Source organism: Borborobacter arsenicus (assembly GCF_003934165.1).
Lineage (GTDB): Bacteria > Pseudomonadota > Alphaproteobacteria > Rhizobiales > Rhizobiaceae > Pseudaminobacter > Pseudaminobacter arsenicus.
On sequence record NZ_ML133510.1, the window covers coordinates 112,483 to 222,400 of the forward strand.

General features: G+C 61.8%; 116 protein-coding genes, 2 tRNA genes, 2 pseudogenes and 1 riboswitch (2 of these 121 running past the window's edge). Of the genes and pseudogenes, 65 read left to right on the forward strand and 55 right to left on the reverse strand.

What is annotated here, in order from left to right; translation table 11 throughout:
* Nucleotides 1-147: the 5' portion of a hypothetical protein gene (locus tag EET67_RS04180; RefSeq protein ID WP_128624963.1), read on the reverse strand. The gene continues 102 nt to the left of window position 1, outside the view; only the first 147 of its 249 coding nucleotides appear in the window; it begins with the start codon at nt 145-147; the stop codon falls past the left edge of the window.
* 309 nt (nt 148-456) lie between these two features.
* Between EET67_RS04180 and EET67_RS04185 the strand changes: the two genes are divergently transcribed.
* The 7 genes from EET67_RS04185 (at nt 457) to phoB (ending at nt 10,764) form a co-directional block, all read left to right on the forward strand.
* Nucleotides 457-4,206: a response regulator gene (locus EET67_RS04185; RefSeq protein ID WP_425359501.1), complete on the forward strand. Its 3,750-nt coding sequence runs from the start codon at nt 457-459 to the stop codon at nt 4,204-4,206.
* Between the two features lie 307 nt (nt 4,207-4,513).
* The gene (locus EET67_RS04190) at nt 4,514-5,551 is read left to right on the forward strand and encodes a PstS family phosphate ABC transporter substrate-binding protein (protein WP_128624964.1); all 1,038 of its coding nucleotides are present in this window, start codon (nt 4,514-4,516) and stop codon (nt 5,549-5,551) included.
* A gap of 117 nt (nt 5,552-5,668) precedes the next feature.
* A complete protein-coding gene (gene pstC / locus EET67_RS04195; RefSeq protein ID WP_128624965.1) occupies nt 5,669-7,138 on the forward strand; it encodes a phosphate ABC transporter permease subunit PstC in 1,470 nt (489 codons plus the stop codon).
* Nucleotides 7,135-8,457, forward strand: a complete 1,323-nt coding sequence (gene pstA, locus EET67_RS04200; RefSeq protein ID WP_128624966.1) for a phosphate ABC transporter permease PstA — start codon at nt 7,135-7,137, stop codon at nt 8,455-8,457. Before pstC ends, pstA begins: the two co-directional genes overlap by 4 nt.
* A 38-nt stretch (nt 8,458-8,495) precedes the next feature.
* Entirely contained in the window at nt 8,496-9,287 is a 792-nt protein-coding gene (gene pstB, locus EET67_RS04205) for a phosphate ABC transporter ATP-binding protein PstB (protein WP_425359504.1), read from the forward strand.
* Nucleotides 9,288-9,346: 59 nt separating this feature from the next.
* Nucleotides 9,347-10,051, forward strand: coding sequence for a phosphate signaling complex protein PhoU (gene phoU / locus EET67_RS04210; protein ID WP_128624968.1), 705 nt, complete (start codon nt 9,347-9,349; stop codon nt 10,049-10,051).
* A gap of 23 nt (nt 10,052-10,074) precedes the next feature.
* Entirely contained in the window at nt 10,075-10,764 is a 690-nt protein-coding gene (gene phoB / locus EET67_RS04215) for a phosphate regulon transcriptional regulator PhoB (protein WP_128624969.1), read from the forward strand.
* A 6-nt stretch (nt 10,765-10,770) separates the two neighbouring features.
* On the opposite strand, the pseudogene EET67_RS26570 reads toward phoB, so the two are convergent.
* Nucleotides 10,771-11,984: pseudogene (locus EET67_RS26570) on the reverse strand (ROK family transcriptional regulator).
* A 171-nt stretch (nt 11,985-12,155) separates the two neighbouring features.
* Here EET67_RS26570 and xylF point away from each other — a divergent pair.
* From xylF to EET67_RS04240, 4 genes are all read left to right on the forward strand, one after another.
* Nucleotides 12,156-13,199, forward strand: a complete 1,044-nt coding sequence (gene xylF, locus EET67_RS04225; protein ID WP_128624970.1) for a D-xylose ABC transporter substrate-binding protein — start codon at nt 12,156-12,158, stop codon at nt 13,197-13,199.
* 190 nt (nt 13,200-13,389) lie between these two features.
* Nucleotides 13,390-14,709, forward strand: coding sequence for a sugar ABC transporter permease (locus EET67_RS04230; RefSeq protein ID WP_128624971.1), 1,320 nt, complete (start codon nt 13,390-13,392; stop codon nt 14,707-14,709).
* A gap of 14 nt (nt 14,710-14,723) precedes the next feature.
* Complete coding sequence (locus EET67_RS04235; RefSeq protein WP_128624972.1) at nt 14,724-15,512, forward strand: ATP-binding cassette domain-containing protein; 789 nt, start codon at nt 14,724-14,726, stop codon at nt 15,510-15,512.
* 84 nt (nt 15,513-15,596) lie between these two features.
* Complete coding sequence (locus tag EET67_RS04240) at nt 15,597-17,264, forward strand: CHASE domain-containing protein (protein WP_128624973.1); 1,668 nt, start codon at nt 15,597-15,599, stop codon at nt 17,262-17,264.
* A 179-nt stretch (nt 17,265-17,443) separates the two neighbouring features.
* Here EET67_RS04240 and EET67_RS26575 read toward each other — a convergent pair.
* The 5 genes and pseudogenes from EET67_RS26575 to EET67_RS04265 form a co-directional block, all read right to left on the reverse strand.
* Nucleotides 17,444-17,494: pseudogene (locus EET67_RS26575) on the reverse strand (hypothetical protein); the annotation flags it as partial.
* Nucleotides 17,491-17,817: a hypothetical protein gene (locus EET67_RS04250; RefSeq protein WP_128624974.1), complete on the reverse strand. Its 327-nt coding sequence runs from the start codon at nt 17,815-17,817 to the stop codon at nt 17,491-17,493. The pseudogene EET67_RS26575 and the gene EET67_RS04250, both read right to left, overlap by 4 nt.
* Nucleotides 17,818-17,911: 94 nt before the next feature.
* Nucleotides 17,912-18,943: a sensor histidine kinase gene (locus tag EET67_RS04255; RefSeq protein WP_128624975.1), complete on the reverse strand. Its 1,032-nt coding sequence runs from the start codon at nt 18,941-18,943 to the stop codon at nt 17,912-17,914.
* 161 nt (nt 18,944-19,104) lie between these two features.
* Nucleotides 19,105-19,269: a DUF1328 domain-containing protein gene (locus tag EET67_RS04260; protein WP_108606680.1), complete on the reverse strand. Its 165-nt coding sequence runs from the start codon at nt 19,267-19,269 to the stop codon at nt 19,105-19,107.
* A gap of 139 nt (nt 19,270-19,408) precedes the next feature.
* On the reverse strand, nt 19,409-20,203 hold the full coding sequence (locus tag EET67_RS04265) for a response regulator (protein ID WP_128624976.1): 795 nt from the start codon (nt 20,201-20,203) through the stop codon (nt 19,409-19,411).
* Nucleotides 20,204-20,417: 214 nt separating this feature from the next.
* Between EET67_RS04265 and EET67_RS04270 the strand changes: the two genes are divergently transcribed.
* The gene (locus EET67_RS04270; RefSeq protein ID WP_128624977.1) at nt 20,418-20,615 is read left to right on the forward strand and encodes a NepR family anti-sigma factor; all 198 of its coding nucleotides are present in this window, start codon (nt 20,418-20,420) and stop codon (nt 20,613-20,615) included.
* 5 nt (nt 20,616-20,620) lie between these two features.
* Nucleotides 20,621-21,169: an RNA polymerase sigma factor gene (locus tag EET67_RS04275; protein ID WP_128624978.1), complete on the forward strand. Its 549-nt coding sequence runs from the start codon at nt 20,621-20,623 to the stop codon at nt 21,167-21,169.
* Here the strand turns inward: EET67_RS04275 and EET67_RS04280 are convergent.
* The gene (locus tag EET67_RS04280) at nt 21,155-21,544 is read right to left on the reverse strand and encodes a response regulator (RefSeq protein ID WP_245450723.1); all 390 of its coding nucleotides are present in this window, start codon (nt 21,542-21,544) and stop codon (nt 21,155-21,157) included. The genes EET67_RS04275 and EET67_RS04280 overlap by 15 nt on opposite strands.
* A gap of 141 nt (nt 21,545-21,685) precedes the next feature.
* Here EET67_RS04280 and EET67_RS04285 point away from each other — a divergent pair, with 141 nt between their 5' ends.
* The 5 genes from EET67_RS04285 to EET67_RS04305 all read left to right on the forward strand — a co-directional run bounded on the left by EET67_RS04285 (nt 21,686) and on the right by EET67_RS04305 (nt 25,030).
* Complete coding sequence (locus EET67_RS04285; protein WP_128624979.1) at nt 21,686-22,447, forward strand: Crp/Fnr family transcriptional regulator; 762 nt, start codon at nt 21,686-21,688, stop codon at nt 22,445-22,447.
* A gap of 196 nt (nt 22,448-22,643) precedes the next feature.
* Nucleotides 22,644-22,988, forward strand: a complete 345-nt coding sequence (locus EET67_RS04290; protein WP_128624980.1) for an ElaB/YgaM/YqjD family protein — start codon at nt 22,644-22,646, stop codon at nt 22,986-22,988.
* A 29-nt stretch (nt 22,989-23,017) separates the two neighbouring features.
* Nucleotides 23,018-23,473, forward strand: coding sequence for a hypothetical protein (locus EET67_RS04295; RefSeq protein WP_128624981.1), 456 nt, complete (start codon nt 23,018-23,020; stop codon nt 23,471-23,473).
* Between the two features lie 101 nt (nt 23,474-23,574).
* Entirely contained in the window at nt 23,575-23,754 is a 180-nt protein-coding gene (locus tag EET67_RS04300) for a hypothetical protein (protein ID WP_128624982.1), read from the forward strand.
* 250 nt (nt 23,755-24,004) lie between these two features.
* Nucleotides 24,005-25,030, forward strand: a complete 1,026-nt coding sequence (locus tag EET67_RS04305; protein WP_128624983.1) for a PRC-barrel domain-containing protein — start codon at nt 24,005-24,007, stop codon at nt 25,028-25,030.
* An 89-nt stretch (nt 25,031-25,119) separates the two neighbouring features.
* Here the strand turns inward: EET67_RS04305 and EET67_RS04310 are convergent, their stop codons facing one another.
* Both EET67_RS04310 and EET67_RS04315 read right to left on the reverse strand, forming a co-directional pair.
* On the reverse strand, nt 25,120-26,229 hold the full coding sequence (locus EET67_RS04310) for a CobW family GTP-binding protein (protein WP_128624984.1): 1,110 nt from the start codon (nt 26,227-26,229) through the stop codon (nt 25,120-25,122).
* Nucleotides 26,230-26,237: 8 nt separating this feature from the next.
* On the reverse strand, nt 26,238-27,383 hold the full coding sequence (locus EET67_RS04315; RefSeq protein ID WP_128624985.1) for a D-alanyl-D-alanine carboxypeptidase family protein: 1,146 nt from the start codon (nt 27,381-27,383) through the stop codon (nt 26,238-26,240).
* A 201-nt stretch (nt 27,384-27,584) separates the two neighbouring features.
* Here EET67_RS04315 and EET67_RS04320 point away from each other — a divergent pair, with 201 nt between their 5' ends.
* Together EET67_RS04320 and EET67_RS04325 are read left to right on the forward strand one after the other, a co-directional pair.
* Nucleotides 27,585-28,748 carry a M20 aminoacylase family protein gene (locus EET67_RS04320; RefSeq protein WP_128624986.1) on the forward strand — a complete coding sequence of 388 codons (1,164 nt, stop codon included), beginning with the start codon at nt 27,585-27,587 and terminating at the stop codon, nt 28,746-28,748.
* A gap of 110 nt (nt 28,749-28,858) precedes the next feature.
* Nucleotides 28,859-28,935: transfer RNA gene (locus EET67_RS04325), tRNA-Arg, on the forward strand.
* A 12-nt stretch (nt 28,936-28,947) separates the two neighbouring features.
* On the opposite strand, the gene EET67_RS04330 is transcribed toward EET67_RS04325, so the two are convergent.
* Nucleotides 28,948-29,376, reverse strand: coding sequence for an Lrp/AsnC family transcriptional regulator (locus EET67_RS04330; protein ID WP_128624987.1), 429 nt, complete (start codon nt 29,374-29,376; stop codon nt 28,948-28,950).
* Nucleotides 29,377-29,498: 122 nt separating this feature from the next.
* On the opposite strand from EET67_RS04330, the gene EET67_RS04335 reads away from it, so the two are divergent.
* Complete coding sequence (locus EET67_RS04335; RefSeq protein ID WP_128624988.1) at nt 29,499-30,599, forward strand: saccharopine dehydrogenase family protein; 1,101 nt, start codon at nt 29,499-29,501, stop codon at nt 30,597-30,599.
* A gap of 43 nt (nt 30,600-30,642) precedes the next feature.
* Here the strand turns inward: EET67_RS04335 and EET67_RS04340 are convergent, their stop codons facing one another.
* The 5 genes from EET67_RS04340 to EET67_RS04360 form a co-directional block, all read right to left on the reverse strand.
* Nucleotides 30,643-31,665: an esterase-like activity of phytase family protein gene (locus EET67_RS04340; RefSeq protein WP_128624989.1), complete on the reverse strand. Its 1,023-nt coding sequence runs from the start codon at nt 31,663-31,665 to the stop codon at nt 30,643-30,645.
* A 26-nt stretch (nt 31,666-31,691) separates the two neighbouring features.
* Nucleotides 31,692-33,584: a cobaltochelatase subunit CobT gene (gene cobT, locus EET67_RS04345; protein ID WP_128624990.1), complete on the reverse strand. Its 1,893-nt coding sequence runs from the start codon at nt 33,582-33,584 to the stop codon at nt 31,692-31,694.
* Nucleotides 33,585-33,590: 6 nt separating this feature from the next.
* Nucleotides 33,591-34,577 (reverse strand): cobaltochelatase subunit CobS, encoded by a 987-nt coding sequence (cobS, locus tag EET67_RS04350; RefSeq protein ID WP_128624991.1) that lies wholly within the window; start codon nt 34,575-34,577, stop codon nt 33,591-33,593.
* A gap of 85 nt (nt 34,578-34,662) precedes the next feature.
* A complete protein-coding gene (locus tag EET67_RS04355) occupies nt 34,663-35,280 on the reverse strand; it encodes a J domain-containing protein (protein ID WP_128624992.1) in 618 nt (205 codons plus the stop codon).
* A gap of 213 nt (nt 35,281-35,493) precedes the next feature.
* Nucleotides 35,494-36,381, reverse strand: a complete 888-nt coding sequence (locus EET67_RS04360; RefSeq protein WP_128624993.1) for a LysR family transcriptional regulator — start codon at nt 36,379-36,381, stop codon at nt 35,494-35,496.
* A 238-nt stretch (nt 36,382-36,619) separates the two neighbouring features.
* Between EET67_RS04360 and EET67_RS04365 the strand changes: the two genes are divergently transcribed.
* Both EET67_RS04365 and EET67_RS04370 read left to right on the forward strand, forming a co-directional pair.
* Entirely contained in the window at nt 36,620-37,543 is a 924-nt protein-coding gene (locus EET67_RS04365) for a DMT family transporter (RefSeq protein WP_128624994.1), read from the forward strand.
* 70 nt (nt 37,544-37,613) lie between these two features.
* The gene (locus tag EET67_RS04370) at nt 37,614-38,525 is read left to right on the forward strand and encodes a lipid kinase (protein WP_128624995.1); all 912 of its coding nucleotides are present in this window, start codon (nt 37,614-37,616) and stop codon (nt 38,523-38,525) included.
* Between the two features lie 11 nt (nt 38,526-38,536).
* Here EET67_RS04370 and hpt read toward each other — a convergent pair whose 3' ends face one another.
* Nucleotides 38,537-39,079 (reverse strand): hypoxanthine phosphoribosyltransferase, encoded by a 543-nt coding sequence (gene hpt / locus EET67_RS04375; protein ID WP_128624996.1) that lies wholly within the window; start codon nt 39,077-39,079, stop codon nt 38,537-38,539.
* Between the two features lie 3 nt (nt 39,080-39,082).
* Nucleotides 39,083-39,727 (reverse strand): hypothetical protein, encoded by a 645-nt coding sequence (locus EET67_RS04380; protein WP_128624997.1) that lies wholly within the window; start codon nt 39,725-39,727, stop codon nt 39,083-39,085.
* Between the two features lie 187 nt (nt 39,728-39,914).
* Here EET67_RS04380 and ftsE point away from each other — a divergent pair, with 187 nt between their 5' ends.
* The 4 genes from ftsE to EET67_RS04400 all read left to right on the forward strand — a co-directional run bounded on the left by ftsE (nt 39,915) and on the right by EET67_RS04400 (nt 43,262).
* Nucleotides 39,915-40,574, forward strand: coding sequence for a cell division ATP-binding protein FtsE (gene ftsE / locus EET67_RS04385; protein ID WP_128624998.1), 660 nt, complete (start codon nt 39,915-39,917; stop codon nt 40,572-40,574).
* Nucleotides 40,567-41,562 carry a cell division protein FtsX gene (locus EET67_RS04390; protein ID WP_128624999.1) on the forward strand — a complete coding sequence of 332 codons (996 nt, stop codon included), beginning with the start codon at nt 40,567-40,569 and terminating at the stop codon, nt 41,560-41,562. The genes ftsE and EET67_RS04390 overlap by 8 nt, the downstream gene beginning before the upstream one ends.
* An 89-nt stretch (nt 41,563-41,651) precedes the next feature.
* Nucleotides 41,652-42,377, forward strand: a complete 726-nt coding sequence (locus EET67_RS04395; protein WP_128625000.1) for a YdcF family protein — start codon at nt 41,652-41,654, stop codon at nt 42,375-42,377.
* Between the two features lie 84 nt (nt 42,378-42,461).
* A complete protein-coding gene (locus EET67_RS04400; RefSeq protein WP_128625001.1) occupies nt 42,462-43,262 on the forward strand; it encodes a lysophospholipid acyltransferase family protein in 801 nt (266 codons plus the stop codon).
* Here EET67_RS04400 and EET67_RS04405 read toward each other — a convergent pair.
* Nucleotides 43,225-43,788 carry a gamma-glutamylcyclotransferase gene (locus EET67_RS04405; RefSeq protein WP_128625002.1) on the reverse strand — a complete coding sequence of 188 codons (564 nt, stop codon included), beginning with the start codon at nt 43,786-43,788 and terminating at the stop codon, nt 43,225-43,227. The genes EET67_RS04400 and EET67_RS04405 overlap by 38 nt on opposite strands.
* Before the next feature lie 180 nt (nt 43,789-43,968).
* Between EET67_RS04405 and EET67_RS04410 the strand changes: the two genes are divergently transcribed.
* Nucleotides 43,969-44,955, forward strand: a complete 987-nt coding sequence (locus EET67_RS04410) for a DUF2125 domain-containing protein (RefSeq protein WP_128625003.1) — start codon at nt 43,969-43,971, stop codon at nt 44,953-44,955.
* A 23-nt stretch (nt 44,956-44,978) separates the two neighbouring features.
* On the opposite strand, the gene EET67_RS04415 is transcribed toward EET67_RS04410, so the two are convergent.
* On the reverse strand, nt 44,979-45,917 hold the full coding sequence (locus EET67_RS04415) for a prephenate/arogenate dehydrogenase family protein (RefSeq protein ID WP_170313210.1): 939 nt from the start codon (nt 45,915-45,917) through the stop codon (nt 44,979-44,981).
* A 5-nt stretch (nt 45,918-45,922) separates the two neighbouring features.
* Nucleotides 45,923-47,032: a histidinol-phosphate transaminase gene (gene hisC, locus EET67_RS04420; RefSeq protein ID WP_128625004.1), complete on the reverse strand. Its 1,110-nt coding sequence runs from the start codon at nt 47,030-47,032 to the stop codon at nt 45,923-45,925.
* Nucleotides 47,033-47,152: 120 nt separating this feature from the next.
* Nucleotides 47,153-47,232: riboswitch (SAM riboswitch) on the forward strand.
* Nucleotides 47,233-47,306: 74 nt separating this feature from the next.
* On the opposite strand from hisC, the gene metA reads away from it, so the two are divergent.
* Nucleotides 47,307-48,245 (forward strand): homoserine O-acetyltransferase MetA, encoded by a 939-nt coding sequence (gene metA / locus EET67_RS04425; RefSeq protein ID WP_128625005.1) that lies wholly within the window; start codon nt 47,307-47,309, stop codon nt 48,243-48,245.
* Nucleotides 48,246-48,260: 15 nt separating this feature from the next.
* Here metA and EET67_RS04430 read toward each other — a convergent pair whose 3' ends face one another.
* The gene (locus tag EET67_RS04430) at nt 48,261-48,842 is read right to left on the reverse strand and encodes a TetR/AcrR family transcriptional regulator (RefSeq protein ID WP_128625101.1); all 582 of its coding nucleotides are present in this window, start codon (nt 48,840-48,842) and stop codon (nt 48,261-48,263) included.
* A gap of 128 nt (nt 48,843-48,970) precedes the next feature.
* Here EET67_RS04430 and EET67_RS04435 point away from each other — a divergent pair, with 128 nt between their 5' ends.
* Nucleotides 48,971-50,245: an MFS transporter gene (locus tag EET67_RS04435; protein WP_128625006.1), complete on the forward strand. Its 1,275-nt coding sequence runs from the start codon at nt 48,971-48,973 to the stop codon at nt 50,243-50,245.
* Nucleotides 50,246-50,255: 10 nt separating this feature from the next.
* Here EET67_RS04435 and EET67_RS04440 read toward each other — a convergent pair whose 3' ends face one another.
* A complete protein-coding gene (locus EET67_RS04440) occupies nt 50,256-50,990 on the reverse strand; it encodes a class I SAM-dependent methyltransferase (RefSeq protein ID WP_128625007.1) in 735 nt (244 codons plus the stop codon).
* Between the two features lie 130 nt (nt 50,991-51,120).
* On the opposite strand from EET67_RS04440, the gene gloB reads away from it, so the two are divergent.
* The gene (gene gloB, locus EET67_RS04445) at nt 51,121-51,888 is read left to right on the forward strand and encodes a hydroxyacylglutathione hydrolase (protein WP_128625008.1); all 768 of its coding nucleotides are present in this window, start codon (nt 51,121-51,123) and stop codon (nt 51,886-51,888) included.
* 15 nt (nt 51,889-51,903) lie between these two features.
* Here the strand turns inward: gloB and yddG are convergent, their stop codons facing one another.
* Together yddG and EET67_RS04455 are read right to left on the reverse strand one after the other, a co-directional pair.
* Nucleotides 51,904-52,794, reverse strand: coding sequence for an aromatic amino acid exporter YddG (gene yddG / locus EET67_RS04450; protein ID WP_128625009.1), 891 nt, complete (start codon nt 52,792-52,794; stop codon nt 51,904-51,906).
* Between the two features lie 29 nt (nt 52,795-52,823).
* Nucleotides 52,824-53,615 carry a DUF3108 domain-containing protein gene (locus EET67_RS04455; protein WP_128625010.1) on the reverse strand — a complete coding sequence of 264 codons (792 nt, stop codon included), beginning with the start codon at nt 53,613-53,615 and terminating at the stop codon, nt 52,824-52,826.
* Nucleotides 53,616-53,859: 244 nt separating this feature from the next.
* Here EET67_RS04455 and rpmB point away from each other — a divergent pair, with 244 nt between their 5' ends.
* The 3 genes from rpmB to EET67_RS04470 all read left to right on the forward strand — a co-directional run bounded on the left by rpmB (nt 53,860) and on the right by EET67_RS04470 (nt 55,497).
* Nucleotides 53,860-54,156: a 50S ribosomal protein L28 gene (gene rpmB / locus EET67_RS04460; RefSeq protein WP_128625011.1), complete on the forward strand. Its 297-nt coding sequence runs from the start codon at nt 53,860-53,862 to the stop codon at nt 54,154-54,156.
* A gap of 88 nt (nt 54,157-54,244) precedes the next feature.
* On the forward strand, nt 54,245-54,925 hold the full coding sequence (locus tag EET67_RS04465; RefSeq protein WP_128625012.1) for a queuosine precursor transporter: 681 nt from the start codon (nt 54,245-54,247) through the stop codon (nt 54,923-54,925).
* Nucleotides 54,925-55,497 (forward strand): DNA-3-methyladenine glycosylase, encoded by a 573-nt coding sequence (locus tag EET67_RS04470; protein WP_128625013.1) that lies wholly within the window; start codon nt 54,925-54,927, stop codon nt 55,495-55,497. The genes EET67_RS04465 and EET67_RS04470 overlap by 1 nt, the downstream gene beginning before the upstream one ends.
* 17 nt (nt 55,498-55,514) lie before the next feature.
* On the opposite strand, the gene EET67_RS04475 is transcribed toward EET67_RS04470, so the two are convergent.
* Both EET67_RS04475 and EET67_RS04480 read right to left on the reverse strand, forming a co-directional pair.
* Complete coding sequence (locus EET67_RS04475) at nt 55,515-55,814, reverse strand: GNAT family N-acetyltransferase (RefSeq protein ID WP_128625014.1); 300 nt, start codon at nt 55,812-55,814, stop codon at nt 55,515-55,517.
* A gap of 30 nt (nt 55,815-55,844) precedes the next feature.
* Complete coding sequence (locus tag EET67_RS04480) at nt 55,845-56,462, reverse strand: alpha/beta hydrolase (protein WP_128625015.1); 618 nt, start codon at nt 56,460-56,462, stop codon at nt 55,845-55,847.
* An 83-nt stretch (nt 56,463-56,545) separates the two neighbouring features.
* On the opposite strand from EET67_RS04480, the gene EET67_RS04485 reads away from it, so the two are divergent.
* The 4 genes from EET67_RS04485 to EET67_RS04500 all read left to right on the forward strand — a co-directional run bounded on the left by EET67_RS04485 (nt 56,546) and on the right by EET67_RS04500 (nt 58,506).
* A complete protein-coding gene (locus tag EET67_RS04485) occupies nt 56,546-56,848 on the forward strand; it encodes a BolA family protein (protein WP_128625016.1) in 303 nt (100 codons plus the stop codon).
* Between the two features lie 66 nt (nt 56,849-56,914).
* Complete coding sequence (locus tag EET67_RS04490; RefSeq protein WP_128625017.1) at nt 56,915-57,259, forward strand: ArsR/SmtB family transcription factor; 345 nt, start codon at nt 56,915-56,917, stop codon at nt 57,257-57,259.
* A gap of 3 nt (nt 57,260-57,262) precedes the next feature.
* Nucleotides 57,263-57,793, forward strand: coding sequence for an arsenate reductase ArsC (locus tag EET67_RS04495; protein WP_128625018.1), 531 nt, complete (start codon nt 57,263-57,265; stop codon nt 57,791-57,793).
* Nucleotides 57,790-58,506: an aquaporin gene (locus EET67_RS04500; RefSeq protein WP_128625019.1), complete on the forward strand. Its 717-nt coding sequence runs from the start codon at nt 57,790-57,792 to the stop codon at nt 58,504-58,506. Before EET67_RS04495 ends, EET67_RS04500 begins: the two co-directional genes overlap by 4 nt.
* Nucleotides 58,507-58,542: 36 nt before the next feature.
* On the opposite strand, the gene EET67_RS04505 is transcribed toward EET67_RS04500, so the two are convergent.
* From EET67_RS04505 to EET67_RS04515, 3 genes are read right to left on the reverse strand one after another with little or no spacing between them, the layout of a single operon-like run.
* Entirely contained in the window at nt 58,543-59,463 is a 921-nt protein-coding gene (locus EET67_RS04505) for a transporter associated domain-containing protein (RefSeq protein ID WP_128625020.1), read from the reverse strand.
* Nucleotides 59,460-60,581 (reverse strand): 3-dehydroquinate synthase, encoded by a 1,122-nt coding sequence (aroB, locus tag EET67_RS04510; protein WP_128625021.1) that lies wholly within the window; start codon nt 60,579-60,581, stop codon nt 59,460-59,462. The genes EET67_RS04505 and aroB overlap by 4 nt, the downstream gene beginning before the upstream one ends.
* Nucleotides 60,578-61,180: a shikimate kinase gene (locus EET67_RS04515; RefSeq protein WP_128625022.1), complete on the reverse strand. Its 603-nt coding sequence runs from the start codon at nt 61,178-61,180 to the stop codon at nt 60,578-60,580. The genes aroB and EET67_RS04515 overlap by 4 nt, the downstream gene beginning before the upstream one ends.
* Nucleotides 61,181-61,291: 111 nt before the next feature.
* Between EET67_RS04515 and EET67_RS04520 the strand changes: the two genes are divergently transcribed.
* The 5 genes from EET67_RS04520 (at nt 61,292) to EET67_RS04540 (ending at nt 65,199) form a co-directional block, all read left to right on the forward strand.
* On the forward strand, nt 61,292-61,441 hold the full coding sequence (locus EET67_RS04520; RefSeq protein ID WP_128625023.1) for a histidine kinase: 150 nt from the start codon (nt 61,292-61,294) through the stop codon (nt 61,439-61,441).
* A gap of 2 nt (nt 61,442-61,443) precedes the next feature.
* A complete protein-coding gene (locus EET67_RS04525) occupies nt 61,444-62,367 on the forward strand; it encodes a site-specific tyrosine recombinase XerD (RefSeq protein WP_128625024.1) in 924 nt (307 codons plus the stop codon).
* Between the two features lie 91 nt (nt 62,368-62,458).
* Nucleotides 62,459-63,409: an acetyl-CoA carboxylase carboxyltransferase subunit alpha gene (locus tag EET67_RS04530; RefSeq protein WP_128625025.1), complete on the forward strand. Its 951-nt coding sequence runs from the start codon at nt 62,459-62,461 to the stop codon at nt 63,407-63,409.
* Nucleotides 63,410-63,666: 257 nt separating this feature from the next.
* Nucleotides 63,667-64,956, forward strand: coding sequence for a L,D-transpeptidase family protein (locus EET67_RS04535; RefSeq protein WP_165899785.1), 1,290 nt, complete (start codon nt 63,667-63,669; stop codon nt 64,954-64,956).
* Nucleotides 64,957-64,965: 9 nt separating this feature from the next.
* Complete coding sequence (locus EET67_RS04540; RefSeq protein WP_128625027.1) at nt 64,966-65,199, forward strand: sulfurtransferase TusA family protein; 234 nt, start codon at nt 64,966-64,968, stop codon at nt 65,197-65,199.
* Between the two features lie 68 nt (nt 65,200-65,267).
* On the opposite strand, the gene EET67_RS04545 is transcribed toward EET67_RS04540, so the two are convergent.
* From EET67_RS04545 to argH, 4 genes are all read right to left on the reverse strand, one after another.
* A complete protein-coding gene (locus EET67_RS04545; protein ID WP_128625028.1) occupies nt 65,268-67,829 on the reverse strand; it encodes a TIGR02302 family protein in 2,562 nt (853 codons plus the stop codon).
* A gap of 96 nt (nt 67,830-67,925) precedes the next feature.
* A complete protein-coding gene (lysA, locus tag EET67_RS04550) occupies nt 67,926-69,191 on the reverse strand; it encodes a diaminopimelate decarboxylase (protein WP_128625029.1) in 1,266 nt (421 codons plus the stop codon).
* Nucleotides 69,192-69,239: 48 nt separating this feature from the next.
* Entirely contained in the window at nt 69,240-69,449 is a 210-nt protein-coding gene (locus EET67_RS04555; RefSeq protein ID WP_128625030.1) for a lipoprotein, read from the reverse strand.
* An 80-nt stretch (nt 69,450-69,529) separates the two neighbouring features.
* Nucleotides 69,530-70,930 (reverse strand): argininosuccinate lyase, encoded by a 1,401-nt coding sequence (gene argH, locus EET67_RS04560; RefSeq protein ID WP_128625031.1) that lies wholly within the window; start codon nt 70,928-70,930, stop codon nt 69,530-69,532.
* A 30-nt stretch (nt 70,931-70,960) separates the two neighbouring features.
* Between argH and tlpA the strand changes: the two genes are divergently transcribed.
* From tlpA to ugpC, 5 genes are all read left to right on the forward strand, one after another.
* Nucleotides 70,961-71,671 carry a thiol:disulfide interchange protein TlpA gene (tlpA, locus tag EET67_RS04565; protein WP_128625032.1) on the forward strand — a complete coding sequence of 237 codons (711 nt, stop codon included), beginning with the start codon at nt 70,961-70,963 and terminating at the stop codon, nt 71,669-71,671.
* A 166-nt stretch (nt 71,672-71,837) separates the two neighbouring features.
* Nucleotides 71,838-73,148, forward strand: a complete 1,311-nt coding sequence (gene ugpB, locus EET67_RS04570; RefSeq protein WP_128625033.1) for a sn-glycerol-3-phosphate ABC transporter substrate-binding protein UgpB — start codon at nt 71,838-71,840, stop codon at nt 73,146-73,148.
* A 49-nt stretch (nt 73,149-73,197) separates the two neighbouring features.
* The gene (gene ugpA / locus EET67_RS04575; protein WP_128625034.1) at nt 73,198-74,112 is read left to right on the forward strand and encodes a sn-glycerol-3-phosphate ABC transporter permease UgpA; all 915 of its coding nucleotides are present in this window, start codon (nt 73,198-73,200) and stop codon (nt 74,110-74,112) included.
* A gap of 218 nt (nt 74,113-74,330) precedes the next feature.
* Entirely contained in the window at nt 74,331-75,179 is an 849-nt protein-coding gene (ugpE, locus tag EET67_RS04580; protein ID WP_128625035.1) for a sn-glycerol-3-phosphate ABC transporter permease UgpE, read from the forward strand.
* 4 nt (nt 75,180-75,183) lie between these two features.
* Nucleotides 75,184-76,248 carry a sn-glycerol-3-phosphate ABC transporter ATP-binding protein UgpC gene (gene ugpC / locus EET67_RS04585; RefSeq protein ID WP_128625036.1) on the forward strand — a complete coding sequence of 355 codons (1,065 nt, stop codon included), beginning with the start codon at nt 75,184-75,186 and terminating at the stop codon, nt 76,246-76,248.
* Between the two features lie 3 nt (nt 76,249-76,251).
* On the opposite strand, the gene EET67_RS04590 is transcribed toward ugpC, so the two are convergent.
* Nucleotides 76,252-76,977, reverse strand: coding sequence for a winged helix-turn-helix transcriptional regulator (locus EET67_RS04590; protein WP_128625037.1), 726 nt, complete (start codon nt 76,975-76,977; stop codon nt 76,252-76,254).
* A gap of 58 nt (nt 76,978-77,035) precedes the next feature.
* Between EET67_RS04590 and EET67_RS04595 the strand changes: the two genes are divergently transcribed.
* Entirely contained in the window at nt 77,036-77,461 is a 426-nt protein-coding gene (locus EET67_RS04595) for a VOC family protein (RefSeq protein ID WP_128625038.1), read from the forward strand.
* A gap of 69 nt (nt 77,462-77,530) precedes the next feature.
* Here the strand turns inward: EET67_RS04595 and EET67_RS04600 are convergent, their stop codons facing one another.
* From EET67_RS04600 to EET67_RS04630, 7 genes are all read right to left on the reverse strand, one after another.
* Nucleotides 77,531-78,412, reverse strand: coding sequence for a 3-hydroxybutyryl-CoA dehydrogenase (locus EET67_RS04600; protein WP_128625039.1), 882 nt, complete (start codon nt 78,410-78,412; stop codon nt 77,531-77,533).
* 118 nt (nt 78,413-78,530) lie between these two features.
* A complete protein-coding gene (locus EET67_RS04605; RefSeq protein ID WP_128625040.1) occupies nt 78,531-79,460 on the reverse strand; it encodes an electron transfer flavoprotein subunit alpha/FixB family protein in 930 nt (309 codons plus the stop codon).
* 20 nt (nt 79,461-79,480) lie between these two features.
* A complete protein-coding gene (locus EET67_RS04610; RefSeq protein ID WP_128625041.1) occupies nt 79,481-80,230 on the reverse strand; it encodes an electron transfer flavoprotein subunit beta/FixA family protein in 750 nt (249 codons plus the stop codon).
* Between the two features lie 208 nt (nt 80,231-80,438).
* A complete protein-coding gene (locus tag EET67_RS04615; protein ID WP_128625042.1) occupies nt 80,439-81,209 on the reverse strand; it encodes a rhomboid family intramembrane serine protease in 771 nt (256 codons plus the stop codon).
* A 126-nt stretch (nt 81,210-81,335) separates the two neighbouring features.
* Complete coding sequence (locus EET67_RS04620) at nt 81,336-81,917, reverse strand: cob(I)yrinic acid a,c-diamide adenosyltransferase (protein ID WP_128625043.1); 582 nt, start codon at nt 81,915-81,917, stop codon at nt 81,336-81,338.
* 27 nt (nt 81,918-81,944) lie between these two features.
* Nucleotides 81,945-82,136 carry a twin transmembrane helix small protein gene (locus tag EET67_RS04625; protein ID WP_128625044.1) on the reverse strand — a complete coding sequence of 64 codons (192 nt, stop codon included), beginning with the start codon at nt 82,134-82,136 and terminating at the stop codon, nt 81,945-81,947.
* A gap of 21 nt (nt 82,137-82,157) precedes the next feature.
* The gene (locus EET67_RS04630) at nt 82,158-83,024 is read right to left on the reverse strand and encodes an SDR family oxidoreductase (RefSeq protein ID WP_128625045.1); all 867 of its coding nucleotides are present in this window, start codon (nt 83,022-83,024) and stop codon (nt 82,158-82,160) included.
* Nucleotides 83,025-83,092: 68 nt separating this feature from the next.
* Here EET67_RS04630 and EET67_RS04635 point away from each other — a divergent pair, with 68 nt between their 5' ends.
* Entirely contained in the window at nt 83,093-83,944 is an 852-nt protein-coding gene (locus tag EET67_RS04635; RefSeq protein WP_128625046.1) for a YihY/virulence factor BrkB family protein, read from the forward strand.
* Here the strand turns inward: EET67_RS04635 and EET67_RS04640 are convergent.
* Nucleotides 83,911-84,816 carry a DMT family transporter gene (locus tag EET67_RS04640; protein ID WP_245450725.1) on the reverse strand — a complete coding sequence of 302 codons (906 nt, stop codon included), beginning with the start codon at nt 84,814-84,816 and terminating at the stop codon, nt 83,911-83,913. The genes EET67_RS04635 and EET67_RS04640 overlap by 34 nt on opposite strands.
* Nucleotides 84,817-84,983: 167 nt before the next feature.
* Here EET67_RS04640 and EET67_RS04645 point away from each other — a divergent pair, with 167 nt between their 5' ends.
* Nucleotides 84,984-85,274, forward strand: coding sequence for a hypothetical protein (locus EET67_RS04645; RefSeq protein ID WP_128625048.1), 291 nt, complete (start codon nt 84,984-84,986; stop codon nt 85,272-85,274).
* 6 nt (nt 85,275-85,280) lie between these two features.
* On the opposite strand, the gene gluQRS is transcribed toward EET67_RS04645, so the two are convergent.
* Nucleotides 85,281-86,156 carry a tRNA glutamyl-Q(34) synthetase GluQRS gene (gluQRS, locus tag EET67_RS04650; RefSeq protein WP_128625049.1) on the reverse strand — a complete coding sequence of 292 codons (876 nt, stop codon included), beginning with the start codon at nt 86,154-86,156 and terminating at the stop codon, nt 85,281-85,283.
* A gap of 75 nt (nt 86,157-86,231) precedes the next feature.
* Between gluQRS and EET67_RS04655 the strand changes: the two genes are divergently transcribed.
* Together EET67_RS04655 and EET67_RS04660 are read left to right on the forward strand one after the other, a co-directional pair.
* A complete protein-coding gene (locus tag EET67_RS04655; protein WP_128625050.1) occupies nt 86,232-86,891 on the forward strand; it encodes a DNA-3-methyladenine glycosylase family protein in 660 nt (219 codons plus the stop codon).
* 115 nt (nt 86,892-87,006) lie between these two features.
* On the forward strand, nt 87,007-87,564 hold the full coding sequence (locus tag EET67_RS04660; protein ID WP_128625051.1) for an HNH endonuclease: 558 nt from the start codon (nt 87,007-87,009) through the stop codon (nt 87,562-87,564).
* Nucleotides 87,565-87,668: 104 nt separating this feature from the next.
* Here the strand turns inward: EET67_RS04660 and EET67_RS04665 are convergent, their stop codons facing one another.
* Together EET67_RS04665 and EET67_RS04670 are read right to left on the reverse strand one after the other, a co-directional pair.
* Nucleotides 87,669-88,184, reverse strand: a complete 516-nt coding sequence (locus tag EET67_RS04665; RefSeq protein WP_128625052.1) for a disulfide bond formation protein B — start codon at nt 88,182-88,184, stop codon at nt 87,669-87,671.
* A gap of 36 nt (nt 88,185-88,220) precedes the next feature.
* Complete coding sequence (locus EET67_RS04670; RefSeq protein ID WP_128625053.1) at nt 88,221-88,808, reverse strand: YqaA family protein; 588 nt, start codon at nt 88,806-88,808, stop codon at nt 88,221-88,223.
* A gap of 170 nt (nt 88,809-88,978) precedes the next feature.
* Here EET67_RS04670 and EET67_RS04675 point away from each other — a divergent pair.
* From EET67_RS04675 to EET67_RS04685, 3 genes are all read left to right on the forward strand, one after another.
* Nucleotides 88,979-89,063 (forward strand) — tRNA-Leu (locus EET67_RS04675).
* A gap of 388 nt (nt 89,064-89,451) precedes the next feature.
* Entirely contained in the window at nt 89,452-89,763 is a 312-nt protein-coding gene (locus EET67_RS04680) for a DUF6074 family protein (protein ID WP_128625054.1), read from the forward strand.
* A 21-nt stretch (nt 89,764-89,784) separates the two neighbouring features.
* Nucleotides 89,785-90,006 carry an alkylphosphonate utilization protein gene (locus tag EET67_RS04685; protein ID WP_128625055.1) on the forward strand — a complete coding sequence of 74 codons (222 nt, stop codon included), beginning with the start codon at nt 89,785-89,787 and terminating at the stop codon, nt 90,004-90,006.
* 27 nt (nt 90,007-90,033) lie between these two features.
* Here EET67_RS04685 and nadE read toward each other — a convergent pair whose 3' ends face one another.
* The 5 genes from nadE to EET67_RS04710 are packed head-to-tail and all read right to left on the reverse strand — an operon-like array spanning nt 90,034 to nt 95,951.
* On the reverse strand, nt 90,034-91,026 hold the full coding sequence (gene nadE / locus EET67_RS04690; protein ID WP_128625056.1) for an NAD(+) synthase: 993 nt from the start codon (nt 91,024-91,026) through the stop codon (nt 90,034-90,036).
* The gene (locus EET67_RS04695; RefSeq protein WP_128625057.1) at nt 91,023-92,573 is read right to left on the reverse strand and encodes a class I adenylate-forming enzyme family protein; all 1,551 of its coding nucleotides are present in this window, start codon (nt 92,571-92,573) and stop codon (nt 91,023-91,025) included. Before EET67_RS04695 ends, nadE begins: the two co-directional genes overlap by 4 nt.
* A 4-nt stretch (nt 92,574-92,577) precedes the next feature.
* Nucleotides 92,578-92,844, reverse strand: coding sequence for an acyl carrier protein (locus tag EET67_RS04700; RefSeq protein ID WP_128625058.1), 267 nt, complete (start codon nt 92,842-92,844; stop codon nt 92,578-92,580).
* Between the two features lie 15 nt (nt 92,845-92,859).
* Entirely contained in the window at nt 92,860-94,815 is a 1,956-nt protein-coding gene (asnB, locus tag EET67_RS04705) for an asparagine synthase (glutamine-hydrolyzing) (protein WP_128625059.1), read from the reverse strand.
* Nucleotides 94,816-94,838: 23 nt separating this feature from the next.
* Complete coding sequence (locus EET67_RS04710; protein ID WP_128625060.1) at nt 94,839-95,951, reverse strand: hypothetical protein; 1,113 nt, start codon at nt 95,949-95,951, stop codon at nt 94,839-94,841.
* Nucleotides 95,952-96,191: 240 nt separating this feature from the next.
* On the opposite strand from EET67_RS04710, the gene EET67_RS04715 reads away from it, so the two are divergent.
* On the forward strand, nt 96,192-96,602 hold the full coding sequence (locus EET67_RS04715; protein WP_128625061.1) for a low affinity iron permease family protein: 411 nt from the start codon (nt 96,192-96,194) through the stop codon (nt 96,600-96,602).
* Nucleotides 96,603-96,705: 103 nt separating this feature from the next.
* Nucleotides 96,706-98,340 carry an AMP-binding protein gene (locus tag EET67_RS04720; protein ID WP_128625062.1) on the forward strand — a complete coding sequence of 545 codons (1,635 nt, stop codon included), beginning with the start codon at nt 96,706-96,708 and terminating at the stop codon, nt 98,338-98,340.
* A 25-nt stretch (nt 98,341-98,365) separates the two neighbouring features.
* Here EET67_RS04720 and EET67_RS04725 read toward each other — a convergent pair whose 3' ends face one another.
* From EET67_RS04725 to secA, 3 genes are all read right to left on the reverse strand, one after another.
* Nucleotides 98,366-99,652, reverse strand: coding sequence for a GNAT family N-acetyltransferase (locus EET67_RS04725; RefSeq protein ID WP_128625063.1), 1,287 nt, complete (start codon nt 99,650-99,652; stop codon nt 98,366-98,368).
* Nucleotides 99,652-101,061: a lipopolysaccharide biosynthesis protein gene (locus EET67_RS04730; protein WP_128625064.1), complete on the reverse strand. Its 1,410-nt coding sequence runs from the start codon at nt 101,059-101,061 to the stop codon at nt 99,652-99,654. The genes EET67_RS04725 and EET67_RS04730 overlap by 1 nt, the downstream gene beginning before the upstream one ends.
* A gap of 129 nt (nt 101,062-101,190) precedes the next feature.
* Nucleotides 101,191-103,914 carry a preprotein translocase subunit SecA gene (gene secA, locus EET67_RS04735; RefSeq protein WP_128625102.1) on the reverse strand — a complete coding sequence of 908 codons (2,724 nt, stop codon included), beginning with the start codon at nt 103,912-103,914 and terminating at the stop codon, nt 101,191-101,193.
* Nucleotides 103,915-104,146: 232 nt separating this feature from the next.
* Here secA and EET67_RS04740 point away from each other — a divergent pair, with 232 nt between their 5' ends.
* From EET67_RS04740 to EET67_RS04765, 6 genes are all read left to right on the forward strand, one after another.
* On the forward strand, nt 104,147-105,049 hold the full coding sequence (locus EET67_RS04740; protein ID WP_128625065.1) for a peptidylprolyl isomerase: 903 nt from the start codon (nt 104,147-104,149) through the stop codon (nt 105,047-105,049).
* Between the two features lie 122 nt (nt 105,050-105,171).
* Nucleotides 105,172-106,413 (forward strand): bifunctional glutamate N-acetyltransferase/amino-acid acetyltransferase ArgJ, encoded by a 1,242-nt coding sequence (gene argJ / locus EET67_RS04745; protein ID WP_128625066.1) that lies wholly within the window; start codon nt 105,172-105,174, stop codon nt 106,411-106,413.
* Nucleotides 106,414-106,419: 6 nt separating this feature from the next.
* Nucleotides 106,420-107,193, forward strand: coding sequence for a GNAT family N-acetyltransferase (locus tag EET67_RS04750; protein WP_128625067.1), 774 nt, complete (start codon nt 106,420-106,422; stop codon nt 107,191-107,193).
* Between the two features lie 4 nt (nt 107,194-107,197).
* On the forward strand, nt 107,198-107,611 hold the full coding sequence (locus tag EET67_RS04755) for a (deoxy)nucleoside triphosphate pyrophosphohydrolase (RefSeq protein WP_425359505.1): 414 nt from the start codon (nt 107,198-107,200) through the stop codon (nt 107,609-107,611).
* Between the two features lie 102 nt (nt 107,612-107,713).
* The gene (locus EET67_RS04760) at nt 107,714-108,022 is read left to right on the forward strand and encodes a hypothetical protein (RefSeq protein ID WP_128625069.1); all 309 of its coding nucleotides are present in this window, start codon (nt 107,714-107,716) and stop codon (nt 108,020-108,022) included.
* Nucleotides 108,023-108,107: 85 nt separating this feature from the next.
* Nucleotides 108,108-108,287 (forward strand): Flp family type IVb pilin, encoded by a 180-nt coding sequence (locus tag EET67_RS04765; protein ID WP_128625070.1) that lies wholly within the window; start codon nt 108,108-108,110, stop codon nt 108,285-108,287.
* 24 nt (nt 108,288-108,311) lie between these two features.
* On the opposite strand, the gene EET67_RS04770 is transcribed toward EET67_RS04765, so the two are convergent.
* Nucleotides 108,312-109,181, reverse strand: a complete 870-nt coding sequence (locus tag EET67_RS04770) for a methyltransferase domain-containing protein (protein ID WP_128625071.1) — start codon at nt 109,179-109,181, stop codon at nt 108,312-108,314.
* 206 nt (nt 109,182-109,387) lie between these two features.
* Between EET67_RS04770 and EET67_RS04775 the strand changes: the two genes are divergently transcribed.
* Nucleotides 109,388-109,918 carry the 5' portion of a ComF family protein gene (locus EET67_RS04775; RefSeq protein ID WP_128625072.1) on the forward strand. Its footprint extends 255 nt past the window's final position, so 531 of the gene's 786 nt are visible here — the first part of the coding sequence; its start codon is at nt 109,388-109,390; its stop codon lies beyond the right edge, outside the window.

Below are 109,918 nucleotides of genomic sequence, written 5' to 3' on the forward strand. Positions count from 1 at the left end.
GTCCCACGTGCCGCCCAGCGCCTGCAGCATCTCGGCCGAGCGGTATTGCGCGATGGATTCGTTTTCCTGGCCGTCCATATCGGTCCAGTAGACCTGCACCTTGCTGCCGTTCTTTGGTGCGGTGGCGATCGGGCGGGGATTGGGCATGCAGGCGTCTCCGAAAGTGCGTCGGGCGGGACTGCCCGCTTCCTCCGCTAAACTAGACCATGATGCCGAAAAGTGTGAAACGGTTTTCGGACGACATCATGGTCTAACTAAATGATTTTGCCGCATGTGTGCGACGCCAAGTGAGTCCACTTGGCTGCAACATGCTTTAGCGGCGGGTTGGCAGATGGCAACCGTCTTCGCCTCCGGTCGCCAATTGTTAAGGTTAGTGAAACGTTAAATTTTGTCCGCCACAGTTGCGCGCGGAGGTGATGCGCTCGCATTCGGCCGGCGCATCCGGGGGCGCGAGAAATGAGAGATATGGAAGAAGCCGTGCTGCCACAGGAAACTGGGGCAGGGGCCAAGGAACGAGCATTCCTGGGCGGTGCCGACTGTTGCCCGCAGCGCGCCCTTTCCATGGATGAAATGCGCGATGTGCTCGATGCAGGCACGGACTGGCTTTGGGAGACCGACGCCGAGCTTCGATTCTCCTGGCTGTCGGCAAATTATCAGTCGATTTCCGGCATCGATCCGCAACAGGTGCTGGGCCGCTTCCGGTTCGATTTCCTGAAGCAGTCGGCCAGAGGCAGCGAACGCGCCACAGCTCATCTGGAAGATTTGCAGGCGCGCCGGCCCTTCCGCGATTTCGTCTATGAATTGAGCGGTGCGCGCGCCGATTGCCGCCTGGTTTCGATTTCCGGTTTTCCGCGCTTCGACCGGGATAGGGCGTTTCAAGGCTATCGCGGCGTCGCGCGCAACGTCACCGGCATCGCGTCGATACTGGCGGAAATGGTGACGCCACAGGCGCCCGGTGTCGCGACAAGTGTCGGCCAGCCGGTGTCGGACGTCGAGCGGCTTCTCGATTCCATGAAGATGGCGGTGGTGCTGCTTGATGCGGAGCTGAATGCCGAGATCGTCAACAAGGAGTTCTACAAGCTCTGGAAGGTGACGCCCCAGGACATCGGCGTCGGCTCGCCGTTCCGCGCGCTGATCGACATCAACCGCTACAACGGCATCTACAATGTCAGCGACGAGAAATGGGAAAGCTATGTCGCCGGGCGGCTGGCGGAAATCCGCGCCGGCGATGTGGCGCCGCGCGAGTTCAAGCGCGCTGATTGCTGCACCATGATCTATTCAGTGACCGCACTTTCGGGCGGCAAGCGGCTCGTCTGCTATTATGACATCACCGAGATGAAGCAGCGCGAGCAGCAGCTTGCCGAAACGCTTGAGAAGACCAAGCTTGCCGAAGCCGTGCTCAACAGCATCGAGGACCCGATCTTCGTCAAGGATGGCGACCTGAAATATGTCTTCGTCAATGAGGCGTTTTCCTCGCTCTACAACAGGAAACCGGCCGAAATATTAGGGCGATTGGATCGTGATTTCCTTTTGCAGGAGAAGGCGGCCAGATACGAAAGCGCCGAGCGGCAGGTGCTTGCCTCGGGACACCTCTATGAGACGGAAGAGAATATCCAGGTCGCAGGCCAGTCGAAGTCGCAGATCGTGCGCAAGACCCGCGTCAGCGTGACCGACGACAAGCATTATGTCGCCGGTTTCCTGCTCGACGTAACCGAGATCAAGACGCGCGAAAACGAGGCCGACCAGGCGCGCAGGCAATTGGCCAATGTGCTGGAATCGCTGCCGGCCGGCGTCATCATCTACGATCGTAACGATGAGTTCGTGCTGGCGAACCGCAAGCTGCAGGCCGCGCTGCCAGCGCTCGCGGGGGCCTGGGGGCCGGGCTGTACGCTTCGTGATGCCATGGAACTTGCCCATGCGGCCGGATATTTCCGTGAAAGCGGCGACCCGGAAATCGACAGGCTCTATGACAAGGACGGCCAGGGTTGGGTCGAAAGGTATCTGGAGCGTTACCATGTCAGCCATGCGGCTTCGGAACGCCAGCATGTGGACGGGCGGTGGTTCCAGGTGTTCGATTCCCGCATGGATGACGGCACCTATATCGGCGTGCGGGTCGATATCACCGAGTTGAAGGCGCGCGAAAAGGCGCTGCGCGACAGCATGCGGCAGATCGACCTCTTCCGCCATGTGCTCGATGAGTTGCCGGTTTCGACCTATGTCAAGAATGCCGATCTGGCGTTCGAATTCGTCAACAAGGCGTGGAGCGCGATAACCGGCATTTCGCAGCAGGCTGCGATCGGGCAGACGGATCTGGATTTCTTCGGCGAGGAAGGCGAGGGCTTTGCCGAACGCGACCGGGAAGTCCTGCGCAGCGGTGAGTTGAGCGAGACGGAAGAAACGCTGACACACGCCGATGGCACGGTGCGCCAGCTTTTCGCCAAGAAGAACCGCCTTGTCTCGATCGACGGCTCCGTGCATCTGATCGGGTCGAGCACCGATGTCACTGAACTGAAGCAGCGCGAGGCCGAGCTTCAGGAGGCGCAGCGCCAGGCCGTGCTTGCCGACCGGGCCAAGTCCGAATTCCTCGCCAATATGAGCCATGAAATCCGCACGCCGATGAATGGCGTGCTCGGCATGGCCGAACTTCTGGCCAAGTCCGATCTCGATCCGAAGCAGAAGACATTTACCGACATCATCGTGAAGTCGGGCAATGCCCTGCTGACGATCATCAACGATATCCTAGACTTCTCCAAGATCGATGCCGGCCAGCTCGTTCTCGACCCGGCACCGTTCAATCTTGCCGAGGCGGTTGAAGATGTCGCGACGCTGGTTTCGACCCGGGCCAAGGAAAAGGACCTCGAGCTGATCACCCGCGTTGCGCCCAATCTGCACGATCTTTTCGTTGGCGATGTCGGGCGCATCCGCCAGATCATCACCAATCTGGTCGGCAACGCCGTCAAATTCACCGATGCCGGGCATGTGCTCATCGATGTGGCGGGCGAGACGGTGGAGGGGATCGCCCATCTGCGCATCGCCGTTACCGACACCGGCATCGGCATTCCCGCCGACAAGCTGAAGATCGTCTTCGAGAAATTCAGCCAGGTGGATTCCTCGTCGACCCGGCGGCACGAGGGGACCGGACTTGGCCTGGCGATCACCTCGCGGCTGGTGAACCTGATGGGCGGCGAGATCGGCGTGGAAAGCACCGAGGGCAAGGGCTCGACTTTCTGGTTCACGCTGCCCTTGCCGAATGCAGGCCGGCCGGAGGGACGCAAGATGACGCCGATCGACGTGACGGGCGCGCGTGTACTGGTTGTCGATGACAATGCGGTCAACCGCTCGATCCTTATGGAGCAGATGGCGTCCTGGACTTTCGATGCTTGTGCGGCACAAAGCGGCCCCGAGGGGATCAAGGTGCTGGAAGCGGCCGCCGCCTATGGCATTCCGGTCGATTGCATCGTGCTCGACTATCAGATGCCGGGCATGACGGGGGCTGAAATGGCGCGGATCGTGCGAACCACCCCCGCACTTGCCGCAACGCCAATCGTCATGCTGACCTCTGTCGACCAGTCGCTTGCCAATGCCAGCTTCCGGGATCTGGCGATCGATGCGCAACTGATCAAGCCGGCGCGCTCATCGACCCTGCTCGAAGCGCTCGTCGCGGCGATCCAGCGCCGGCGCTCGCGGATAATTCCTGCCCCGGCATCCCAATGGCCGGTGCAGGAGGTGGCGGAAGGCGACCGCATTGCAGCGCCAGCCGCTGCGAGCCTCAGGACCCGCAGTCGGCCGGTTGCTTCTGCCGATCATCGGCTCGACATCCTCGTGGCGGAAGACAATGAGGTCAATCAACTGGTGTTCACCCAGATATTGGGTGAAACCGGCTACACTTTCGAAATCGCCGCCAATGGCCGCAAAGCGCTCGAAGCCTTCAGCGAAATGCGGCCGCGCATGATCCTGATGGATGTTTCGATGCCGGAGATGAACGGGCTGGAGGCAACGGCGCAGATCAGGGAGATGGAGGCTAAAACATCGACCCGCATTCCCATTATCGGCGTGACCGCGCATGCATTGAAGGGCGATCGCGAGCGCTGTCTGGAAGCCGGCATGGACGACTATCTTGCCAAGCCGATCAGCCCGAAAGCCTTGCTTGAAAAAGTCGAACGCTGGGTCGGTTCAGGCCGGGACGGCCAGCGCGAGGCTGGCTGACGGGGCCCAGTGTTGCGAATCCGAAATTCGCATCACTTTGGAGCGAGGTCGGGAGCGAATTTCGGGTTCAAAGCTACACTGGCAACTTATTGAATCTAGTGTGGTTTATGGATTTGAAGTTCCTGAACGCTGATGCCATGTAAATGACAGGAACTTCAAATCCACCACACTAGGCGGTTTCACATTTTTCCGGCATGACAGACATGACACGAAACTGTCATGCAGCTGTTACAATACGGCGTTAAGGCCACTCGCGACGCGGGAAAAACGCGTTGGACGGACCAGATTTCCGACAGGAGTAGGCCTTATGAACAAGATCATTCTCACGGCGTCGGCCGCGGCCATCGCGCTTGCCGCGTCGGCCGGCTATGCCGCAGCCCGCGACCAGATCCAGATCGCCGGTTCCTCGACCGTGCTTCCCTATGCCAAGATCGTCGCCGAGAATTTCGGCGAAGCATTCTCCGAGTTCAAGACGCCGGTGGTCGAATCCGGTGGCTCGTCGGGCGGCCTCAAGGAGTTCTGCAAAGGCGTGGGCGAAAGCACCATCGACATCGCCAATTCCTCGCGCCCGATCAAGGACTCCGAGGTCAAGGCCTGTGCCGATGCCGGCGTGACCGACATCCAGGAAGTGCGCATCGGCTATGACGGCATCGTATTCGCCACCGACATCAACGGCCCGGATTGGGCGCTGGCGCCGGAAGACCTCTATAAGGCGCTTGCAGCCCAGGTGATCGTGGACGGCAAGCTGGTGGCCAACACCGCCGCCAAGTGGAACGAAGTCAACCCGAACCTGCCCGACTGGGATATCGCCGCCTATATCCCCGGCGAAAAGCACGGCACGCGCGAAGTGTTCGAAGAAAAGCTGCTGGCCGAGGGCTGCAAGGCTACCGGCGCGCTCGACGCGATCAAGGCGACCGGCCTTGACGACAAGGCTGCCGCTGCCGCCTGCATCGCGGTGCGCAAGGACGGCAAGGCTGTCGACATCGACGGCGACTACACCGAGACCCTGGCCCGCATCGACTCCAACAAGACCGGCGTGGGCGTGTTCGGTCTCGCCTTCTACGAAAACAATGCCGACAAGCTGAAGGTCGCGACCGTCTCCGGCATCTCGCCGTCGACCGAGACTATCGCAGCTGGTGAGTATCCGGTCTCGCGTCCGCTGTTCTTCTATGTCAAGAAGGCGCATCTCGGCGTCGTTCCCGGCCTGAAGGAATATGTGGAATTCTTCCTTTCCGACGAAATGGTTGGCCCCGACGGCCCGCTGGCCGAATATGGTCTGGTTGCGGCCCCTGATGAAGAGCGCGACGCCCAGCGTGAAGCGTTCGACGCCGGCAAGACCATGTAATTATAGAAAATGGGCGCGGGCAGTCATTGCCTGCGCCCGTTTCCAGCCTGTCAGAACCGATCTGCCGCTAAGTCCAGGTTGAATTCTGATGCGGTGTGATCCAGGAAGTGCCGGCATATGAGCGCAGCTACCGTCCTTCTCATCGTCCTGGCCATCGGGGCCGCGGCCTTCGCTGTGGCCTATCGTCGTGCTGCTGGCCTGAGGCCGGAGGCCGGGCAGAAACTGCATTCGCGCGCCGGCTATCACGGCGCTTACGCGTTCGTCATGGCGGTCCTGCCGGCAATCCTGTTCCTGGCGCTGTGGAAGGCCGCAAGCCCGGCCTATGTGGAAAACGCCGTCTGGAACGATCTGCCGGAGCAGGTGCAAACTGCTCCTGACAGCAACAAATCGCTGCTCATGGGCATGGTGACCAGTATCGGCGATGGCGTGCGCCGCCTGAGCGATGCCGAGCTGGAACAGGCCAAGGCCGGCAGCGTCGATCTGCGTGAACTATTCGCTGCCAAGGGCGTTGCGCTCGCCTCCAGCGGCGAGCCCTACATGGTCCCCGCCGCTGTCGCCTATAACGAGATGACGGACGCTTCGGTCCGCTACTCCGGGATCGGCACCATTCTTCTGGCGCTTGCCGGCGCTGTCTACGGCCTCACCGGTATTTCCGTGCGCAGGCGCGCCCGTAACAATGTCGAGCGCATCATGCTGTGGGGGCTGATGGCGGCTTCCACCATCGCCATACTGACGACGATCGGCATCGTGCTGTCGATGTTGTTCCAGACGATTTCCTTCTTCCAATCCGTGCCACTGTCGAACTTCTTCTTTGGAACCGTCTGGGACCCGCGCTTCGCGGCGGCCGGTTCGGGCGGGACGACAGGGCAATTCGGGCTCATTCCGCTGCTTGCCGGCACGCTCTACATTGCGCTGGTGGCGATGCTGTTTGCGGTGCCGATCGGGCTGTTTGCCGCCATCTATATGGCCGAGTACGCTTCCAGGCGGGTGCGCTCGATCGTCAAGCCGGTGCTGGAAATCCTCGCCGGCATCCCCACCATCGTCTACGGTATCTTTGCCCTTGCGACCGTCGGTCCATTGCTGCGCGACCTCAGCGCGGCCCTTGCCGGCGGCCAGCCTTTCATCCTGGCGCAGAGCGTGCTGACCGCCGGCTTGGTCATGGGCATCATGCTCATCCCCTTCGTCTCCTCGCTGTCGGACGACATCATCACGGCGGTGCCGCGTGCCATGCATGACGGCTCGCTCGGGCTAGGTGCTACGCGGTCGGAGACGATGCGGCGGGTGATCCTACCAGCGGCGCTGCCCGGGATCGTCGGTGCGCTGCTGCTCACTGCATCGCGTGCCATCGGCGAGACCATGATCGTGGTGCTGGCGGCTGGCGTGGCTGCCAACCTCACCATCAATCCGGGCGAGGCGATGACCACGATCACCGTCAAGATCGTCAACCAGCTCACCGGCGACCTCGAATTCACCTCGCCGCAGACGCTGGTCGCCTTCGCGCTCGGTATCACGCTGTTTGCGATCACGCTCGCCATGAACGTGTTTGCCCTCTACATCGTCCGCAAATATCGGGAACAGTACGAATGACCGATCTGTCGCTCTCCGAGGGCAAGGTTGCCCCGCGCGCAAGACGCGATATCGGCCTGAGGCGGCGCTATGCGGCCGAAGCCCGCTTCCGCTTCTACGGGATATTCGCCATCGCGCTTGGCATTTTCTTCCTGCTGGCGCTGCTGTTTACCGTGTTCAAGGGCGGTTACACCGCGTTCTGGCAGACCTCCATCAACCTGCCGATCACCTTTGACGCCGAGACAATCGACCCAGACAACAAGCGGGCGACTGATCCCGGCAAGCTGCTCACCGCCAATTACACGGTGCTGGCGCGCAATGCGCTGGCCGAAAAGCTCGGCATCGATGTCGAGGACAAGGCCAATCGCGCCGACCTCAAGCTGGTGTCGGGCCTGATCTCTCAGGGCGTACGCACCCAGTTGCGTGACATCGTCGTGGCTGATCCGTCAGTGATCGGCACCACGCGCAATGTCTGGGTGCTCGCTGCGGCCGATGTCGATTCCGCCCATAAGGGCCAGATCGACCTGGCGGTGCCGGAGGCGCGGCGCAAGGTCAAGGATCAGCAGGTTGAGTGGATGAACAAGCTTTCGCAAGAGGGCATGATGGCCGAGCGCTTCAATAGCGGCCTGTTCACCTTCGGTGCGTCCAGCCGGCCGGAGACCTCCGGCATGGGCGTGGCTCTGATCGGCTCGCTCTACATGATGCTGATCGTTCTGGTGCTGTCGCTGCCCATCGGCGTCGCCGCCTCGATCTATCTTGAGGAATTTGCGCCGAAGAACCGGATGACCGACCTGATCGAGGTCAATATCAACAATCTGGCGGCCGTTCCCTCGATCGTGTTCGGTCTGCTCGGCCTTGCCGTCTTCATAAATTTCGCCGGGCTGCCGCGTTCGGCCTCTCTGGTCGGCGGCCTTGTGCTGACGCTGATGACGCTGCCCACCATCATCATCGCGACACGCGCGGCGCTGAAGGCGGTGCCGCCCTCGATCCGCTCGGCGGCACTGGGTGTCGGTGCATCCAGGATGCAGATGGTGTTCCATCATGTGCTGCCGCTGGCCGCCCCCGGTATCCTTACCGGCACCATTATCGGCCTGGCGCAGGCGCTCGGCGAAACGGCGCCGCTTCTCTTGATCGGCATGGTCGCCTTCGTCGCCAACTATCCGGCGACGCCCATGGATCCGGCGACCGCGCTGCCGGTGCAGATCTTCATGTGGGCCAATGAGGCGGAGCGTGCCTTCGTGGAACGCACATCGGGCGCTATCATCATCCTGCTCCTCTTCCTGGCAGCGATGAACCTTGCCGCCATCATTCTGCGCCGTCGGTTCGAACGCCGGTGGTAAAGGGGTATAAGGATATGAACATGCTGACGGATGTTGCGATGGAACAGAAACTCGCGCCGACGCAGGATCAACATATGATCAAGATCCAGGGCCAGGAAGTTTGCGTCCATTATGGCGAGAAGCAGGCGCTGTTTTCCGTCAATCTCGATGTCCGCGAAAATCAGGTGACGGCGCTGATCGGGCCCTCCGGCTGCGGCAAGTCCACCTTCCTGCGCTGCCTCAATCGCATGAACGACACCATCGACAGCGCGCGCGTCAGCGGCACGATCACGCTTGATGGCGAGAACATATACGACAAGGCGATCGACGTGGTGGAGCTCAGGGCGCGCGTCGGCATGGTCTTCCAGAAGCCCAATCCGTTTCCCAAATCGATCTATGAGAACGTCGCCTATGGACCGCGCATCCACGGGCTGGCGAAGAAGAAGGCCGATCTCGACGAGATCGTCGAGACCAGCCTGAAGAAGGCGGCGATCTGGAATGAGGTGAAGGACCGGCTGCACGAGGCCGGCACCGGCCTTTCCGGCGGCCAGCAGCAGCGCCTGTGTATCGCGCGCGCCATTGCGGTGTCGCCCGAGGTGATCCTGATGGACGAGCCCTGCTCGGCGCTCGACCCGATCGCCACCGCAAGGGTGGAGGAACTGATCGACGAGTTGCGCCAGAACTACACCATCGTCATCGTGACCCATTCCATGCAGCAGGCGGCGCGCGTGTCGCAGCGCACGGCAATGTTCCATCTCGGCTATCTGGTCGAGGAGGGCGACACCGACAAGATGTTCACCAACCCGGACGACAAGCGGACGCAGGATTACATCACCGGCCGGTTCGGCTGATTTCACAGCCTGCGCAGACGCATACGGCCGCTTCAAGAACGGATTGCGAGGACCCGACCATGGGCAATCATACCGTCACCTCATTCGATGAAGAACTGGGCGCCATCGACCGGTTGATCCGCGACATGGGCGATCTGGCCGAGACCATGGTCGATGCCTCGATAAGGGCACTGCTTGACTCGGATGCGGCACTTTCCCAGCGCACCATTTCCGACGATGCCATCATGGATGCAAGGCAGCGCGAGCTGGACGACCGGGCGATCACGCTGATCGCCAAGCGCCAGCCCATGGCGCAGGACCTGCGTGCGGTGGTCGGCGCCATCCGCATGGCCGGCGATCTGGAGCGCATCGGCGATCTCGCCAAGAACATCGCCAAGCGCGTCAATGCGGTCGGCGAAGCGCCGACGCCACGCAGCCTCTCGCACGGCATCGAGGCCATGTCGGGCCTGGTGCTGACGCAGATTCGCGGCGTGGTCGATAAATATGTGTCGCGCCAGGCCGGGGATCTCAAGGCGCTGCGCGCTGCCGACGAACAGATCGACATCCAGTATACCGCAGTGTTCCGGGAACTTCTGACCTACATGATGGAAGATCCGCGCAACATCACCGCCTGCACGCATCTTCTGTTCTGTGCCAAGAATCTGGAGCGCATCGGCGACCATGTCACCAATATTGCGGAAAACGCCTATTACGTGATGACGGGTGAGCAGCTGCCGCCGAACCGGCCGAAGCTCGACGAAACCTCAATGACGGCGCCGGCCTGAAGGCCGGGATTGGACGGCAAGGCATGATTTCACCCAAGATCATGGTGGTCGAGGACGAGGAGCCGCTGGGCGTCCTGCTTCGTTACAATCTGGAATCGGAAGGCTATCAGGTCGAGGTCGTCACGCGCGGCGACGAGGCCGAGATCAGGCTGCAGGAAAACGTACCCGACCTTTTGGTGCTGGACTGGATGCTGCCGGCCGTGTCGGGCATCGAACTGTGCCGCCGCCTGCGCATGCGCCCCGAGACGGAGCGTCTGCCGGTGATCATGCTGACGGCACGCGGCGAGGAGAGCGACCGTGTGCGCGGGCTTTCGACCGGCGCGGACGACTATCTGGTCAAGCCGTTTTCGACACCGGAATTCATGGCGCGGGTAAAGGCGCTCTTGCGCCGCGCCAAGCCGGAAGTGCTCTCCAGCGTGCTCAAGGTCGGTGATATCGTGCTCGACCGCGAGGCGCACCGCGTCTATCGCCGCAAGAGCGAGATCAAGCTGGGGCCGACGGAATTCCGTCTGCTCGAATTCATGATGCGCCATCCCGGACGCGTGTTTTCGCGCAGCCAGCTTCTCGACAATGTCTGGGGCGAGACGATCTATATCGACGAGCGCACCGTGGACGTGCATGTCGGGCGCCTGCGCAAGGCGGTCAACAATGGGCGCATGCCCGACGTCATCCGCACCATCCGCGGCTCGGGCTACGCCATCCGCGAAGATTAGACTTCCTCAGATCACGCCCGGCGCGAATATCTCCTGATCGAGATAGGTCAGCGCGCGCATGGTGCAGCCCTCGCGGATCAGCGGCAATTCGTTGGGTTCGATGTCGAAGGAGATCGCATTGCTGTGCTGGCCGCCGGCAGTGCGGCCGATCGCATTGCGCAGCGGCGGCTCGATGAGGTCGAAGGCCGCCGCACCGATACCGACAATGGCGACAGGCGCGGGATCGATCAGCGCAAACAGGCTGCCGAGGCCGAAGCCGATCGCTTCGCCGGCCTTGCGGAATGCATCGCGCTCGGGGCCGTCTCCGGCGCGGCCGCGATCGGCAAGCGCCTTCATGTCTTCATCGGTGATGTCGGCCAGTGGCGTCTCGTTCTCGCTTGCCTGGCGCGCATTGCGCCAGATGGCGTAGTTGCCGGCATAGGCCTCGATGCATCCGTGCTGGCCGCAGCGGCAGAGCGCGCCGTCTGGACGGTGGACCATATGGCCGAATTCGCAGCCTGACGATTGCGTGCCCGTAAACAATTCGCCCTTGAGCATCAGGCCCATGCCGATGCCGTGGGAGAGCAGAACGGCGATGAAATCGCTGCGGTAGCGTGCCGGGTCACGCCAGCGCAACGCGACGGCGATCATGTTGCAGTCATTGTCCAGCGTGACTGGAATGCCGGTCTCCTGCTCCAGATAATCGGCAAAACCGATATCGGCGTGGGGAGTGATCGGCGACCACAGCATCATGCGGGCGGCCGCATCCGTGGTGCCCTGCACGGCCATGCCGATCCGAAGCACGCGCACGCCGCTTTTCCTGCGAGCTCGATCTGGCGCTTCACCATGGCAACACATTCGCCGACCAGCTCAGTCCTTGAGGCAGCCAGCGTTCCGAGCTTCCGGCTCTCTTCCGAAACGATGTTCCCCGCATAGTCGATCACGGCTACGGAGAGGAAGTTGAGCGACAGCACCACGGCGACGATTTCGGCTGCGGTGGAGTTGAGGCCGAGCGCGACCTGTGGGCGGCCCCGCTTTTGCGACGCCGCTTCCGTCCGGCTTGTCTCGATCAATATGCCTTCCGCGATCAGATCGGCGCAAATGGCGGAAATCGTCGAGTGGCTGAGCCCGGTCGAAGCGGCAATCTCTGTGCGCGACGGCTGACAGGAGCGCCGCACCGCTGAAATGACCAAAGCGCGGTTGCGCTTGCGCAGATCGTCGTGACGGATCGCGACAGTCATGGTTTCCACTCCTTCACGCGGCATCCCATCCCGTGTTCGACGGGACCGGTCAACCGGGCACGGAAAATATTGACAGAAGTCCCGGCATCGGTCATTCTTTTTTTCGAGGCTCGAAAAAAAGCTTCCGTTAAGACTTTTAGTCAGCGCGCCCCGGGCGCCAGGGAGGAAATCATGAGGAAATTTGCTACCGCCATGCTGGCGGGCGTCGCAATATCTCTGACGCTCGCGAATGTCGCGCATGCGAAGGACAAGATCATCGGCGTTTCCTGGTCGAACTTCCAGGAGGAGCGCTGGAAAACTGACGAGGCGGCCATCAAGGCGGCGCTCGAGGCTTCCGGCGACAAGTATATTTCGGCGGATGCCCAATCGTCGGCCGCCAAGCAACTCACCGATGTGGAAAGCCTGATTGCGCAGGGCGCCAATGCACTGATTATCCTCGCCCAGGATTCGAGCGCCATTGCGCCAGCGGTAGAGAAGGCTGTCGCGGAAGGCATCCCGGTCGTCGGCTATGACCGTCTGATCGAAAACAAGGACGCCTTCTATCTGACCTTCGACAACAAGGAGGTCGGTCGCATGGAGGCCAAGGGCGTCTATGACGTGAAGCCGGAAGGCAATTATGTCTTCATCAAGGGCTCGGGCGCGGATCCGAATGCCGACTTCCTGTTCGCCGGCCAGATGGAAGTGCTGAAGGAGGCGGTCGATTCTGGTAAGATCAAGAATGTTGGCGAGGCCTATACGGATGGCTGGCTGCCGGCCAATGCCCAGAAGAACATGGAGCAGTTCCTGACCGCCAATGACAACAAGGTCGATGCGGTCGTGGCTTCCAATGACGGTACAGCGGGCGGGGCGATCGCCGCGCTCGATGCTCAGGGCCTCGCCGGTTCCGTCCCCGTTTCCGGCCAGGACGGCGACCACGCCGCGCTGAACCGCATCGCGCTTGGCACGCAGACGGTGTCGGTGTGGAAGGATTCACGCGAACTGGGCAAGGCGGCGGCGGAGATTGCCGTCCAGCTTGCCGAGGGTACGGCGCTCGATGCCATCCCTAATGTGGTGAAGTTCAATGGAGGCCCGGCCGGGGTCGAGATGAATTCGGTGCTGTTGAAGCCGGTTCCGATCACCAAGGACAACCTCAATATCGTCATTGATGCAGGCTGGGTATCCAAGGATGTGGTCTGCCAGGGTGTCGCGGCAGGTTCGGTCCCTGCCTGCAACTGAGACGGGTAGTCGAACGGCGTGCCGCGGGTCAAGCTGCGGCACGCCGCTTTCGCCCCCAGCCGGCGATATCTGTGGTCGTGTGCCTGATTTCTGCGCGGTTCGGAATCGAAACCGGTTTCCACCGATCCTGGAATTGCTCTAGGATGAGGCGACGCATCGGCACGGACCAGCAGCCCCCAGGGAGGAAGTCATGACCGAGGTGACATCGAACGCACCCTTGGAGGGGGCGCGGGCGTCCGAGCTTGGCCCAGTCGCCAGGTTCCTCAAGGCAACCGAACTGGACACCCGCATGTTGGGGATGGTCGGCGCGTTGCTGGTCATCTGGATGGGCTTCCACATATTGTCGAACGGGCTGTTCCTGACGCCGCGCAATCTGTGGAACCTGTCGGTGCAGTCGTCGTCGGTCGCGGTCATGGCAACCGGCATGGTGCTGGTCATCGTCACGCGCAATATCGATCTGTCTGTCGGCTCGCTGCTCGGCTTCGTCGGCATGATCATGGGTGTGACCCAGGCCATGTTCCTGCCGCGTGTCATCGGGCTTCCGCTTGGCGACCCGACGATCTGGATCATTGCGCTTGCGGCCGGGCTGGCGGTCGGGCTGGTCATCGGCGCCCTCCAAGGCTTCCTGATTGCCTATCTGGCGATCCCGTCCTTCATCGTCACGCTTGGCGGTCTCTTGGTGTGGCGCGGCGCGGCCTGGTGGGTCACCAGCGGCCAGACGGTGGCGCCGATGGACGCGACGTTCCGGTTGATGGGCGGCGGACCGGGAGGCTCGATCGGTGCAAGCTGGAGCTGGGTCGTGGGGCTCGTTGCCTGTGTGGCAGTCATATTGATGTTGATGTCAGGCCGTGCGCAGCGCAAGCGCTTCAAATTTCCGCTGCGGCCGGTATGGGCGGAGGTGTTCCTCGGCATTCTCGTTTCCAGCGTCATCCTCGGTGCGGTCTGGGTAGCGAATTCCTATCCATGGCCGGCCGGCACCGTGCGCCGATATGCCGAAGCCAACAACATCACCATTCCGGAAGGCGGGCTTTTCATCTCTCACGGCATTGCCGTTCCGGTGCTGATGGCGGTCGCCGCCGGCATCATCGTGACCTTCATCGCCACGCGGACCCGGTTCGGCCGCTATGTCTTTGCCATAGGCGGCAATCCGGAGGCAGCCGAGCTTGCCGGTATCAACACGCGCTGGGTGACGATGAAGGTGTTCATGCTGATGGGGCTGCTCGCCTCCTTTAGCGCGGCGATCTCCACGGCACGGCTGAACGCCTCGACCAATGCCCAGGGCACGCTGGACGAGCTTCTAGTGATTGCGGCGGCGGTGATCGGCGGAACTTCGCTCGCCGGCGGTGTCGGCACTGTTGCCGGAGCCATGCTCGGTGCCGTGCTGATGCAGTCGCTGCAATCGGGCATGGTGCTGCTCGGCGTCGACACGCCGCTGCAGAACATCGTGGTCGGCTTCGTGCTGGTCGTCGCGGTCTGGCTCGACACGCTCTATCGGCGCCGGGCCCAGTGAAAGGGGAACTTGCCATGGACCAGTCACCCGCTCCGCTCGTCGAAATGAGGAATATGTCGATTGCCTTCGGCGGCATCCGGGCCGTGGACGATGCCTCGGTCGATCTTCATGCCGGCGAGGTCGTTGCGCTGCTTGGCCACAATGGTGCGGGCAAGTCGACGCTGATCAAGATCCTGTCCGGTGCCTACAGGCGGGATGCCGGCACGATCTTCGTCAATGGCGAGGAGGCGCAGATCTCAAATCCGCGCGATGCCAAGAAATACGGTATCGAGACGATCTACCAGACGCTGGCGCTTGCCGACAATGTGGACGCGGCGGCCAACCTTTTCCTCGGCCGAGAGCTTCGTACCGCATGGGGGACGCTGGACGACGTCGCCATGGAGGCCGAGGCGCGCAAGGTGATGGGGCGGCTCAATCCACGCTTCCAGCGCTTCAAGGACCCTGTCGTCAGGCTTTCGGGCGGGCAACGCCAGTCCGTTGCGATTGCACGAGCCATTCTCTTCAACGCGCGTATCCTGATCATGGACGAGCCGACGGCAGCCCTTGGCCCGCAGGAGACCGCGCAGGTCGGCGAACTGGTCAAGCAGCTCAAGGCGGATGGCATAGGCATATTCCTGATCAGCCACGATATTCATGATGTATTCGACCTTGCCGACCGCGTCTGCGTCATGAAGAACGGGCAGGTCGTCGGCACTGCGCGCACGCAGGACGTGACCAAGGACGAAGTGCTGGGAATGATCATCCTCGGCAAGTGTCCGCCGGGCGCCATTCCCGGACCGGGAGCCATGACCATGGCAGCATGACACACTGCAACCTGTAATTGTCTTCCGGCTATTAGTGCCATATGGCCATTGCATTCGTTTCACTACCCGATAAGAAATGTCGGGATGAGAAACAAGCAGACCTGGTCCTTGAGGAAGTTCCTCTCCGTTGCGGTTTTTCTCGCAGTTGCTCTGGCGAGCATCGCAATGGCCGGCTTCGCCTATTTTGCAGCCCAGGAGGCGGCGCGTTTCAAGTTCGAGGCGACGGTGGACGATGCGATCAATCGCATCGAGGGGCGTCTGGACCTGCATCTTTCCCTGTTGCGCGCGACACAGGCCCTGTTCGATGCCCGTCAGGGAGAGGTTTCGCGCGCGGAATTCAAGTCCTTCTTTGATGCGCTCGATATAGAAAATAACTTCAAGGGCCTGCGCGGGGTCGGGTTTCTCGGGCTGGCAAAGCGCGGGGAAGAGGGCGCGGTCGAGCGCAAGATTGAGGCGATCCACGGCGTTGCGCGGCCCATCCATCCCGAATCCAGCGAGCCATGGCGGACACCGGTCATGCTCTATGAGCCGCTCGACCCGGCCGATCCTTCCGGCATCGGCTTCGACATGTTCACTGAGCCGGCACGCCGATCGGCGATCGAAATGGCATTGGAGAATAACGCCCCGCGTGCAACTTCCAGGATCATTCTTGGCGGGGAGGGTGCCAGCAACCAGCAGGTGCCGGGCTTCCTGGTGTTTGCCCGCGTCGGGAAAAAAGTGGGTGCGCCCGTCCAGCAAAGCGATCCCTATTCGAATGTGGTCGGCCTGGTCTATGTGGCCTTTCGCACCGGCGACCTGTTTCAGGCCGCGCTCGGATCGGCGCCGCGGCTGCCGGTGAATGCAGAGGTCTTCGACGGCACTGTGTCGGACGACAATCTGTTTTACCGGACCCCTGCAGCCCCCGATCCCAGCTATGGCGAGGACTTCCGCATAACCCGCAACATCGTTCTGGCCGGGCGGCCCTGGACCATCCGGTTCCGGCCGACCGAAGCCTTCTCCGAGCCGTCTTCGCCGACCATTCCGGTGATGCTGGGTCTGTTCGGCCTGTTGCTTGCAGGGGCTATTGCGCTGGTGGCCCGCTATCAGGAGCGGGCTTACACCGCCGTTTCACGGCTTCATGAAACCACCGAAAAGAGCCTCCTGGAAAAGGATCTGATGCTTCAGGAAATGAAGCATCGCATCAAGAACTCCATTACCAGGGTCCTTGCCATGGCACGCCAGACGGCGGCACACGCAAAGGACGTCGAGGAATTCTCCACCTCCTTTGCAGCTCGGCTTCAGGCGATGGCTGCGTCACAGGACATGCTGACGCGCTCGCGCTGGCAAAAGGCCGATCTCGGCGAATTGCTGCAGATCGAGCTCGGCCAGGTTTTCGGCAAGGAACTGTCCGACGACATGCTGTTAGGGCCGAGGGTGTTGCTTGATGAAACCGCCACCCAGGCCCTTGGCCTGACGTTTCACGAACTTGCAACCAACGCGCTGAAATATGGTGAGGCCGGAAACTCAGCGGCGGCGCTCAAGGTCAGATGGGAAGTGCGCGGCAAAAGAAGCGAGAAGCGCCTTTATCTGACCTGGACCGAGAGTGGCAACAAGGCGGTCGGGGCCCCGGAAAAGACCGGATTCGGGACCAAGCTGATCGACATGAACATCACCCGCGAACTCTACGGCACGATCAAACGCGACTATCGTGTTGAGGGGTTGGTCGTCAGGATCGAAATCCCCCTGAGCGCGATGGCACGAAAGAAAAAATAGAACAGCGCGGCAGAATGCGTTGTCTACATGCCTACAGTTCGACGATCGATTTGAACCCGCCATAGATCATGCGCTTGCAGTCGAAGGGCATGTCCGAGGCGCGTTGACGGGGATCGGCCATCACCTTCTCGTTTATTTTTGTTGCGGGCTTTGCGCGATTGATAGGCGCTCCAGGAGAAAATGACGGTTTCTCCCTCCTTCTGCTGGACTGCGCGCGGCGCCGACTTCATTCTTGGCCCAAAGGCTTTTTGGATGGCTGCACCGGATTGGAAGCCACGACGACTTCCGCCGGGCCGACCGAAGCATCAAGCGTGCCGTCGGGTCGGATATCCCATGTCAGCACGGCGTCTTCTTCTTCCATGGCGGGATCGACATAGACGCATTGCGCCACCACATGCGGCTTTCGGCCGGAAAATTCGCGAAGTGTGTCGGGAAGAACCGCATCACACTCCTCCATCGTCTCATATATCGGCACCGGGGCCGGCAGTTCATGGCACTCTTGAAAATCGCCGGAACATCCGATTATCAGCAGCAGAGCAGCAATGTGTTCCATGGGCGTGTCCTCCCGCCATGGAAACGAATTCCTGGGGCACAAAGTTCCCTGAATTTCCTCAGGCACCGCGTCAGGACAGAAGAAAAGGCCAGGTTCAGTCGATCTCGAAATTGCCGCTCGGAACGAGAAGGCGATACTGCAGCCGATTGCCTTCGATGCTGAGGCTCGAGGAGCCATTGAGCGATCGCGGAACGACGCGCTCCAATGCAACGCTGCCGAAGCGCCTTTCGCCGAACCCATCTATCGGCGTGCCGACCAATTCGGTCCATACGAGCGACAGCGTAGGTCGATCGGCAGAGTGGTTTTCCAATTGTGCCGCAACGGTGACCACCCCGCCCGGTCTGGCGAGGGCGCCGTAGCTGAGTGAATTTACCGCCAGTTCGTGCATGGCAAGGCCGATATGCAGGGCGGCATTGGGATTGAGATAGGGATTGACCCCTTCAAACAGCACGGAATTGCCGGTTTGGGCGCTGTAGCGCGCCACCTGGCCGACGACCAGCTCGTGCAGATCCGCCCCGCGCCAATTGGACGAGGTGACCAGGTCCTGCGAGGAGGCCAACGACTGCAGGCGCCCGTGGAAGCGTGAAAGGAAGTTGTCGATGGTCCCGGAATAGCGGCCGGTCTGCGTGGCAATGCTCTGGATGATGGCGAGCAGGTTCTTGGAGCGATGGCTGAGTTCGCGCAGCAACGTCTTCAGGGTCTGTTCGCGCCGCTTGCTTTCGGTTCTGTCCACCGCGGTGGTGACGATCCCTTGCACTGTGCCGTCGGGTCCCTGGTCAGCGTCGATCCACACATCGAACCACAGCGCTCCGCCACTATGGGGGATGCTGATCTCAATTCGCTCGGGATGAAGCGACGCCAGGACCCTGTCTTTGGCGCTCAGGGCAAGTTCCGCCTGTGCGGCGGGCAGGAAATCGCTGTCGGTCTTGCCGATGATCTCCTCGGCCGACCAGGTGGCCGGCATGTTTTCCGCCCACAGGACCCTAAGATCGAGGTCCTGATAGAGAACGGTTATTCCGGTGTTGCGCAGGGCATGGAGAAGGCTGCGCCCGCGATCATGTTCCACCTCCGGCGCGCCTGGGCGGGGGCTGGCGCCACCACGCTTCCTGCCTTTGGGGTCGTTCATCGCACCTGCTTTCCCAGCCGGTCCCCCGCGCAATCTTTCTTGGGCGGGCTACCGCAATATCAAGTCTTTCAAAACGTTCCGCCGGACAGCGCCTTTCGACACTGCCCGGCGGTCATGTGAAAGCCGCTTGAGGGGGACGGCTTTCAGCACGCGAATCGGGGTCATGCCCTTCGGAACAGGCCGGCGATCAGCGAGATCACCAGGAAAGCCAGGAAAACGAAGAACAGAATCTGCGCGATGCCAGCCGAAGTGCCGGCGATGCCGCCAAAACCCAGCGCGCCGGCAATGATGGCAACGACAAGGAATACAAGAGCCCAGTAAAGCATGATCAATCTCCTGAAACTTTGATGATGAAGAAACGCCAAGGCAGCTTCTTTGTTCCTTGGCTCTCTCGCTGAGGCAAAAGAAAAGGCCGCCACACTGGTGACGACCTTTGGGGATGGCTTGCGCAGCCATGGCGTCTGTTTACGCGGCCGCTTTGGCCTGACGGTCGAAGAAAAGCGCCTGGCTTATCAGGGCTTTCACCATATCCGGATTGAAGGGCTTGGTGACCAGAAAAGCCGGTTCCGGGCGCTCGCCGGTCAGCAGCCGCTCGGGAAAGGCGGTGATGAAAATCACCGGCACCGCCGTCGATGTCAGGATTTCGTTGACGGCGTCGATGCCCGAGCTGCCATCGGCAAGCTGGATATCGGCCAGGATCATCTTGGGATGCGTCTTGCTAAACAGAGCCGTCGCTTCGGCATGCGTCCTTGCGGTTCCAACCACACGATGACCGAGGCTTTCCACCATTTCCTCGATGTCCATGGCAATCAGAGGTTCGTCCTCGATGATGAGGACGTCGGTCGCCACCTGATGCGAAATCTCACTGCTTGCCAGCGCGAGCAGGTCGCCGAAATCTTCCTCGCTGACGTTAAGGATTTCAGCCGCTTCCTCATGGGTGAAGCCCTCGACCGCGACAAGCAGGAAAGCCTGGCGTGACTGGGGCGAGAGCGCGCCGAGATTGGCGGCAGCCTGCTGCTCCCAGGCGGAAGCCAGTTCTTCCTGCGGGACACGGATGGCGACCGAGGTGAACAGCCGGGCAAAGACCTTGTAGAGCGCTATGCGTTCGCTCGATGCCTCCGGGAAGATACTTACATCAGCAATGATCGCCTCAAGCATGGCGGCCACCAATGCGTCGCCGCTTTGCTGCGACCCGGAAACAGCCCGGGAAAAACGGCGTAGAAAAGGTAAATGGGGAGCAATAGTTGCTGACAGACTCATGATATGCTGGTTCCCTCAGATGGCTTCAGAACAGATTTAAGTTGAAACGCTTGCGCCCTCAACGAGCCTTTCATGAAAAAGTTCCCCGCCGTCGGAACTAATTTGGAGACCCGGCGTTGTCGGGTGAATTTGGGCCAACCAGATGTCGATTTCGTTCGCCTTGTTTTAACGGGAACTTGATTGGCAGCCTGAAAAAGCAGGACGAACCTAGGAAATGAAGAAACCAAATCCCGACCCCGAGAAAGCCGATCGGCGCCGCAATGGGTCGGCTGAGCTTCTCGGCCCGAATTCGGAAATCGGACGAAAGCTGAAGCAATATTATGACGGTTTGGTGTCGGAGGAGATTCCTGACCGCTTCGCCCAGTTGCTTAGGCAACTGGAACAAACCGAACCTGCCGAGAAGAAGGGTTGATCCGTATGGCGGTTTCACCGGAATTCAAGCAGGATTTGCTCGGCACGATCCCAAATCTGCGTGCTTTTGCGGTGTCGCTTACCCAGAACGCCGACAAGGCGGATGATCTGGTCCAGGAAACCCTGGTCAAGGCATGGGACAAGCATGAGAGTTTCCAGATGGGGACCAATCTCAAGGCCTGGCTCTTCACCATACTGCGCAATGAATTCTATTCGCAAATGCGCAAGCGGGGTCGCGAGGTGCAGGACAGCGACGGGATCATGACCGAGCGTCTGGCGGTCCATCCCAGCCAGCATGGGCTGCTCGACCTGAAGGACTTTCGCGGCGCGCTGGAGCAACTGCCCGAGGATCAGCGCGAGGCGATCATCCTGATCGGCGCTTCCGGCTTTTCCTATGAAGAAGCGGCGGAAATATGCGGTTGCGCCGTCGGCACGATCAAGAGCCGCGTCAGCAGGGCTCGCAACCGCCTGCAGGAGATACTGAAGATTTCAGGCGAAGCGGATTACGGTCCGGATTCGATTTCCGCGCAGGTGATGGGCTCAAGCGCTGCCTGAGGCGGCCAGACGGCCCGAGGCCGCAGCCACCGCTTCGATCAACTCGTCGCCAGAATAGGGCTTGCCGATTACGAGGACGCCAGGAAAGGCGGCAAGGATTTCCTCGAAATCGGTGTAACCCGACGCGAAGATGAACGGAACGCCGCGTTCGTGGAGTTTGCGCGCAAAGGGCAGCGTGGATATGCCGCCAAGCATGATGTCGAGGATAGCGGCATCGAAGCTCGGGCCAGGCTGTTCAGGATCTATCGCTGTCAGGTCCTGGGCGATGACCACATCGGCCGCGCCATTGTCACGACATAGCTGTTCCACATCCATGGCTATGAGGAATTCGTCCTCCAGAACCAGAATGCGCATGTCGGAAAGCAAATTGGGCACTGAAAACCACCTGACTGAAAGCGCATATTCATGGCGGCAATTGCGCTGCCTGTCATTTAAAAAAGACATGGTGGTCAGGTCAGGGACACGGAACCTCCGCCTCCGTAATGCGTTGTGATTTCACAACAATCGGGGGATCATTTGCCAACACCACCAGAGCGCCCCGTTTCCGTTCGGCGGTATCCGTGCGAGAAATGCCCCTTGCGGCCGCTGAAGATATTCCGTGAGTTCGAGCCGAAGGAACTCGCTTTCATCAGCCGCTTCAAGAAAGGCGAATTGGCTGTCGACAAGGGGGCAACCGTCCTGGTCGAAGGCAGCCACAGCGCGCATCTCTACACGGTTCTTACCGGTTGGGGGTTTCGCTACAAGCTCCTGTCGGACGGGCGCCGCCAGATCCTCAACTATGTGATGCCGGGCGACCTGATCGGCCTGCAAGGCAGCGTCATGGGCGAGATGCAGCATTCGGTCGAGGCGTTGTCGTCGATGATGCTATGCGTCTTCCAGCGCGAGGAACTGAATGAACTTTACAGCAATCACCCGGGCCTCGGCTACGACATCACCTGGATTGCCGCGCGCGAAGAGCAGATGCTCGACGAGAACCTGCTCAGCGTGGGTCGCCGCAGTGCTCTGGAGCGGGCGGCATATCTGATCGCGTTTCTGGGCAGCCGGGCAAAGTCGGTCGGTCTCAATGGAAGCCAGAAGCTCAATCTTCCGATTACCCAACAGCATATTGCCGATACGCTCGGTCTTTCGCTCGTCCATACCAACAAGACCATCCGCAAGCTGATCAATCGCAAGCTCGTGTTGTGGCGCGATGGTGGCTGCGAGATCGTCGATATCGAGGGATTGATGCAACTGGCCCGCTGGGAAGGACTTGGGGAGGCGCGGCGGCCGCTTGTCTAGAGCATGTTGCGCCTAAGTGGAATCACTTGGCGTCGCATACATGCGGCAAAATCAATTAGATAGACCATGATGTCGGTCGAAAACCGCTTCAGACTTTTCGGCATCATGGTCTAGGCGGTCGGTTTGGCCGGCGGGGCTATTGGAACTTCACCGCAGATTGCACGTTTGAACCCGACACCAAACACAGGAGTTGAACATGGTCGCAGCAGCAGGCAAGGGTGCAAGATCCGCCGGTCAAGCGGATGGGAATGGGGCGGGCCCGGATCTGGAGGCCGATATTCGCCAGTTGCGCGCCGATATCGCCAAGCTGACCGAGCAGTTGGCGACGACCGGCGAGCATTCCTACAGCACTGCGCGGCGCGCGGCCAAGGAAGGCGTCGATCAATTGCGGGCGCAGGGCGAGGCGGCGTTTGAAGGTCTGCGCAGCAACGCCCGTGACGTGGAGGAGCAGGTCCTGGCGACGGTCCGCGAAAAACCGATCACGTCGCTGGCCGTGGCGGCAGGGATCGGCTTCCTGTTTGCCCTGTTGTCTCGTCGCTGACATTCCATTTCATTGAGGGGGGCCGCAATATGCTGGCATCGCTTATCGCAAGTTTCGCGTCCGGCGAAACCTTGCTTGCCTTGCGCCGCGCGCGCATGGCGGCAATGGCCTATGCGCTGGCCGGTGTCGCCTTTTTGTGCGGCGCCGGTTTCCTTGTTGCCGCATTCTACATCTGGGCGGCCCGGCGCTATGGTGGGATCGAGGCGGCACTGGGTTTCGGCGTGGGCTTCCTGGTCCTTGGTGCAATTGTCCTGATGGTCCATAAGATCACCACAGGGTCCCGCGCGAAGCGCGCGGCGCAGCGCCGAAGCAGCGACATGACGACGATCGCGGTTGCTTCGGCCCTGGCGGTATTGCCGACGATCCTGCGCGGAAAGGCTGGCCTGGGCACCTTGGCCGCGCCGGCAGTGGCCGCGATTGCGTATGCTATCTATCGGGAAAACCGTCCGAAGCGCCCGTCCAGGGAACCGCTGGACGAGGATTGAGAATCCCGCGGAAGCTGCCTTCCGCCCGCTACGCGACTGAATGGGACGGGAACCATGGCTGGCGACATGCATTGACTTTCACAGATGCTGTGGAGGTCAAGTTGCCCAAGACAATCCCGACTGAAGAAGCGCGGCAAGGACGGCGCGGCTGGCAGGTGTTGCTGGTCCTTATCGGTGCTTTGATCCTGGCAGGCCTGGTATGGTTCGGCGTCGAGTTTTACGGCGAAGCCATCGACACCAACAGCGCCGACAGCCAATCCGTACCTGCCCAGACAGATTGACGAGCCGTTCTGACAGCTCCCGCTATAACAAGCACTACCCTTCTCAAGAATGTGTCAGGCATGCCGCGGCGGCACGTGTCGCCTGAGCTCTTGCCGAGGTTTGGCGCAACCTAAAAGCGCATCGCTGCAAAAATTCGGAACTAGAAGCGAGGGGAGGACGTTGTGGGCATGTAGGGGCCGCGCCGGCTTCCCTGCGACGGTACAGCCAAGCGCGGCAGCGCAAACGAGTTCACGCAAAGGAGAGTTTATCATGATCCGCAACCTTTTGGCCACGACTGCCGTCGCCGTCCTGTTGGCGGGCGGAGCCTATGCCCAGGACACGACGGCGCCTGCTTCTCCTGCCCCGGCAACGGAGGCTCCGGCTGAAGCTCCGGTAACCCGCGCTGACGGTCATCTTGCCAGCAACATCATCGGTGAAACCGTCTATAACGGCACCAGTGACGACGCCGAGAACATCGGCAAGGTCAATGACGTCGTGATCGGCGCCGATGGCAAGGTTGAGGCCGTGGTGGTCGGCGTTGGCGGTTTCCTGGGCCTTGGCGAGAAGAATGTCGCCGTAAATTACGGCGAGGTTGAATGGGCCGAGCAGAACGGCGATCGCTGGCTGGTGGTGAACACCACCAAGGAGCAGCTTCAGGCCCAGGCCGATTTCGATCGCCGCGCCTATGATCCAGCTCCCGCCGATGTGAGCACTGACGGCACTGCGCCTGCAACCGACTCAACGGCGATGGCGCCTGCCGACGACACTACGACCGCTCCGTCGGATGGAACCACTGCGGTTGCGCCGGCCGCTCCGGCTCCGGATGCAAGCGCGGAAGCCCCGGCTACGCCTACCCCTGACAGCACCGCCGAGGCCCCGGCCACGGAACCGGCTCCCGATAGCACGGCCCAGGCGCCTGCCGCCACCGACGACACGACGACTGCGGCGATCGACAAGTCGCAGCTCACCGAGGTTCCGGCCGGCGAAATCAGCTCTGAGGAACTGGTCGGAACGACCGTCTATGGCGCTGATGATGCCAATATCGGCGAAATCGGCGATGTCTTGATGTCGCAGGACGGCAAGGTTGATTCCATCATTCTTGATGTGGGCGGTTTCCTCGGCGTTGGTGAGAAGAAGGTTGCCGTTGGCATGGACAACCTGTCCTTCATGACCGACAAGGACGGCAACAAGTATCTCTATACCACCTTCACCAAGGAACAGCTGGATGCCCAGCCGGCCTATGATGAAAGCACCTATGCCGAGAAGCGCGACGAACAGCGCCTCATGATGCAGTAAGGCTGCCGACAATAACCAAATAAAAAGCCCGCATCGGAAACGGTGCGGGCTTTTTCATACCTGGTCGAATGGGGGCGGGCGGCCCGGAATCAGGATCTCATCCCTGCAATTGCCAGCGGATTTTCGACCACCGCCGCGCGATCGGGCGTATCCACCGACGGCTGGTTGGTGACGGCTGCAAACAGGCGCCGGATATAATCTTCCGGCATGTCGAGCGTGATCAGCACCAGCCGCGTACCGCGAAGCTGGTCCGGCCAGGCCGGTAGCCGTGCCGGCGGGTGCAGGATCTTCTGCACCCCGTGGACCACCAGCGGACGGGAAGGGTCCTCGGCGATTTCAATGATGCCCTTCATGCGTAGCAATTTCTCGCCATGGGTCGAGCGCAGCAGGTCGAGGAACATCTCGATCGCCGAATAGGGCACCGGCCCCTCATGGACCAGCGTGAAGCTCTTTACCCGATCATCATGGCGATGATCGTGGTGATCATGGTCGTCGCCGTGATGGTGACGATGTTCGGCGTGGGTAGCCTCTTCGCCCAGCCAGCTGCGTACATCGGCTGTCTTCGTCGCCGGATCGTAAAGGCCGCATTCAAGCAACGCGGCTCCCGTTGCGTCCCTTCCGGCGTCGAGCATGGGTGCTGACGGGTTGATCTGCCGAAGACGCGCGCGCAGCGCCGACAGTCCGGCGGCGTCGGTTGCCAGATCGGCCTTGGTGAGAACGATACGATCAGCGACCGCGGCCTGCTTTACGGCCTCGACATGGGCATCGAGCGTCGCCCCGCCATTAACGGCATCCACGGCGGTGATGACGCCGTCGAGGCGGAATGCCTGGACGAGCGCCGGATGCCCCATGATCGACTGCAGCACGGGGGCAGGATCGGCCAGCCCCGTGGTCTCGATCACGATCCGCTTCAAGCGCTCGATCTTGCCAGTTTGCAGGCGGTCGACCAGATCGGCCAGCGTGTCGACCAGTTCGCCGCGCACCGTGCAGCACAGGCAGCCGTCGGAAAGCTCGATGATGCCGTCCGAGGCCTTCTCGACCAGCAGGTGATCTATCGCGACGTCGCCGAACTCATTGATGATGACGGCGGTGTCGGAAAGGGCGGGGTCCCTGAGCAGGCGATTGAGCAGCGTGGTCTTGCCCGCGCCGAGAAATCCGGTCAGCACCGAAACCGGGATTGGGTAAAGAGTGGCGGCCATCTTGAGTCTTACATCCGGCCGTCGTCGCCCTGGGCGGATTGCTGGGCCGAACCCGGTATCGGCATATCCGGACGCCAGGTGGGGATCGGCACGTCGGCGTAGTTCCTCTCGGCTTCGATCGCCGCAAAGGCCAACGGAACCGGACCCGTTGCGCCGCCGAGCGAAACCGTCACCAGTTGCGGCTCGCGCGTCATGTCCTTGAGGTGAGGCGACTTCAGGAGCAGCTTACCGTTCTTGTCGCGAATCGGTGTCCGTTCCGAGGCTGCTTTGGCGCCGCAGGCAGCCTCACGCATATCCGTGGCCACGGTTTGGCCCTCGCCGTAGGGAATAAGACCGGCAACGGTCAGCGAGCCGGAGGCAGAGGTGGCGAAACCCTGGGCCAAAAGGTCCGCCGCCTTGTCGGCGCGGCCTTGCGGCGTGATCTGGCCGAGAACGACGGCAGCCAAGGTGCGTCCGTTGCGCGTAGCCGAGCCGATGAGATTGTAGCCGGAGGCGCAGACGAAACCAGTTTTCATGCCGTCCGCGCCGTCGAAGCGCCCGACCAGCAGATTGTAGCTTTTCATCCGGGCCTTGCCGGCTCGCAGGCCTTCAATGGCAAAATAGGGCGCATATTGCGGATATTCGACGCGGATCGCCCGGACCAGCAAGGCAAGGTCACGCGCGGTCGTATAATTGTCCGGATCGTGCAGGCCGTTGGCATTGGTGAAATGGCTGCCGGACATGCCGAGGCGGCGGGCTTCGGCATTCATGCGCGCGGCAAAGGCAGGAATGGTGCCGCCGACATTTTCACCGACCGCGGCCGCAATGTCGTTGGCCGACTTGATCAGCATCATCTTCAGCGCATTGTCGAGCGTCATCACCGATCCTGGCTTGTAGCCCATCTTGCTTGGTGGTTCGGCAGCGGCAGTCTTGGTGACCTTGATCGGCGATTGCAGGGTCAGTTCACCGGCGTCGATGGCCCGAAAGGTGACATAGGCGGTCATCAGCTTGGTCAGCGAGGCGGGATACCAGCGCTTGAAGGCGTCCTCATGCTCCAGCACCTGCCCTGTCTTGACGTCGAACAATATGGACGGACCAGCCAGGGCCGGGCCGGCCAACAGCAGCAGTGCCGTCAACGCCGCCGGAAATGTCTTTGGAAAAGCCCAATGTCGCATGGTTGTGTCCGAATCCGCCTTATGCCGCCCGCGCCTCTCGGCCTCCGCAAGCTCGGGAAGGCCGGGCCGATCCTCAGCAGCACGAAATTGTTCGCGTGCTATTTAGCCTATGTGACGCCAAGATGGCAAAGCGTGTACGATCACGATTGCGCATGGTAAGAGCCGATTGACGGACCCACGGACAATGAGAGACTTATCCACATGCCGATATTGAACCGAGCCGCCGAATTGCAGGACGAGATCACCGGCTGGCGCCGCCTGCTTCACCAGAATCCGGAACTGAATTACGACGTGTTCAAGACGGCGGAATTCGTGTCCGGCAAGCTGAAGGAGTTCGGTTGCGACGAGGTGGTTCCAGGCATCGGCCGCACCGGTGTCGTCGGCGTCATCCGCGGCAATCTCGGCGCCGGCGCCGCCATCGGCCTGCGCGCCGACATGGACGCGCTGCCCATCGTCGAGGCGTCAGGCAAGCCCTATGCTTCCAACACGCCTGGAAAGATGCATGCCTGCGGCCATGACGGCCATACGGCAATGCTTCTGGGCGCGGCAAAATATCTCGCCGAAACCCGCAATTTCGCAGGCTCGGTCGCCGTGATCTTCCAGCCGGCCGAAGAAGGCGGCGCGGGCGGTCTGGCGATGGTGCAGGACGGCATGATGGACCGCTTCGGCATCCGCCAGGTATATGGCATGCACAATATGCCGACTTTGCCGATTGGCCAGTTCGCCATACGGCCCGGCGCGATCATGGCGGCGACGGCCGAATTCACCATCACGGTGAAGGGCAAGGGCGGGCATGCGGCCATGCCGCATGTCGGTGTCGATCCGATCGTGGTCGGCAGCCAGATCGTTGGCGCCTTGCAGACGATTGCCGCGCGGACCACCGATCCGATCGATTCGGTGGTGGTGTCGGTGACGAAATTCAATGGCGGCAGCGCCTATAACATCATTCCCGAAACAGTCGAGCTCGCCGGCACGGTGCGCACGCTCAGGAAGGAAGTGGCCGCCAAGGCGCGCGAACGTATCCACGAAATCTGTGCGGGCATCGGCGCGGCCATGGGGGCGACAGTTACCGTCGCTTATGACGCCAATTACCCGGTGACCTTCAACCATGCGGAAGAGACGGCGTTCGCCATCGGAGTTGCCGAGGAGATCGCCGGCAAGGGGCAGGTGCATCCCGAAATGCAGCCGCTGATGGGCGGCGAGGATTTTTCCTATATGCTGGAGGCGCGCCCCGGTGCCTTTATCTTTATCGGCAATGGCGACACGGCCAACCTCCACCACCCCGCCTATGACTTCAACGACGAGGCGATTGCGCACGGCGTCAGCTATTGGGTGCGGCTGGCCGAGACAGCTCTCGCTGCCTAAGATCTGCTGGCTGGTGTAGGAAGGTCGGCAGGCAGACGGCACCCGATCGATGATTTCCTGTCTGAAAGCCGTTGGCGAAAGCGATGGAAACGGTTATGTAGCGGCCGGTTGGTCCCGTAGCTCAGTAGGATAGAGCGACAGATTCCTAATCTGTAGGTCACAGGTTCGATTCCTGTCGGGATCACCAGCTCCTTAAATGTCAGCGGTCGATCTTCGTTGAGAGGATGATCGAGGACAGCGTACGCTCCACGCCCTCTAGTGCGCCGATGCGGTCGATCAATGCGTCGAGGTCGCGCACCGATGGCGCCTCGACAATGATGATCATATCGAAGCTGCCGCTGATGGAATGCAGCGTGCGCACTTCCGGGATACGCCGCAGCACGGTCTCAACTGAAGCCGAGAGCTTCGGCAGCGCCGTCACCAGAATATGCGCGCGCACCAGGTTCCGTTCATAGTCGGGCGAAAGCCGGACGCCATAGCCGGCGATCACGCCGCTCTTTTCCAGACGCTCGATGCGGCTTTGCACCGTGGTGCGCGACACGCCCAAGCGGCGCGCCAGTTCGGCAGTCGAGGCGCGTGCGTTCTCGCGTAGCAGCCCGATCAGGGCACGGTCATTGTCGGTCGTCATTATGGGCAATCCGTTCGGCAGATTGCCTAGATTATACCGATACTTCGTCCAATGAAATACTGCTATCCGACAGACATCAGGGCTATCCTCTTGCGATATCGATAGTTTCGAGGGGCTCCACCATGAAGACAGTCGTCATCGTCGGCGCAGGCAAGATCGGCGCAACCATCGCAACCATGCTGGCTCAAACGGGCGACTATGAAGTCACCGTGGTCGATCGCTCGCAGGCGCAACTCGATGCACTGGAACCCGGCCGCGGCATCGTTGCGCGGCAGATCGACATCGGCCAGGATGGCGCGCTCGATGCCGTTCTGGCAGACAAGTTTGCCGTGCTTAGCGCGGCTCCGTTTCACCTCACCACCAGGATCGCCGAAGCTGCGGCGAGGGCGGGTGTTCATTATCTCGATCTTACCGAGGACGTCGCCAGCACGCGCCGTGTCAAGCAACTGGCAGAAGGCGCGCAGAGCGCCTTCATCCCGCAATGCGGACTGGCGCCGGGGTTTATTTCCATCGTTGCCAATGATCTGGCCAAACGTTTCGACACGCTGGAAAGCCTGCGCATGCGCGTCGGCGCGCTGCCGCAATATCCCTCCAACGCGCTGAACTACAATCTGACCTGGAGCACCGACGGCGTCATCAACGAATATTGCGAGCCGTGCGAGGCGATCGTCGATGGCGAACTGGTGTCGGTTCCGCCGCTGGAGGAGCGGGAGGAATTCTCGCTGGACGGCATAACCTATGAGGCATTCAACACTTCGGGCGGGCTTGGCACGCTGTGCGAAACCTACAAGGGCAAGGTGCGCACGTTGAACTATCGCACCATCCGCTATCCCGGGCATGCCGCGATCATGAAGGCGCTACTCAATGATCTCGGCCTGCGCGACCGCCGCGACGTGCTGAAGGACATTCTGGAAAATGCCCTGCCTGCGACCATGCAGGATGTGGTGGTGATCTTCGTGACGGTGAGCGGGCGCAAGAACGGCAGGCTCTTGCAGGAAAGCTACGCCAACAAGATCTACAGCCACATGATCGGCGATGCGATGCTGAGCGCCATCCAGATCACCACGGCGTCGGGCATTTGCGCGGTGCTGGATATGCTTGCGGACGGTAAGCTACCGGCGAAAGGCTTCGTGCGGCAGGAAGACATCACGCTGGATGCGTTCCTGGCCAATCGCTTCGGCCGCAACTACGCGCAGGCAAGCGCCACGCATCTGGCGGCGTAGATGACGGGGCTTTACCCTCCCCTTGTGGGGAGGGTAAAGACGCTCACTCCTCCAGCAAACGGAACTCCAGATACAGGTTGCGCTGCAGGATCGAGTGGTTGTCGTCCGACATCAGCGACACCATGACGGCGCCGTCGCTGCGCCGCCATATGTCGAGCGCTTCCATATTGTCGATCTGGTAGTTCATGTCGGCCTGCATGATGACCGGGCCGTCAGCAAGCCTGCCCCGGCCGATCGTGGCTGCCTCGATGCGCCTGAGCCGCATCTTGACGCCCTGCGCCATGCTGAAGCTGCGCTCCAGTAGCAGCAGGTCGCCATCCGGCAGGAAGGCGCCATCGGTGATATCGAAGCTGTCACCGCGCCTGACGCTGAAAACACCCTTTTGCGACCCATCGAGCACGGCGGCAAAGATGTCGCCATTTTTGTCCAGGCTTCTTTCGGAAACGACAACCAGCGCGCCGCCGAGACGTCCGCCCTCGGGTGCATAGGCAATGGTTTCGAAGCCGCGATTCATGCGCAGCTCATGCGCTGGAACCAGGAAATCGAGCTGCCGGAACGGGGCTTTCATCGCTTCCGGTCGGATGCGGAACTGGGCAACCCTCTGGTTGCGCTCGAAGCCGACCGTGGCAATGCCGCCCCGGATCGCGAGGCCTTCCGCATCGACGAGCCATTTTTCGAAGATCGGTTCGCCGGCCTCGTCAATCATTTGCTGCATGCGAAAATCGGCGATGCCGGTCGGGCGTTGGTCTTCGTCGCGCTCCAGCCGGCCGAAGAACCAGAAGCCGGTATCGGCAACACCGATGAAATTGCCTCCCGGCGAGAGGAAGCGCATGGCCGACAGCGCGCCGAAATTGCGCCCGGGCGATGTCATCTCCAACCCGCCGACGAACTCCAGCGGGCCGAACCGCGTCTCGTCGCGGCCGATATGGAATTGCGTGATCTGGCGCGAGGAGACTTCGATCGGTTCGACCGTTGAGGGATCGGCGTGAACCGGCGCAATGAGCAGCGATAAGTTCAGGGCGGCATACGCAAATATGCGTGCAGGATTGGCCGGGTGAGGGGGCATTCAGATGACCGGCGCGGAAGCGGTGTTCACGACGCCCGACGCAAGCCGCCGCGGCGATCGCGCGAGGGTTCCTCCTCGAACAGGGCGGCCAGCTGCTCGGTCATGGCGCCGGCGAGTTCCTCGGCATCGACGATGGTGACGGCGCGGCGATAGTAGCGGGTGACGTCGTGGCCGATGCCGATGGCCAGCAATTCGACCGGCGAGCGCGTCTCGATCAGGTCGATCACGGCACGCAGATGCCGTTCAAGATAGTTGCCCGGATTGACCGACAGGGTCGAATCATCGACCGGCGCGCCGTCGGAGATCATCATCAGGATCTTGCGCTGTTCCGGCCGGCCGATGAGGCGCTGATGCGCCCACAACAGAGCTTCGCCGTCGATGTTTTCCTTGAGCAACCCTTCGCGCATCATCAGGCCGAGGTTGCGGCGGGCGCGGCGCCATGGCGCATCGGCGCTCTTGTAGATGATATGGCGCAGATCGTTGAGGCGGCCGGGATTTACCGGCTTGCCGTCCTTCAGCCATTTCTCGCGCGCCTGCCCGCCCTTCCAGGCGCGAGTGGTGAAGCCGAGGATCTCGACCGAAACGCCGCAGCGCTCGAGCGTACGGGCAAGAATATCGGCGCAGGTGGCCGCCACCGTGATCGGGCGGCCGCGCATCGAGCCGGAATTGTCGAGAACCAGGGTCACGACAGTGTCACGGAACTTGGTGTCCCGCTCCTGCTTGAAGGAAAGCGGCTGCATCGGGTCGATGACCACGCGCACCAGGCGCGCCGGGTCGAGATAGCCTTCCTCGAGATCGAAATCCCAGGACCGGTTCTGCTGCGCCATCAGCCGCCGCTGCAAGCGGTTGGCGAGGCGCCCGACGACACCGGAAAGATTGGCGAGCTGCTTGTCGAGGAAGGCGCGCAGCCGGTCGAGCTCCTCTTCCTCGCACAATTCCTCCGCACCGACGGTCTCGTCGAAGCCGGTGGTGAAGACCTTGTAATCGACCTCGCGCGGCAGATTGGCGAAGGGATCGTCCTTGCGCTTGGCCTCGCCCGGCGTCTCGGCATCGGCGTCGTCATCGTCCGACATCTCGTCGGAAGTGGCGTCGGCGGCTTCCATCTCGCCTGCTTGCTCATCCTCGGGGGAGGTTTCGGACTCTTCGGATTGCGACTGGTCGGCACCCGAATCGTCCTCGGTGTTCTCCTCGCTTTGTTCCGATCCTTCCGGCTGGTCCTGATTGTCGTCCTCGGTGTCGTCCTGCTGGTCGTCACCGAGTTCCTCGGCCATGTTCATGGAGGCGAGCATATCGCGCACGGAACGGGCGAAAGCCTGCTGGTCGTCAAGCTTGGAAATGAGCCCATCGAGATCGGCGCCGGCCTTGTCTTCCACCCAGTCGCGCCAGAGCGAGACCAGCTTCTCGCCGCTCTTGGGCACCGGCCTGCCGGTCAGCTTTTCGCGCACCATCAGCGCCAGCGCTTCCTCCAGCGGTGCATCGGCCTGGCTGGACACATCGGCGAGATTGGCCTTGACGTATTTGTCCTGCAGCATGAAGCCGATATTGTCGGCAACGCCGGTGAGCGCGCGGCTGCCGATCGCTTCCACGCGTGCCTGCTCGACGGCGTCGAACACGGCACGTGCCTGCTTGCCTTCCGGCGAAAGCCTGGTGTGGATGCGCGCATCATGGCAGGCGCGCTTGAGCGCCATGGAATCGCCGAGGCCGCGAGTTATCGCGATGTCGGCCCTGGAAGCCTTCTTCGGCAGTTCGGGCAGCCTTGCCCGGTTGCCTGCCAGCGCCGGCTTGTCCTTGGCGAAGGCGACCTCCAGCTCATGGTCGCCCGAGATTGCGCGCATGCAAACGGTGACGGCGCGCTTGAAGGCGTCCGCCTCGCCGCCGGTCTTCGGCCTGCCGCGTGTATTGTCGCCCGGACCCGCCACGCAAACCTACCCCAGAACGACGTTTGTCGATGATTCCGGCAGATCCTCGCCAAAGGCGCGCTGATAGAATTCGGCGACGATGGAGCGCTCGAGCTCATCGCATTTGTTGAGGAAGGTCAGCCGGAAAGCCAGCCCGATATTGTCGAAGATCTCGGCATTTTCCGACCAGGTGATGACCGTGCGCGGGCTCATCACCGTCGACAGGTCGCCATTGATGAAGGCCGAACGCGTCATGTCGGCAACGCGCACCATCTTATTGACGATGTCGCGGCCCTTGTCGTTGCGATAGTGCTTGGACTTGGCAAGGACGATCGCCACCTCGTTTTCATGCGGCAGGTAGTTCAGTGTGGTCACGATCGACCAGCGGTCCATCTGGGCCTGGTTGATCTGCTGGGTGCCGTGATAGAGGCCGGTCGTGTCGCCAAGACCGACCGTATTGGCGGTGGCAAACAGACGGAAGGCCGGATGCGGGCGGATGACGCGGCTCTGGTCGAGCAGCGTGAGGCGGCCGGAACTCTCCAGCACGCGCTGGATGACGAACATCACGTCGGGGCGGCCGGCATCATACTCGTCGAAGCACAGCGCGACATTGTGCTGATAGGCCCAGGGCAGGATGCCGTCGCGGAATTCGGTGACCTGCATGCCCTCCTTGACCACGATCGCATCCTTGCCGACGAGGTCGATACGACTGACATGGCTGTCGAGATTGACGCGCACGCAGGGCCAGTTGAGGCGCGCGGCGACCTGCTCGATATGCGTCGACTTGCCGGTGCCGTGATAGCCCGAAACCATGACGCGGCGATTATAGGCAAATCCGGCGAGGATCGCCGATGTCGTCTGCTGGTCGAACAGATAGTCCGGATCGATATCGGGCACATGTTCGGTGGTCGCCGAATAGGCCGGCACGACCATTTTCGAATCGAAGCCGAATTTCTCTTGCACCGACACGGTGGTGTCCGGCAGGTTTGCGATGTCGCGATCGACCTTGTTCATCGTCCAGATGTCTCCACGGGCGAAAGCGTCACCTCCCGCCGGTAATCCTGTCACATTCGGGAGCGGTCTTTAGCAGACTGGACGCTCAACACAAACCCGCTTGTTTGAGCACGCGATAGGCCTGGAGCACATCGCGGAACCGGTCTTCCGAACCCCTGTCGCCGCCATTCGCATCGGGATGGTGGCGTTTTACGAGTTCCTTATAGCGCGCCTTGATCTCCGCGCCAGTCGCCTTTGTGGTAAGGCCAAGCGTTTCCAGCGACTTGGCCTCAAGCGGCTTTGCCTTGCGCTCGCGTGCCTGGCCGGGGTCGCGCGGGCCGCCGAACATATTGTGGGGGTCGCGCATGCGGTTGTAGTAGCCAGCGCGGCCGGAGCGCTGCTGGGCAAAATCAGGAGCCGAGCGCATCGAGCCATTGGTGCCGATGGTCCAGGTCGGGCGGTGGCCGGTCAGGGCCTCCTTCTGGAAACGCGCGATCTCGCTGTCGGGCACGCCGGAAAAATAGTTGAAGCCCTTGTTGTATTCGCGCACGTGATCGAAGCAGAAGCGAAAATACTCGCCCTCCTTCAACCTGCCGACAGGCGCGCGATGGGTGCCCGGCTGCTTGCAGCCGTCCCACTGGCAGATAGGCGCCTGTGCCTTGGCTTCCGCCTGCGGATCCGGGCGCACCCGAATCTTTTCGAAATATTTTGGATAGGGTTTCATTTCTGCCCATTTAGGGGAAGTTGGCTGTGCAGAACAAGAATTGACTTTTCTGCAATGACCACTCTGACCGCTGAATCGCGGCAACTTGGCTCCTCGGCCGGGCCGTCTCGCCCGCATTGTGGCGCAGCATCGTAGCCATAGCCCAAATGGGCATGCGGATGCGGTCATTTCAAGAGCGACGATTGACCCTCGGTGAGGCCGTTGAACCGGTCTTCAGGCGCCGGGAGGCGCGACGGTTACCGTCAGACGCGAGAAGAAGGCGTCGCGGATGGCTTTTGCCATGCTTTCCACCGCCTCGTTTGCGGGGCCGGGCGCGCGATGCAGCACGACATTGGAGGCATCGATCTCGCCGAAACCGTCTTGCGCCGTCAGTTCGCGGCACCCGGAAGGAATATTGCTGCGCGACATCGGCGCTATGGCAAGACCTGAAGCAACGGCAAGTTTGAGGCCGCCTGTGGTGTCGCTCGTATAGGCGACGCGATAGGCCATGCCGCGCTCCTCAAGCGACTTGATGGCGAAATCCTTGCACCAGCCGGCACGGTTGTAGAGCGCCACAGGCAGCGGTGTTTCCTCATGAAGCGAATGCAGGTTGGACGTGACCCACACTGTGGGATCGCGCATCAGCACCTCGCCATCCGAATAATCCTGCCATTCGAAAATGACGGCAAGGTCGAGTTCTCCTGCCTCCAGTGCCGCGATCTGCGAGGCTGAATGCGCATATTTGACGGTGATCTCGACCCTCGGATGCACCTTGGCGAAAACCTCCAGCGCCCGCGACAGGATCGAATGGCCGTACTCCTCGGGAATTCCGATCCGAACAGGTCCGTCCAGCGGCGCAGCTTTCAGCGATGCTGCCGTTTCGTTGAGGAGAGCGACGATGCGGCGCGCATTGGTGATGAGCTCCCGGCCCTTCCGGGTCAGGCTGACGCCGCGCGGGCCGCGCTCGAACAGCATGTCGCCAACCATGTCCTCCAGGCGCTTGATCTGCATGGACACGGCCGATTGCGTGCGGCTGACCTGATCGGCTGCCTTGGTGAAATTCCCCGCCTCCGCAACCGCCACGAAGGTCCGCAGCAAGTCGCTGTCGAGATGGATGGTCATATCGCTTCAGCCATAAGAAATATTGATTGCTGGCATCATTCCAATTCGTTTGAAACATGTCAATCTGCGGTGGATAGTCGTTCCCGAACGAAGATGCAGACAAAGGCGCTGCGATTGCACGGCGCCCGTTTTGGCAGAAAGTCCTCACTCACCCGCAGTCCCGAGAAGGGCCGCGGGTTCTTTTTGTCAAAGCATCGAGCGGCTTCGCCAGGGAATAGCGCGAAAGGCGTTCGCCATCATGCAAAACCGCATCCTGCGCGGCATTTTGTGTCTGTGTCTGGGCATTCTGGTCTTTTCGCTGCAGGATCCGATCATCAAGGCCGTTTCCGGCTCCTATCCGCTGATGCAGGTCATGGCGATCAGGTCTGTCGTGGCCCTGCCGATCCTTCTGGCCATCGTTCACAGGGATGTCGGCCTCGCCGCGCTGCACTCGCCGAGCAGCAGGCTGCTCATCGTGCGGGCGCTGGCGCTTTTCACCTCCTACACCGCCTATTATCTGGGGCTGGCGGCGCTCTCTTTGGCCGACGCCGTGGCGCTTTATTTCACCGCACCGCTGTTCATCATGGTGATGGCCGGTCCTTATCTCGGCGAGCGCGTGGCGTGGCAAACCCTGGCGACGGCCCTTGTCGGGCTGGCCGGTGTGCTGGTGATGCTGCGGCCCGGCCAAGGCCTATTCGAATGGGCGGCCATGCTGTCGCTGCTCGCCGCCTGCCTCTACGGATTCTCGCAACTGATGGCGCGCAAACTCGGTGCCACCGAGTCGCCAACCGTCATGACCTTCTATCAGAACGGGGTCTATCTGCTCGGCGCAGCCGTGGTCAGCGTGTTGTTTTCGGTTGTCACCATAGAGGGACTGGTCCATCCAAGCCTGCAATTCCTCATTCGGCCTTGGGTGTGGCCGACGGTGACGGATCTGCTCTTGATGGCCTCATGCGGCGTGATCGCCTCCATCGGCATGATCCTGCTGTCGCAAGCCTATCGGCTCGCGCCTGCCAATATCGTCGCGACCTTCGAATATACCGGCATTTTGTGGGCGCCGCTGTGGGGGTTCCTGTTCTTTGCGGAGGTTCCGCACGGCTCGACCCTGACGGGGGCCTGCCTGATCGTTGGCGCAGGCCTGTTTGCTCTCAACTTCCGTCTGGGGCGAAAAGTGCCCGCATAAGAAGACAGGCGCCGTACTTTATTTGGCCATTTCGTGATCCTATCTGCGGGGTCGATTCGACCACCACAGGATGGCGACCTTGCCGAAACCGAAATCCAGAAAGCGGGCGCTTCTCGTCGTCAATCCGAAGGCGCGGCGCGGCACCGGATCGATCCGCGCCGCCGTCGAGATCCTGCGCGCAAGCGGGATCGATGCCACCGAGACAGCCATCAGCCGCGATGAGACCATGGCCGACCTCATCCGGCGGGAGGCTGAATCATATGACCTCGTCATTGTCGGCGGCGGCGACGGGACACTGAATGCGGCGGCTCCCGGCCTGGTCGACACCGGCTTGCCGCTCGGCGTCCTGCCACTGGGCACCGCCAATGATTTCGCGCGCACGCTTGGCATAGCGCCGGACCCGTCACAGGCTGCCCGCATCATCGCCGCCGGCTTCCAGGCCCCCATCGATCTCGGTGAAGTCAACGGCCATCTGTTCTTCAATGTCGCCAGCATCGGCTTCAGTGCGGAACTTGCTGCCGACCTGACCGAACATGCCAAGAAGCGCTGGGGCAAGCTCGGCTATGGTATCGCCGCGGCACGGATTCTTGCCCGTTCACAGCTGTTTTCCGCCTATCTCGACCACGACGGAACCACCGAGAAGATCAGGACACTGCAGGTTTCGGTCGGCAACGGCCGCCACTATGGCGGCGGCATGACGGTCGAGGAAACCGCAACCGCCGATGACGGCAAGCTCGATTTCTACAGCCTCGAGGTCGATCACTGGTGGCGGTTGCTGGCACTGTTGCCCAGCCTGCGAAAGGGCACGCATGGGCGTTGGGACGATGTCCGCGCCTTCCAGACCACCGAGGTGACGATCCGCACCAGCCGGCCGCGGCCCGTCAACACCGATGGCGAACTCAGCACGTGGACGCCGGCGCATTTCCGCATCAGGCCGAAGGCTATATCAGTCTTTACGCCCGACGCAGAGAAGGCGAAATAGCGAAGGGCCGCTCAGGCGTCGCCTTTCACCACGCCGACGAAGGGCAGTTCCCGGAACGCATGGGCAACATCCATGCCGTAGCCGACCACGAAATAGTCAGGGCAGTCGAAGCCGACATAATCGGCATCGAGCGTGGTCTTGCGGCGCATGCGCTTGTCGAGCAGCACCGCAAGCGAGCAGCTTTTTGCACCACGCGAGAGCATGAGATCGCGGGTGAACTGCAGCGTCTTGCCCGATTCGAGTATGTCGTCGATCAGCAGCACGTCGCGGCCGGCCACCTCATTGTCGATGTCGCGCAGCACGCGGACCTCGCCGCTCGTGGTGCCGGTGCCGTAACTCGAGATGAAGATGAACTCGACTTCCGGCGACAGGCCAACATCGTGCATGGCGCGGATAAGATCGGCGGCGAAGATGAAGGAGCCTTTCAGGATCGAGATGACGAGCAGATCGGTATAGTCGCGGGCGGCTATTTCCTTGGCCAATTCCAGGTTGCGCCGGGCGATCGCCGAAGCGCTGAACAGCACCTCGATCTCCTTGTCGCGCACGATTGGCATCGCCTACTCCCCGAACGTCACAGAAACCATCTTCACCCCGTTCTTAGGCACGTCAAGGCGGCTGGAAAAGGCAAATCTGTGTCCCGCCGCCAATGGTTCTGCCGCTGTCCCCAGATTGTAGCGGGTCGTCTTCCCCTCATTGCCGGTGACATGGATTTCAAGCGGCGGCAGCATCGTTGGAAGGGAACCGCCATTGATCGCTTCGGCTTCGACCAGCAGCACCGGCCCGGTCAAGGTTTCCTCGATTCGCGAGGTGATGCCGGTGATGCTTATCCGCGGCCCGGCGTCGGCCAGGCTAGGCAAGGCGGCTGGGCGGATCAGCGAATGTCCGCCCGATGTCCAGATTGCAGCGGCGGCAAGCACGAAGCCGATCACCCAGAAAAGCGGCCCGGCTCGCGGCGACCCGCGGGCAGGCTCATCGGCGTCGATTGCGTGGCGAAGCATGTCCATGCCGCCGGGCGCCCGCGCTGCGGCGAAGCTTCTTGCATGCTCGTGCCGGGGGGCACCATCCGGCGCCAGGACAGTCTCATAATCCGCTTCGACAATGTCGTGGTCTTCGCCCGGCAGAGAGCGGCCGGGCGCAGCGTCGAACACCGCCTCCGTCATGATTTCGCCGGAAACCGGGCGTGCGGTGCGAATATCGGCCATTGCGGACGGGTCATCCTCACGAACTTTCCCGATTTCGGAGGTACGCGGAATTAGTTAATGCTTCGCCACCATCGGCGAATCAGGCTGTGGATGGCGGTGAAATTTAACCGATGGTTAACCATGCGGTCCGATGGTCTTTTAAGCTGTGGTCCTGAATGAGGGTCCTCAACATCCAGGATTTGTCCACGTGATTCGTTTCGAGAATGTCGGCCTGCGCTATGGGATGGGTTCGGAGATTCTCCGCGACATCTCCTTTCACATCCCCGAGCGCTCGTTCCAGTTCCTGAGCGGGCCTTCGGGCGCGGGCAAGACGACGCTGCTGCGCCTGCTGTTCATGTCGCTCAAGCCGACCCGCGGCCTGATCACCATTTTCGGCAAGGACCGTTCGCGCATCTCGCGCCAGGAACTGCCGCTGCTGCGGCGGCGCATCGGCATCGTCTTCCAGGATTTCCGCCTGCTCGACCATATGACGACCTACGAGAATGTCGCGCTGCCCTTGCGGGTGCGCGGCCGCGAGGAGGCGAGCTACCGCAACGACGTCACCGAATTGCTGAAATGGGTGGGCCTCGGCGAGCGCATGCATGTCCTGCCGCCGGTGCTGTCGGGCGGCGAAAAGCAGCGTGCAGCGATCGCCCGCGCCCTGATCGAGCAGCCGGAGATCCTGCTGGCCGATGAGCCGACCGGCAATGTCGATCCGCCGCTGGCGCGCCGCTTGCTGCGCCTTTTCATCGAGCTCAACCGGCTGGGAACCGCCGTTGTCATCGCAACCCACGATCTCGGCCTGATGGAGCAGGTCGATGCCCGACGCATGATCCTGGCCAATGGAAGGCTCGACATCTATGACTGAGCAGCAGGACGAGGATCTGCAAGACGGTCCGGGCGCCGACGACACCGGCTCCAGGCCCAAGCGCACCCAGCGCAAAATGGCGCCGATCGTGCCGCCGCAAAATATTGCCGGGCGGGCGCTTGTCTTCGTCATCGCCATCATGACCTTCCTGTCCTGCCTCACGCTCGGCGCAGTCACGCTGGTGCGCGACACCGCCTCGGTGTGGGAAAACCAGATTGCGCGCGAGGCGACGATCCAGATCAAGCCGTCGGACGGGCTTGACATGGAAGCCGCCCTGGCTTCGGCCGCCCGTATCGCCGGCGGCTTTGCCGGCGTGCGCGATGCCAAGGTGGTGGATCGCGAGGCCACCGCGCGGTTGCTCGAACCCTGGCTCGGCTCGGGACTCGACATAGATGAACTGCCGGTACCGCGCCTGGTGATCGTCACCATCGACCAGACCAGCCCGCCGGATTTTGCTGCCATGCGCCAGATGCTGCAGGCGGAAGTACCAGGCGTGTCGCTGGACGATCACCGCACCTGGGTCGACCGTCTCGTTGCCATGGCACGAACCACCGTCACGCTCGGCATGGCCATATTGGCACTGATGCTATCGGCGACCGTTCTCACCGTGGTCTTTGCAACGCGCGGCGCCATGGCCGGCAATGGCCACATCATCGAGGTCCTGCACTTCGTCGGTGCCGAGGCGCGTTTCATCGCCAGCCAGTTCAGGCGCCATTTCCTGATTACCGGCATGAAGGGCGCGGCCGCCGGCGGGGTGGCCGCCATGGTCGTCTTCATCGTCTTTTCCTGGTGGTCGTCGCTCAATCTCGCCACGCCGCAGGCGGACCAGGCAACCGCGCTATTCGGCAATTTCTCGATCGGTGCATCCGGCTATGCCGGAGTTGCGCTGATCGTGCTGCTTGTGGGCGCATTGACCGCAGCCACTACGCATCTCACCGTCGTCACCTATCTGCATGATATCGACGTGCGGCATCCAGATGGCGGCTGATGTGTCGTATCACGCTCGGCAACGGGCTGTAACGAAATGTGCTTGGGCGACCTATGTATTAGCAACCCCGCAAGTTTAACCATGGGACCATGAAAGTAGTGAGGTCAGGTGAAACAGCAGGCGAGAAGCCGCCCGGAGATTTGCACGTGAACAAACGTGCAAAAGGGGGCGTCGTTGCCGCTCTTCTGCGCTCATTACCGATCTTGGTGGTTGGCGCCGCCATGGCTTTTGCAGCCGGGTTCGGCTGGTTTGCCGAGCATATCGGCCGGTTGACGACGCCTGAAAATCCGCCCAGCGCCGATGCGATCATCGTCCTGACAGGCGGCCAGTCACGGATCGATGCCGCGCTCGGCCTGCTCAAGTCCGGCAAGGGCAAGCGCTTGCTGATCAGCGGTGTCAATCCCATTGCCGATCGCAAATCGCTCCAGGCGGCCACCGGCGGCGACAAGAGCCTGTTTTCCTGCTGCGTCGATATCGACTATGCCGCGCTGGACACGATCGGCAATGCCGAGGAAAGCGCCAAATGGGTGCGCAACCATGCCTATGAGCGCGTCATCCTCGTCACCAACAATTACCACATGCCGCGCAGCCTGCTGGAAATGGGCCGCTTTCTCGAAGCATCGGTCCTGGAGCCATATCCGGTCGTGAATTCACGTCTGGACGAGGGGCGCTGGATGGCCAATCGCGACGCGCTGCGCGTGCTTTTCACTGAATACACCAAATATCTCGGCGCACTTGCCCGCCACGTCGTACCGCTGCGCTCCACGCAAGATAGCGTCGCGGTGGTGGAGGCCTCCACCCGCGCCACGCGCTGATCCAGCCTGTACCGGCCACGACAGTGGTTTTCCTTTCTCCGGGCTTGGTGTAACCAGCAGCGACCGCATTCCAGGCTTCGCTTCATGATCCTACTTCGCTCGCTGGCGTTCAACATCGCCTTCTATTCCAGCCTGATCATCCAGATGATCGTCTGGACGCCATTCTATTTCCTGTCTCCGCGCAAGCAGGCATGGTTCGTGCCGAAATTCTGGGTGCGTTCCAGCCTGTGGCTGCAGGAGAAGCTTGCCGGCACAAAAAGCGAGATCACCGGGCAGGAGAACCTGCCGACCGGCTCTTTCATTTTGGCGCCGAAGCATCAATCCTTCTGGGATGCAATCGCCTTCCTGCCTGACATTCCCGATGCGCTTTACATCCTCAAACGCGAACTGACATGGATTCCCTTCTTCGGATGGTACATTGCCAAGATGCGGATGATCGGGATCGATCGCGGCAGCCGCTCGAAGGCGCTGAAGGCAGCAGTCGCCGCGACCAAGGCCGAACTGGCACGAAACCCTCGGCAGTTGATCATCTATCCGGAGGGAACCCGGCGCGCGCCCGGCGACGAACCCGCCTATAAATGGGGCATCGTCGAACTCTATGCGCAACTCGGGGTGCCGGTCGTGCCGGTCGCGCATGTCGCCGGGCTTTACTGGCCGCGCCGCAAATTCCTGCGCTATCCCGGAACGATCAAGGCACGCTATCTGCCGCCGATCCCGCCGGGGCTGGAGCGCGAGGAGTTCATGCGCCGCTTGGTCGCCGAGACGGAAGCGGCCTGCGACCAGCTTCTTATCGATGCCGCCGGCTCGGACAATCCGCCGCCATTGCCGCCGACTGCCGTGCGACGTCTCAAGCAGTTGGAGAGCGAGCCTCAGCGCCCGGCATAGCCGGGGACCTGGCAGGCAGCAGCCGGCCGACCGCCTCCAGCCAATGATCGCGGATGCCGAGCGCTTCCAGATGCTGAAGCGTGTTCAGGACATAATCCTCATTCGGGCCTGAGCGGCCGACAGAACCGGTGACGATCCCGGCCGCGACCGCTTCATCGAGCCTTCCGGCATATTGCCGATGCCTGCGGTCGACGGTGTAGCAAATCGCCTCCACCGCCTCGCCGCCAGCCAGATGTACCGGCAGCACGCGCTCGAGATAGACCTTCGTCGTCAGTTCGCGCTCGCGCAGATAGGCCAGGACTTCCTCGCGCAGTTCGTGCGGCACGCGAAACGCCAGGCCGACGCAGGAGCCGCCACGGTCGAGCCCCAGCACCAATCCCGGCCGGTCCGGCGTACCGCGATGGACGAATGAGCGCACGCACAAGGAACGTCGATAACCATGAAGCCGGGCGCGCCTGGTCTCGACATGGGCAAAACCCGGGCGCCAGATCAATGACCCATAGCCGAAAACCCAAAAATCGCCCATATGACCAGCCAAACCCCGAAAAGTTGCAGACTTTCGGATAAGATCCTGCTCCAAAAAAACAAAAGCTGGAGCGAGATGGCGATCCAAGGAGAGGTAACCACGCTCCAGGCGCTGTCTTCGCCCAAGGTAGAGCAACGCCCTGATTCGGGGAAATTGTCCCGGTCGTCCAAGGAGCCGAACATGCCGTCAAATGCACGCCCCAGGTCAAGTTCCAGCCGCCGTTTCCTGTGGCTTGCGGTTTTCATCGTCGTCCTGTTCGGCGGCTACAGTGCCGGCTGGTTCTATCTTGCCGGCAGGCTGGAAACGCAGGCCCAGGCGGCGGTGGCAGCGCTCAACCGCAACGGTGCGACTGCCGAATGCGTAAACCCCGAGGCGCGGGGCTTTCCTTTCCGCCTCGGCATGTTCTGCGACAGCGTGGCCTTCGAGAATGCTGCGCAGGGCATAAGCGTGTCGGCCGGCAGCTTCCGTTCCGCCGGCCAGATCTACGATCCGATGCACCTTGTCGCCGAACTCGACGGCCCGGCTCGCATCGATGTGCCGCCGACGCAGCCTTTGGCCTTGCAGTGGGAAAATCTTCGCGCGAGCATTCGCCTTGCCTCTCCGCTGCCGGAACGGCTTTCGCTGGAAGGCCGGAACCTGAACGTCGCCACCGCTGCCGGCAATCCTTTGGCGACGGCATCGACATTCGAAGGCCACTTGCGCCCTAACGGCAAGGATCTCGATCTTGCCGGCAGGTTTGGCGGGCTCATCCTCGACGCAACCGTGCTTGAGGGACACGCGGTGCCGCCTCTGGCCGGTGAGGCCGACCTGACCGTTAACAATGGCGTGGCACTGGTCGGCAAGAACCTCAGAAGCCTGCGCGGGCAATCCGGCACGATCCGCACATTGGCGCTGTCGACCGGCGAGGCAACGTCCATTCTGGTCAGCGGACCGTTCTCGGTCGGTGAGGACGGGCTTCTGGACGCGCAGTTCAAGCTGACGCTGCGCGACCCGAAAGGCCTGGCGACGGCGCTTTCCGCAGCCTTGCCCGAAATGCGCGAGCAGATCGAGCAAGTCTCCGCCGGCCTTGCCATGCTTGGCGACGCGCCTTCCCTGCCCGTTAAAATCGCCAAGGGCAGGGCATCTATGGGCTTCATAAAGCTGGGCAACATTCCGCCGCTGGACTGACCAGCCTAATGCGCTGGCCTTGCCTATGCCTGCTTTTCAGGATGGACCATGGCTTGCCGGCCGAAGTCGGGCGCATCGATTTCCTGTCCGGCGTCGATGATCGAGCGGCGTACCGCGCGCGTGCGGGTAAACATGTCGAACAGTTTTTCGCCGTCGCCCCAGCGGATCGCCCGCTGCAGCGAGGCAAGGTCTTCCGAGAACCGCGCCAGCATTTCAAGGATCGCATCCTTGTTGTGCAGGCACACGTCCCGCCACATGGTCGGGTCGGAAGCGGCAAGCCGGGTGAAATCGCGAAAGCCCGAAGCGGAATATTTGATGACTTCGGATTTGGTTACCGTCTGCAGATCGTCGGCCGTGCCGACGATGTTGTAGGCGATGATATGCGGCAGATGCGAGACGATGGCGAGCACCATGTCATGATGGTCGGGGTCCATGGTGTCGATATTCGAACCGCAGCGGAGCCAGAATTCGGACAGCTTTGCCAGCGCGGCCGGATCGGTTCCCGGCAGTGGCGTGAAGATGCACCAGCGGTTCTGGAACAAGTCGGCGAAGCCGGCATCCGGACCGGATTTTTCCGTACCCGCCAGCGGGTGGCCGGGAATGAAATGCACATGCGCCGGCATATGCGGGGACATCTGCGCGATGACGGAGCCTTTGGTGGAGCCGACATCGGTGACGATGGCGCCCGACTTCAGCGCCGGTGCGATTTCCTCGGCGACCGCACCGGACGAGCCGACCGGCACCGAGACGATCACCAGATCGGCATCCTTCACCGCTTCGGCGGCACTGGTTGAGTAGGAGTGGCCGAGGCCAAGCTCCTGCGCCCGCGCCAGCGTCTGCGGGCTGCGGGTGGAAATCGAGACGTGACGGGCGAGCTTCTCGCGAGCGATCACCCGAGCAAGCGACGAGCCAATGAGGCCGATGCCGACCAGGGCAATCTTTTCAAACAGGGGTTCTGACATGATTTCTAACTTTTGAGGAATTCGGACAGTGCGGCGATGACGCCGCGATTGGCGGTTTCGGTTCCGACTGTCATCCGCAGCGCGTTGGGAAAACCGTAGCCTGCAACGCGCCGCAGAATATAACCTCGCTCTGTCAGATAGTCGTCGGCGGCTGCCGCCGAATGTTTTTCATCCTCGGGAAAATGGATCAGCACGAAATTTCCGACGCTGGGGGTCACTCGAAGGCCGAGCTTCGGCAATTCCTCGCTCAGCCAGGCAAGCCACTTCTCATTGTGCTCCTGCGTCTTCTGGACATGGGCGCGGTCGCGCATGGCGGCCACGCCCGCCGCAATTGCCACGGCGTTGACGTTGAAGGGGCCACGTACGCGGTTGAGCGCGTCGATGATGTGGGAAGGCGCATAGGCCCAGCCGATGCGCGCGCCACCAAGCCCATGGATTTTGGAGAAGGTGCGCGTCATCACCACATTCTGCGAGTTCGAGACAAGCTCGATGCCCGCTTCATAGTCGTTGCGGCGGACATATTCGGCATAGGCGGCGTCGATCACCAGAAGCACCTGCTTCGGCAGGCCCTCATGCAGCCGGCGCACCTCCTCGAACGGCAGATAGGTGCCGGTCGGATTGTTGGGATTGGCCAGGAAGACGATCCGCGTCTTGTCCGTTACAGCCGCGAGAATGGCGTCGACATTGGAGGTCTCGTTGGTTTCCTTTGCCACCACGGGCACGGCGCCTGCCGCCTGGATGCAGATGCGGTAGACCAGGAAGCCGTGCTCGGTGAAGATGCCCTCGTCGCCAGGCCGCAGATAGGTCGAGCCCAATAGGCCGATGATCTCGTCCGATCCGTTCGAGCAGACGATATTGGCCGGGTTCAGCCCGTAGGTCTCGGCAATCGCCTCGCGCAGCCTGGTGGCCGAGCCGTCGGGATAGAATTCCAGCTTTCCGGCAACTTCACGTACCGCCTCGATTGCCGCCGGCGAGGGGCCCAGCGGATTTTCATTGGAGGACAGCTTGTGAACCGTCACGCCGGCAGGTGCGGCACTCTTGCCCGGCACATAAGCCGCAATGTCCATCACTCCAGGCTTTGGCTGGGGGCGGCTGGTGTCGTTTGCGTGCGTCATGGCGAGAATATCCGGATAATTTCTGAGCCTGAGGGGCCGCTGGGGGAATACAAGCCGGGGCGCGGAATGTCGAGGAAAAGCTTAGGCGTTGACGCTGTACGGGCGCGGTCGTAAAAGCGGTCGACGTTCCGTGGTGATTTGGGCCGGTCGGCTTGCAGCCACGTTAAAGAAATCGCTAAAAAGGCCGATAAAGACGAGCTCGTTCGGACCGGCCGCGATTTCGCCGCCGGTTCTTTTGTTTTCAGGACCGGCCTTTCTGTTTGGAGTTTGTGCGATGCCGATCAAGATCCCCGATCAGCTCCCCGCCCACGAGGTGCTTGTGCGCGAAGGCGTGTCCGTGATGGACGAGCGCACGGCGCTGCGCCAGGACATTCGCCCGCTGCAGATCGGGCTCCTCAATCTCATGCCCAACAAGATCCGTACGGAGACGCAATTCGCGCGCCTGATTGGTGCGACGCCGCTGCAGGTCGAGCTGACGCTGGTGCGCATCGGCAATCACAAGGCCAAGAACACGCCCGAGGACCACCTCATCTCCTTCTACCAGACCTGGGAGGAAGTGAAGGACCGCAAGTTCGACGGCTTCATCGTCACCGGCGCGCCGATCGAACTCTTGCCCTTCGAGGACGTCACCTACTGGGATGAGCTCAGGCGTATCTTTGAATGGACGACCACCCATGTCCATTCTTCCTTCTTCATCTGTTGGGGGGCGATGGCCGCCGCATGGCATTTCCATCGGGTTCCGAAATACACGCTCGACAAGAAGGCCTTCGGCGTCTTCCGGCATCGCAACAATGCACCTGCCTCGCCTTACCTTGCAGGCTTTTCAGATGATTTCGCCATTCCCGTCTCGCGCTGGACGGAGGTGCGCCGCACCGACATTCCGGCAGGCTCGGGGTTGAACCTGCTTATGGAATCGGACGTGACCGGCCCCTGCCTGCTGGCTGAGGCAACGGGCAACCGGCTCTATATGTTCAACCACATCGAATATGATTCCATGTCGCTCAAGGAGGAATACGACCGCGACGTGGCCGCTGGCACGGAAATCGCCGTGCCGCATGAATATTATCCGGACAACGATCCGGCCCGCCAGCCGCTCAACCGCTGGCGCTCGCACGCCCATCTGCTCTTCGGCAACTGGATCAACCAGGTCTATCAGACCACGCCTTACGAACTGGAAGATGTCGGAGGGGATCTCTCCCCGACCACGACATAGGGCCTGGCGGAAGCGCTATCGCCGCAGGCTTGCCTCGATCAGCAGGTCGGCATTGGCCGCGATCGAGGCTGCCGGGCCTCCTGGCCCGAAAAGCTGGCCGGAGACATAGGCGCCCTCGATCAAGAGCAGCAGGCCGTCACCCAGTATGTCCGGGTTCCTAGCGCCCATCTCGGTCGCCATGGCCCGCAGGCGGCTACGCAGCTCGCTCTTGTTCGCCTCGCCCACCAGCCGCGCCGGATGGCCGATCTCGGGATATTCGATCGCCGCATTGGTCATGCCGCAGCCGCGATAGTCCGGCATGACCGCGCGCGTGCCGATGCCGGCCAGAAACGCCAAAATCTGCTTGCGCGGCTCTCCGGGATGCTTGGCCACGGCCGCATCGAAGCGCTTCCAGAACTCGACCTCGTAAAGGCGCAGATAGGAAGCCGCCAATTCGTCCTTGGAGGAAAAACTGCGATAGAGGCTGGGCTTGGTAACGCCGGCGCGGCGCACGATCTCGTCGACGCCGATGGCGCGGATGCCCTGCCGGTAGAAGAGGTTGCGCGCCACTTCGAGGATACGCTCGGCAGCTCGCGGCGAGGGTCGCCCGACCGCCATATGTGATGGCGGTGCGGTCACTTTGTCAGCATCTTTGGCAGCTTCGCCTGTCATTTCCCCGTTGCCCGCTTGACTTTGTTACCGATCGGTACGTATCTAGGCAAAACTCTTACGTACCGGTCAGTAACATGAACATAGTGCAGACTCGACCGTTTGGCCAGCGCTACGCTTTCGTGGTGGTGGCGGTGATCTTCCTGGCGCTGCTGATCTCGGCGGGGCTGCGCTCGGCGCCGGGCGTGCTCATGCTGCCGCTGGAAGACGCCTTCGGCTGGCGGCGCGACACCATTTCTGTGGCGGCGGCCATCGGCATCTTCCTCTACGGCCTGGCCGGTCCTTTTGCCGCCGCGCTGATGGACCGCGTCGGCTTGCGGCGCACCCTTCTGGGCGCGCTGGCGCTGATGTCGCTGTCGACCGCTGCCAGCCTGTTCATGACCGAGGCGTGGCATCTGGTCATGACCTGGGGGATCTTTTCCGGCATCGGTTCAGGCGCCGTCGCCTCCGTTCTGGGCGCGACCATCGTCAATCGCTGGTTCAAGACCAATCGCGGCCTGATGATGGGGCTGATGTCGGCAAGCAGCGCCACCGGCATGCTGGTGTTCCTGCCGGCCATGGCGGCGCTGGCGCAATCGGGCGGCTGGAAGCCGGTGGTGATCGCGGTTTCGGTCGCCATGGCGGCGCTGCTGCCGCTGGTCTATTTCCTCGTGCCGGAGCGCCCGGCCTCCATCGGCCTGACACGCTACGGGGCTACCGAGGACGAACCGCATGTGGCCCCAAAGGGCAATTTCATCCTACTCACTTTGGGCACATTGCGGCAGGCGGCGCGCACCCGCGTGTTCTGGTATCTGTTCGCGACTTTTTTCGTCTGCGGCTTCACCACCAATGGCCTGGTCGGCACCCATCTCATCGCCTATTGTGGCGACATGGGCATTCCGGAGGTGCAGGCTGCCAGCCTGCTGGCGTTGATGGGAGTATTCGACCTGATCGGCACCACGCTTTCGGGCTGGCTGACGGATCGCTTCGATCCGCGCAAGCTGCTCGGCATCTATTACGGCATTCGTGGCCTGGCCCTGATCTATCTTCCCTTCTCCGGTTTTTCGGCCACCAGCCTGACCATCTTCGCCATCTTCTACGGCCTCGACTGGATCGCCACCGTGCCGCCGACGCTGCGTCTTTCCAACGAGGCCTTCGGCGACCGCAGCGGGCCGCTGGTGTTCGGCTGGATCGTCGCCGGCCATCAGGTCGGCGCGGCGACCGCCGCTTTCTTCGGTGGCTATCTGCGCGAGCTTCAGGGCGACTATGTGCTGGCGTTCCAGATTGCCGGCATGACGGCGATCGTGGCTGCGGTGCTGTCGATGCTGATCGGCCCGACCAGGCAACAGGAAGCTCTGGCGCAACCGGCGTAATACGTATCGGTTAGCGCAGCGCCGGCCGGGCTCCCGGCGACAGAACCGGCACGAATACGCGCCGCGATGCACGCGCTGCAACCGGCACGCCCTGATAGAGGCGTTTTTGCGCCTCCACCACCACGACGCCGGAAAAGATCGGCCAGAAGTGGCGGCCGACCCGTTCCAGCAGACGGTGGGAACGCAGCACGAAACCGCGCTGAGAGGGCGGAAACAGCAGCGCCTCGGACCAGGCAGCGGGCGTGAAATTGGCGTCGCGCAGCAATTCGTTCAACTGGCTGCGCGAGAAGGGTCGGCCGGTGCCGAACGGGGTATGTTCGAAGCGCGCCCACACGCCACGCCGGTTCGGCACGACAATGACCACGCGCCCGGCCGGCGACAACACACGCCAGATCTCCTTCAGCGTCTCGCGCGGGTTCTCGGCATGTTCGAGCGAATGGACGAGCAGCATGCGGTCGATTGACGAATCAACCAGCGGCAATTCCTCATCAAACACCAGCGCCGTTGCCGAGGGCCGCGCCGGCGGCCAGTTCACGGCTCCCTGCGTCGCCGGCATGAAGGCGAAGACGCGCTCGGCGTCTACCCCCAAACGGTCGAGCCAGGGCAGGGCATAGCCGAGCCCCACCAGGCGCTCATTGGGGACATTGGCCCAGATCGATGAAAGCGCCATGCCGATGGATTGGGCGGCAATGCCGCCCAACGGGGTGCTGTAAAACGAGCGCAGATCGACGATATCCGAATTCATGCAGCGGACGGTAGCGGCGTTGCCGCCGAAGTTCAACGAAGGCCGTAGCCACAGGTGACACAGGCTGGTGCTCGCCCTATCCTTCAGGCTGCTTTGCGCAATTTTTAATCCCGTTTCATGGAGCCGGCCAATGACCCTTCGGATCGAACAATTCATGTGCCGGAGCGACAATTTCGGCGTTCTGGTGCATGACGGTCAGAGCGGCCAGACCGCACTGATCGACGCGCCGGAGGAAGCGCCGATCCTGGCGGCAGTGCACCGCACCGGCTGGACGCCTAACCTGATCCTGACCACGCATCACCACACCGATCATGTCGAGGCCAATCTGGCGCTGAAGAAGCGGTTCGGCCTGCGCATCATCGGCCCGGAAGCCGAGGCAGCAAAAATTCCCGGCATCGACGAGACGGTCGAGGATGGTTCGGTGCTCACCTTCGGCACTCATCAGGTGCATGTCATAGAAACGCCCGGCCATACTGCAGGCCATGTCTGTTATTATTTTCCGGCAGCCAAGGTGGCGTTCACGGCCGACACGCTTTTCGCGCTGGGCTGTGGCCGGCTGTTCGAACGGCCTGCGGCGTCTATGTTCGCGTCGTTGAAGAAACTTGCCGCACTGCCGGCTGAAACCACGATCTATTGCGGCCACGAATACACGCAGGCCAACGCCCGTTTTGCGCTGTCGGTTGATCTGACCAATTCCGCGCTAAAGGAACGCGCGGCCAGGATCGACCGCCAGCGGGCGGAGGGAAAGCCGACGCTTCCCACCACGATGGCCGAGGAACTGGCAACCAATCCGTTCCTGCGCTGGCACGACAAGACGATCAGGAAGAATCTCGGACTGGAGAATGCCGCCGATGAGGAGGTGTTTGCCGAGTTGCGTAAGCGAAAGGACCTGTTTTGACGCCGCAGAACAGCGTCAGGCTTCCACCTTCGCTCGGGGGCGCGTGCCGCCGAACAGCATGGATTTGGCCGCCAGCACCGCACCGCCGGTGATGAGGGCGCAGGCGGCGAGGATATTGAGCGTCGGTTCGGCAAAGCCGGCGAAAATCAGCACCAGCGTCGAAAGCAGCGGGGCGGCATAGCTGGCCGCGCCCAATATCTGGATATTGCCGCGCTTGACGCCGTGGTCCCAGGTGTAGAAGGCCGCGCCGACCGGCATCAGGCCCAGGCCGACAACAGCGAGCCATTGGCCGGCGGTCGCGGGCAGCACCGTTTCCTCCAGCAGCAGATGGCACAGGAAGGAAAGCAGCGCCGTCGCCGCGCAGAACCAGGTGACGATGCTGGTCGGCACCGAGGCGAAGCGGCGTGACAACAGCGAATAGCCCGACCAGAAGAAGGCGCAGACGCCGGCCATCGCATAGCCGAACAGATAGCGGCTTTCAAAGGCGAGGCCGCCGCCCTTGGTGACGATGAGAACGGTGCCGGCGAGGCCAAGCAGCGCACCGGCGATGTGGTTCCAGCGCAGTCTTTCGCCCGGCATCAGCGCCGAACCGAGCACGATCAGAAGCGGCCACAGATAGGCGATCAGGCTTGCCTCCACTGCCGGTGCATTGCGCAGCGCGGTGAAATAGAAGAAATGATAGCCGAACAGGCCGACAATGCCGACCATCCATACCTGCGGCGGGATTTTCTGCCGCTCTGGCGCGGTGCCGGTGACGAGGCGCGCGACAAGGCCCACACCGGTGCCTATAGTGAATGTGATCGCTGAAAGCAGGAAGGGCGGCACCGAGCCCGACGCATCGGTAAGCAGTGCCAGCAGCGCCCACATGGCGACCGCCGAAAAGCCGATGAGTGTTGCCCGCCCCATGATCCCTCCGCAGGGACCACCACCTGTCCCTAATTACCCGGCTCGAACTTGCGCGCACGGATGGTGACCGTGCCGATCTGCGTACCGACCGTGGCATAGATCGGGGCATATATGCCGGTTGTGCCGACGGGTGCAAATGCAATGGCGATCTTGCTGCGGTTGCGCAGGTACTCGATCGACCTGTGGCCCTTGCGATAACCGGCGACAGGCACAAAGCGCGCATTGCAAAACACCGCCTTGCCCTCATATCCCGCAATTGAGACCGGCTCCGTGGAAGAGTAGTTGAGCACCAGATCGGCGCGCATCTCGCCATCGAACATCTTGACCGTGCGTCCGCAAATCTCCTTCGGATTGTCGGCCCGGACCAGTGTCGCCGAGATCGGATCAGCGACCGCGCGCAGATCGGCCGTTGCGACCGGCACCCAATCGCTGCCGCGCTTTTTCAGCGGCGGAACATTGACGGTCCTGGCGACATTGCCGCGGGCAAAGCTGATCTCGGTCCTTTGCGCTTTCTTGCCGGACACATAGTCGGAGGCGAAGCTTTCCGGGCGCGGGCGCGGGCCGGAAAAGCGGCCCGATGCGGAGATCGTTCCCTTGGTGCTGTCGAAGATCTTGGCGAGGCCGGCACTGGCCATCGATCCGCGAACCGAGAATCTGTCGCCCTGGAAGGTGCTGGAAAAGCTGGAGCGCGCCACAGTGAAGCCGAGGAGGGATAGGGAGTACTCGCTCTGGAACGACGCTGCTTTTGTCTCGGCAGCAGCCGGCACCGCTGATGCCGCCGCGGCAAACCCCAGAAAGACGAATTTCGCAAGTCGCTTCATGCAAGACCACCTCTTGAAACCGAACATCGTTCGGTTGCGCGATCCCTCCCGGTTGCATAAAGGTGCCAAATCCGGCCTTATTGTGAAGAGGCCATGGTGCGGAAAGCACGCCGGTGCTTGACGCCTTGGCCAAATGACACTAAGGAACGCCGACTTTTCCATGCGGTCGCCTGATCCGACTGCGCGCCGGGTATTGGTGCGTCATGATCGTTTGGCCCGTTCAAGATTCGAAGGTAAGTGAAAAATGTCCCGCGCATGTGAACTGACCGGCAAGGCCGTTATGTCCGGCAACAATGTAAGCCACGCCAATAACAAGACGCGTCGCCGGTTTTTGCCCAACCTCGTCAATGTGACGCTGATCTCCGAGGCGCTGAACCAGAATGTGCGTCTGCGCATTTCGGCCAATGCCCTGCGCTCGGTCGAGCATCGCGGCGGCCTCGATGCCTTCCTCGTGAAGGCTGATGCCGAAGAGCTTTCGCAGCGCGCGCGCCTTTTGAAGAAGCAGATCGCCAAGAAGATCGCCGAACAGGCCGCAGCATAACGCATTTTCCAGGCGGGGGACGACCGCCTACCGGGAACATGGTCATCTCGAGCCATGTTCCACTGGTTCCATCACCCAGGCTAAAAAAATGAAATTTTCTCCCAGATATTTGCCCTTCGTGGCTGCCATGGCGCTTGTGGTCGTGGCGGCCAACATACTCGTCCAGTTTCCCGTGCAGGGACAACTGGGCCCGCTCGCCCTTGCCGACATCCTCACTTGGGGCGCCTTCGCCTATCCCATCGCCTTCCTTGTCACCGACCTCGCGAATCGTCGCTACGGCCCGCGCATGGCCCGGCGCGTGGTCTTTGTCGGCTTCATGGTCGCGGTAGTCTGCTCGATCGTGGTGCCGCCATTACTGTTTCAATATGGCCTGATCGAATTCGAAACGGCGTCAGACCGGCTGGTGCGCATCGCCATGGCCTCCGGTTCCGCCTTCCTGTCGGCGCAACTGCTCGACGTGACGGTGTTCAACTGGCTGCGTCGCCAGTCCTGGTGGCGCGCGCCGATCTTCGGCACTCTGGCCGGTTCCGTCATCGACACTGCAATCTTCTTTACGATCGCCTTCGCGGCTGCCTTCGCCTTCGCCGGACCCGGCGACGACTTCGCGCTGCAAACGGCGCCCTTGATGGGGGTGCTTCCCTTCGAGGCTTCCCGCTGGGTGTCCTGGGCGCTTGGCGATATGGGGATGAAGCTGGTCATCGCCGTGGTGGCGCTGATTCCCTATCGGCTCATCGCCGCACGCTGGAGCCAGCCCGCCGTCGCCGTCTGATGGAGACGTCGTTCTTCTTGCGCGATGCCACCGTCGTGGCGCAGAGCCTCATCGGCGCCACCATCGAGATCAATGGCGCCGGCGGCATGATCGTGGAGACGGAAGCCTACCTGCCCGACGATCCGGCCTCCCACAGCTTTCGCGGCCGTACCGAGCGCAACGCGGCAATGTTCGGCCCGGCAGGCCACGCCTATGTCTATCGCTCCTACGGCGTGCACTGGTGCCTCAATTTCGTCTGCACGCCAGGCAGCGCGGTGCTGATCCGCGCCATCGAGCCGAAAACCGGCCTCGATCTCATGAGCGAGCGGCGCGGAACCAGCGACATCAGGTTGCTGTGCGCCGGTCCCGGCCGGCTCAGCCAGGCATTGGCGATCGACCGCTCGCATGACGGAACCGCCCTTCACGGCGGCCAGTTTCGGCTCGCTGTCGCCAAGCGCGATATCGAAATCTCGGTCGGCAAGCGCATCGGCATCCGCAAGGCGGTCGACCAGCCATGGCGCTTCGGACTTGCAGGCTCGCCTTTCGTCAGCCGACGCTTCCCGCAGATATCGCTTCAGGCCTCAGGATATTAACCCGAAGTCCCGTCCATTTATCCCTTCAGCACGTCGGCCCATTCGGGATGGCGGCGAAACTGCGCGGCGGCAAAGGGGCAAAGGGGGATGATCTTCTTGCCGGCAGAGCGGGCATCCTCGACAGCCCGCGTCACCAGCCTGAGCCCCGCGCCCTGGCCGCGAAAGGCGTCAGGAACCTCGGTATGGTCGATGATGATCTGGTGTTCGCCGACCTTGGTGAAAGTCATTTCCGCTTCCGCCCCGTCTGGAGCACGCAGGAAATAGCGCCCCTTCGAGCCTTTGTCCTCAAGGGCGATTTCCGGCAATTCTTGCGTCATTATGTGCTCCGATTCTATCTGGATAAGGCATCATGCGGCTTTGACGGCAGCGAGGAAACCGCGCGCTGCCTCGATTTCGTTCTGGCGCATTTCATGGCCGCCATCATGCCATTCCAGCGTCACCTCCGCGCCTTCGGCACGCAGATAGCTGTCGAGCCGCAAGGTCAGTTCCGGCGGGCAGATAGGGTCCCTGCGGCCGGCGGTGATGAGGATGCGGCGGCCGGAAAGATCGCCCTTTACGTCCGGTTTGAACGGGATCAGCGGATGCATCAGCACGGCGGCATCGAATAGCGCCGGTTCGGCAAAAATCAGCGAGGCCAGGATATTGGCGCCGTTGGAAAAACCGAGGCCGATGACGGATGAAGGCTTGGCCTCCTCGATATGAGCGCGCACGAACCCCGCCATCTTCGTCGTCCGCAGCGCGAGATCGTCCATGTCGTAGACGCCCTCGCCGGTGCGGCGGAAGAAGCGTGCCGCCCCGTATTCGGAAACATCGCCGCGCGGCGAGATGGCGGCAATCCCCGGCAGCAGTTCGAGCGCCAGCCCCAGCATCTGGTTTTCATTGCCGCCGGTGCCGTGGAAGAGGAACGCAAGCGGTCCGCCGGCGGTGCCGGGCAGGGTGGTGAATGTGTAAGCGTCCTTGGACATTTCGAACCTCCTTCGCTACAGCAAGAGGACGAAAGCCCTGGGCGCTGACGCAACAGATACATATTTGGGCAAGGAGACGGCCAATGTCCATAAAGGAGACGATGGAAGCCAAGCTGAGTGCTGCCTATGCGCCGGAGCGGTTGGCGGTGATCAATGAAAGCCATCTTCATGCCGGCCATCATCACGAAGCCTCCGGCCATCGTGTCACCTATGACGGCACCGGGGAGACGCATTTTCGTGTACGGATCGTCTCGGCGGCTTTCTCGGGCATGAGCCGTGTCGACCGCCATCGTTCCGTCAACGCGCTTCTGGCGGATGAATTCGAGGCCGGCCTTCATGCGCTGGCGATCGAAACCGCGGCGCCGGGCGAACCCACCCGCTGGTAGGTCGAGAACGCATTTCGCCGTCTCGGCTGTCATCCAACCGTCACATATATCCATTAGTCTGGATATATGGATGAACAGGAAGCAATTGACGCTCTCTCAGCACTGGCGCAGCAAACGCGCCTCGACGCCTTTCGCCAACTGGTTGCGGCCGAGCCCGAGGGCATGGCGGCCGGCGACCTGGCGCGTCTGCTCGATATCCCCCAGAACACGCTGTCGGCTCATCTCGCCATCCTGACCCGTGTCGGGTTGACCGAAAGCCGGCGCCAGAGCCGATCGATCATCTATCGCGCGAAGCTTTCCACCGTTCGGGACCTGACGTTGTTTCTGTTGAAAGACTGCTGCCACGGCAGATCGGAAATCTGCGCGCCACTTCTTGCCGAACTCAATCCTTGTCTCGATGCCTGCAGGTAAACCATGGCCGATCGCCCCTTCAACGTCCTGTTTTTGTGCACCGGTAACAGTGCTCGGTCGATCCTGGCCGAGAGCATACTGGAAAAAGACGGCGCCCCACGCTTCAAGGCCTATTCCGCAGGCAGCCAGCCCAAGGGGGCCGTCAATCCCTTCGCGCTCAAGGTTCTTGAGAGCTATGGGTATCCGGTGGCCGGCTTTCGCTCGAAAAGCTGGGAGGAGTTTTCGTCTCCCGATGCTCCCCAAATGGATTTCATCTTCACCGTCTGCGACAACGCCGCCGGTGAAGCCTGCCCCGTCTGGCCGGGCCATCCGGCCAGCGCCCATTGGGGGATCGACGATCCCGCCGATGTCGGCGTAAGCGATCTTCAGCGGGAAGCGGCCTTCGTCACCGCCTTCAGATATTTGAAGAACCGAATCTCGGCCTTCACCGCGCTGCCGCTCGAAAGCCTCGATCGGCTTTCGCTTGCAACCAGGCTTGCCGGCATCGGGAATCTCGAAGGGGCCTCCAAGCCACTCGACAAGGGTTCCAAATGAGTGCGCCTGCCGGACGCATTCTCGCCGAGGGTCTCGGCTCTGCGCTCCTGCTCGCCGCCATTGTCGGGTCGGGGATCATGGCCTCGAAGCTTGCCGGCGGCAATGTCGCGCTGGCGCTGCTTTGCAATGCCCTGCCGACCGGCGCGATGCTGGTTGTGCTCATCCAGATCTTCGGACCTGTCTCAGGCGCGCATTTCAATCCGGTGGTCACGCTTGCCCTTGCCTTTGCGCGACGCTTTCCATGGCGGGATTGCGCTCCCTATATAGCGGCACAACTTGCCGGTGCGGTTTTCGGCGTTTGGGCTGCCCACATGATGTTCGAGGTGCCGCTGTTGCAGCTATCGGCCACCGCTCGCACAGGCCCTGGCCAATGGTTGGCGGAGACGATCGCGACCTTCGGGCTCGTTCTCACCATATTCGGCTGCATTTCCCGGGCGCCTGCTTCCACTGCGATGGCAGTCGGACTCTACATCACCGCCGCCTTCTGGTTCACGGCGTCGACATCTTTTGCCAATCCGGCGGTGACGGTTGCGCGCGCGCTCACCGATACGTTTACCGGGATCAGGCTCGTGGACGTCATGCCCTTCATCATCGCGCAATGCGTCGGCGCATCCATCGGTGCAATGGCGGCTGCGGTGCTATGGCCCGGAGCATGTCTCCCGAAAGTGGGAACCGTTTTCGGGGAAAAGACATGCGCAAAAACAAAGGCCTAATGCGCGACAAGCGAATCTGAAAGATCGCGACGCGCTTCAAACCGGCTGAGAGGGGCGCGTCAGCGGCTGCACCTCCGGTGCTGCCGGCCTGATCCTGATCCGCGTTATCCGGTTCTTCTCGCGCTTCATGACGATGAAGCGCTTGCCGTGGAAAGTGAAGGACTGCTTCTCCTCGGGGATGGACTGCGTCTCGTGGATGACCAGCCCCGCCACCGTCACAGCCTCGTCATCGGGCAACTGCCAGTCCAGCGCCCGGTTGAGGTCGCGGATCGGGACCGATCCGTCGACCACGATCGAGCCGTCTGCCTCCTGGCGTACACCCTGCATGTCGACATCATGTTCGTCGGCAATCTCGCCGACGATTTCCTCGATGATGTCCTCCAGCGTGACCAGTCCTTCCAACTCGCCATATTCGTCGACGACGAGCGCAAAATGCGCCTTGCGGCGTAAAAAGGCGTTGAGCTGTTCCTGAAGCGTGGTCGTGTCCGGCACGAACCAGGGCTTGGAGGCGATCTTCAGCACATCGATGCGCGAGAAATCGTTCCCCACCTCGTCCAGCGCCCGCAGCAGGTCCTTGGCATGCAGGATGCCGACAATGTTGTCGGTGGAGCCGCGCCACAGCGGCATGCGCGTGTGCGGGCTTTGCAGGATCTCGTGCACGACCGCCTCCGGCGGATTGTCCACATTGACCGAGCGCATGCTCAGCCGGTGAACCATCACGTCCGAAACATCGAGATCGTCGAGATCGAGGAGCCCGCCGACGCGGTTTTGATTTGGCCTGCCACCATTTTCCCGAACGGAGTCCGCCGAGGCGGCGCGCGGCTCTTCATCTTTGGATTGCGGCGTCTCGATCCGGCGCAATTCATGGCCGAACGCCGCAAGAAGCCGCGTGCGAAACGCCAGCGCGGCCAGAACCAGCGCGACAAGAATGCCGGGAAAGAGCAGTTCGGCTCTCATTCCGGATGGTTCTCCCGGAGAAAGGCCAGAACTTCGGAAGCAGGCACGTCCTTGGCAATGAAGGACTGGCCGATGCCGCGGGTGAGGATGAAGGTAAGCTTGCCGCGCGAGACCTTCTTGTCCTGGGCGATATAGGCGAGCAGCCTTTCGGCATCGGGCAGTTGGCCGGGAATGTCGGGCATGCGCCAAGGCAGGCCGACGGCCCGCAAATGCGCCTCGACGCGGGCGGCGTCGTCTGGCGATGCAAGGTTCATCCGCGCCGAGAAGCGATGGGCCAGCGCCATGCCGATGGCAACACCTTCACCGTGAACCAGCCGGGTGCCGTCATAGCCGGTCGCAGCCTCCAGCGCATGGCCGAAGGTGTGGCCGAGATTGAGCAGCGCCCGGTCCCCGGTCTCGAATTCGTCCCGGGCCACCACATCGGCCTTGGCCCGGCAGGATTGCGCAATCGCCTCGGCTCGGGCCGGTCCGCCGGCAAAAATCTCCTGCCAGTTGCGCTCCAGCCAGGCAAAGAAGTCCGGCCGGTCGATCAGCCCGTATTTGGCGACTTCCGCGTAGCCGGCACGAAACTCCCGCCGCGGCAGTGTGTCCAGAACATCGGTGTCGGCCAGGACGAGGCGCGGCTGGTGGAAGACGCCGACGAGATTCTTGCCATGGGCGCTGTTGATACCGGTCTTGCCGCCGACGGAGGAGTCGACCTGCGCCAGCAGGGAGGTCGGCATCTGGATGAAATTCATGCCCCGCCTGACGATGCCTGCCGCAAAGCCGGCCAGATCGCCGATGACGCCACCGCCAAGCGCGATGACCGCATCACCCCGCTCCAGTCGTGCGGCAAGCACACCGTCCACGACTTGCTGCAGCGCGGCAAAGCTCTTCGTCTTTTCGCCGGCCGGCAGGGTGATTGCGGTGGAGGCGATGCCTGCCTTTTCGAGGCTTTCGGAAAGCGCGGCGAGATGAGCAGCGGCAACGTTCTCGTCGGTAATGATCGCAGCGCGAATGCCCGGCAGCCTTGCGGCAATTTCGGCCCCGGCTCTGGCGACCAGACCCGAGCCGATCAGTATGTCGTAGGCTCGATCGCCGAGGCCGACCACGACCTTTACGGCTTCCTGGCTACTCATGGCGTCGTGGTCTCCGCTGCGCCGGGCGCGCACAGATAGGGCCCGAGTTGATCGATGACTTCGGCTGCGATCACTTCCTTGCGCTCGTCCCGGGTCGTCACCGTGACATCGGCGGTGCCATAGACCGGATAGCGTTCGGCCATCAGCCGTTCCATGACGCCGCGCGGATCGGGATTTTGCAGCAGCGGGCGTGCGCGATTCTTGCCGACGCGATCCATCAGCGTATCGATATCGGCTTTCAGCCACACCGAGACGCCATGCTCGGCAATCGCCGCGCGTGTCTGCGCATTCATGAAGGCGCCACCGCCGGTCGACAGAACCTGCGGGCCCCCTTCCAGCAAGCGCAGGATGACGCGCTGCTCCAGCGCCCGGAACTCCGGCTCGCCGTAACGCTCGAAAAGCTCCGGCACGCTCATGCGCGAGACCTCTTCGATTTCATGGTCGCTGTCGATGAAATTCAGGCGCAGCATGCCGGCCACCTTGCGGCCGATCGCCGTCTTGCCGGCGCCCATCAGGCCGACAAAGACAATCGAACGCTTGCCAAGCTGCTTTACTATCTCCGCTTGCGTCCAGACTGCGTTTTGCGAGGCCTTATCCATGGGCGCGTTTCGACATCAAATCCCCGGTTGCGTCAAGGGTTCGCTGCACGCCCTTGAAATGACACGACGCACGTCCCATAACGGCACGGCACCAAAACTAGGCCTTCGCATATGCCGACCTTATTCCGGTTCATCGTCACGCTTGCCGTTCTGGCCGGCCTTGCCTATGCGGCGATGTTCGCCCTCGTCACCTATGTCGAGCCGAAGAAGGGCGAGATCACCATCCGGATTCCGGCAGACAAGATCAATCCGCAGCAATAGCCATGAAAAGCGCTGTGCGCATCGAGGCTTTTCTGGAGATGATGAGCGCCGAGCGCGGCGCGGCCGACAACACGCTTGCTTCGTACCGGCGCGACCTGGAAGACGCTGCCGAGGCAGTCGGCGATCTGGCCGCTGCGCAAACCGCGGACATTCGAACCTATCTGGGCGAGATTGCAGCACGGGGGTTTGCGTCTTCTTCGCAGGCCCGCAAGCTGTCGGCACTGCGGCAATTCTTCAAGTTTCTCTATATGGAAGGTTTGCGGGCGGACGACCCGACGGGCACCCTCGATAGCCCAAGAAAAGAACGCTCACTGCCCAAGACGATGAGTGAGGCGGAGACGGGTCGTCTCATCGACCGGGCCGCAACGGAAGCAGGCGACCCGGCGCTAGGCGATGCGGCGCGGCTGGCGGCGCTGCGGCTCCACGCGCTGGTGGAGGTGCTCTATGCGACGGGCTTGCGCGTTTCCGAGCTGGTCAGCCTGCCGCTCAGCGTTGCCTTGCGCGACGAGCGCTTCTTCATCGTGCGCGGCAAGGGCGACAAGGAGCGCATGGTGCCGCTTTCGGCCAAGGCGCGCGAGGCCATGCGGGCCTGGCTGGGCGAGCGCGGCACGATGCCGGCCTATGAAGACAACCCCTATCTTTTCCCCGCAGCTTCCGAGAGCGGCCACTTGCCGCGGCAGATATTCGCCCGCGACCTGAAGGCACTGGCAGCGCGCGCCGGCATTTCAGCCGCCAAGATCTCGCCCCACGTGCTGCGCCATGCCTTTGCCAGCCACCTTCTGCACAATGGTGCCGATCTGCGGGCAGTCCAGCAATTGCTCGGGCATTCCGACATATCGACGACACAAATCTACACCCATGTGCTCGAAGAACGACTGGTGCGACTGGTCAACGATCATCATCCGCTTGCCGACAAGACAAGCTGACGTTATGTGAAAGCACGTTTTCGCGGCGCCGCACCCGGCTGTTGAGGGTGGAGGCTGCCATTGGTATCCCGACATATTGGTCCGCCCACGCATGTACAATTATCTCGATTTCGAAAAACCGGTCGCTGATCTTGAAGGAAAGATCCTTGAACTGAAGAAACTTGCAGAAAATGGCGAGGCGATCGATGTCGGCGACGAAATCATCCGGCTCGAGAAGCGTTCCAAGGAAGCGCTGCGCGATGCCTACAAGGCGCTGACGCCATGGCAGAAGGTCCAGGTGGCGCGCCATCCCGACCGGCCGCACTGTCTCGATTACATCAGCACGCTGTTTACCGACTTCACGCCGCTGGCGGGCGATCGCACCTATGGCGAGGACAACGCCATCGTCGGCGGTTTCGCCCGCTTCCGCGGCGAACCGGTCGCGGTCATGGGTCAGGAAAAAGGCTCCGACACCAAGAGCCGGTTGAAGCACAATTTCGGCTCACCGCGCCCTGAAGGCTACCGCAAGGCGGTGCGCATCATGGAGCTGGCGGACCGCTTCTCGATCCCGCTGGTGTCGCTGGTCGACACCGCAGGCGCCTATCCGGGCGTCGGCGCCGAAGAGCGGGGACAGGCCGAGGCCATCGCGCGATCGACCTCGGCATGCCTGGCGCTGAAAGTGCCTTCCATCTCGGTCGTCATCGGCGAGGGCGGCTCGGGCGGCGCCATCGCGATTGCCACGGCAAACCGCGTCTACATGCTCGAACACGCCATCTATTCGGTGATCTCGCCGGAGGGGGCAGCCTCGATCCTGTGGCGCGACACCACGCGGTCCAAGGATGCCGCGACCAATATGAAGATCACCGCGCAGGACCTGCTCGCCCTCAAGGTGATCGACGCCATCATCCCCGAACCGCTGGGCGGAGCGCACCGCTCTCCCGACATGGTGATCAAGTCCACGGGCGATCTGATCGCCAAGACTTTTGCTGATTTTTCTGCAAATCCGGTCGATTTTCGCGAGAAACGCCGCGAAAAATACTTGGCAATCGGCCGAAATCTCTGAATTCGGAGCGAAATACGCGGAAAATAGTGGCTGCATGGAGTCAGGATTGTGGCAAAACCACATCCGCTGCCGGTTTCCCGCCACAAAATTGCCGTCACTCTCCGGTCAAAGACGAAGCTGTCTGCGGGGACGGTTGCTGCTTGTGGTAATCAATTTTCAAGGTTAACGGCATAGCGTCGCGTACCGTGAAGACATACGGATCGGTGGGATGTGCAACCCGCCGGGCCAATGGGAAACGAAGACGATTTTTCATGCCGCTGATTGCCGATTTCGCCCGCGCCGGATTGCTGATTGTCACGCTGATGGCGGCGGGCTGCAGCGAATCGACTACCTTTGAAGACCTTTCTCCCAAGGCCGACAAGCAATTGTCGCCCAAGCTCGTTGCGGAGATGAAGGCCAAGGGCATGGAGCGCAATGCACCAATCCTGGCGCGCATCTTCAAGGAGGAAGGCAAGGTCGAGATCTGGAAGCAGAAGACCACCGGCCGCTACGACATCATCGCCACCTACGATATCTGCAAATGGTCGGGCAAGCTCGGGCCCAAATTCATCGAAGGCGACCGACAGGCTCCCGAGGGCTTCTATACCGTGCGTCCGGCGCAGATGAAGCCGAACTCGCAATATCATCTGGCCTTCAATATCGGCTATCCCAACGCCTATGACCGCGCCAATGGCCGCACCGGCTCCAACCTGATGGTGCATGGCGCCTGCTCGTCTTCCGGCTGCTATTCGATGACCGACGCGCAGATGGAGCAGATCTACGCATTCGGCCGCGACGCCTTCAAGGGCGGCCAGACCGAGTTCCAGATCCAGTCATTTCCCTTCCGCATGACCGCGGCCAATATGGCGCGCTATCGCAACGACCCGAATTATGAATTCTGGAAGATGCTGAAGGAAGGCTACGACCATTTCGAGATCACGAAAGTGCCGCCGAAGGTCGATGTGTGCGAGAAGCGCTACGTCTTCAACCGGGTTACCGAAGGCGGCGAGGCCTTGTCGCCCACCGGCGCTTGCCCGGCCTTCACCCAGCCCGATTCGCTGAAAATGGCCTATCAGTCCTATCAGTCGACCTATGAGGCAGCCTTCTCCAGCGCCGTCAATAAAAGCTCTGTTGCGCCCAAGCCGACCATTGCCGGCTTGAAGGAGGCCAATATCGTGTCCGATTGGACGCGCAAGCGGGCACGTGGCGAGCGCGTGCCGATCGAGCCGCCATCACTGGAGGCCGATGGTTCCGTTTCTGTGACTTCCCGCATGGGCCGCATCGATTCGCCTGCCGGTAAGCGCATGGCCGCGCTGGAAGAAGCTGAGGCCGCCAAGAAGAAGGCCGCCGAGGACAAGAAGCGGGCGGCCGAGGAAAAGGCTGCGGCGGCCGCATTGGCCAAGGCAGAAAAATCGGCACCCGCTCCCGCGCCGGCTCCGGTCACCGCAGATGCCGGGCAGATCGCCGTCATTCCGCCGGAAGCCGCCACCGCACCCGAACAGGCCACGGAAAAGCCTGGACTGCTTGGCAGTGTACGCAAGCGTATCGGCAACATCTTTGGAAGCTGAGGCCGTATCTTGCCTGCGGAAGCCAGTATCTATGATCTCAAGGGACTGAACTGCCCGCTGCCGGTCCTGAAGGCCCGCAAGCGGCTTGCCGGCCTTCAGCCGGGCACGCGGCTATGGCTTGAAACCACCGATCCGCTGGCGGTCATCGACGTTCCCGCCTTCTGCACCGAGAGCGGGCACAAGCTGATCGAGACGCAGACGGTGGAAGGCGGTCACCGTTTCCTGGTCGAACGCGGCGATTGATATAATCACAAGATCATCGGGGGTGGGAGAGGGCGGCTCGCCGGTCGCCAAGCTTCCGAACGTGGCTGCTATTTCATCTCCAGCAGGCGTTCCAGATAATTTCGCTCCAGTTCCGGGCTGAGCGCATTGCCGAGCCGCTTGCGGATGGCATCGAGGATACGACGCGCGCGCTGCACGTCGATTTCATCCGGCACCTTGACCGAGTCGCCGAAATCCGGGCCGGTTGTGGCGCGGGGGCGTCCAAGCGGGTCGCGGTCGGAATTCTGCTGGCGGCCACCCTCTTCGCTGCCGCCTTCCTCGCCCTGCATCGCCTGCTGCATTTGCTGCATCATATCCTGCGCGCCCTTGCGCAGGGCTTCGAGCGCGCGGCCCTGCTCGCCGACCGCCCGCTCGCCTTCGCCCTGACCAAGCGCGCCTTCCGCTTCACCCATGGCTTCGCCCGCCTCGCCGAAGCCTTCTCCCGGCTGGATGCCCAGGCCTTCGAGCCCCTTTTTCAGCCCTTCGAGATCGTCCTGGAGCTGGCCTTGGCCTTCCTGCAGGCGCTTCATCGCCTCGGCAAATTCTTCAGGCGTCATCGGGCTGCCCTGCTGGCCCTGACCGGGCTGCTGGCCTTCTCCCTGTTCGCCGAATTCCTCGCCGCGCTGCTGGTCTCCACGCTGCATCTGATCCATACGGAAGGTTTCGTTCATCATCTCCTGCTGGCGCCGCATGATCTCGCCGAGCTTGTCCATCTGCTTGCGCATTTCGCTCTGGTCGCCATGCTGGCCGGGCTGTTGCTGGCGCCGGGCCTGAAGATTGTTCATCATGTCCTGAAGCTGCGACAGCAACTCCTGCGCCTGCTCGCGATTTCCGGATTTGGCCAGGTTCTCGATCTGGTCCATCATGCGTTCAAGATCGCTCTGGCGCAGTTCCTGACCGTTCTGCGGCATCTGGTCGGCAAGGTTCGGGTCCTTGGCCGCGCGCTCGGCATATTCGCGCAGGAAGTCCGCCATGGCCTCGCGAAGCTCCTTCATGAGCTTGTCGATTTCCTCGTCGCTCGCACCATTTTCCAGTGCCTGCTTCAGGGCCTCCTGTGCCTGGCGCAGGCGTTTTTCGGCGTCCGAGAGCGATCCGTCCTCGATTGCGAGCGCCATCTCCCAGAAATAGTCGGCGACCGAGCGCAACTCGTCGTCACTCGAGGCCATCTTGAGCTGCGAGCGGCCAGCCATCAGGCCGAGGAAATGCGCCATGGACTTGATGGTGTCTTCCGGGCGAAGCGTGATGGCGTCGATCAATTCCAGCACATAGGGTTTCTGCTTGGCATCGAGCGCCAGGATGCGGCGATGCTCGACCACTGCCCTGGCCAGCGGGTTGGAGAACGGCCGCTCCGGCAGGGCGAAGGTCTTGGTCTCGCTCAGACCTTCCTGTCCTGCATCGTCGGTCACCTTTAGCCTCAGCGTGACGGTGCTGCCGGCCCAGGCATGTTCGGTGAGGTCGCGCGAAGCCTTCACTGCGCCATTCTTGCCGCGCCGGGGTACGGTCAAGGGCATCTCCGGCGCCTTATAGAGCGGATGCGTATCTGCCCCCGGCTCCTCGGCAAGCGCAAACTCGGCTTCGGCCGAGGCTGCGCCATAATCGTCCGTGATTTCGTAATGAAGTTCGAGCGCGCCATTGACCGCGCGCTTGGGCTCTTCGGTGAAGCGGATTGTCGGCGCCTTGTCCGGGACTATCGTGAAAGCCCAGTTCTGCAATTCGCCGCTGCCCGACTGCAGGCTGAGCATGCCGTCATGGTCAAGCTTGTCGGCGAACTGGCGCGTCGAGAACTGCGGCCCTGTCGTTACAGGCTTTGCCGTCTCGCCGCTGGCCTTGGGGGTAATCTCGCGCACCATGCCCTTGGCGTCGGTAAAGGAAAGCGTTTCGTCTCCGGCACCTCCGGTGACGCGCAGGGAAACTTCGCTGCCTTGCGGCACGGTAAAGCTCGCCGCCTGCTGGTTTTGGTCGGCCGTCAGCAGAATGGGCGCCTTGCCGGTATAGGAGGGCGGCGTCACCCAGGCATCGATGCGCGGCGGAATGGATTCGAATGCCGTGCCCATATGGAACGCATCGTCGAGCCGTCCGCCGAGCGGGCTGTGCGAAAAGGCGAAGGCCACGACGAGAAGCAATGCAGCTGCGGCGCGGAGGCCCCAGGGGTCACGTTCCGGCACCCGCGCCCGCGGCAAATCGCTGCCGAAGCCGCCGAGTTTTTCGGCCATGCGCCGTTGATGCTCACGCCACAGAGCCTCGGCAAACAGGCCGCCCTTGCCGCTCGGGCGATCGGTCTGCACCTGCACCGGCGTGTGCAGCATCTCATTGGCGCTTTCGATGCGCCGGTCGATTTCGGATGCGGAAGGGTGACGGTAAAAACGCAGCGGATAGAGCGCGGCAAGGACAGCGACGGCAAACAAAACGGCCAGGCCAAAGCGTGCCATATCCGGCAAAAGGCGAAATACACCGAGCCAGGACAGGCTGACGAACAGGCTGGCGATGACCAACAGCGGCAGCACCAGCGGCCAGCCGCGCTCCACCATCATGCTCGCCGCCGTCAGCAGCCGGATGCGGCCGAGGCGCCGGGCAAAGCCTTGATATGTGTTTTCTGCCGTCGGTTGCGTCATCACCCTTTCCAGGCGGCGGCCACGCGAAGTCGCGGAATCCACCTTAAGAAGAATAGCAGCAATCGCGGCGAAGGCGAGGCGCTGGCGAAAACGTGATCAGAGCCAGTCGGGGATCGAATCCAGCCCGATCAGTTCCTCATAGGTCGGGCGCGGGCGAACGATGTGGAATGCTTCGCCGTTGACCAACACCTCGGGAACGAGCAGGCGTGAATTGTAGGTGCCCGCCTGAACCGCGCCATAGGCGCCGGCAGTGCCGATGGCGATCAGGTCACCTTCTTTCATCCGTGGCAGGTCACGGTCGAGCCCGAGATAGTCGCCGGTCTCGCAGACCGGGCCGACAACATCGACCTTCATGCGTTTGCCATCCGGGTCGGGTTGGACGACAGGACGGATGTCGTGGAAGGCGTCATAGAGCGTCGGGCGCACGAGGTCGTTCATGGCCGCATCGACGATGAGGAAATTCCTGGCGTCGCCTTCCTTCAGATAGATCACCTGCGAGACCAATATGCCGGCATTGCCGGCGATCATCCGGCCGGGCTCGAACATGACCTTGAGGCCAAGCTTGGCGACATGCTTGCGCACGATCTGCGCATAGGCGTCGGGCAGCGGCGGAGGATCGTTGTCGAGCCGGTAGGGAATGCCAAGGCCGCCGCCGAGATCGACATGTTCGATGGCGTGGCCGTCGGCACGCAGCGTGTCCACAAGCTGCGCCAGGAGGGCGAAGGCATCGTCAAAAGGCTGCAGATCGGTGATCTGGCTGCCGATATGCATGTCAATGCCGGTGACTTTCAGGCCGGGCAGGCTGGCTGCACGCGCATAGACCTGCCTTGCGCGCTGCCAGGCGATGCCGAACTTGTTTTCGGCCTTGCCGGTGGAAATCTTCCTGTGGGTCCTGGCGTCGACATCCGGGTTGATGCGCAGCGACACCGGCGCGGTCCTGCCTGATGCAACCGCACGCGCCGAAAGCATTTCGAGTTCAGGTTCGGATTCGACATTGAAGCACAGGATGCGGGCTTCCAGGGCAAGGTCCATCTCGCGTGCGGTCTTGCCGACGCCGGAAAACAGGATCTTGTTGGCCGGAATGCCGGCTGCGAGCGCGCGCCGCAATTCGCCTTCCGAAACCACATCGGCGCCGGCGCCGAGCTTTGCCAGCGTCTTCAGCACGGCCTGGTTGGAATTGGCCTTCATGGCATAGCAGACGAGCGTGTCCAGATCGGCAAACGCCTCGCTGAAGACACGGAAATGCCGTGTCAGCGTTGCCGTGGAGTAGCAATAGAACGGTGTGCCGACCGCGGCTGCGATTTCCGGCAGGGCGACATCTTCGGCATGCAGCACGCCGTCACGATATTGGAAATGGTTCACGTTTTTTCGCCTTGGATCGCCGACGGGTCACGCCGGCATTTGACTGGCTCAGAGCAGCGGATCGAGCAGGAACGGTTTGTCGGCGACAGGTTTTTCCGGCGCTGGCGGCACCGGCTCGCCAGCCTTCTCGGCTTCCTTACGCGCATCCACCGCCGCCTGATAGGGTGTGTCGAGACCCGATTTTCGCCCACAGGCCGTGGTCACGACGCCAAGTGCTGCCAGAAGCACAAGCGTGGTGAAAAATCTGCTGCCGGTCATGCCTGCCATCCGTCCGAGAAATCGTTGCCTGCTTCTACCCAAAATTTGCGCCCATTGCATCCGGCAAATGGGCGCGGTCCTCATGCCTTGAGAATGCGTTTCTTCCAGTAGCGGATTTGCCGGCGAACCTCGCTGGGGGCCGTCCCACCATAAGAAGTGCGGCTCTTCACCGAATTCTGCACGGATAGCACCGAAAACACGTCCCTGGTGATGCCGGAATGGATCGATTGCAGATCCTCAAGCGCAAGCTTCTCCAGCCCCACCTTCTTGCTTTCGGCCAGCGCCACTGCCCGGCCAGTGACATGATGAGCCTCGCGGAAGGGCAGGCCGAGCGTGCGCACCAGCCAGTCGGCAAGGTCGGTGGCGGTGGAATAGCCGGAACCGGCCGCTTTCTTCATGGCCTCGACATTGATCTCCATGTCGCCGACCATGCCGGTCATGGCGGCCAGCATCAGGTCCAGCGTTTCGGCCGTGTCGAACACGGCTTCCTTGTCTTCCTGCATGTCCTTCGAATAGGTCAGCGGCAGGCCTTTCATCACCGTCAGCAGGCCGACCAGATGGCCGTTGATGCGGCCGGTCTTGGCGCGCACCAGTTCGGCGGCGTCGGGGTTCTTCTTCTGCGGCATGATGGAAGAGCCGGTCGAGAAGCTGTCGGAAAGCCGGATGAAGCCGAATTGCGGCGTCGACCAGATGACGATCTCCTCGGCAAGCCGCGACAGATGGGTGGCGCAGATTGCGGCAATGGACAGGAATTCCAGCGCGAAGTCGCGGTCGGATACGCTGTCGAGCGAATTGCGGGTCGGCTCGCGGAAGCCGAGCGCCTTGGCGGTGCGGGCGCGCACGATGGGAAAGCCGGTGCCGGCAAGGGCAGCCGCGCCCAGCGGGCTTTCATCCATGCGCTCCAGCGCGTCGCGGACGCGTGAAAGGTCACGGCCGAACATTTCGACATAGGCCATGCAGTGATGGCCGAAGGTCACCGGCTGCGCCGTCTGCATATGGGTGAAGCCCGGCATGACGGTGGCGGCATGTTCCTCGGCGCGCTTCAGGAATGCTTCGATCAGCCCCTTCAGAGCCTGCGCAACCCGCAGCATCTCGTCCTTGACCCACAGGCGGAAATCGACGGCGACCTGGTCGTTGCGCGAGCGCGCGGTGTGCAGGCGGCCGGCGGCGGGGCCGATCAACTCGGCAAGCCGCGCCTCGATATTCATATGGATGTCTTCAAGCCGGGCGGAGAATTCGAACGCACCGCTTTCGATCTCTCGCAGGATCGTGTTCAGCCCGTGAGCGATTTTTTCTTGATCTTTTTCTTCGATGATGCCCGTTTCGGCAAGCATTTCGGAATGGGCGATAGAACCGCGAATGTCCTGGGCGTAGAGTTTTTTGTCGAAGCCGATCGAGGCGTTGATCGCCTCCATGATCGCCGCCGGACCCGAGGCAAAACGTCCGCCCCACATCGCATTGCTGGCCTTCTTGTCGCTCATCGTGATAACCGGGCTCCGGAGAAAAAATGAATGGCTGACGGAAAGAAACTCATACCGACCGGGCGCCTGCTGGTCATGGCTGCCATTGCCGGGGCACTTGCCGGTGCCGTGGCGGTATATGCCAGCATCACCCTTTCTGGCAACAACGGTGCCCCGCAGCAACCGGCAGTCACCGCAAGCGGCGCCGATGCCGCTTCGTGCGAGGCCAAGGCCGACAAGGCCAAGACGGTGGCCGATGCGGCTACCGGCCAGGTTGCGGCGATGCTGCCGGCAAATCCCCCGCGGTCACTCAAGGCGCTCGCGTTCAACGCGCCCGACGGCAAGCCGATGAGCCTTGCCGATCGTGAGGGCAAGACGCTGCTGGTCAATCTCTGGGCCACCTGGTGTGCGCCGTGCCGGGCCGAGATGCCGGCGCTGAACACGCTGCAGAAGGAGATGGGCAGCGACAAATTCGAAGTGGTGGCGGTCAATGTCGATACCGGCGACGATGAGAAGCCGAAGAAATTCCTTGCCGAGATCGGCGTCGATGCGCTCGGCTTCTATCGCGACAATACGCTCGACCTGTTCAATGAGCTGAAGAAGCGGGGCCTTGCGCTCGGCCTTCCGGTAACTTTGCTGGTCGACGGCGATGGCTGTCTGCTGGCCAATATGAATGGCCCCGCAGAATGGGCAGGCAAGGATGCGAAACATCTGATCGAAACGGCTCTCGACCAGGCGGCCGACGCGACGCCGGGTACTTAGCCGGGGCCTATTCGCATCCGATTTCGCTGCCGCGTTAAAACGAATGCGACACGAAATAAAGACGAAATTCATGCAATGGCAACAAAACCATTGTCCCGCTGTCACATTCCATCGATACTCCCGTTGCGAGATTTAGCTCTTGGCCAATCACGAACGGGAGAAAGACATGAAAATTCAATACGTTGCGACGGGAATTGCCGCGACATTCACCCTTCTTTCGACCTCCAGCGCATTCGCCGTCACCGAGATTTCATGGTGGCACGCCATGACAGGCGCGAATAATGAAGTCGTTGAAACGCTGTCCAAGGAGTTCAATGAAAGCCAGAGCGAATATAAAATCGTTCCGGTTTTCAAAGGTACTTATCCCGAGGCGTTGAACGCCGGTATTGCCGCCTTCCGCGCCAAGCAGCCGCCGCATATCCTGCAGGTGTTCGATGTCGGCACGGGCGTGATGATGGCGGCCGAGGGTGCCGTGAAGCCGGTTGCCGAAATCCTGTCCATGGGCGGCTCCACCTTTGACAAGAGCCAGTATCTGCCGGGCATCGTCGCCTATTATTCGAAGCCTGACGGCACCATGCTGTCATTCCCCTATAATTCGTCCTCGCCGATCCTCTATTACAACAAGGACATTTTCCAGAAGGCCGGGCTCGATGTGGACAACCCGCCCAAGACCTGGCCGGAGGTCTGGGAAGCGGCCAAGAAGATCAAGACCAGCGGTGCAGCTTCCTGCGGCTACACCTCGACCTGGCTGACCTGGATCCACACCGAGAATTTTGCGGCCTGGAACAACCTGCAATATGGCACGCAAGAGAATGGTCTCGCTGGCACCGATGTTGAATTGAAGATCAACTCGCCGGTCTTCGTGAAGCATTTCCAGGAACTGGCCGATCTCGCCAAGGACGGTACGTTCAAATATGGTGGCCGCACTTCCGAGGCCAAGCAGGTCTTCCTATCGGGCGAATGTGGCATCCTCACCGAATCCTCCGGCGGGTTGGGTGACATCGTCAAATCCGGCATGAATTACGGCATCGGCCAGCTTCCTTACGAGCCGACGGCGGAGGGTGCACCGCAGAACACCATTCCGGGCGGCGCCAGCCTGTGGGTGTTTGGCGGCAAGTCCGACGAGGAATACAAGGGCGTGGCGGCCTTCTTCCAGTTCCTGTCGCAAACCGAAATCCAGGCGCGCCTGCACCAGGTGTCGGGCTATCTGCCGGTGACGATGGCGGCCTATGAGGAAACCAAGAAGTCCGGCTTCTACGAGAAGAATCCCGGTCGCGAAACGCCTATCCAGCAGATGATGGGCAAGGAGCCGACCGAGAATTCAAAGGGCGTTCGCCTCGTCAACCTGCCGCAGGTCCGCGACATCCAGAACGAGGAATATGAGAAGATGCTGGCCGGCGAACAGACGGCACAGCAGGCGCTCGACAATGCCGTTTCCCGCGGCAATGCTGCGATCCAGCAGGCCATCGGCAACTAAATAGCAACACACAAGGTAGACCATGGCCATCCGCATGTGAACCGTGCGGATGGCGCTCTCGTTCAGGCGGAGGAAATCCCTGTCACCACGTGTCGTCTTTCCCAACCGGATTCTGCCCTATCTGCTGGTCGCCCCGCAGCTTGCGATCACGGCGGTGTTCTTCTACTGGCCGGCGAGCCAGGCGCTCTATCAATCTGCGCTGCGTGAGGACCCGTTCGGCCTGAGTTCGAAATTCGTCTGGTTCGACAATTTCGTCCGCGTGCTGTCCGACCCGAATTATGTCAATTCGGTCCAGGTCACGGCGGTGTTTTCATTGGCCACGGCCTTGGTTGCCATGGCAGTGGCGCTATTGCTGGCGGTCATGGCCGACAAGGTCATTCGCGGGCGCGGCATCTATCGCACGCTGATGATCTGGCCTTATGCCGTTGCTCCGGCAATCGCCGGCATGCTGTGGCTGTTCCTGTTCAATCCCTCGATCGGCACGCTGGCCTATGGGCTGCGCTGGCTCGGCATCGCCTGGAATCCGCTGCTCGATGGCGGCGATGCGATGGTCCTCGTCGTCGCGGCCGCGGCCTGGAAGCAGATCAGCTATAATTTCCTGTTCTTCGTTGCCGGGCTGCAGGCAATCCCGAAAACCCTGATCGAGGCGGCAGCCATTGACGGCGCCGGTGAAACCAAGCGTTTCTGGACCATCATCTTCCCGCTGCTCGCGCCGACCACGTTTTTCCTCCTCGTCATCAACACGACCTACGCCTTCTTCGACACGTTCGGCATCATCCATGCCGTGACCGGCGGCGGGCCGGGCAAGGCCACCGAAACACTGGTCTACAAGGTCTACAATGACGGCTTCGTCAATCTGATCCTGGGCGACTCAGCGGCCCAGTCGGTGATCCTGATGGCCATCGTCATTGCGCTCACCGCCTTCCAGTTCCGCTTCGTGGAAAGGAAGGTGCATTATGGGTGAGCTTGTTTCTTTGAAGGGCTTGGCCGGCCTTATACCCCCACCCCTGACCCCTCCCCACAAGGGGGAGGGGGACGATGTTGTCGCCATTGCCACTAACAACGGTAAAGGTTGGCGTCAGACTGTCATGCAGCAATGTTCCCTCCCCCTTGTGGGGAGGGGTTAGGGGTGGGGGTGATTTCAAACGCAATTGCGTTGCCCTCAAGGAGGGAGGAAACCGCATGATCGGCTCGTCCCCCCTTCGCAGGGTGATTGCGCATCTCCTGCTGGTCGTCGGCATCCTGATCGTCGTCTTCCCGATCTACTATACCTTCGTCGCCTCCACGCATTCGCTGCAGACGATCCTGCGTCCGCCGCTGCCGCTGCTGCCCGGCGATCGCTTCATCGAAAACTACTCGACTGCGCTGTTCGGCGGCGTCGGCCGCATCGGCGGGGTGCCGGTCAGCACGCTGCTCATCAACACGACGGTGATGGCGCTCGGCATCGCCATCGGCAAGATCGTCATTTCAATTCTTTCGGCCTATGCCATCGTGTTCTTCCGCTTCCCGCTGCGGATGACGTTCTTCTGGCTGATCTTCATCACGCTAATGCTGCCGGTCGAGGTTCGCATATTGCCAACCTACAAGGTGATGGTCGATCTCGGCCTGATCGACACCTATGCCGGTCTCATCGTTCCGATCATCGCTTCGGCGACCGCGACACTGCTGTTCCGCCAGTTCTTCCTCACCATTCCCGGCGAACTGGTCGAGGCGGCGCGTGTCGATGGCGCGGGGCCGTTCCGTTTCTTCAAGGATATACTGCTGCCGCTGTCGCGCACCAATATCGCGGCCCTGTTTGTGATCCTCTTCATCTATGGCTGGACGCAATATCTGTGGCCGCTGCTGGTGACCAACCGTAACGACATGAACACGATCGTCATTGCGCTGCGCAAGATGATCTCCTTTGCGGATGCGGATACCGAATGGCATCTGGTGATGGTCACTTCGATGCTGGCCATCGTGCCGCCAATCGTGGTGGTGCTTCTGATGCAGCGCTGGTTCGTGAAGGGCCTGGTCGAGACGGAGAAATGAGCGCGTGGCAACTGTCGATCTGAGGGATGTAAGGAAGGTCTATCCGGGCGGCGTCGAGGCGGTGAAGGGCGTTTCCATCGCCATTCCCGACAAGGCGCTGTGCGTGCTGGTCGGCCCGTCCGGCTGCGGCAAGTCCACCCTGCTGCGCATGATCGCTGGATTGGAAACGATCTCGGCAGGGTCCGTTTCGATCGACGGCAGGGTCGTCAACGCGATCGGTCCGGCCGAGCGCGACATCGCCATGGTGTTCCAGAACTACGCGCTCTATCCGCATATGAAGGTCTACGACAACATGGCCTACGGCCTGCGCAATCGCGGTAAGGCCAAGGACGAGATCGACCGGCGCGTGCGCGAGACCGCCGAGATACTGGAACTGGGCCACCTTCTGGAGCGGCGCCCGCGCGAGCTTTCCGGCGGCCAGCGCCAGCGCGTTGCGATGGGCCGCGCCATCGTGCGCAACCCGAAAGTGTTCCTGTTCGACGAGCCTCTGTCCAATCTCGACGCCAAGCTGCGCGGCCAGATGCGGGTCGAGATCAAGAACCTGCAGCGCTCGCTCGGCGTTACCAGCGTCTATGTCACCCATGACCAACTTGAGGCCATGACGCTGGCGGACGTTCTGGTGGTGATGAATGCCGGGCAGGTCGAGCAATTGGGCAATCCGCTCGACATTTATGAAAAGCCGGCCTCGACATTCGTCGCGAGTTTCATCGGCGCCCCGCCGATGAACCTGCTGAAGCTCACCCGCGGCTCGAATGAGTTTGCCTTCGCCAATGGCGCGCATGTGGCCGTTGCGGCGCCGGCGGGTGCGGCTATCCTCGGCTTTCGGCCGGAAGATGCAGAAGCCGTGCCCGGAGACCAGGCGCCACAGGCTGGGCTGGCCCTTCCCGCGGTGGTCGAGGCGGTCGAGCCGGTCGGTTCGGAAAGCTTCCTTTATTGTTCGGCGGCTGGCAGCCGGATCATCGTGCGGGTGCCGGGGCGGGCAACAGCCACGCCAGGCGACAAGCTGCGCATCGGCGCTAAGTCTGAAAAGCTGCACTGGTTCGACGAGGCCGGCAAGCGCGTGGGATAAAGGTCAATCCCGGCTCTGCAGGGCGGCCGCGAGCAGATGATCGGCTTTCGGCGGCAGCGGGAAGAGGGTGACAAAGCGATTGGCCAGTGCCCTGTCACCGTCCAGTTGCAGTACGCCCGCCGCCTCGAGGGCCTCGATCGGCTGGCCGCCATAGATGGTCGCGGCGACCATTTGTGGTGAGCCGGTGAAAATCAGGTCGGCGCCGTCGCTGGCTTTACGGACAATCTCGATGCCGCCACCAGCCAGATGGGCGAGAAAGCTTTCCTCGCCCAGGCGAAAACCGATGCGGGCGTCGATGCCTTCGGCGCGAAGCGGGTCGATCATGGTGCGCAGCGACAGCATCAGCGAAACCGCACTCAAGGGCAGGCTTGGATCATGCTCCGGCGAGCGTGCCGCCCAGCGGCCCAGTGTCTGGAAGATGGGCTCGCTCTCATAGCCCCAGGCGGTCAGTTCATAGACCGGTGTGGATGCCGGCGGCGGCAGTTTGGTTCTGATGAGAATGCCGGCGCGTTCGAGGCCCTCAAGGCGTTGGGTGAGGATGTTGGCGCTGATGCCGGGCAGATCGGCACGCAGGTCGCTGAAGCGCTTCGGGCCGAACATCAGTTCGCGAACCACCAGAAGCGCCCAGCGTTCGCCGACGAGTTCAAGGGCATGGGCGGTGCCGCAGGCGTCTTCATACCAGCGTCGATGCGGGCTTTCGGAGTGTGTAGTTATTTTTTTTAACTGCATGGTTGTTTTTTGTAACTTAATAGGGCATTGTTGTCAAATCCAACAGAGAGGAGCCCCCATGTCCAAGCTCATTTTCGTCAATCTGCCGGTTACCGATCTCAACAAGTCCATATCCTTCTATGAGGCTGTCGGCGGGCGGAAGAACGAGCAGTTCAGCGACGATACCGCCGCCTGCATGGTCTTTTCCGAGACCATCCATGCGATGCTGCTGACCCATGACAAGTTCAGCCAGTTCACCTCCCGCAAAATCGCCAATGCGAAGGAAACCTGCCAGGTACTGATCGCCGTCTCCGCCGACAGCCGCGACGAGGTCGATGCCGTCGTCGGCAAGGCCGGTTCGGCTGGCGGTGTGGAGGACCCGAACCCCAAGCAGGACTACGGCTTCATGTACGGCCGCAGCTTCGAGGACCCGGACGGCCATATCTGGGAAGTGGCGTGGATGGATATGGAGGCCGCGCAGCAGTCGATGGCCGCTGCAGGCTGACCGGGTATCGACGAGGAGTTCGGATGCAGGCGACCATGCCGCCTGCATCCGTGAAAATTCAAGGTCCAGTCAGCGCGTCGGCACTGGATGTTCGCCGCGATAGTCGTAGAAGCCGCGTCCCGTCTTGCGGCCGAGCCAGCCGGCCTCGACATATTTCACCAGAAGCGGGCAGGGGCGGTATTTGGAATCCGACAGGCCCTCATGCAGGACCTGCATGATGGACAGGCAGGTGTCTAGCCCGATGAAATCGGCAAGCTGAAGCGGCCCCATCGGGTGGTTGGCGCCAAGTTTCATCGCCGTGTCGATGGCTTCGACAGTGCCGACGCCCTCATAGAGCGTATAGATCGCCTCGTTGATCATCGGCAGCAGGATGCGGTTGACGATGAAAGCCGGAAAATCTTCCGAAACCGTCGTGGTCTTGTCGAGCGAATGGACAAATTGCTGCGCCGTCTCGAACGTTTCGTTCTCGGTGGCGATGCCGCGCACCAGTTCCACCAGCTTCATGACCGGCACGGGGTTCATGAAATGTATGCCGATGAAGCGCTCGGGCCGGTCCGTCTGGGCCGCAAGCCGCGTGATCGAGATCGAGGAGGTATTGGTGGCGAGGATCGCTTCTGGGTTCAGCAGCGGACAGAGCTGCGCATAGATCTTGCGCTTGATCGTCTCGTCTTCGGTCGCCGCTTCGATCACCAGGTCGGAGCCGGCAAGGTCCGCCATTGCCGGTGCGCTCGAAATCCGCGACAGCGCCTCCTTGCGGTGAGCTTCGTCGAGCTTTCCGGCGCCCACCTGCCGGGCCATGTTGCCGCTGATGGTGGCGATGCCCTTCTGGATGCTGTCGTTGGAAATATCGTAGAGCAGTACCTTGTAGCCAGCCAGCGCCGCGACATGGGCAATGCCGCCGCCCATCTGGCCCGCGCCGATGATCCCGATCGTCTCCAATCTGCTGCTCATTACACTGATCCCGTCAAAGAGCTTTTTTTCAGCTCATCTTTTGTGCAGTGCAAACTAAGAGAGCGGGGAGACTTCGTCTACCCCGCTCTCACAATTTTGTGCGCTGTTGCAGCTAAAGTCAAAGCGCCTTTTCAAGCTCCGGCAGGATGGTGAAGAGGTCGCCGACGATGCCGTAATCGGCCACCTGGAAGATCGGGGCTTCCTCATCCTTGTTGATGGCGACGATGACCTTCGAGTCCTTCATGCCGGCCAGGTGCTGGATGGCGCCCGAAATGCCGCAGGCGATGTAGAGGTCGGGTGCCACCACCTTGCCGGTCTGGCCGACCTGCCAGTCGTTGGGTGCGTAACCGGCATCGACGGCCGCACGGCTTGCGCCGACGGCTGCACCCAGCTTGTCGGCGACCGGCAGGATGACCTCCTGGAACTTCTCCGAGGAACCGAGTGCGCGGCCGCCCGAGATGATGATCTTGGCCGAGGTCAGTTCAGGACGGTCGCTGCCCGACAGCTTGTTTTCGACGAAGGTCGAGAGGCCGGGATTGGCCGCGGCACTGACCGTCTCGACCGCAGCCGAACCGCCTTCGCCGACAGCCTGGAAGGAAGCCGTGCGCACGGTGATGACCTTCTTGGCCTCGCCCGACTGCACCGTCTGGATGGCGTTGCCGGCATAGATCGGGCGCTTGAAGGTGTCCGGGCTCACCACTTCGATGATTTCGGAGATCTGCGCCACATCGAGCAGGGCCGCGATGCGCGGGGAGACGTTCTTGCCGCTGGCGGTCGCCGGCGCGAGAATGGCGTCATAGCCGCCTGCCAGCGACACGACGAGGGCGGCCAGCGGCTCGGCCAGACGCTGCTCGAGTTCGTCGGCTTCGGCCAAAAGCACCTTGCGCGCGCCCTTCAGCTTGGCCGCCTGATCGGCGGCAGCCTTGGCGCCCTTGCCGGCAACCAGCACGTCCACATCGGAGCCGATCTGGAGGGCGGCCGAAAGCGCCTTGGCCGTCTGGTCGGACAGCGATGCATTGTCATGTTCGGCGATGAGGAGAATTGCCATGTCTGTTATCCTTCCGAACCTTAGAGCACGCCGGCTTCGTTCTTGAGCTTGTCGACCAGTTCGGCCACGGTCTTGACCTTGACGCCCGCCTTGCGGCCGCCGGGCTCCTCGGTCTTCAGCACCTTCAGGCGGGGAGCCACATCGGCACCGAAATCGGCCGGGGTCTTCTCATCCAGCGGCTTCTTCTTGGCCTTCATGATGTTGGGCAGCGAAGCGTAGCGCGGCTGATTGAGGCGAAGGTCGGTGGTGATGATTGCCGGCATCTTCAGGCTCACCGTCTGCAAGCCGCCATCGACCTCGCGCGTCACCTTGGCCTGATCGCCCTCGATCTCGACCTTGGAGGCAAACGTGCCCTGGGCCCAGCCCAGAAGGGCCGACAGCATCTGGCCGGTCTGGTTGGCGTCGTCGTCGATCGCCTGCTTGCCGAGGATGACCAGGCCGGGCTGTTCGGCCTCGACCACGCCCTTCAGCACCTTGGCGACGCCGAGCGGCTCGGTTTCGCCCTCGACCTTGACCAGGATGGCGCGGTCCGCACCCATGGCGAGCGCTGTGCGCAGCGTCTCTTGCGCCTGCGCCGGACCGATCGAGACCACCACGATTTCCTCGACCTTGCCGACCTCCTTCAGACGGATCGCTTCTTCCACGGCGATCTCGTCGAATGGGTTCATCGACATCTTCACATTGGCAAGCTCAACGCCCGAGCCGTCCGACTTCACGCGAATCTTCACATTGTAGTCGACAACCCGCTTCACGGGGACGAGAACTTTCATGTGCTTCTCACCTCTTCTGATGATTTCGCAGCGCCCTAGCAGGGCTCGCCGCTGCCCATTTGCCGATTGACGACATATAGAGCGATAAAAACGGAAACTTCATGCGCTTGCGGTGGCGGCGTGGCTTCCGTAAGCGGCCGGACCCTAGTTATCGAGGGAAGGCGCGTCAATATCCGGCGAACGTCCTAATCGGTTGAACCAGCCGAAACTATTGTCTTCCCCAGCGCGGCGCGGTTTCAGATGGCTTGGGTTGGGCGACGCTCGTCTGATCGATCCTGACAGCGCGCGGCGTCACGATGTGCCGATCGAGAAGGGGTACGTCCTGGCGGCGCAGGATCACGATCAGCACTGCCCCCGCGACGATGCCGCCAATGTGGCATGCCCATGAAATCTGGTCCTCGCCGCCGAGCAAGAACATGAAGAACTGGAACACGACCCATAGGCCGAGTGTGATATAGGCCGGGATGCGCAAGGGTATGCGGCCGAAGGCGAGGATCCAGATTTTCACCCTCGGGTGCAGGATCAGATAGGCCGCGACAATACCGGCAATCGCACCCGATGCACCGATCAGCGGCATTTGCGAATCGGGCGCGACCAGGCCATGCACAACCGCGCCCGAGATCGCGCACAGCAGATAAAAGACCAGATAGCGGAAATGACCGAGTGCGTCCTCGACATTGTCGCCAAACACCCACAGGAACAGCATGTTGCCGCCGAGGTGGAAGATGTCGCCATGCAGGAAGGCATAGGTGATATAGGTCAGATATCCCGGCACCAGCGCATATTCGGGCGGCAGTTCGGCAGTGTCGAAAGCCACCGACGGGATATAGCCGAGGCTGACGGCAGCGATCTGCGCTGCATGTTCGCTGCCGAAGGAGGTGAAGAAATAGATGCCGATATTGGTGACGATCAACGCGATCGTCACATATTGATGCTTGATGTGTTTCAGGCTGTTGGCATCGTGCAGCGGAATGAACATCGCCTCGTTTTCCGCTCCCGCGACATACTAGAGCGGCGGACGCCCGGATAACCCGGGTTGCCGCTCTATCCGTTGGTTTGCCGCATTTGTAGAACGCCAAGCGATTCCACTTGGCTGCACAATGCTCTAACGATTCTTGCCCGGTACCCATAGCACATCGGCGTTTCCGTTGTCATTGACGCAGCGGGCCGCCACGAACAGCAGGTCGGAGACGCGGTTGATGTATTTGATGCCGTCGCGGTTGACATGCTCGTCCGGGTCCTGCGCCAGCGCTACCATAGCCCGTTCGGCACGCCTTGCGACGGTGCGGGCAAGGTGAAGGGCTGCCGCAGCCGGCGAGCCGCCATTCAACACGAATGAGCGAAGGGGCTGCAGGTTCTTGTTCAGAAGATCGATATCGGCTTCGAGGCGCTCCACCTGCGAGGCAATGATCCGCAACGGTTCGTAATCCAGCTTCTTGCCGGTATCGGGGGTCGCCAGGTCGGCGCCAAGATCGAACAGATCGTTCTGGATACGCGAGAGGATGGCGTCGAGTTCGGGATAGGCCGTGCCGGTATGTACGCGCGCCATCCCGATGCAGGCATTGGCCTCATCCACCGTCCCGTAAGCCTCTACGCGCAAGTCGGATTTCAGTCGCCTTTCGCCGCTGCCCAGGCCGGTCGTGCCATCGTCGCCGGTTCGGGTATAGATCTTGTTCAGTCGTACCATTCCTGACCTCCACGCAGCGAGTCGCCGCTACCCGCGATTGAAATAGACCGCCAGCAGGATCAGCACCAGCGCGATGAATTGCAGTAGCACGCGCAACTGCATGAGCTTGTTGGACGTGTTGCCCGAGCCGCCGCGCATCATGTTCATCAGACCGCGGATCAGCACCACCACGACAGCGAACATGACGACGATAGCGAAGATATTGAAGGCAGTTGCCATAGGGGGATTCCAGCTTGTTGGTCAGGCCTGCGAGGCAAGCACACGATAGAAAAGCGCGGCGGGCAGAATGCGTTTCAGCACTACACCAATCCGGGCAGGCAATGTCACCACATAATGCGGCCTGGGCCTTGGCGACAGCAGGGCGTGGCGCAATACCGCATAGACCGCATCGGACTTGAGCTTCAGGCGGGACTTCGAGCCGCCAGCCCGCAGCCGCGCCAATTGCCGTTCATAGTCCTTGGCGTGGACCGAATTTTCGTGGTCGATGTTCTTGAGGAACCAGGCCAGCCCGTTGGAGGCGATTTTCGATTCGATGGGGCCGGGTTCGATCAGCGAGACATGGATGCCCGATCCTTCGAGTTCGGCGCGCATGCACAGGGTCAATCCCTCCAGTGCATGCTTGGAAGCGGCATAGGCGCCGCGCCACTTCACCGGGGTCAGGCCGAGGATCGAGGAGCAGTTGACGATACGGCCGTGGCCCTGTGCCCGCATCACCGGGACGATGCGCCGGGTCAGGTCGTGCCAGCCGAAGAGATTGGCCTCGAACTGTTCGCGCAGCGCCTCGACCGGCAAATCCTCCACCGCGCCGGCCTGCGCGTGGGCTCCGTTGTTGTAGAGTGCGTCAAGCCTGCCGCCCGTGCGCTCCATCACGGCCGACACGAGGGCCGCGATCGAAGCGGGCTCGCGATAGTCGAGATAGAAAGCTTCGATGCCCTCCGCCTCGAGGGCAGCAATGTCTTCCGGCTTGCGCGCGGTGGCAAAGACGCGCCAGCCTTCGGCCTTCAGCGCGCGTGCGCAATAGGCGCCGATACCCGACGAGGCACCGGTCACGATGATGGTGCGCAACCCTTCGTCTGGAGAATTCGTTATTTTGCCAAGACTTGCCATTTGCAGCGAACCCTTCCCATATTCGCGGCCGGGAGACAACGAGGGCAAACCAACCGGATGCAGGCGCAATGAGAAAGATCGTCGCCATACGCCGCGTCCTTTTCGATGCGCTGGGTCACTTCAATGACGATGACGGCTGGTCGATGGCCAGTCACCTGGCCATTACCGCGCTGATGGCGCTGTTTCCCTTCCTCATCTTCGCGACCACGCTCGCCAGCTTCCTCGGCGCCCAGGCATTTGCGGAGACGGCGGTCCACATCGTCTTCGATACATGGCCCGAACAGATTGCCGCCCCCATCGCACGCGAAGTGGTCAATGTGCTGACCGTCCAGCGCAGCGACCTCCTGACCTTCGGCGTGGTGCTGGCGGCGTTTTTTGCCTCGAACGGCATCGAGGCGTTGCGCACCTCGCTCAACCGCGCCTATCGCGTCATCGAGACGCGCTCCTTCATCTATCGCCGCCTGCAAAGCCTTGCCTTCGTCGTCATCGCGACGGTCGGCTTCCTCGTCATCAGCGTGCTTCTGCTGTTTGCGCCGATTCTGGCCCGGCTGGCGCAAGCGAATTTCGAATGGGTCCGGCCCTATATGGGCACGATCACGCTTTGGCGTTTCATCATTGCCTCCACGGTGATCGTGCTCGGCCTGATCGCCGTGCATTTCTGGCTTCCGGCCGGCAAGCGGCGGTTCACGGCAATCGTGCCGGGAATCATCTTCACGCTGATAGGCTGGCTCGTGGGATCGACGATCTTTGCCGCCTATCTCGACCGGTTTTCCTCCTATGTGACCACCTATGCCGGTCTTGCCTCGATCATGATCGCGGTGGTCTTTCTCTACATCGTTTCGGCCATCTTCATTCTCGGCGGCGAATTGAACGCCGCCATCAGCCGCTATCTGGAAGCGCGAGCCCGCGTCGGCGCCTGAGCGCGTTCGGAAGGGGTTGCGGTCGCCAGCGCGACGCCGGCGGTCGCCAGCGCCATGCCGACCATTTGCACCAGGGTTAGTTCTTCCCCGAACAGCGCCCAGGCCATGACCGCGGTCACGACCGGAACGAGATAGAAAAGGGACGAAACCTTCGACATCTCGCCGTCGCGAATCATCACCATCAGCAGGAAGACGGCGCCGATGGAAAGCACCAGAACCAGCCAGGCCAGGGCAAAGATCAGTTCGCCGGTGATCTCCATCCGTTGCGTCTCGAATGCGAGCGACCCCACACCCGTCAGAATTGCCGCGCCCAGATATTGATAGAGCGTTCCTGTCACGAGATCGCCGCCGGCGAAACGCTTCTGCCAAATTGTGCCCGCCGTTATGCTGCCCACGGCGATGAAAGCTGCGCATAGGGTGGACCAGGTTACGCCAATGCTCTTGTCGAGGGCGGGCGAAAGCACGATGACCACGCCGACAAAGCCAGCCATCAGGCCAGCCCAGTGTCGCGGGCCAATCCTCTCCCCAAGAAGCCGCCCGGCAACGAGCGCCGTGATCAGTGGCTGCAGCCCTGCAACCAGCGCCATCAGGCCGGCGGGGAGACCGTGGGCGATCGCCCAGAACACGCCGCCCAGATAGACGCCGTGCAACATCATCCCGGCAATTGCCGAATGCAGGGCATGTCTCGGCGTGATCTTGCGAGCCCCGATAACCAGGATGATCAGCACCAACAGCAGGAAGGCTAGCACAAAGCGGCCGGTAAGGAAGGTGAAGGGCTCCGCCCACGGCATGGCATAGCGTGCGCCGATGAAGCCGCTCGACCAGAGGACGACGAAGGTGGCGGGAATGAGCCGTTTGAGAACTGGAGGCATGGCGGTGGAGTCCGTTGATCGACGGGACCGGAATACCGCCGCTGCGGCAATGGCTCTAATGCCATTCATTGCAGCAAGCAAAGCGAAACGATTGAACCATATACTGAGGGAAATTGAACCTGATGGGTTCACGGGACGAAGAAGTGTCACCTTCGACAGGAGCGGACATGCTTTGGAATCTCGATCCGGCCTGGTTGATGATGGCCGTCGCGGTCGTCTTGGTGGCGGCCGTCGTATTCGGTTCAGCGCTCGACGCCATCATGCGCGACGATGGCTTCGGTCCGATCGGCAACATGATCGTGTTCGTGGGCGGCTTCTTCGCCGCCATCCTGCTGGTCAATGTCTACGGGGTCAGCCTGCGTGACCTGACACTGGCGACCGTCACCGGCTTCGGGGGAGCCTTTGTGAGCTTCGCCATTCTGATGCTTCTCAAGGCCGGCGCAGCACGGCTGAGATAAATAGGTTCACAGCCCGACCATGCGCCGGATTTCCACTGCCGTCCTGCCGTTTTCGCGAAGGGTCGCCAGGCCGGTATCCCGCTCGCTTTTCGACAGTTTCCGGCCGTCGGGATCGAGGATAAGCCTGTGGTGGAAATAGGCTGGCGCCGGCAATCCAAGCAGTCGCTGCAGCAAACACTGAATGGCGGTGGCCTGGTAGAGATCGCGCCCACGCACGACATGGCTGATGTCCTGCAATGCATCGTCGGCGACGACCGACAGGTGATAGCTGGTGGGGATGTCCTTGCGCGCGATCACCACATCGCCCCATTGCTGCGGGCACGCTTCGACCTCGTGAGAGGTGGTCAGAGACTCATCGTCAAGCTCAGTCCATGACAACGGCGCGGGCAGGCGCGACAGCGCAGCCTCGGTGTCCAGCCGCCACGCAAAGGGCTCGCCGGCAGCGATACGGCGCTGGCGCTCGGCATGCGGCAATCGCTTGTCGGCGGCCGGATAGAGGGGCACGCCGTCGGGGTCGCGCGGCCAGACTCCGCCCTGCTGCTCACTTTCGGCGATGGCGGCGCGAATCTCTCCCCGACTCATGAAAGCGGGATAGACCAGTTCCTCGCGGATCAGCCTTTGCAGAAGGCTTTCATAGGCTTCGAAATGGTCGGATTGGCGGCGCACCGGTTGCTCCCATTCGATGCCAAGCCAAGCCAGATCCCTGAAGATGCCGGCCTCGAATTCGGGCGTGCAGCGGGTTACGTCGATGTCCTCGATCCGCAACAGGAATCGCCCGCCGCTTGTCTCAACCATCCTGGCGTTCAGCAGCGCCGAATAGGCATGGCCGAGATGAAGCTCGCCATTCGGGCTTGGGGCGAAACGAAAGACAGGAGTGTTCATTGCCGGGCAATTAGCGGGTTGAATCGACTGTCCGTCGATTGCTACTTTGGGACGCCAACCGGAACAAGCCACACCATGCGCCGTATCGCCAGTCTGGATGACATTTCTGCCGGGCTCGATGCGCTTTGTGCCATCGATCCACGCCTGGCAACCGTGCGCGCCACTGCCGGCGAGATTCCACTGCGGCTTTCGGAACCGGGCTTCACCAGCCTCGTCTCGATCATCGTGGCGCAACAGGTGTCGCGCGCCAGCGCCGATGCCATTTTCGGGCGTCTCGTCAAACTGGTCGATCCCTTGACCCCGCAGGCCTTGCTCGACGCCGGTGAATCGCTGTTTCGCGAGGCCGGCCTGTCGCGGCCCAAGCAGCGGACGCTCCTTGCCGTTTCAGAGGCAGTATGCGATGGGCTCGACCTTCACCACCTTTGCAGGCTCGATGCGACAGACGCCATTGCGCGCATGACTTCCGTTTCCGGCATCGGGCCGTGGACGGCGCAATGCTATTTGCTGTTCTCGGCCGGACATCCGGACATATTTCCGGCCCGCGACGTCGCCCTGCAGTCGGCGGTAGGCCACGCGCTCGGCCTGTCGCCTCGGCCCGATGAAAAAATACTCGGCTGCCTGGCCGAATCATGGGCGCCGTGGCGAGGTGTCGCGGCGCGTCTTTTCTGGGCCTATTACCGCGAAACACGCGGTCGTGATGGGGCGCCGCCGGTGCAAATCCAGGGAAAAGCCTGAAATTTCCGGTTTTTTCTGTGGCACACAAATCCGCGAAAAAACTTCACATCGATGTCATGTAGGGCGTAGAATATCTGCGCACCTTGGTTGATCATCAATTCGGGAGTAGCTGCAAGTGACGGTCGCCGTATCTCCGGATGGCCTTCCCGCACTGGTGCTGAACGCGGATTATCGCCCGCTCAGCTACTATCCCCTGTCGCTATGGTCGTGGCAGGATGCCATCAAGGCCGTTTTTCTCGATCGCGTGAACATCGTCGCCGAATATGAGCATTCGGTGTCCTCGCCATCCTTTTCGATGCGGCTGCCGAGCGTCGTCAGCCTGAAGAATTACGTCAAGCCGTCACGCCACCCGGCATTCACGCGCTTCAACGTGTTCCTGCGCGACCGTTTCCAATGCCAATATTGCGGCACCCATGAAGAGCTGACTTTCGATCATGTCGTGCCGCGCCATAGCGGCGGCGCCACCACCTGGGAAAATGTCGTTGCCGCCTGTTCGCCTTGCAATCTCAGAAAGGGCGGCATGATGCCGGCGCAGGCGAAGATGTGGCCGATGCAAAAACCCTATCAGCCGACCGTGCATGATCTGCACAATAATGGCCGGCTGTTCCCACCCAACTATCTGCATGAAAGCTGGATGGACTATCTCTACTGGGATGTCGAACTGGAGCCGTGACCGGCTGCGAAGCATTTTGCAGTCAGACGGAATCGTCTGACGTCGCACAAATGCGGCTGAAGAAACCAGAGTGCGCGTTCGTCAGAACGACCGCGCTCTGGGCATCAGGGCTTTCCCACTGCTCCACGAAAAGCGATGACCGCAAGCACGAGGCTTGCAATGGCGTTCCAGCCGGCGAGCGACAGGCCGAGTATCCGCAGCGCCGCCCTGTCGCAGGAGGGCGGGATGACGGTGTTGAGCGAATCAAGCACGCCGCCGCTGCCGCCTTCCGGCGCAGCCACCACTGCTCCGCAATCGGCCGGGCCAGCCCACCAGCCCCATTCGACGCCAGAGTGATAGACGCCCATATAAAGGCCGTAGGCCATCAGCAAGCCGCCGATGAAGAGCAGCCCGCGCGTTATCGAGCTGGGGAAATTCAGCGAGGAGGAAAGTGCTGCAACCGCCATCAGCGGCATACCGACATAATAGGGCGTGCGCTGCTCCAGGCACAGCTTGCAGGGGATATAGCCGCTGATATGTTCAAAACCGAGCGCGCTGCCCACTGTCGCTGCCATCAGAGCCAGAAGCAAAAGTGCCGTAACCGTCTGGACGCTGCTGGTCGGCTGGTTGAGGAAAGACATGGGCGGAGGTCCGATGGTGAATGTGCGAGGTGATCGTCAGAAAGCGTATCTGACGAGGATGTAAAGCGAAATCAGGGCGGCGGCAGCAAGTGCGGCCAGCGTGCCGAGGCGCTTTTCGATGAATTCGCGGATCGGTTCGCCATAAGTGCGCAGCAGCCAGGCGAGAAACAGGAAGCGGGCGCCGCGTGCGACGATCGCCGAGAGGATGAACCATCCAAGCGGAAAGCCGATGACGCCGGACAGGATCGTCACCACCTTGATCGGTGGGAGATGGGCAAGCCCCGAGGTTATCAGCATCAACAGGATGAAGCCGACGCCCGATGAGACCCGCAAGGCTTCGAAATCATCGAATTTGCCGTAGAATTCAAGGACCGGCTTGGCGATTGCCTCATAGGCGTAGTGGCCGAGGAACCAGCCGGCGATGCCTCCAAGTACCGAAGCGACCGTGGCGACAATCGCGTAGCGATAGGCGCGCGCCGGTCGCGACAGGGCCATGGGCAGGAAGAGCACGTCGGCCGGCACCAGGAAAACCGAGCTTTCGACGAAAGCGATGAAGGCCAGCCACCATTCGGCGGATTTGCGCGCTGCCAGCGACAGCGTCCAGTCATAGAGTTTTCGAAGCATGGAGTTCCGTCGAGAAAAAATCGATTTCGTCGTAGGCGCTATCTATGGTCGCATAATGGTTTCGCGTCCATGAAAACAAACGCGGCCAGTTGACGCCGCATGGCTGAACCGTATAGTCCGCTCCCGTCGTCCGAAACGGATGGACGACAATGCCGTCGCCGATGGCATGTGCGGGTGTGGTGGAACTGGTAGACGCGCCGGACTCAAAATCCGGTTCCGAAAGGAGTGTCGGTTCGATTCCGACCACCCGCACCAACTTTTCGTATCTCACGCGGTTTCGCTTCGCTCACCGCTCCGATGGGGCGGCCTGACCGGCCGGCGGGCAGTCGCCCTTGCGAACCCTGCAGGTTCGATTCCGCGTCCTGAACCTCCTTTATTCCACATGCAGCGGTTTTCCGGCCGCGTCGTGGCGGATCAACGATTTGTTAACCATGGCCGTATGATGGTGAGGGCCAGTCAAACAGCCTCCCCTTTAACCACGGATGTACTGGCATCGGGACCAAGGCGCTAGAGCGGCAGTTGCCCGGACAAATCCGGGCTGCCGCTCTATCTGTTTGTTTTTGCCGCATTTTTGCGACGCCAAGTGATTCCACTCGGCTGCAAAATGCTCTGGAAAGGTCGGGGTAGCACCCGGCCTTTTTTGTTGGTTTACGATACGGGCGCGGCGTTCACGATCTATAAACCACGTTCGGCCGAACTTGCCTGCATGGCTGATTTGATTCCCTTCCCGCTGAGTTCGCGTGCATCTCTTGTGCGTTCGATGGTAGATGACCTGGAGTGCGTGAATGGCTCCGCAGCCAATGAGTTCTGGCGCAGGAGGGTTGCTGCGATCATCGCGGATATGCGCGAATCCGGCCTCGATGCCGATGCAATCCGCAATGAAATCCTCAGCCTTCAGGATGCCGTACAAGACGAGCTACGCCGCCGCTGCGTAGGGGCCCAGAACCGCGCCTAGCTAGACACGAAAGAAACAGACATGAGCGACGATTTGGTGCGTGATGCCTTTGGCAATCAGATCAACGACGGCGACTCCGTCACCTTGATCAAGGACCTGAAGGTCAAGGGCACATCCGAAACGATAAAGCGGGGAACGCTGGTCAAGGGTGTCCGACTGACCGGAAATCCGGGCGAGGTCGAATGCAACACCAAACAGGTTAAGGGGCTCGTCCTGAAAACCGAGTTCCTCAAGAAAGCCTGACCTTTGTAGCTGGCCGATGCCATTCGCCTATATGGGATCGACCAGTTGCGGCGCGAGGTGGAGATAGCGGGCGACCTTGCGTTTCGATTCGATATCGCTCCAGACACGCCTGACCTGCTCTTCTGTCAAAGAGGCGACGGCTGCCGTGCCGGCGGCGCTGATCCCATTGTTCAGCCCGTAGAGGCAAAGGTCCATCTGCCGGTAGGGCAGGGCGAAGTAGAATTCCTCCTGCGTCTGCGCCAGCGAATAGGTGTCGGTGGTCGGCGGCCGTGCCTGGATTTCCGCCGGCACGCCGAGATGGGCGGCCAGTTGGTAGACCTGCGATTTGTAGAGATGGGCGATCGGCTTCACGTCGGCTGCGCCGTCGCCGTTCTTGACGAAGAAACCCTGGTCATATTCGAGCCGGTTTGGCGTTCCCAGAACCGCATAATTCAGCTGGTCGGCATGGAAATATTCCAGCTGTTTGCGGGTGCGTTGCTTCATATTGGTGGCAGCGACGATGCCGAGATAGGCTGAAGGCGGCATGCGTAGCTTCTGCGTGGTTCCATCGGGAGCCTGAACCACCAGATAGGAGATATTGTAGCCCTCCGTCGTCAGCGCATTGGCGAGCACGATCTTGGAGGCCCAGCCTGGCCCATAGTCCGGCACGACTTCGCGGATGAAGGCGTCGCGCCTTGCGTAGCAGCCCATGGCGTCGAGCGTCGGCCCGATATTTTCCGTGCGGGCCTCGATGCCGTAGGTCTCGGCGACGAGTTTGCCGAGACGCAGGCTCTCGGGATCGGAATCATTTTCCGGCATGAACAGGCAGAAAACCTTGCCGGGGCCGAGCGCCTTGACCGCCAGTGCGGCGCACACGCTCGAATCGATGCCGCCCGACAGGCCGAGGACCAGGCCGCGCTTGCGCATGCCCCGGACCTGTTCGCGCAGTGCCGTGGCGATCCTGTCGCTTTCGGCTGCGGGGTCGATATCGAGGGTCGCCGGCGAAAAGGCGGGGTGTTGGTTTGACGGGCTGACATTCATGACGTGGCTTCCATTGACTTGGCGGCGAGGCGGCGGCTGGTCTTGCCGCTGTCCGTTCGTGGCAGACTGACGCGGAACTCCACCGATTTCGGCACCATGAAATCCTCCAGATGGCGCGCGCAATGGCGGATGATCTCGCGCTCGGTAAGGCTGGCATCCGAGCGCACGACCAAGGCGTGGACGGCCTTGCCGAGGATCGGATCATCGACGCCGATCACCAGAGCCTCGGCGACGCCCGGGCAGGCGTGAAGCACGGTCTCGACCTGCTTCGGCGCGACCTTTTCGCCGCGCGTCTTGATGATGTCGTCCTTGCGGCTGACGAAATAGAGAAAGCCGTCGGCGTCGGCGCGGAACAGATCGCCGGTATGGAGCTCCCGCTCCGAAGCGTTACGACCGGGCCGCAGCGCGCGTGCTGTCGCCTCTTCATCTTCCCAATAGCCCTGCATGACATGCGGTCCGCGGATGACCAGTTCGCCAATCGTATCGGGGTCGACGCGTTTTCCCTGCTCATCGACGATGAAAGCTTCCGTTCCGGGAATGGCAATGCCGACCGATTCCGGACGGTGCTCCAGTTCCTCCGGCGGCAGATAGGTGCCGCGCATGCATTCGGTTTGGCCGTACATGGAATAGAGCCGGACGTTCGGGAACAATGCGCGCAGGCGCCTGATATGGTCGGGCGGCAGTGGTGCCGCCGCGCTGGTGATATAGCGCAGGTCCGGCAGCGCGCCCGGCTGCAAATCCTTCATCTGCAGGATGAGGGCTGTCATTGTCGGCACCAGCGGCAGGGCCGTTGCACGCTCAGTGCGCATGGTTTCGAAGATGGCTTGCGGAAAGGCGAAGGATTTTTCCAGCACCAGCGTCGCGCCGATCCTGACGGCCATGATGAGTTGATAGAGCCCGTAACCGAAAGCCAGCGGCAGGGCGCTGAGCACGATGTCGTCGGCCCTGCTGCCGAGATAGGTGGTGATGGAACTGGCTGCCGCCTCGACATTGCGATGCGTCATCATCACGCCCTTGGGCTCACCGGTCGAACCCGAGGTGTAGATCAGATGGGCAAGGTCTTCATCCGTGCCGCCATGCGGCTCAGGCGAGGCCGGAGTGGCGATGCAGGTTTCGAAGGAGGTGACATCACTGGTTGTCTGTCCGGCACCAGCGGCAATAATGAACCTGAGAGAGGGGGCGTTGATAGCGGCGGCCGAGACAACCGGCTGAAGCCGAGCCTGGGTCAGGATGGCGCGCGCGCGGCAATTGCGCATGACGAAACCGAGCCGCTCGGCCTTGGTCGAAGGATTGATCGGAACGAAAACGGCGCCGGCCTTGAGCACGGCATAGATGGAGACGGCGGCTTCCCAGCCATTGTCCATGAAGATGAGCACGCGATCGTTGCGTTCAACGCCTTGCGCCTGCAAGGTGGCGGCAAGCCTGTCCGACAGGCTGTCGAGCTCGGCATAGGTGAGCCGTCGGCCCCCGGCGATCACAGCCGTCTTGCCGCCATAGGCTGCTGCGCTGCGGCGCAGGAAATCTTCGACGCGCGTGCTTTCCGGCATCGCTTCAGGCCGCCGCGCTCTCGCCCAGCTTGGCGTTCACAAAGGCGTCGATGCGCGCGATCGAATCCAGATTGGCAGGCACGATGTCGGCATCGGCGATGCGGATCGAAAAACGCTCTTCGAGAAAGGTGACCAGTTCGAGAATTCCGGTCGAATCGATGAGGTCGTTGTCGATCAGCGATGTCTCGCCGGTCAGCTTGTAGCTTTCATCGCCGAACAGGAAGTTCTCGACGATGAATGCCCTGATAGCTGTTTCCACGGAACTGGCCATTGTATCCCCCTTCGCTTAGGCTGCGGTCTGTTTGAGGTGGCCGGAAGCTGGCTTTCTCGCAAAGCTGTCGACCCAAAGTTGCGTTGAAAGGATGCCGACGAAAGCCGCGTTGTCGCGAAATCCGGCCATGGGTCGGCGCTGGCCCTTCTGGACGAGTTTTTCCACCAGGGGCGCGTTGAACAGGCCAGCCTGCCTGATGGCGGCAGGCGACAAGCATTCCGACACATAGGAAGGGGCCTGGCTGCCGAGGAAGGACTGGCTTTCCGGTGCGCGATAGGGCTGCTTGTCGCGGGCGATGATCGAAGCCGGCACGAGGTCCTTGGCCGCCTTTTTGAGGATGTGCTTTTCCCTCAAGCCGTTGAGCTTCATGTTGGGCGGAATGCGCGCCGCAAACTCCACCAGCCGATGGTCGAGGAACGGAAAGCGCCCTTCCACGCCGCTTGCCATGGCCACGCGGTCGCCCTGGCTGGAAAGGATATAGCCAGGCAGCAGGAACGAAGTTTCGATATATTGTGCCTGGTGCAGTGGGTCCCAGCGGGAAAATGCTTCCGGCAGACCGGCGGCAAGTTCCTCAGCGGCATCATAGGCGCCTAAAGTCTCGCGCAGTTCCGCCGAAAAGAACATCTTTGCCGCGGCCGTATTGCGCATGCGCGGGTGGTGCGAATAGAGCGGATCGCCCAATGCCTCCGGCTCGACGTCGAAAAAGGCGGCAAGATAGGCCGGTGTCTGCTGGGCCAGGCCCGGCAGGTAGGGATAGAGCTTGCGAAACAGCGTGGGACGGATGGACGACGTCGGTTGGCGCGCGCAGAAGCGGCGCAGGCGGGCCTCCCTGAAAAGGTCGTAGCCGGCGAAGATTTCGTCGGCCCCTTCGCCGGTCAGCACAACCTTGAAACCCTGCTCGCGCACCAGGTTTGCCAGCAGATAGAGCGGAGCAGGGGCGGTGCGCAGCACCGGCCGCTCCATATGGCGCACCACTTGCGGAAAGCTTTCGGCAATGTCGTCCGCATGGCAGGCGACGGCGCTGTGCCGCGTTCCCAGATGCTCGGCCATCATCCTCTGGAACGGCCCCTCGTCATATTCGGCGCCATCGAAGGTGACGGAGAATGTGCGCAGGCCCGCAGGCACCAGAGGTGCAGCCAGTGCCGAGATCAGCGAGGAATCGAGCTCGCCGGACAGGTAGGAGCCTACAGGCACATCGGCGCGCAGGCGGATGCGTGTCGCGTCCTCCAGCAGATCGCGCAATTCTGCGGCGATGTCTTCCTGCGGTCGCGTTGTGCCCAGGTCGCCGCGATCGGGGAATTCGAGCTTCCAGTAGGGCCGGATGGTGGTCTGCCCGCCTTCGACCAGCATCAGATGGGCGGGCGGAAGTTCGGCTATGCCCTTGAACATGGTTCGCGGTGCGATCGGCGCCCAAAGCGTGAAAATCTGGTCAAGCGCGATCGGGTCGATCTCGGCAGTGATGCCTGGAACCGTCAGCAGCGCTTTCACCTCGGAGGCGAAATAGAACGTGCCTTGGTGCCAGCTATGAAACAGCGGCCGCACGCCCATGCGGTCGCGCGCAAGCATCATGCGCCTACGGGGCGCGTCCCAGAGGGCAAAGGCGAAATCGCCGTTCAACTGCGTGACGCAATCCGCTCCTATCTCCTGATAGAGGTGAAGGATGACTTCGGTGTCGGAAGTGGTCTTGAAGACATGGCCCTTCGCCGCCAGGGCTTTGCGCAGTTCGATATGGTTGAAGATTTCGCCGTTGAAGCTGATGCAAAGGCCGCCGTCGACACTGGCCATCGGCTGGTGGCCATCGGCGATACCCACGACGGACAGCCTGCGGTGGCCGAGCCCGGCATTCTTGCCGACATGGATGCCTGCATCATCCGGCCCGCGATGGGCGATTGCGCCGGTCATGCGGTGAAGCAGCGCTTCTGCTTCTTCCGGGTCGACACCCTGACCGCAATATCCCGCAATGCCGCACATGGAATGAAAGGCCCCGTCTGTGGCTAGTCGAACCGGTCGCCGATCAGCCGCGCCCAGGACTCTCCCGCAAAACCGTTGAAGAATGCCTTCCCGGATCGGAAAAGATCGATCAATGCGGGATCGCGTGTATGCACGATGCTGGAGGAGGCGTGCAGGAAGCCGATGCGGCGCCCCATCATCGCGTCGAGCAGCGCCGGTTGGACCCGCCCCCGCAACGCCACCAGGCCCCGCCTTGCGGCATGATCGATCATCCTGTCGATGACAGCGCCTTCCTGGCCGGGCGCGGCAAGAATCTGCACCACCCGGCCGATGCCGCCTTTGTTGCCGTAGTAGATGAACAGTCCGATGGCGCGCCCATCTCGCGTGCTCACCACACGTCTGATGCCATCGCCGTAATTCGCCTTGCGTGTCGCATGCGCGATTCTGGCGCGCAGTGTCTCTGCCTGCCATTGCGGGCGCATGGGGAAATTTGCGGTAAGGGCCGGAAAAAGTTCCAGTAGACGCTCTGCATCAGCCTCGGTGTCGCTGAAGGCGCCATTCTGGTTTTCCGGCGCGACATGCGACCATTGCGGCTCGGTTCCCTTGCCCTGCCGGTGCAGAAATGCGTCGAGGGGGCGTGCCAAAGGCGCGAGCATGGCTGCCGCGCCGAACCGGCTTGCCGCCAGTGCCGCGGCAAAGCCGGCGGGGCGGATCACGCGAAGCCATTCAAGGCTATAGTCGGGCAATACGGTCGCGCGCATCTTGCGCCACATGGCCGTGGAGACGTCGTTGGCCGTTTCGGTGAGGGAGAGATCCTGCGGGCCGGCCAGGAAGGCCCGCAACAGTCTTGCGCCGGCAAACGGGTCTTCCGCATGCCCGTCAACCATCATGGTGCCGCACACAGCCGCACGCAGCCTCATCCCGTTCAGTTCCATCGGCATGGGCAGGGCTCCCAGGAAGCCGGATACGCTTCCATCGGCACGGACATGGACCAGCGAGACGATGTCGGGATCGAAATCCGGCGGATCGAGAAATAATTCGCCAAGATAGGCCTTGAGGGAAGGCGTTGCCGGGCGATCCGTCTTGCGCAGGATGCGCTGAAACATATCCGCGACCTTCGGAATATCTGCAGCGGCAAAGGGGCGGATTTCGCTCATATGGTCCCGAAGCGTGATAGATTGCCTGGAATTGCTCAGCTTGGATTGCAGAGCAGGTTGCAATCTATCTCAGCAAGATTAGCGAAACCTCTACGCATGGTTGCTTGCCGCGTAAGGCAGAAAGGCCGGACAAATCTTCCAACTATGTAGATGGAACGATGTCGTCGCATTGCCGTTCAAGCAGCGTGCCGGCCAAGACTCAGTGCCGTTTGCACCTTTGACAGGTTCGGGCTGTTGCAAATGTCGATAGACAGGGTGTTTACGGAAATTGCAAACAAGGTCGCCCATGCGGCCGGCAAGCCATCCACCTTTATCCTTTGTTGCATGATCGTGGTGGTGTGGGCGGTGACCGGCCCGCTTTTTGGCTTTTCCGATACCTGGCAACTCATCATCAATACCGGCACGACCATCATCACCTTCCTGATGGTGTTCCTGATCCAGAACACGCAAAACCGCGACGGGGCAGCCGTACAGACGAAGCTCGACGAACTGATCCGGGTCGGCAAGGCCGAGAACCGCTTCATCGGGATAGAGCACCTGACCGAGGCCGAGGTGGAGGAGTTCCGCGTCAAATGCGAGCAGGCCGCCATGCGAGCGGACAAGCGGGGAAAGCGGCCCAAGGAGGCTGCGGCAAGCCCCACGATACGGTAGCCGCCTCATGATTCCGTTGACGCTACCGCACTGCAGCATATAGTTCAGCAGACAGTGCCGTCCGGCACCTGTGTTCATCGCGCAGCGGCGCAGACGACGGTCCATGCTTCAACGATATGTCAGCTATGCATCGTTCTACGGCAATTTCCGTTGGGAAATGCCGGCCCGGTTCAATATCGGCACGGCGGTGTCTGATCATTGGGCGGCACGCGAGCCGGATCGGATCGCGCTCTTCGACTACCGTTTAGATGGTGAGGCTGCCCGGCTGAGCTATGGCGAGCTGGCCACCAGATCGAACGCCCTGGCCAATGGCCTGAAATCGCTCGGTGTCCGGCGGGGTGACCGGGTCGCATTGCTCCTGCCGCAGAGTTTCGAGACGGCAATCGCCCATGTCGCGATCTACAAACTCGGCGCGATTGCAGTACCTCTGGCACTTCTGTTCGGCATGGAGGCACTGGAATACAGGTTGCAGACGGCCGGCGTGAAGGCGGTGATCACCAATTCCGCGGGCGTGGCAAAGCTTGGCCGGATCAAGGGCCGCCTGGGCGATCTGGAAGCCGTTATCTCCATCGATGGCGCCGAAGGCGAGGCGCAAGACTTCCACCGCATCGTGGCCAGCCATCCAGACGACTTTGCCGCCGAGGATACCACGCCCGACGATCCGGCAATGATGATCTTCACGTCGGGAACGACCGGGCCGCCGAAGGGCGCGCTGCATGGCCATCGTGTGCTTCTGGGCCATCTGCCGGGCATTCGCATGGCGCATGAATTCCTGCCACAGCCGGGCGACCTGATGTGGACGCCGGCCGATTGGGCCTGGGCCGGTGGCCTGCTCAATGCGCTGCTGCCGGGGCTTTATTTCGGCGTGCCGGTGGTTTCCGGCCGGTTTGACAAATTCGACCCCGAAGCTGCTCTTGGCCTGGTCGAGAAAATGCGCGTGCGCAATGCATTCATCCCGCCGACGGCACTGCGGATGCTGAAAAGCATCAAGGGTATCCGCAATCGTTTCAAGCTCGACCTGCGCACGATCGGTTCGGCGGGCGAGGCGCTTGGGCGCGAAACCTATGACTGGGCGCAGGCGGAACTCGGTATGACCGTGAATGAGTTCTACGGCCAGACCGAGTGCAATTTCGTGCTGTCGGCATCTGCCGCGCTTGGCGTCAGCCGGGGCGGATCGACCGGCAAGCCGGTTCCCGGCCATGTCGTGGCAGTAATCGACCCGGACGGGCGACGGCTGGGGCCGGGCGAAGTCGGCGAGATTGCCGTGCAACGGCCCGATCCGGTGATGTTTCTTGAATATTGGCGCAATCCGGAAGCGACGGCCAAGAAATTCATCGGCGATTGGATGACGACGGGCGACCAGGGCTTCGAAGACGATGATGGCTATGTGCACTTCGTCGGCCGTGACGATGATCTCATCACTTCGGCCGGCTTTCGTATCGGACCGGGCGAGATTGAGGATTGCCTGACCGGCCATCCGGCGGTGGCGCTCGCTGCGGCCGTAGGCAAGCCCGACGCAATGCGCACGGAAATCGTGAAGGCCTATGTGGTTTTGAAGGACGGTTTCGCCGGCGGCGAGGCTTTGGTCGAGGATATCAAATTATGGGTGCGCGAACGGCTTTCGGCGCATGAATATCCGCGTGAGGTCGAATTCGTCGATTCCATGCCGCTGACCACCAGCGGCAAGGTCATCCGCCGCATCTTCCGCGATCGCGCCAAGCGTGAGGCAGCACTTTAGGGACATCCGGCTCAAAAGCGCTGGATCAGGGGTGTCTTTTCATCAGACGTCTGACCCGGTTGCGCAGGATACGCGCCATGTTGCGGGTCTCGTGATAGAGATGCAGTTGCGAAGCCGCCTGGCGTGCGGCCTTGTCGGCGCCGGGCGTCAGACCGATAACGATCGTTCCCATCGGCTTTCGCTCAGACCACAACCGGCTCATCACCGGGTGGTCGGGAACGGCGCAGGAGTCCGTCATCGTGATGTTGGGATCGTCGAGATGCTGTCTGGTCACCTCCATCATCAGCAGCGTACCGGGTGAGAAGCCGGCATAGCGTTCGTCATAGGTCGTCTTCCAAGTATAGGCGACACCGGCTTCGATGAACACGACCAGGCAGGCGATCACCTCGCCGTCCAGTGTCAGCGAATGGATACGGCACAGATCCTGCTCGGCCAGCCGGTGCACCGCCTCGCGCGCGAAGGCGGCGCGATAGCGGTCGATTGCCATGGCCGTGCGCTTGCGACCCTTCCAGCCGGCGGCTTCCAGCGTCAGGAAGGTTTCGATGCCATGGCGGACGTCTTCCTGCCGGCGCATCACGATGTGTTCCAGCAGGCCATTTTCGGCTAGACGGCGTTTGAGCCTGCGGAACTCCCTGTAGTGATGCGCGCGCAGCGACTCCTTGAGGTAGTCGTCGCCCTCGAGCTCGCTTTCGAGCCACGGCCGCTCGGCCGCATCGGTGGCGATCAGGGTAAGCCCGCGAGTCTCGGCCACCGTGCGCAGGACGCCCGCCACGGCACCGTCAAGCCGCATGTCCGGCAACACGAACACTGTCGGCAACTTCAGATGCGGTCGCGACAACATGGCGAAGAGATCCTCGATCACGCTTGCCGGATCGTCGCGATCGATCAGCGGATTTCCAAGGGGCCCGAACGGGGTCGACCATGTGCGCAGTATGGGAATGCCAAGCGGCCCGGCCGGCTTTTCGATCGAGAAGGGCACCAGCAGGCGCAGCCTGTTGCGGTAATCATCGCCGTCGCGGATGACGGCGAGCCGTACCTCACGGTCTTCCAGACGCGGCATTGCCGGAGCCAGAAAGCGCGGATTGAAGAAGATATTGGGTTCGATCGTCCTGGTGCAGAGATGGTCCAGTTCCTCGATAAGATCGAAGCCTGCGGATGCCGGATAGATCGACAGCCGCCGCAGCGGTCTGTGATTCTGGATGAGTTCGATCTGTGGCCGGTCGGCGGGCGTATCGGCAAAGTCGGCGAGGCCGGAAATCATCGTGCCGGCCGGGCCGCCGCTGGTTTCCTCCAGAAGGGGCACTGCCGCCATCAAAGTACTCCCTGTGTCCGGGTCGCCGGCATGAAGATCGCCATCGCAATGCCGAGCTTGCGCCAGACGGTGAAGGCAAGGACAGCTGCCTCGAAAATCATGGCGACGGATGTGGCGATGGCAGCACCCCAAAGGCCGAAATGCGGAATGAAGGCCATGTTGAGCCCGATATTGAGCGCCAGGGTGAGCGCATAGACCAGGGCGCAGACATTCTGGTTGCCGCTCATCGTCAGCAGGCTTTCGCAGGGGCCGACCGCAGCACGCGCGACGACGCCGAACACCAGCAGGAACAGCAGCGGATAGCCGGCGTCGAAGCCGGGGCCGAACAGCGACAGGATCGGTTTGCCGAGCCCAAGGACAACGAGCGCCATCACCAGCGAGGGCCAGAACGTCCAGGAGACGGTTTCCCGCGCGAAGGCCGCCAGCCGTGCCGTGTCGCCATGGGTGAACTGCGCGTAGCGCTGGGCAACGCCGGCCTTGACCGCGAAATAGACGAAATGTACCAGTGCCAGCGTTTTTACGGTCGCAAAATAGACCGCTACGTCGTCCGGCTTCATATAGAGGCCGATCATCAGCACATCGGCATTCGTCAGGATGAAGAAAAAGCCTTCGACCAGGAAGATCGGCAGCGAAATGACCAGCCACTGGCGCAGATGAGACTTGCGCGGCCCAGCAGGGACCCGGCGATCGACGCGCCGGGTGACGGTAACCAACTGGATGATCGTCGTGGTGTAGGTGGCGAGGATCGTGGCGATGACTGCGGTAGTGGCCGTGGGCGCATAGCCGGCCAGAAGAGCAGCCGCCATGAAGGCAAGGATGAGGATTGGCCGGGTCAGATAGGTTGGCGAGAGCGCCGAAATTGCCCAGGAATGCGCGCGGGATATGCCTTGCAGGACGTCCGACAGGGCAATCATCGGCATGCAGATAACGCCAAGGATGAAAGGCACGACGTAATAGCTTTCCATAGTCCCGGAAAGCAGCCAGATTCCGAGCGCTCCCGCAAAGGCCAGAAAGGTAGAGGCAGCCAGCACGAACAGGCGGCTGGTCAACAGCACGCCGCGTAGTTCCGGCAGCATCCCCTTGGCGCGATATTCGGGAATGAAGCGGATGATCGAGGTGTGGAAGCCCAGGCAGGAAAGGTTGCCGACGATCACCATCGTCACCCAGACCAGAACGAAAATGCCATATTCGAAGCTGCCCATCCAGCGGGCCAGAAGCACCTGGCTGACAAAGGCGATGGCGGCATTGACGATGCGGATGACAAAGGCGATCAGCGACATGCGGCCGGCCTGGCCGCGCTCGTCGGCGGTGAACAAGGCCGTATCGATTGCGCCAAGCAACGGCCTTGCCCGTAGCGCCAGGCGCGCGGGTAAAAGTCGCTCAGCCGTCGATGCCGCGGAAAACCGCACTCCCTACACTCCGGATCCGTTCTCCTGGGTCATAGGCGAGACTGTTTAAGAAACGGTTCGGCTTGCCGAAAACGAAAACGGCCCAGCTCTGGGCCGGGCCGTAGTCCAATCGATGGATGCGAAAGTGCCTTATACGAAGGCGCCGTGGCAGTGCTTGAATTTCTTGCCCGAACCGCAGGGGCAGGGCTCGTTGCGGCCGACCTTGCCCCAGGTTTGGGGGTCCTGCGGGTTGCGATCCTCAGGCGCGACGGTGCGTGCATCGTCAAGCACGGCTGTGGCCGTATTGCCGAACGCATCTTCGCCCGTGGTTTCGTCGATATGGTGGCCGAACGTGTCCGGCGCTTGCGGCGGCGGGGCCTCCGCGGCCTCGCGCACCAGTTCGACACGCATCAATTGCGCCGTCACTGCCTGGCGCAGGTTGCCCAGCATGGCCTGGAAAAGCTCGAAGCCTTCGCCCTTGTATTCGTTTAGGGGGTCACGCTGGCCGTAGCCGCGGAAGCCGACGACGGAGCGGAGATGTTCCAGGTTGACGAGATGCTCGCGCCACAGATGGTCGAGCGTCTGCAGCACGACCGAGCGCTCGACATAGGCCATCACCTCGGGGCCGAAGCGCCGCGCACGGTCCTCGGCGACGGCATTGGCCTGTTCGGTTATGCGGTCGCGGATATCGTCCTCGGCAATACCTTCTTCCTTGACCCAATCCTCGATCGGCAGGTCGAGATTGAGATACTGGATAACCGCCTGATGGAGTCCGGCGGCATCCCATTGCTCGGAATAGGCATTTTCCGGAATATGCTGGGTGACCAGATCGTCGATCACGTCCTGGCGCATCTCGGCGACGGTTTCGGAGAGGTTTTCTCCTTCCATCAGCTCGATGCGCTGGCCGAAAACGACCTTGCGCTGGTCGTTCATGACGTCGTCATATTTCAGCAGGTTCTTGCGAATGTCGAAGTTGCGGGCCTCGACCTTCTTCTGGGCCTTCTCCAGCGCCTTGTTGATCCAGGGATGGATGATCGCCTCGCCTTCCTTCAGGCCGAGCTTCTGCAGCATTCCGTCCATGCGGTCGGAGCCGAAGATGCGCATCAGGTCGTCTTGCAGCGACAGAAAGAATTTCGAGCGGCCGGGGTCGCCCTGCCGGCCCGAACGGCCGCGCAGCTGATTGTCGATGCGGCGGCTTTCATGGCGCTCCGTGGCGAGAACGTAGAGCCCGCCGGCGGCCTGCGCCTTTTCCTTCAACCCGGCGATGTCGTCATGGATCGCCTTTTCCCTCGCCTCGCGCTCCGGCCCTTCCGGCATGTCGCCAAGCTCTTCGGCAATGCGCATCTCGGCATTGCCGCCGAGCTGGATATCCGTGCCGCGGCCGGCCATATTGGTAGCGATGGTGATGGCGCCCGGCTTGCCGGCCTGCGCGACAATCGACGCCTCACGCTCATGGTGACGGGCGTTGAGAACCTCGAAATCCTTGAAGCCGTCCTGGCGCAGGCGCGCGGCGAGCTGTTCGGATTTCTCGATCGAGGTGGTGCCCACCAGCGTCGGTTGTCCCCTTGCATGGGACTCGCGGATCTCGCGCACGATCGCCTGGTACTTTTCCTCCTCGGTCCGATAGACCTCGTCGTCTTCGTCGATGCGGGCGACCGGCTTGTTGGTCGGGACTTCCGTCACCTCAAGCCCATAGATGTTGCCAAACTCCTCCGCCTCGGTCGAAGCCGTGCCGGTCATGCCGGCGAGCTTTTCATACATGCGGAAATAGTTCTGGAACGTCACCGAGGCCAGCGTCTGGTTTTCCGGCTGGATGGTGACGTGTTCCTTGGCTTCCAGCGACTGATGGAGGCCTTCGGAGTAACGGCGTCCCGGCATCATGCGGCCGGTGAATTCGTCGATGATGACGATCTCGTCGTTGCGGACGATATAGTCCTTGTCGCGCTGGAACAGGCGATGGGCCTTCAGCGCGTTGTTGACATGGTGGACGATGGCGACGTTTTCCACGTCATAGAGCGACTCGCCCTTCAGATGGCCCGCCTCGCGCAGCAGGTTCTCCAGCTTCTCGGTGCCGCCTTCGGTGAAGATCGCCGTCTTCTGCTTCTCGTCGACCTCGTAATCCTCGGGCCCGAGCTGCAGGATGAAGGCGTCGATGGTGTTGTACATTTCCGAGCGGTCCTCGAGCGGACCGGAAATGATCAGCGGCGTGCGCGCCTCGTCGATCAGGATCGAGTCGACCTCGTCGACGATCGCGTAATTGTGACCGCGCTGAACCATCTGGGCGCGTTCATATTTCATATTGTCGCGCAGATAGTCGAAGCCGAGCTCGTTGTTGGTGGCATAGGTCACGTCGCAGGCATAGGCCGCGCGCCGTTCTTCGTCGCTCATGCCATGGACAATCACGCCGACCGTGAGGCCGAGGAATTTGTAGATGCGGCCCATCCACTCGGAGTCGCGCTTGGCGAGATAGTCGTTGACGGTGACGACATGCACGCCCTTGCCGGTCAGCGCATTGAGATAGACGGGCAGGGTTGCGACCAGCGTCTTGCCTTCGCCGGTGCGCATCTCGGCGATGCCGCCGGAATGAAGCACCATCCCGCCGATGAGCTGGACGTCGAAGGGCCGCATGCCCAGTGCGCGCCTTGCGCCCTCGCGCGCGGTCGCAAAAGCGGGTATGAGCAGATCGTTCAGATCGGCGCCATTGGCGATATCCTGGCGAAATTGCGCGGTGCGGGCGCGCAGTTCGTCGTCTGACAGGGCACGCAGTTCGTTTTCCATGGCGTTGATGGCTTCAACGCGTGGCCGCTTGGACTTGACGCGGCGGTCATTGGAGGAGCCGAAAATCTTGCGGGCGATGCCGCCAAAGCTGACCATCAAGAGGCCTTTCAGTTTGTATTTCCCGACTGTACGCCAGCAAATAAGCTGCGATCGCCAGAACAGGTCCAGACAACAAAAGCGCCCTGAAACGGCTCTGGACGCCAAGCCGATGGACAGATAAGAGGGGGCACAGACGATGTCAACGTGGCAGCGTTGATGGGAGCCGTGCCGAATTTGGCCATATTTGTGCCGGCTTGAAGGCTCTGCCAACCCCCACGGAGAATTTTTGATGCCCTTTTCCATTCGACGCGCATCGGTTGCCGGCTTCGGCATGTTGCTTGCGCTTGCGGCTGCACCGGTTTCGCAGGGTATGGCGCAGGAAACGCAGCCTCCAGCCGCAGCAGATCCGGCGGCAAGCCCGGTCGATCCCGAGGCGGTAGTGGCGACGATCAACGGCAAGCCGATCACCGAAGCCGATCTCAAGATCGCCGAGGATGACCTCGACCAGCAGTTTTCCCGCCTTCCGGCCGAGCAGCGCCGCGCGGCAGCCCTTTCGGCGACCATTGAAATCCGGCTTCTGGCAGCAGAGGCAGAGGCCAAGGGCCTTGACAAGGAACAGGATTTCCAGCGCCGCATGACATTCCTGCGCGAGCGTGCCCTGCACAGCGCCGTGGTGGATGCGGAAGTCGGCAAGAAGATTACGGATGAGGAGATCCGTGCCCGCTATGACAAGGAAATGGCGGCTGCTCCGGCGGTCAACGAGGTCAGGGCGCGGCATATCCTGGTGAAGACCAAGGAAGAGGCCGAGGCCGTCATCAAGCAGCTCGACGGTGGCGCCAAGTTCGAGGATGTCGCCAAGGAGAAATCCTCGGACGGTTCGGCGGCACAGGGCGGTGATCTCGGCTATTTCGGGCCGGGCCAGATGGTTCCTGAATTCGAAAAAGCAGCTTTTGCGCTCGATGTAGGCGCCTATAGCAAGGAGCCGGTGCAGAGCCAGTTCGGCTTCCACGTCATCAAGGTGGAAGACAAGCGGGCCAAGCAGCCGCCGGCTTTCGAGCAGGTCAAGGATCAGGTCCATTCCATGTTGCTGCGCGACAAGTATTTCGAACTGGTCAAGTCGCTGCGTGGCGCAGCCAAGATCGAAGTCGCCGATCCGGAGCTGAAGAAAGCTATCGACGCCATGGCCCAATAAAGGGGCGTGACTGGTTGCGTCGCCATTTGCGACGGGCCCACCCGTTACCGTGAAACCGTCTTGCGCGGCTTTGCGGTATCGGGCACATCTGCAAAGTTTCATATTTCCGCCGATTGAGAACCATGTCCGAGACGATTTCGCCGCTCGCGCCGTCAAAATATCCCAAAATGCCTGCGGTCGAGGGAGTGCGCATTGCCACTGCCGAGGCCGGGATCAAATACAAGAACCGGACCGACCTGCTGACCATGGTGTTCGATCCCGGCACCACGGTCGCCGGCGTGTTCACGCGCTCGAAATGCCCATCCGCGCCGGTCGATTTCTGCCGCGACAACCTTTCGGGCGGCCGTGCGCGGGTGCTGGTGGTGAATTCCGGCAATGCCAATGCCTTCACCGGCAAGAAGGGCAGTGAATCGACAGCTGCAACCGGCAAGGCCGCGGCGGACGCCGCGGGCTGCACGCCAGGCGATGTCTTCCTGGCCTCCACCGGCGTGATCGGCGAGCCGCTCGATGCCGGCCGCTTCTCCCATCTGCTTTCCGGCATGGTCAAGGATGCCAGGCCCGACCTCTGGACCGAGGCGGCCAAGGCGATCATGACCACCGACACCTATCCCAAGGTCGCCACTGCGACCGTCAAGCTTGGCGATGGCGAGGTGACGCTGAACGGCATTGCCAAGGGCGCGGGCATGATTGCGCCCGATATGGCCACGATGCTTTCCTTCATCGCAACCGATGCGCCGATCGATGCGTCCGTCCTGCAGGAGCTTCTGTCCAAAGGCGTCGGCCCGACCTTCAATGCGGTCACCGTGGACAGCGATACCTCGACCAGCGATACGCTGCTTCTGTTTGCGACCGGGGCAGCCGCCAAGCGTGGCGTGGCGCCGATCACGCAGCCCGGCGATGCGCGTCTTGCACCGTTCAAGCGGGCGCTGAACAAGATCCTCAAGAATCTTGCTTTGCAGGTGGTGCGCGACGGCGAGGGCGCGCGCAAGCAGGTCGAAGTCACCGTAACCGGGGCAAAGTCGGCTCGTTCGGCCAAGCGCATCGCGCTTGCGATCGCCAATTCGCCGCTGGTCAAGACGGCGGTGGCCGGCGAGGACGCCAATTGGGGCCGCGTGGTGATGGCCGTCGGCAAGTCCGGCGAGCCTGCCGATCGCGACCTGCTCTCGATCTGGTTCGGAGACAATCGCCTTGCCCATAATGGCGAGCGCGACCCGGGCTATTCGGAGGAACAGACTTCTGCCTATATGAAGCGCGACGAGATCGTCATCCGCGCCGATATCGGTATCGGGAGAGGCAAGGCCACGGTTTGGACCTGCGACCTGACCAAGGAATATGTTGCCATCAATGGCGACTACCGGAGCTGACGTCCGGTGACCGGCGGAGAGCCAACGAAGCCGGAACTGGCGCAAGTGAGGCGCTACGAGGCAGCGGGCTTTCGCGCCTGGCCGGCAGCCGCCGTCCACTATGACGGCACCTGGGTGGTGCGTCTCACCGCCGGCCATCCGGCAAAGCGCCTGAACTCCATCAATCCGCTCGACCCGAGCGACGTCAAGAACCTGCCCGAGCGCGTTGCCCGTGCCGCAAGGCGGTTCGAGGCTTACGGCCGGCCGCTGACCTTCCGGCTGTCGCCTCTGTCCGGTGAGGTTTTACCACGCTATCTCGACGATCAGGGCTGGAGCAGCCTGTCGGAATCCTTGGTCATGCGGGTGCGGCTCGACGCCGTCCCCGTCAATGATGCCATGGACCAGATACCGCTCAAGGACATCGGCCGTTTCATCGGGGCGGCTCTGAAGGTGCACGGCTCCTCGCCCTTGTTGCGGCCGGGCCTGTCGGAGATCATCGGCGCCATCCGGCCGGAGGCCGGGCTGTTCGTCCTGGAGAGCGATCGGCCGCTGGCCACGGCCATCTGCGTTCATGACGGCGATCTTGCCGGCCTGTTCGAGATTGCCACCGATCCGGCCGAGCGCGGCAGGGGGCATGCCAGGCGGCTGGTTTTGTCGGCGCTGAAATGGGCGCGGCTGCGCGGCGCCCGTGAAGCCTGGCTTCAGGTCGAGGCCGACAACGCTCCAGCCCGCCATCTCTACGAGTCGCTCGGCTTCACCGCCGTCTATCATTACCATTATCGGCGTCCGCCAAATGTCTGAAGCGATGAAAGAAGATGGCAAGAGGATCCTGCTGGTTGCGGCCTGCGCGCTGGTCGATGCCGACGGGCGTGTCCTCCTGTCACAACGGCCGCCCGGCAAGCAGCTCGCGGGCCTGTGGGAGTTTCCGGGAGGCAAGGTCGAGCCGGGCGAGACTCCCGAGGAAACGCTTGTGCGCGAACTGCTGGAAGAAATCGGCGTCGAGACCAAGACCGCATGTCTGGCGCCGCTGACTTTTGCCAGCCACAGCTATGACGACTTCCACCTGCTGATGCCGCTTTATGTCTGCCGGCGCTTCTGGGGTACGCCGCAGCCGCGCGAAGGGCAGGTGTTGAAATGGGTGCGTCCGCTGAAGATGCGCGATTACCCGATGCCCCCGGCCGATGCCCCATTGATCCCCTTCCTGATAGACCTGCTCTGACCGCCATTACCCGGTAGCGTTAATCAATCCTTTATTCAGCCGTGAAAGATTGACCGTGCCTTCGGCCGCATGGCCTTGGGCAGGGCATGTTGGGGGCGGTCGATGAATCCGGAAGAGCAGTGGAACCTGGTGCGCGGCGAACGCGCCACACGCTTTGAAAGTGCCGGGATGGGCGCATTGCGCATCACGCTTCTGTTCGGGTCCGCCGTGATTGCCCTTGCCCTGCTGGCTACGCCCGTTCTGGATATGCGCACGCGTCCGCACGCGGGAAGTGTTGCCGGACTCGATATGATGAGTACCGGCTCGACCCATCGTGGCGAGGTCTACACGATCCGCCGCAGTGTGCTTCAGCCCAACCCTGATGCGGTCTGCATCATCCGCTCCAATGGTCAACGCAGCGGCGAATGCTGAGCTGCGGCTCAACCCATTGTTAAGCTTGCCGCATTAACCTTTCTTAATGGGTTCGCCTTAGGGTGTCCGAAAAGGGACAGCCATGATGCAAAAGCGGATCCGGCAATTTGCGAGTGATGAGAGCGGCGCTACCGCCATCGAATACGGGCTGGTTGCGGCGTTGATTTCAATGGCGATCGTCGTCGGTGTCGGCCAGTTTGCCGAGTCGCTCGAATTCCTGTTCAGTGATAACGGTAGCCAGATCGTGCAGGCGCTGGGAGATTAGAGCCTCGAGAAGCGTAATCGCGGATCAATCTTTCTTTTCTCCGAGAATTTTCGCCAGCGAGACCTGTGCCGATCCGGGCTTAAGCGGTTTTTGCTGTGAGGCGTCAGGCGCCCAACCCGCCAGCCAGACAATCGAGAACGTGGCCCGGATGCGCCCGTCGGCATCGGAGAAGCGCTCGGCATAGATTTCGGCGGCACGTTGGAAAAGTCTGCGCGTACCCGGCCGGCGCGACCGATCGACAAGCGCATTGGCCCCACCCATGGCCCGAAGATCGGCCATCAAGTTGAACAGGGTGTCGTAGCGAACCGTCACCGTGTCGACATCGGCGACCGGCAGTGCAAAGCCGGAGCGTTGCAGCAGGGCGCCTGCATCCCTCACATCGGTAAAGGGAATGACGCGCGGGCTTGCGCCGCCGTAAAGCTCGGTTTCGGCCGCAAGCAGGCTCTCGCGCAGTTCCGACAGGGTTCCCGCACCCGCCATCGCCCCCATGAACAGGCCGTCCGGTTTCAGCGCGCGACGAATCTGAGCCAGCATTCCGGGTATGTCATTGGTTTCCTGAAGCGCCAGCAGCGACACCGCCAGATCGATGCTCTCGGGTTCGAGCGGCAGGATTTCCGGTTCCGCCACCAGGCCCGGTACACCCGCAAGAAAGGTTGGATCAGCCTCGATCCGCCGCACCTTGTCTGCCCGTCCGCTAGCCAGCACCGCCTCGCCAGCTGCTGCCGTGATGCAAAAGACTGTGACGGCATTGTCGAAATGCCGCTCGACCCCTGCCAGCCGCTCGGAAAGTTCGTCGGCCACGCGTTCAAGCAGGAAATCCGCACCGGGAACCGCTCGCGCAAGTGCCCGACGCTTGCGTTCGATCAGCAGGCCGGTGTCGAAAAGAGGTTGCAAATGCCTTGTCCTTGATAAGGGCGTAGGGTTCGACCTATGGTCCTCCTGGAGACCGTTTGCAAACTCTACCCTCCCGGTCATCTGACGCGGCTTTTTCCGCTTCCGGTGCTCACGTACCTAAGTACGCTCCGCTCCGGTTCTCGAAAACCCGCGCCATATGCCTCGGCAGGGCGAATTATCAAACGATCTCTTCGCCGGGGGACTTCGTGGCCGATCCGATGCCGCAATTCAAGAGTTTTGCTGCGCGCTCGTTGCATTGGGCGGGGCGGGTCCTGTTTCCGCCGGTCTGTGCCGGCTGTCGTCGCCATGTTTCGCAGCCGGGCGCACTTTGCGCATCCTGCTGGCCGCAATTGCGCTTTCTGGAAAAGCCGTGGTGCGAGGTCATGGGCACGCCCTTCAGCCATGACATGGGCGAGGGGTTCCTGTCGGCGGAGGCCATCGCCAATCCGCCACCGTTCGAGCGGTCGCGGGCGGCAGTGTCCTATAGCGGTGTCGCCAGACCTATGGTTCAGGGGCTGAAATATGGCGACAGGACCGATCTGGCCCCATGGATGGCGCGCTGGATGCTGCGCGCGGGCGCCGAACTGATTGCCGATGCCGATGTCGTCGTGCCGGTGCCGTTGCACTGGCGCCGCTTCCTGTCCCGTCGTTTCAACCAGTCTGCCGAGCTTGCACGCGCGGTCTGCAGCCTGTCCGGCGTGCAATTTGCCCCGTCAGCGGTCGTTCGCATGAAGAAG

Excerpts from the sequence above, each read along its gene's own strand:
- EET67_RS04185 (WP_425359501.1), top strand. The coding sequence starts at position 457 with ATGAGAGATATGGAAGAAGCCGTGCTGCCACAGGAAACTGGGGCAGGG.
- EET67_RS04190 (WP_128624964.1), top strand. The coding sequence starts at position 4,514 with ATGAACAAGATCATTCTCACGGCGTCGGCCGCGGCCATCGCGCTTGCC.
- pstC (WP_128624965.1), top strand. The coding sequence starts at position 5,669 with ATGAGCGCAGCTACCGTCCTTCTCATCGTCCTGGCCATCGGGGCCGCG.
- pstA (WP_128624966.1), top strand. The coding sequence starts at position 7,135 with ATGACCGATCTGTCGCTCTCCGAGGGCAAGGTTGCCCCGCGCGCAAGA.
- pstB (WP_425359504.1), top strand. The coding sequence starts at position 8,496 with ATGGAACAGAAACTCGCGCCGACGCAGGATCAACATATGATCAAGATC.
- phoU (WP_128624968.1), top strand. The coding sequence starts at position 9,347 with ATGGGCAATCATACCGTCACCTCATTCGATGAAGAACTGGGCGCCATC.
- phoB (WP_128624969.1), top strand. The coding sequence starts at position 10,075 with ATGATTTCACCCAAGATCATGGTGGTCGAGGACGAGGAGCCGCTGGGC.
- xylF (WP_128624970.1), top strand. The coding sequence starts at position 12,156 with ATGAGGAAATTTGCTACCGCCATGCTGGCGGGCGTCGCAATATCTCTG.
- EET67_RS04230 (WP_128624971.1), top strand. The coding sequence starts at position 13,390 with ATGACCGAGGTGACATCGAACGCACCCTTGGAGGGGGCGCGGGCGTCC.
- EET67_RS04235 (WP_128624972.1), top strand. The coding sequence starts at position 14,724 with ATGGACCAGTCACCCGCTCCGCTCGTCGAAATGAGGAATATGTCGATT.
- EET67_RS04240 (WP_128624973.1), top strand. The coding sequence starts at position 15,597 with ATGAGAAACAAGCAGACCTGGTCCTTGAGGAAGTTCCTCTCCGTTGCG.
- EET67_RS04250 (WP_128624974.1), bottom strand. The coding sequence starts at position 17,817 with ATGGAACACATTGCTGCTCTGCTGCTGATAATCGGATGTTCCGGCGAT.
- EET67_RS04255 (WP_128624975.1), bottom strand. The coding sequence starts at position 18,943 with ATGAACGACCCCAAAGGCAGGAAGCGTGGTGGCGCCAGCCCCCGCCCA.
- EET67_RS04260 (WP_108606680.1), bottom strand. The coding sequence starts at position 19,269 with ATGCTTTACTGGGCTCTTGTATTCCTTGTCGTTGCCATCATTGCCGGC.
- EET67_RS04265 (WP_128624976.1), bottom strand. The coding sequence starts at position 20,203 with ATGAGTCTGTCAGCAACTATTGCTCCCCATTTACCTTTTCTACGCCGT.
- EET67_RS04270 (WP_128624977.1), top strand. The coding sequence starts at position 20,418 with ATGAAGAAACCAAATCCCGACCCCGAGAAAGCCGATCGGCGCCGCAAT.
- EET67_RS04275 (WP_128624978.1), top strand. The coding sequence starts at position 20,621 with ATGGCGGTTTCACCGGAATTCAAGCAGGATTTGCTCGGCACGATCCCA.
- EET67_RS04290 (WP_128624980.1), top strand. The coding sequence starts at position 22,644 with ATGGTCGCAGCAGCAGGCAAGGGTGCAAGATCCGCCGGTCAAGCGGAT.
- EET67_RS04295 (WP_128624981.1), top strand. The coding sequence starts at position 23,018 with ATGCTGGCATCGCTTATCGCAAGTTTCGCGTCCGGCGAAACCTTGCTT.
- EET67_RS04305 (WP_128624983.1), top strand. The coding sequence starts at position 24,005 with ATGATCCGCAACCTTTTGGCCACGACTGCCGTCGCCGTCCTGTTGGCG.
- EET67_RS04310 (WP_128624984.1), bottom strand. The coding sequence starts at position 26,229 with ATGGCCGCCACTCTTTACCCAATCCCGGTTTCGGTGCTGACCGGATTT.
- EET67_RS04315 (WP_128624985.1), bottom strand. The coding sequence starts at position 27,383 with ATGCGACATTGGGCTTTTCCAAAGACATTTCCGGCGGCGTTGACGGCA.
- EET67_RS04320 (WP_128624986.1), top strand. The coding sequence starts at position 27,585 with ATGCCGATATTGAACCGAGCCGCCGAATTGCAGGACGAGATCACCGGC.
- EET67_RS04330 (WP_128624987.1), bottom strand. The coding sequence starts at position 29,376 with ATGACGACCGACAATGACCGTGCCCTGATCGGGCTGCTACGCGAGAAC.
- EET67_RS04335 (WP_128624988.1), top strand. The coding sequence starts at position 29,499 with ATGAAGACAGTCGTCATCGTCGGCGCAGGCAAGATCGGCGCAACCATC.
- EET67_RS04340 (WP_128624989.1), bottom strand. The coding sequence starts at position 31,665 with ATGCCCCCTCACCCGGCCAATCCTGCACGCATATTTGCGTATGCCGCC.
- cobS (WP_128624991.1), bottom strand. The coding sequence starts at position 34,577 with ATGAACAAGGTCGATCGCGACATCGCAAACCTGCCGGACACCACCGTG.
- EET67_RS04355 (WP_128624992.1), bottom strand. The coding sequence starts at position 35,280 with ATGAAACCCTATCCAAAATATTTCGAAAAGATTCGGGTGCGCCCGGAT.
- EET67_RS04360 (WP_128624993.1), bottom strand. The coding sequence starts at position 36,381 with ATGACCATCCATCTCGACAGCGACTTGCTGCGGACCTTCGTGGCGGTT.
- EET67_RS04365 (WP_128624994.1), top strand. The coding sequence starts at position 36,620 with ATGCAAAACCGCATCCTGCGCGGCATTTTGTGTCTGTGTCTGGGCATT.
- EET67_RS04370 (WP_128624995.1), top strand. The coding sequence starts at position 37,614 with ATGGCGACCTTGCCGAAACCGAAATCCAGAAAGCGGGCGCTTCTCGTC.
- hpt (WP_128624996.1), bottom strand. The coding sequence starts at position 39,079 with ATGCCAATCGTGCGCGACAAGGAGATCGAGGTGCTGTTCAGCGCTTCG.
- EET67_RS04380 (WP_128624997.1), bottom strand. The coding sequence starts at position 39,727 with ATGGCCGATATTCGCACCGCACGCCCGGTTTCCGGCGAAATCATGACG.
- EET67_RS04390 (WP_128624999.1), top strand. The coding sequence starts at position 40,567 with ATGACTGAGCAGCAGGACGAGGATCTGCAAGACGGTCCGGGCGCCGAC.
- EET67_RS04395 (WP_128625000.1), top strand. The coding sequence starts at position 41,652 with ATGAAAGTAGTGAGGTCAGGTGAAACAGCAGGCGAGAAGCCGCCCGGA.
- EET67_RS04400 (WP_128625001.1), top strand. The coding sequence starts at position 42,462 with ATGATCCTACTTCGCTCGCTGGCGTTCAACATCGCCTTCTATTCCAGC.
- EET67_RS04405 (WP_128625002.1), bottom strand. The coding sequence starts at position 43,788 with ATGGGCGATTTTTGGGTTTTCGGCTATGGGTCATTGATCTGGCGCCCG.
- EET67_RS04410 (WP_128625003.1), top strand. The coding sequence starts at position 43,969 with ATGCCGTCAAATGCACGCCCCAGGTCAAGTTCCAGCCGCCGTTTCCTG.
- EET67_RS04415 (WP_170313210.1), bottom strand. The coding sequence starts at position 45,917 with ATGTCAGAACCCCTGTTTGAAAAGATTGCCCTGGTCGGCATCGGCCTC.
- hisC (WP_128625004.1), bottom strand. The coding sequence starts at position 47,032 with ATGACGCACGCAAACGACACCAGCCGCCCCCAGCCAAAGCCTGGAGTG.
- metA (WP_128625005.1), top strand. The coding sequence starts at position 47,307 with ATGCCGATCAAGATCCCCGATCAGCTCCCCGCCCACGAGGTGCTTGTG.
- EET67_RS04430 (WP_128625101.1), bottom strand. The coding sequence starts at position 48,842 with ATGGCGGTCGGGCGACCCTCGCCGCGAGCTGCCGAGCGTATCCTCGAA.
- EET67_RS04435 (WP_128625006.1), top strand. The coding sequence starts at position 48,971 with ATGAACATAGTGCAGACTCGACCGTTTGGCCAGCGCTACGCTTTCGTG.
- EET67_RS04440 (WP_128625007.1), bottom strand. The coding sequence starts at position 50,990 with ATGAATTCGGATATCGTCGATCTGCGCTCGTTTTACAGCACCCCGTTG.
- gloB (WP_128625008.1), top strand. The coding sequence starts at position 51,121 with ATGACCCTTCGGATCGAACAATTCATGTGCCGGAGCGACAATTTCGGC.
- yddG (WP_128625009.1), bottom strand. The coding sequence starts at position 52,794 with ATGGGGCGGGCAACACTCATCGGCTTTTCGGCGGTCGCCATGTGGGCG.
- EET67_RS04455 (WP_128625010.1), bottom strand. The coding sequence starts at position 53,615 with ATGAAGCGACTTGCGAAATTCGTCTTTCTGGGGTTTGCCGCGGCGGCA.
- rpmB (WP_128625011.1), top strand. The coding sequence starts at position 53,860 with ATGTCCCGCGCATGTGAACTGACCGGCAAGGCCGTTATGTCCGGCAAC.
- EET67_RS04465 (WP_128625012.1), top strand. The coding sequence starts at position 54,245 with ATGAAATTTTCTCCCAGATATTTGCCCTTCGTGGCTGCCATGGCGCTT.
- EET67_RS04470 (WP_128625013.1), top strand. The coding sequence starts at position 54,925 with ATGGAGACGTCGTTCTTCTTGCGCGATGCCACCGTCGTGGCGCAGAGC.
- EET67_RS04475 (WP_128625014.1), bottom strand. The coding sequence starts at position 55,814 with ATGACGCAAGAATTGCCGGAAATCGCCCTTGAGGACAAAGGCTCGAAG.
- EET67_RS04480 (WP_128625015.1), bottom strand. The coding sequence starts at position 56,462 with ATGTCCAAGGACGCTTACACATTCACCACCCTGCCCGGCACCGCCGGC.
- EET67_RS04485 (WP_128625016.1), top strand. The coding sequence starts at position 56,546 with ATGTCCATAAAGGAGACGATGGAAGCCAAGCTGAGTGCTGCCTATGCG.
- EET67_RS04490 (WP_128625017.1), top strand. The coding sequence starts at position 56,915 with ATGGATGAACAGGAAGCAATTGACGCTCTCTCAGCACTGGCGCAGCAA.
- EET67_RS04495 (WP_128625018.1), top strand. The coding sequence starts at position 57,263 with ATGGCCGATCGCCCCTTCAACGTCCTGTTTTTGTGCACCGGTAACAGT.
- EET67_RS04500 (WP_128625019.1), top strand. The coding sequence starts at position 57,790 with ATGAGTGCGCCTGCCGGACGCATTCTCGCCGAGGGTCTCGGCTCTGCG.
- EET67_RS04505 (WP_128625020.1), bottom strand. The coding sequence starts at position 59,463 with ATGAGAGCCGAACTGCTCTTTCCCGGCATTCTTGTCGCGCTGGTTCTG.
- aroB (WP_128625021.1), bottom strand. The coding sequence starts at position 60,581 with ATGAGTAGCCAGGAAGCCGTAAAGGTCGTGGTCGGCCTCGGCGATCGA.
- EET67_RS04515 (WP_128625022.1), bottom strand. The coding sequence starts at position 61,180 with ATGGATAAGGCCTCGCAAAACGCAGTCTGGACGCAAGCGGAGATAGTA.
- EET67_RS04520 (WP_128625023.1), top strand. The coding sequence starts at position 61,292 with ATGCCGACCTTATTCCGGTTCATCGTCACGCTTGCCGTTCTGGCCGGC.
- EET67_RS04525 (WP_128625024.1), top strand. The coding sequence starts at position 61,444 with ATGAAAAGCGCTGTGCGCATCGAGGCTTTTCTGGAGATGATGAGCGCC.
- EET67_RS04530 (WP_128625025.1), top strand. The coding sequence starts at position 62,459 with ATGTACAATTATCTCGATTTCGAAAAACCGGTCGCTGATCTTGAAGGA.
- EET67_RS04545 (WP_128625028.1), bottom strand. The coding sequence starts at position 67,829 with ATGACGCAACCGACGGCAGAAAACACATATCAAGGCTTTGCCCGGCGC.
- EET67_RS04555 (WP_128625030.1), bottom strand. The coding sequence starts at position 69,449 with ATGACCGGCAGCAGATTTTTCACCACGCTTGTGCTTCTGGCAGCACTT.
- argH (WP_128625031.1), bottom strand. The coding sequence starts at position 70,930 with ATGAGCGACAAGAAGGCCAGCAATGCGATGTGGGGCGGACGTTTTGCC.
- tlpA (WP_128625032.1), top strand. The coding sequence starts at position 70,961 with ATGGCTGACGGAAAGAAACTCATACCGACCGGGCGCCTGCTGGTCATG.
- ugpB (WP_128625033.1), top strand. The coding sequence starts at position 71,838 with ATGAAAATTCAATACGTTGCGACGGGAATTGCCGCGACATTCACCCTT.
- ugpA (WP_128625034.1), top strand. The coding sequence starts at position 73,198 with ATGGCGCTCTCGTTCAGGCGGAGGAAATCCCTGTCACCACGTGTCGTC.
- ugpE (WP_128625035.1), top strand. The coding sequence starts at position 74,331 with ATGATCGGCTCGTCCCCCCTTCGCAGGGTGATTGCGCATCTCCTGCTG.
- EET67_RS04590 (WP_128625037.1), bottom strand. The coding sequence starts at position 76,977 with ATGCAGTTAAAAAAAATAACTACACACTCCGAAAGCCCGCATCGACGC.
- EET67_RS04595 (WP_128625038.1), top strand. The coding sequence starts at position 77,036 with ATGTCCAAGCTCATTTTCGTCAATCTGCCGGTTACCGATCTCAACAAG.
- EET67_RS04600 (WP_128625039.1), bottom strand. The coding sequence starts at position 78,412 with ATGAGCAGCAGATTGGAGACGATCGGGATCATCGGCGCGGGCCAGATG.
- EET67_RS04605 (WP_128625040.1), bottom strand. The coding sequence starts at position 79,460 with ATGGCAATTCTCCTCATCGCCGAACATGACAATGCATCGCTGTCCGAC.
- EET67_RS04610 (WP_128625041.1), bottom strand. The coding sequence starts at position 80,230 with ATGAAAGTTCTCGTCCCCGTGAAGCGGGTTGTCGACTACAATGTGAAG.
- EET67_RS04615 (WP_128625042.1), bottom strand. The coding sequence starts at position 81,209 with ATGTTCATTCCGCTGCACGATGCCAACAGCCTGAAACACATCAAGCAT.
- EET67_RS04620 (WP_128625043.1), bottom strand. The coding sequence starts at position 81,917 with ATGGTACGACTGAACAAGATCTATACCCGAACCGGCGACGATGGCACG.
- EET67_RS04625 (WP_128625044.1), bottom strand. The coding sequence starts at position 82,136 with ATGGCAACTGCCTTCAATATCTTCGCTATCGTCGTCATGTTCGCTGTC.
- EET67_RS04630 (WP_128625045.1), bottom strand. The coding sequence starts at position 83,024 with ATGGCAAGTCTTGGCAAAATAACGAATTCTCCAGACGAAGGGTTGCGC.
- EET67_RS04635 (WP_128625046.1), top strand. The coding sequence starts at position 83,093 with ATGAGAAAGATCGTCGCCATACGCCGCGTCCTTTTCGATGCGCTGGGT.
- EET67_RS04640 (WP_245450725.1), bottom strand. The coding sequence starts at position 84,816 with ATGCCTCCAGTTCTCAAACGGCTCATTCCCGCCACCTTCGTCGTCCTC.
- EET67_RS04645 (WP_128625048.1), top strand. The coding sequence starts at position 84,984 with ATGCTTTGGAATCTCGATCCGGCCTGGTTGATGATGGCCGTCGCGGTC.
- gluQRS (WP_128625049.1), bottom strand. The coding sequence starts at position 86,156 with ATGAACACTCCTGTCTTTCGTTTCGCCCCAAGCCCGAATGGCGAGCTT.
- EET67_RS04655 (WP_128625050.1), top strand. The coding sequence starts at position 86,232 with ATGCGCCGTATCGCCAGTCTGGATGACATTTCTGCCGGGCTCGATGCG.
- EET67_RS04665 (WP_128625052.1), bottom strand. The coding sequence starts at position 88,184 with ATGTCTTTCCTCAACCAGCCGACCAGCAGCGTCCAGACGGTTACGGCA.
- EET67_RS04670 (WP_128625053.1), bottom strand. The coding sequence starts at position 88,808 with ATGCTTCGAAAACTCTATGACTGGACGCTGTCGCTGGCAGCGCGCAAA.
- EET67_RS04685 (WP_128625055.1), top strand. The coding sequence starts at position 89,785 with ATGAGCGACGATTTGGTGCGTGATGCCTTTGGCAATCAGATCAACGAC.
- nadE (WP_128625056.1), bottom strand. The coding sequence starts at position 91,026 with ATGAATGTCAGCCCGTCAAACCAACACCCCGCCTTTTCGCCGGCGACC.
- EET67_RS04695 (WP_128625057.1), bottom strand. The coding sequence starts at position 92,573 with ATGCCGGAAAGCACGCGCGTCGAAGATTTCCTGCGCCGCAGCGCAGCA.
- EET67_RS04700 (WP_128625058.1), bottom strand. The coding sequence starts at position 92,844 with ATGGCCAGTTCCGTGGAAACAGCTATCAGGGCATTCATCGTCGAGAAC.
- asnB (WP_128625059.1), bottom strand. The coding sequence starts at position 94,815 with ATGTGCGGCATTGCGGGATATTGCGGTCAGGGTGTCGACCCGGAAGAA.
- EET67_RS04710 (WP_128625060.1), bottom strand. The coding sequence starts at position 95,951 with ATGAGCGAAATCCGCCCCTTTGCCGCTGCAGATATTCCGAAGGTCGCG.
- EET67_RS04715 (WP_128625061.1), top strand. The coding sequence starts at position 96,192 with ATGTCGATAGACAGGGTGTTTACGGAAATTGCAAACAAGGTCGCCCAT.
- EET67_RS04720 (WP_128625062.1), top strand. The coding sequence starts at position 96,706 with ATGCTTCAACGATATGTCAGCTATGCATCGTTCTACGGCAATTTCCGT.
- EET67_RS04725 (WP_128625063.1), bottom strand. The coding sequence starts at position 99,652 with ATGGCGGCAGTGCCCCTTCTGGAGGAAACCAGCGGCGGCCCGGCCGGC.
- secA (WP_128625102.1), bottom strand. The coding sequence starts at position 103,914 with ATGGTCAGCTTTGGCGGCATCGCCCGCAAGATTTTCGGCTCCTCCAAT.
- EET67_RS04740 (WP_128625065.1), top strand. The coding sequence starts at position 104,147 with ATGCCCTTTTCCATTCGACGCGCATCGGTTGCCGGCTTCGGCATGTTG.
- argJ (WP_128625066.1), top strand. The coding sequence starts at position 105,172 with ATGTCCGAGACGATTTCGCCGCTCGCGCCGTCAAAATATCCCAAAATG.
- EET67_RS04755 (WP_425359505.1), top strand. The coding sequence starts at position 107,198 with ATGAAAGAAGATGGCAAGAGGATCCTGCTGGTTGCGGCCTGCGCGCTG.
- EET67_RS04760 (WP_128625069.1), top strand. The coding sequence starts at position 107,714 with ATGAATCCGGAAGAGCAGTGGAACCTGGTGCGCGGCGAACGCGCCACA.
- EET67_RS04765 (WP_128625070.1), top strand. The coding sequence starts at position 108,108 with ATGCAAAAGCGGATCCGGCAATTTGCGAGTGATGAGAGCGGCGCTACC.